A 115,343-nucleotide genomic window follows, 5' to 3' on the forward strand; every position below is an offset into this window, starting at 1 on the left:
GCGGACATTTCATTAACGAAGTCAAAAGTAAAAGAAGAACCTTACCATGACTTTAACCCCCGTGAATACTATGGCAAGGTAACTTTTTCTATTAATCAATTAGAAGAGCAGCTAAATGGGATATTAGAAAAGTGGACCACTGCTATGCGTTCTGTCTTTAAAGATCCAACTGTTCAGGAGAATATGGAAATTTTAAAAGTTGATGATAGAAGTATAGTTGAAGATTTTAGAACCGAAAAAATTGATTTAACTCCTGAAAATGCAGTAAGATTAAGGAATTTAATTACTCAGCTTACCCAAGATATTGACAAGGTTGAAATAACTATTGACTCTTTGCGAATTCAACTTAATAAACCTTTAACGCCAACAGAAGCAATTGAAACTCTTACTGCCTATATTGATACGCTTTGTGCAGGGAAAGAAAGAAATAAAGTAAGATTAATATTGAAATAGACTATGGCTGACACAAATATGGCCTCCGAATTTTATGTGCTTTCTACTTTACATAGGCTTGGTAAAAATGCTTTATTAACATTAGGTAATAAAAAAGCAGTTGATATTCTAGTAGAAGTAGAAGGCAGGGCTTTAACTATTGATGTTAAAGGTATTAGAGATACAACATCTTTTCCCATAGACAATCTAGATTTAGAATTGCCAAATCATTTTGTAGTTTTTGTATCCTTTATAGGACAAATTGGAAATCCATTGGTACTACCTGAGATTCACGTGGTACCTACCAATGAGCTTTCTATCCTAAGGCCTGAATTAAACGGTAACTCATTGATTTATACAAGCCCTGGCGGATTATTAAGAGTCCAATTAGGCAGATTAAGATCGGTTGGTATTTTTCAAAACGCTTGGCAACTAATTAACTAAAAGAAATAATGACTAAGGATAAAATATTGTGTTTAGGAAAAGAATTTACTACTGAAGAAGAGCGAAGAGCATTTTTTCGTAGTGAATTACGAGCAAAACTTCCAGATTTAAAAAGTATAGACGGGTTCCCTTTTGGTGAGGATGAAGATATTATTGAATTAAGCGATCCACCTTATTATACAGCGTGTCCAAATCCTTGGTTGAATGATTTTGTTTTTAATTGGGAAACTAAAAAAGCAGTTCTTTCAAATAGAATGGACAATTTTCTAGTTAGTGAGCCATATTCTGGTGATGTAAATGAAGGAAAAAATAATCCAATTTATAATGCGCATGGTTATCATACAAAAGTCCCACATCCTGCTGTAATGCGATATATTTTGCATTACACGCAACCTGGGGATATTGTGCTTGATGGTTTTGCAGGGACTGGAATGGCAGGAGTTGCTGCGCAACTTTGCGCTTTTCCCGATCCTGAAACACATTATAGAATTGAGAATGAATTCAAAGATTTAGGTTTAAAGCCTCCTGTTTGGGGTACTCGAAATGCAATTCTTAGTGACCTTTCCCCAATTGCTTCTTTTATTGCTTATAACTATAATACCCCGAAGGAAGCTGACTCCTTTAAAAAGGAAACTCAAAAATTAATGGCAGAGCTTGAAGCTGAATGCGGATGGATGTATGAAACTTTTCATACCAATGCCATAAAAGGAAGAATAAACTATACGATATGGAGTAGTGTTTTTTCATGCCCGCAATGTAGTGGCGAGATAGTTTTTTGGGAAACAGCAATAGATAAAGATAAAGGGGCTGTACTGGATGAGTTCCTTTGTCCACATTGTGGAGCAACTCAATCTAAACGTCAGCTGGACAAAGCTTGGGTAACTATTTTTGACAGTGCAATTAACCAATCAATACGACAGGCGAAAATTGTTCCTGTTTTAATAAATTATACTGTATCTGGTAAAAGATTTGAAAAAGTACCTGACGAAAATGATATTGCTCTTATCAGAAAAATAGAAGAATTAGAAATTCCTTTTTGGTTTCCTAAAGATAGAATGCCAGAAGGTGATGAAGCACGAAGAAATGATCGAGATGGAATTACTCATTTGCATCATTTTTACACCAAGAGGAATAATTATGTGATAGCTTCTATTTGGGAAAAAGCTTCTAAAATACCACATTTTCGATGGGCTATTTCAGGGATTATTCAACGAGCAAATAAACAACATCAAATTGCTGTTAGTAGAGTTGGGGGGGAAAAAGCAAATGCGGGTGGAAAGACAGCAGGTCATAGACGAGGAACTCTGTACATTCCTTCAATCCAGGTTGAATTTAGTGTCTTTGAACTAATTTATGAGAGACTTAAGATTATTCAAAAAGCTTTGTTAAAGCGTAGTACCCCTGTAGCTATTTCTACCCAATCCTCAACTAAACTGCAGTTAAAAGATGAAAGTGTTGATTATATATTCGTTGACCCGCCATTTGGTGCCAATATTATGTATTCTGAACTTAATTTTTTATGGGAAGGGTGGTTAAAAGTGAAGACAAATAATAAAAAGGAGGCAATTGAAAATAGGTTTCAAGGCAAATCGCTTTTTGAATACCAGTTTTTAATTGAAAGCTGCTTTCACGAATTTTATCGTGTGCTAAGGCCTGGGAAATGGATGACTGTAGAATTTAGTAATACAAGTGCCTCTGTTTGGAATAGTATACAGAATGCCTTACAGCGTGTAGGCTTTATTGTTTCAAATGTATCATTTCTAAATAAAAAGCAAGAAACTCATAGTGCTCGAACAAGTTCAACAGCTGTTAAGCAAGATTTAGTTATAAGCTGTTACAAGCCTTCAAAAGATTTTGTAGATAAAATTGAATCATCTGGATCGGAAGTGATCGTTTGGGATTTTATTTCTGAACATTTGCAACATCTCCCAGTGCATTCTAAAAGAGAAAAAAGTACAACTGCAATTATTGAAAGGAGTCCAAAAATCCTTTATGATAGGTTAATTACTTTTTATTTGATGAGAGGCTTGCCAATTCCTATTAACGCTAAGGAATTTCAGGATGGATTAAAGCAAAGGTTTGCTACTAGAGATGATATGTTTTTCACTTCTGTACAGGCAGCTGAATATGATGAAAAGAAAGCACTTGCTCCAAATTTCGTTCAGTTAGCACTAATTATAGGTAATGAATCCGATGCCATTGAATGGTTAAAGAGCAGGCTTCGTTCTAAGCCTCAGAAATATAATGATATAATGCCTGATTTTCGGATTGCCACACAATCGCTACGCAAAGGTGATACACTTCCAGAGTTACAAGAAATTCTAAATGAAAATTTCATTCAAGAAACTGATGGTAGTTGGCGAACTCCTGATCCAAGTGAAGCAAAGGATAGAGAGATATTGCGGACTAAGGTTTTGTTAAAAGAATTTAACGAATACATTGCTATCATTAAACAACCTAAAGCGAAAAAGCTAAAGGAGGTTAGAGTTGAATCCCTAAGGACAGGATTTAAAAACTGCTGGGATAATAAAGACTTTAAAACAATTTTAGAATTAGGTGATATGATACCTCAAAACATCTTGCTAGAAGATGAAAAATTATTGATGTATTATGATATCGCTAAAGATAGAGTTTAGTCCATTTTATTTATGAGAGCAGACGTAATTGCTGACAGGGCGAAGAATTACTGGAAATTATGATTTACCAAGGAAAGGAGATTGAAGTTTTATCAAAGAAATCAGTTTTCGGTAAGTTAATTTCCGAAATAAAGATTTTATCAACTGGTGAAATTAAATCAGTTCCAGATTCAGAAATATCTGATGAAAAGAAACTCCCAACAGAAGCGGAGATCACATTCAAGGCGATAGCGGCTAAGATTAAAAGTGAGATATATAAACAAGGAATGATTGCTCCAATTGAAAGCAATATTATTCCTTTGCCCCATCAGATCTTGGCTTTAGAAAAAGTTATGTCAGGCCAATTTCTTCGCTTCCTTATAGCAGATGAAGTTGGTATGGGCAAAACGATTGAAACTGGATTGGTTTTAAAAGAACTTAAGCTTCGTGGAATTGTTAAGCGCACTTTAATAATAGTTCCAAAGTCAGCAATGGGCCAATGGCAACAGGAGATGAAGAAACACTTCAATGAGCTGTTCCATATTTACGACACTGATTACATCAATACAGTTAGCCGTGCATTTGCACGTATTGAAGCAGATAACGAGATCAATCTTTTTGCTCAACACAACCAGATCATTGTATCAATGGATGCCCTTAAACCTTTGGAAACTCGACAGGGCTGGAGTAAACAGAAGGTAGATGAATATAATCGCTTTAGAATTCAAAATGTTCTGGAAGCTGATTTCGACCTCCTAGTAATTGATGAATGCCATAAGGTTGGCGGTAGCACTACTCAGGTTGGTCGTTTCCAGATGGCTGATGTGTTGTGTAACGCAATTCCTAATGTTTTACTACTTTCTGCAACTCCCCACCGAGGGAAAAGTGATCACTTTAGAAGAATTCTGCAGCTTCTTAACGCAGATGCTTTTGCAGGTGAAGGAATGCCATCTATCCCTGAATTAGAACCATATGTAATTAGAACTGAGAAACGGCAAGCAATCGACTATAATGGTAATGCTCTGTTTAATAAAAGACATACCCAAAAGATTGAAGTAATTTATGATCCAGTAAAACATAAGAAACAACAAAAGCTTTACGAGGCTGTCACAGAATATGTAGTAACTGGATTCAATCTTGCTCAACAAACTAAAAATACATCGTATGGATTTGTAATGCTACTTTTCCAGCGTATGATGAGTAGTTCCACTCAATCCATTTTGGATGCTATGCAGCGGAGAGCTGAAAGGCTTTCAGGTGAACGGCAAGAAGTAAATAAGGAAAATATTATTAACAACCTGGATGGGTATGGCTTCGAGGGGCAGTTGGAAATGGATTTTGAGCAAAAGATTTTTTCCTTAGTTGAAGAAGCTCAAGCGAATTACGACACAGAGTTAAACATATTGCAAGGTTTAATTCGGGATGCAAAGGATTGCTTAGACACTGAAACTGATGCCAAAGTAGATTTCTTATTTAATAAACTCACAGAATTAAAAAGAAAAGAACAAAACCCCGATCTAAAGTTTCTGATTTTTACTGAGTTTACTAGTACCCAATTTATGCTCAAAACTCTATTAGAACAGAAAGGTGGATATCTATGTGAAGCCATTAATGGTTCTATGGATTTTGATCAACGTGTTAATGCTCTGAAGAATTTCAAAGATGGTGCACAAATTTTGATTTGTACTGATGCGGCAGGCGAGTCTTTAAATATGCAGTTTGCACATGTGGTAGTTAACTTCGATATGCCTTGGAATCCGATGGTTTTAGAGCAAAGGATAGGTCGGGTTGATCGAATCGGGCAAAAACACGAAGTGCTGGCATTAAATATGATGCTTGATAATTCGGTTGATAAGCGTGTATATGAAGTGATTGAAACCAAGCTTTCTCAGATTATGAATGAACTTGGTATTGATAAAACTTCAGATGTTTTAGATAGCACTCTGGAAAGGGAACAAATAAGTCGCTTATACCTAACATCTTTATTGAATCCGTCAAAATTTGATCAAGAAAGCAAAAATTGGTTAGATGAAATTAAGAATAAACTTAAAGAGTATAAAAGCACTGAAGGAGCACTACCTACCTTAGCATCGAAAGATATTAAAGCTGAAAAGGTAGAAGCAATTAAACATAGTCCGCTTCCAAATTGGTTAGAATTCTTAACTAAAAACTATCTTAAAACGAAAGGTATAGCCTATCAGAATGTATTGGACGGAATCAAATTTAAGCTTCCTGGATATAAGGAGAATATTTACACTTTCAATATTAAAGAGAGTGTAAACAACCCCATACCAGAGCCCATCTCTTTTCAGCACGAAATTATTCAGAACATTTTAAAGGATGCAATACCATTTACCGAATCTCAGCAAATTCCCATTATAAAAATTAGGCAAGGTAGTTCATCTCCAGGTCAATGGTCATTATGGCATCTCGAGGTTAAAAACCAGTTTGAAACCATTCAAATCATACAACCTATTTTTATCTCATTAGATGGGGAAAGGTTCTCTGCATTTGCTCAGAATGTGTGGGATAAAATGATTCAAGAAAATGATTATTTAGAATGTTTAGGAGTAATGTCAGCAGATGAATCCAAAACATTGCTTAACCAGGTATCATTAAAAGCAGAAGAACTTTTACAGCCAAAATTCGAAGAATTCGAACAAGCTATAATTCATAATACTGCCACGATTAACCTTAATAAAGAAAAGTCATTTACTTTTCAGGAACAGCAAATTAATAGGATAGGTATTGAAAATATCAGACAAGCAAGGCTGAATCGACTACTCAAAGAAAAGGAACTCTGGGATTCTACTTTCGAGTCAGCAAAACAAGTTGTTCCTTCGCTTACATGTTTGTTAGTATTAAATGTTACAAATGAGTAACTGGATTGACAAATTTAAGAAGCTTGTTATTCCAAGCCATAAGAAGCATATCTTAATTGCTGATATTGATAACTTATTTGAATACGAAGAACTAGGCCATGCCTTTGAAAGTGATGGTTATACGATTCAAATTGCTAAAACTGATCTTGAAGGCCGCTTGCAATTTGAATTGTTTAATCGTGATACTGAAAAACTTTTGCTTGTAGTTCCTGTATCCTATTACCCATTACCTGATATCGAGATGCAAGTTCATTATCAGGCTATAGGTTTGTACCAGTTATTCCCAAATTTAGATTCAAAGGCAATTAAGGGGCTCAGCTACAATGCCCTCTGTCTATTGTCTAAAATTAAGGTATATGAAAAATTAGGGTATGAGAAAACGGTACATTTTTTATTAGAGAACCTATATAATATTGATTTTAGTACCTTAATCTCGGGGAACGCTAAAGAAAAGGTATTAAATGCGCTAATATCTGTAATGCTAGAAAAGAATGGGGTTAACCTCCAACTGAAGCAATTCTTATCTGATTTTGCAAAACCATACTTCCCTTCTTTGGTTGAAAAAAGCCTAAATAAAGCAAATCTGATTGATTTTATTCAAGAACAATGGGATGGCTTTGTAAATTATGGAGATTCAATCCTTAATTTTAAAGATTCAACACTTACAAAAAGCATTGGATTTTTATTTGCATTTGGATATTTACAGCCAATAAAAGTAACAGATGAAAGGTATGAAGACTTCTACAGACCTTTCAAGATCGGCCTTTATGTGGATAATCAAGAATCTAATGATAATGAGCTAGTTGGATTGATAGAGTATCTTGGCCAGGAGGTTGAAGTAATTGAAGATGTCGCTGATCAATGGTTTAATATCATTCAAGTTCTTAGTAAAGCAAAGCTAAAGTATCTTCAAACAAATAATTTCCAGTTAAAAGATAATTACTCGCAAATTGAAGACCAGGTCAATGAAAGATTTCAACGGTTTATAGAAAATACTTACAATAGCCAATTTTCCTTAACTGGAATTAGAAAGCCAATTGTAGTATCTAGAATTTTAGAACATTTAAAAGCATCTCCTACGAAAAGAAAAGCCCTGATTGTTATTGATGGGATGAATTATTGGCAATGGAGTCTTTTAGGATGCGCATTATCTAGTATTGGGCTTGAATTTTCACCAAATGCCTCCTTAGCCTTTATACCTACTATTACTGCCTGGTCACGCCAAGCTATTTTTAAAGGAGACAAACCAGATCTTGAAGCCGATAATTCAAAAGAGAAATCATTATTTTACGATTTCTGGATGAAAAATGGCTTATCATCTTATCAAATAGATTTTAAAAGAATTGGCGTAAATGATCCTTTTGATATAAGCAGTATCGCTGAGGATATCAAAATACTTGGTATGGTTTGCAATGATTTGGATAATATCATGCATGGTGCAGTTTTGGGCGATGACCAATTGAAAGCATCAACAATTCAATGGATAGAAAAGTCTAAAATAGTTGATATTATCTCAGAGCTGAAAAGAAAAGGTTTTCACGTTTTCATAACTTCTGACCATGGTAATATTGAAGCATATGGATTAAAGAATCTTACCTTAAAAGAAAAAGTAGGGGCATTAGGTAGGAGCAAAAGGCATTTATATTTTACGAACGAAATCTTATTGAATAATTTTGTTGAGCAGAATGCAAATGTCACTATTGGTAAAAAAGGGCTATCGCTCTATTTAAAGAATAAAGAAGCATTCACCACTGAAAATAATAAAGTAATAACTCATGGTGGCTCCCATATATGGGAAGTGATCGTACCTTTTATAAGTATTGATGAATAATAAGGGGAAATATATTGGTTTAAACCAACGGATTCCATTTGAAGTATTGGATTTAGCAATCCAGAATTATTTGGATAGTGATGTTGTCGATAAAAGTAAGATACTTCAACATATGCTAATCTTTACATCAGGAGTAAATCGGGCAAATAAGGCTTCAAATTATGTAGTACAAATCTTGAGTCGCCAAGAAAGTTTATTGAAAAAAATTAAAAAATCACTTAAACAATCAACTTTTGAATCCCTTAGTAACGCTGATAGAAAAGCACTTTCCTTAAGCCTTATTAGCCTAACTTACCCAATTACTTATGATCTTTTGGTAGCCCTAGCTCAAGGATTTAAGGTTCAAACCCAAATAAACAAGAAATTCATAAATGAGAAGGTAATGGCAATTTATGGTAGTAACAGAACGGTTGATATTGCAATTGATGCCCTACTTCCTATGCTTATTGAATTGTCTACCATTAAAAGGGATAAAGTAAGTATCTATTCCTTGGCAAACAGATTGGCTATAACAAATAAGTTTATCCAGGAATTAATCATCTATACTGATATTAAATTATCTAGTACAAAGTCAATTTTAGTTGATGATTTAGGATACAGGCCATGGTTTACCTACTTTGACCTCCCTCAAACTAACAACTATCAATATCTGGTTTCGAAAAAGGATAGTGCAGTTGGTAGAGGTTATTTAACATTATAAAATTAAATTTAGCTTGGTTGTCAACTTGCTTAGCACTAAATGAATAATTATTCTTGAACAGCTATTTTGAATGGCTGCGAAGGAACTTGTTAAGTTGGCTTGTATTTCCCTTGCCAATAATTTTATCAGTTCCTTTTTCATGTATATAGTAACCAGTTACTTCTTTTGGCTTATGAAGGTCATACACAGTATAAACACTATACTTTTCTGTTTCTGTGTAGAATCTAGCCTGATTCCAATAAATCATCTCATTTATGTCATCAATGGTGTATATAGGTAATGGCATATTCTATATTAGTCTAATTGTTTTGATTTCTAATATCCTTCCATCAATCTTAAATTTAAAACTAGTTGATGTGTTTTCAATAATCTCTGAGTTACCATAATGTAATTGACTATGATGATTAGCACAGACAGTGATTAAGTTATTAATGCTTAAAACACCTTTCTTTAATGTTGATATAGGTTCAACATGGTGGGTTTCAATATATGGATTACCATTAGGCTTTTTGAAAGAAAATGGAGGTAATCCCATCGCTTCACATATCAAACATTTATAACCTGCAAGCTTTTTAACTTTATTAGCTATTGCCCCACGTTCAATATAGTTAGAAATTCGTGTTTTTACATTGGGAGTTTGTTTGTTCATTAACTTCTCCAACTCTGTTATTCCATCTACCGTATCAGCGGTACTATCTCCCACTACCTGATAAAAATCCTGTAATTCAAATACTTCATTTGAAGTTTGGACTAATAAAGGGAATTTCTGAACAAATAATTTAAGCTTTTTATTGGTAGGGTTTAATTGAAGTGCTTTGATAACCAAATTGTGGACATTATCAGAATTTAGATAATTAAACCCTTGCTGGGAAATTAACTTGTCAGTTGGAAGAAAGGCTTCCTTTTTAACAATATCATTATCTATAACAATTGGTTTTTCAAAATAAATAATATCTTCAGGTAAAGCCTGAATATTACCGCTGTCGTATTTCTTATATATGGAATGATCAGCTGTTCTTTCGAACCAATCACCAAAATAAGGAAATCCATAAAAGCCGACTATTGACTTCCTGTTACCATTAGCGTAATCGCTACTTAAAAGAAAAATAATTTCAACATGTTTTGATTTTTCTATATCAGGTGGTCTATTCAACATTGGGGTATATCCAATAAAATAACCATTAGCTTCAGCTGGGTATATTTCATGTCCAAAGTTTAAGCTCTCATGCATATAGGATTTATCTTTAACATACCCATACTTAGATGCTTTTAAATCCTGGATTGTTGGTTCATTAGCCCATTTGTTGCTATTCCACGACATTGAGGCAAGAATACCATAGTTTTCTATAATTGGGTTATCAGTTTTCATAGTCTAGTTAGTTCGGCTTTTTAATATCACATTTCTTTGAAAACATTCCAAGTAATGCAGTTTAAAATGCCACCTTCATTCGCAATATCATTACTTTTTATTGCCGCAATGGTAGTTCCTGAAAACATATTTTCGAATTGATTTATAACCAAGTCATCTTCGTTCATTTCGAAAATTGGCAGGATAATACTATCCTTCATTTGAAGATAATTGATGTAAATCCCATTAGCCTGAATGTACTTCCTATTCCGATATGGATTATAAGGGATTTCGATGCACTCAAGCCCAGCATTATGCAATGCCATTCGGAATGTTAGTTGAAAATCTGGCTTTTCGCGGGATAAGTCATTAATCAGAACAGTTTTCTCGTCAAGAAATCGAACCATACCATCCGCGTGACCAATTTTATCCTGTGGATGGGTTGGGATAAAAATAACCTGTTCTACTTCTAGAATCTTTCTGATAGCTTTTATTAACTGCTTTTCTGGAATTTCTGGATTTTCTATAAATATCTTATCGCTTAAGATTACTTTATTAGTTGATCGGACGATATTTCCACCATCAATTTTAATGTCTGATTTCAAAGGTTTTACGCCAATACTATTGCAGATTGCGTCAACATCTGATATGGTTCTAAGCCATTTTTTACTTTGCAGATAATCAGGGTTGTAGGTAAACTGAACAAACTTATTCTGTTCAATCTGAATTGGCATGTAATCTCTCGCCCATATATCTTTAGTTTGAGGCAGTAAACCAAAACTTATATTGAGTTTAAAGCATAATTGCTTTAACTGATGAAAGAAATCGGTGTATTTCTTCGGTAGGCTATCTGGTAAGTATAAAAAATTGGTTTGATTATCGGTTATCATTGCAGTAGCCGATTTTGCCAAATCAATTTAAACTGTTCACCGACTTTTAAAAATTCATCATAGCTAAAAGTATCAGTTTTAGCGTTATTACACCAGTAACAGCAAAGTACGATATTACTTAGGTCATAGGTTAAGTTTGGATCTTTGCGATCATATTCGAGCCTTCTTCCTCTTGTAGCAAGACGCTTAGTTGTTAGCTTACCATTATCTACCATTTCTGCAATCTGAGTTTCAGTTATATGGCAATAGTGGCATTTCCTTTCGAGTTTTTCATACCATTTATAGAAATCTTCAAAAACTGGTGTAAATTTCTTCCTTGACCACACTACTCTGATTTTAGCTATATGTTCTCTTTCTGCTCTCAGAGTTTCATACCAAGTTGTTAGGGTAGCTCTAGGAACACCTAATTCTTTTGAAATGTGGTCATATTTATGACCGCAGATAAGGTGCAGGCGTAAAAAATCTTTCTGTTGCTCAGCTACTACGGTAGATGGAGGTTCAATAGTAAAACTTGGAGCATTTCCTTGGTAGATGATTTTGATAAGATCTACGATGAATACAAACAGTTTTTTCTTTACAATATCCCTAGCCATTTCTTCGATGGCAGAACCGTCAAAATATTTTTTACATAAATCCACCTCAATTTGGCTCATACCCATTTCAGGCAGCCAGCTTGCATCACCGTTATAATATTTTTCAAAAAGGCTTAGCAATAATCTGTAAAGATGCGTGTAGTAATACGGATAGGTTCTTTCTTCTTCCGAATCTCTTTTCTCAAGTTTCTTTATAATGTTACTGTTTTCGAAATCTATCTTGAAGTATTTCGATTGCCGTTTATATGTAAGTGGATTATTCTCGTTTGTAAATGGGTTACCATACTTATATTTAGCATATGTTTCTGCCAAGTTTTGTAAACTGAATTCTAGTGGAGGTTCAACTTCATTCAACAAGTACTCGCGTAATTCGTCATGTGAATTGAATATGGTCTGGTCGGTAAAGATAGAATTACCCTTAGAACGTGTGAGTATAGCTCCATTAATTTCCTTAGTTCCATAAGTAGGTTCGGATCGGAATTGACCTATGGCTCTGAACTTTAAGATTACTGCGTCCACACCGTTTACAGCAAGCTGTAAATGAGATTTAGGACATTCCCAGAAGTCATCTCTGTTCAACAGAAGTGTAACATCTTCATTATTTAACTGACATTCTGGACAGTAGCCATCATTAAGGAGAGTTTCCATCTTATATTAATTAAGCAGCCAATGAAAGATTAATATCATTTAATTTAACAGGATCTTTTATATTTGGAATATAACCGACCACGCGGTTATAATGATACTCCATTAAAGCTTTAACCTCTGTTTCAAACCCACTAGGAAAGATAATAGAATCGTGTATATGATTAAAGAATGTATCAGGATATTTATGGTATAACTCCCTTAAAACTCCATCAATATTAATCTGGGCTTCGATTTCTTGCATCTCCAAACTTAATTTTTCATAACCGCTTTTCTTTTTTTCTTCAATCGCCTGTGCAACTATTGGGAAGTTTTCGCAAAAGACTTTCCATTCTTGGGTTCTGATGCAATTCTTGTGTTCATCATAGAAAATTCTCCCAAACATTCGCTGTTTAAATATTTTATCACAGTCAGCAGAATTCAATAATGATTTCATATGAGAATAAAACTTACCATTACTCACTAAATCTATATACATCTGAGTGGTGTGATCTACAAAATAACATTGAGAATCGATAAAATCTAAAATAAGTTTGACCAATACAAATGGCTGCGAATTCGAAACATCAAGGGAAACTAACTCAATGTTTGGATTTTCTTCTAAATACAAGTATGGTCTCAGATCTGATGCCATATTTGTTAAATTTGTATGTACACGGTTCTGAGGTAATGGTCTTATTGCAGATTGTTCTTTATTATTAACACGATTAATAGAGGCTATTCTGCTACTTATAGAAGTTTTAAATGATATTACGTCTTTCAACAATCTCTTTAAGGAACGTAGATGTGGGGAGAGTTTTTTCTTCTTTAGATTATTTTTTTCCTTATTAAATTCTAAAACAGATTTTATTTTTTCCCAATCTTTAGATTCAATATTTGGTCTTATATCAACAAAAGATCTGCCATGAGCGGTAAAACTGGTTAGAGATAATTGATTAGGGTATCTATCAAGCAGAACAAGACTATCAGCTTCAGATTTCCGAATTACAGAATCTAACGAATCATCAAATCTAATATTAAGCATCTGTAAGCTGTTTTCAATCTGAACAGTAATATTATCTAGTTCACTAAAATTTTTAGCTCTATTAATTCTGAGTTTGTTTTCAAACTTCTCATTGATCAATATATCCTGGTAAAAACATGTATTTAGATAGAATTCTTTCTTAAATCTATATCCTCTACATTTTCCAATATTCTTTCTATTCTTATCAAAGAAATAAGTACCATCATGCTCTATATAATATTTATTTAGAAACCGCATTATTGAATAGTAATAACGTCTGCCAAATAATTCTTCGAACTTCTGATTCGAAATGGGGATGTAATCTTCACATAACTTTAGTTTTTTAACTATAGTCATAAAATAAATGTAGTGTAATAGGTACTTGTACTTATCTAGATGGGTATCTAAATAATTAATTAATTTGTTTTTACTTTTCTTCTGTTCATCTATTTCATTCCAGTAGTATTCTGTCACTTTCTCTTTTAAATCATCATTTGCTGAATAGATGTGGATTGGTTTACGATTATCTAATAACATTAACTTAGCTCATTTTCTTTATTTATAAATAATCAGGTATTTCCTGATTCATGTATTTTATTAAGAAAATGAGTTAAGTTTTCTTTTAAATTATTAAATATATTTTATTAGTATAATTTCTGTTATCACTACCTCTATACTGTATCTTATATTCCGTACACTTTTGATATTAATTCACTCAATATTTTTTTATATAAAATATTTTATTGGTTATCAGGTAGTTGTGCGTTTGTGGCAAAATTTAACCTTGTAAATTTGGTTTACATTGTAAACTTTTCTATCTTTGTAATATGATTTAAAAACAGGCTATGACAATCTATAAAATAGATACAGAAAAAGTAACAACACAAGCAAAATATGCTCAGTTAAAAGGAGTAACCAGGCAGGCTGTGAAGAAATGGATAGAGAATGGTACAGTTGAAACTTTAAAGATACCTGAACTTGGTTTAGAGCTTGTTGTAATGGGCAGTGAACCAGAAGAAGTAGTAAATAAGAGAAGGGAAAAAATAAATAAGCTGTTAATGCTTCTAGATCAGGAAGAACAAAAAGCATCTTCTCAAAAAGAAAATGAAAAAGAATAGCACGGCTATTTTTTTTGCCTAAATAGTTTACAAAGTAAACTCAGTTTGAATTTTAAACCTTAAAAACTATATATTATGATCATTAACAAAGTATTTAACGAAGATGCTATGGTAACCATGTCCAAATTGCCTCAGCAAGTAGATTTAGTATTGACTTCTCCACCCTATAATACCAGTAGGGTAAATACTAAGAACTTGTATAATCGCAGGTATTCCAAGTTTGTGGATTGCATGAGTGATTCAAACTACATTAAATGGACAATTGAAATCTTTAAAGGTTATGAAAAGATATTGAAACCTAATGGTGTCATTCTTTATAACTTATCATATTCTGCTGAAAAGCCATCTCTTATGCATCAAGTTGTGGCAGCTATTATTGAAAAAACAGATTTTATGATAGCGGATACTATTGTTTGGAAAAAAACTGGGGGTGTTTTCCCCTGCGTAGTTTCACCCAATAAGCTAACAAGAGTTACAGAAACTATTTATGTATTCTGCAGGAAAAATGAATTAAAGACCTTTAAAACAAATAAGCGTGTCACTTCATTAAGGGAAACAGGGCAGAAAAATTATGCAAACATTACAAATTTTATTGAAGCTGCAAATAATGATGGTGCAACTGATTTAAACAAAGCAACCTTTTCAAGCGATCTTGTAGGTAAACTAATAGATATTTATGCACCAGATAAGTTTTCTGTAATTTATGACAGTTTCATTGGTACTGGAACTACAGCCCGTGCAGCTATGAAAAAAGATATGTGCTTTATAGGAAGTGAAATAGATCCAGATCAAGTAGCATACTTTCACACCTATCTTGAAAGTATACCTAAACTCGAAAGAAGAAATTATAAGATCCGTCTCCTTTTACATGAATTCCCTGAATAGGGAGGTTATCTAGAGGAAACTTTATTTCGATTAGTAATAAAAATTAAAATTGTCTCATTAATTACATATTTAAAATTGTTTTAGGATTAACAAGTAATATAAAGAGAAATAGATGCAATTACATTCAAAAAATTTACGGCAACAATTTGTTCAATACTCAAAACTGAATCTGGATCGAATAGGTACGGATTTCGGAATTGATTTAAGCTTCAATGAAAAAACTGATTTGACAGAAGCAGGCTTAATGCATGAGATTATTATTGAAACAACAATAACAGATAACAAGAATGAAAATTTACAAGATAAGCTAGATAGCTTGATTTTAAAACTTGGAGATAAATTTGATTTTGTAGGTTGTGACGGACTTCTTAAATATGTTGATGGAGAGGATTATACAATTATAGTAGTATGCCTTAATATCATTGAACATTTAAAAAGGGAAAGACTGCGAAAAATTGCCAATATTGATTAATTAAATAATTAAATATAAATTGGTTCTTATTGGGCTGTATTAATTTGAATTCATGTTCTACTCAGACTTAACATATGAATAAAGAGTAGGCTTTGAAATACCCATCATTCCGCAGATTTGATCAATTGAATGCTCCTTTGAATGATAAAGTTTTACTGCTAGCTTTCTTTTATCCTCATTTAATCCTTTAGGTCTACCACCAACTCTCCCTCGCGCTCTGGCTGCAGACAGACCAGCTTGGGTACGTTCTTGGATCAAGTTACGTTCGAATTCTGCCATAGCAGCGAAAATGTGAAAAACAAGTTTACCTGTTGCAGTTGATGTGTCTATGCTTTCTTGAAGACTTTTTAGAGCGATTCCCTCTTTTTCAAAATAGTACATCCATTCAATTAAATCTTTTAAGGATCTTCCTAATCTATCAAGTCGCCATACTACCAATGTGTCGCCTTTCCTAAGAATTTCTTTAAGTTTTGAAAGTGCTGGTCTCTCAGCTACTGTTCCGCTTATTTTGTCTGAAAAAATTTTTTCACATCCTGCTTGGGTTAAAGCATCGTGCTGCAAATCCACATTTTGAAGTTGAGTTGATATTCTGGAATAACCGATCAGCATAAGAATTAAATTTAGTAAAGAAACTCGTTAAGCGAATATAATATTTTAATTTGAATATTTAACTAAGTTTCTTTACTTTTTATTGTGCCAATCTGATGAAATTAGGCAGTTCTGGATCTGGGGATCATTAGTAAAGAAAAGATTCGTTTATTTAACAATGCTTCTTATCTACTTTTTTTTGTCTTACCTTAACACAACAATAACCAGAAGGAGTTTTTGGTATGAGAGCTAAGGATTCCGATATTATCTACTTTGATATTATCTACTGCGCCTTGTAAAGTATGATTCTAAATTAAAATTAGCATTTTCACCATGAGTGCAAATGGCTCAGGAAGCTTTTTTGTTTTGTTTACGATCCAGGCAAGAAAACTAGAGATATTTCAAATTTCAATGATTTAAACGGATATAGGTCAAAGGGCGATCATAGTTTCCAGGTTGAAGTTATTGTTAAAAATTAAGTTTAAATAACAGGTGCATTTAGTAAAAAAAGTTTTACAGGTTGAAATATGGAGTTTTTAGAATTAAGTGAGTCAATTTTCCAAAAATGGGTAAATAAGGATTTTAAAGGATATGATAGCTACATGTTAAAATATTTTCAATTAGATTATTGTCCAGAGCCATATCTATTACTGAAAGGTAAAGTTGATTCTTATAACTCTAAAACTTTATACTTTTTAACCACAAATCCTGGAAGGGGAGAAGATTATCAGCACATTAACTCAGTTAATAAAGATGTTCTATCAAGCGAATTAACTTATAAAGAAAACTCAAAAATGCTTTCCTCTATTTATTTAAAATCTATTAATAATGTAAAAGGGAAAATTAATAAGAAAGCAAGTGACCGAATTAAGGATATGTTAAAAATTGGTGAAGACTTTGATAATATAATTCAGATAGAGACATTTCCTTTGCATAGTGAAAGCCTTCCAATAAACCATAAGTTGAAAATTGTAAATAATTATAATAATAAATCCAAATTTACTTTTACATATTTAGAATCTTTAAAAAGTTATTTATTAGATAAGAATGTGATTGCAATATCATCTTGGAATGATGAATGGTTCAACTTTCAAAAAGGTATAATAATGTTACCTGAAAGTGCTAAAGAAGCAACCCTTTGTACTAAAATGGGGCAACCAACTGGGAAATTTGTTAATGGCTTCCTTAATTCTAATATTAAAGGATTAACTAAGATTCAAGGAAATAATAACCTTCCAGCAGAATCAGGTAAAAATATAATTTTAAAGGAGTTAACAAAATTGAAAGGTGAATTTTCTTAGAATTGTAAAGATGTTCGAAATGCATTTTAGCAAGTAATTCAGGGACTGTACTAAAGCTTATAAAGCGATGACAACAATTAATTCTTTCGTTCGGCACATTAATTTTACCCAAATTGATGGCATAAGATTTAAGAAACTTGGAGATTTTGGGGAACAATTGGCATATGGAATTTTGGAGAACAACGGATTTTATGAAATTGTTGATTTGAATAAAGGAAAAAATAATTTTCCATTTGCTGATTTTTGCGGTAAAAGAAATGGAATCAAGTATTTAATTAGTGTTAAGTCTAGGAATAAATACGAAAACAGTGGAAGGCTAAACTCTAGATATAAATTAGGTAATTCAGCTACCATACTACAAAAATTAAAAACAGAGAGTAAATTTTTGGAATTTAGGGATTGCGTACCAGCTTGGTTAGCAATATCATTCGAAGAAAAATCATTCGATGCATATTTTGGTACAATTGAACAGCTCAAAAATCACCGTGCAATTCCGATGTCAAAGAAGCAATTAGCTTGTTATGAAATCTTTGCTTTAAATAAAGAGCACGATTTCAAACCAGAAGACTTTATAAATAAATATAATTAATTGGTGGAAAACTTGAATTGACCTTAATTATATTTAGTATCCTACTGGGTTAACTAATGTCTTCATTAAAACCTACATGTGGAGTTTCTTTCTACTAAAATTTCAAAATCTCAGAATTAAATAAGCCACCATAAAAAAGTTTGCTATATAGTTTTAAATTATGCATCTCGTTCCATTTAAAAAAAACAAATTTTCATCCGCATATAATCTAAATATGCTTTTCCATAAAAATAAAACTTATATTATGGACAATCATTTAGCTGCGGGTTGGTGTTGGCTCCAAAGGATTAATATTGATAAACAATACAATCTCTTACATATAGATAGACATTATGATTTGCTTCACAATCACCTTGATTCTTGGGTAGATCTAATCGAAGAAAAAGGTTTGAATTTAAGTGCATATTCAATTGATCAACTGGTTGATTTTAAATCCAAAGAAGTTAACAGTATAAGTGGAGTTCAGTTTCCCTTATTTAGATATGATAATTATATTCCCATCTTAAATAGAATTTACCCAAATTTATTCGCTGAAAGAATTTTTGCAACCCATAAGAATGGTGAGAAATTTGATGAAATAGTGATTAATAAAGAAGTAGAGATTTGGGAATTACCGAATGAACTTGAAAGATTAGTTATAAAACAGTCTAGAAGATGGATTGTTAATTTGGATATTGATTATTTTTTTATTCCTAATGTTAGAAATCAATCCTATCAATTTTTATCTGATGAATATATTATTAGTATTTCAAAGCAATTAAAAAAAGCTATGAAAAATATAGAAGTTTTTACAATAGCTTTAAGTCCTGAATTTTGTGGCAAGAACTGGGATCCAGCTATGAGAGTGTGCAAAATGATTACTGACGCTATGGGGATAGAATTAGATGGTTTATTTGGTAAATCTAAATTCGGTTGATTGCTTTAAATGGATTTATAATTACTGTGATAGTACAAATAAAAGGATTATTTCAACGTCAAATGATTTCATTGTTATGAATTAATAAATAGAAAGTCCTGTATGATAAATGCTAATTCGATAAATTTCCTTAATGAATCCATTTCCAAATTATCAGTTTCAACAAAGCAGAGGTTTGAAAATTTTAGGCAATTTAATTTCCTTTCAATAGACAACTTACTAATTAAAAAGAGGGGAAATTTAGCAGATTTTTATACCGTAGCTAGCGATTTAACAGACGCTTTTCAAAAAATTAGAAGGGTTTCAGATGAACGTAATAGGCTAACAAGTGGCGATTTGAATGTGTTTAATATGTTTGGAGTAGGGGAGACAATGCACTCCTATATTCTTGCTAGCTTTTTAAATCCTCATTCAAATCATGGTCAAAAACATCTTTTCCTAAATGTTTTTCTGGATCTTATAGGAATTAAGCGACATTCAGATAATGAAAATTGGATTGTAACTGCTGAAAAGGGAAGAATTGATGTTCTTCTGAAAAGATCGTATCCACACTCTGTTGTAGTAATTGAGAATAAGTCCAATTATGCAGTTGATCAGTCGCACCAGCTTTACAGATATTGGCACCAAGAAATTTATAGACCTATAAGGGAGCGGCACCTATCTACTGATTATATTCTAAATCCACCATCCGAATATTATCAGCTTATTTATTTAACACCTTCACAAACGAAACTGCCAAGTGATAATAGTTTGATAAAACCAAGTGATTGGCCTAAAGATCTGCCAAGAGTTGTTCCAATGCAACCTCAGTTCCTATTCTTTGGTGATTTCATAGTGAAGTGGCTAGAATGTTCGTTACTGGAAGTACCGAAAGAAAATTTTCGATTACAAGAATATATCTTACAATATCTAGAACTTTGGAAATAACATTAATTTGATGCAAAAAGAACTATTAAACCAAGCAATGGCTGTTTTCGACAGTCCTGAGAAATGGCAAGCATTTTTAGATATGGTGAATCAAAAGGATGCATTGAAATGGCAATATTTTAAAAAAATAAAGCAGCCTTTGTTGAAATATTTTCACGAAAACCCTGTGGAAGGTTGGGTTTGTGAACCGTGGTCAAATAAAGATTACGATTTTAGATGGTATTTAAAAGATTTTGGGCCGAAATCACTTTGTTTGGCAATAGGATGGAGTTTTGAATTTCATCTTCACCTGGAAGATATTGTGGGGTTTGATTCTTTAAAGATTGATGATTTGTTAAAGACAGAATATTCAATGCTTTTAGCAAGTTTCGATAGGGTGGATAGGCAATATGAATCACACACTAAAGCTATGGAATGGAGGAATTATAGCTTCGGAAGTCCATATGATACCTACTTTGATAACAACCACATAGATCACCTGTCATGGTATGCTGGCAATGAAACCCAAAATTTTGTAAATCAAATAGTTGCTAAGGTTGAAAAATTTAGGAAAAGCCAAGAAATTACTCAGATGCTATATGAGTTAAATGAAAAGTCAAGAAAACTAATATCATAATGGCATATTTCATCTATCAAAATTTTCCAAACCAAAGTGTTAAAATCCATAGGGGCGATTGCTGTTTCTGCAATAATGGAATTGGATTACAGCGAAATATTTTAGGTGATGCAAATGGGCGATGGTTTTTGAGCTTAGGTAATGGATATCTGACCTATCAAGTTGCATCGGAAGTTGCTCAGCAATTAGCCCTGCAAATGGGAATTGAATCCCAAGATTGCCTTGTGTGTAATTCTTCGATCCAGCGTTAGTAACTTCATTACAAAAAAAAATATGCCTATTAATGTTATTGATTTATTGGAGACAACTGAATGTGGGCCTGAAGCTTATAATGAAAATGGTGAAAAGCAAGAGGTGTTTCTAAACCAAGGGTCAATCGATGGGGCTTGTGGTCCTTATAGCATTCTTATGGCTCTTTTAAGTATTGGGTTAGTAAATAGAGATGAAGTAACGTCTTTCAATACTGATGGAAGAACAAGACTTGGTAAGTTTTTGAAGAATATAGGTAATGACTATAATACCTTATTTAGAGATGGAACCCATTTGCACGACTTAGAAAAAATCGTAAAAGCATCTTATGGTGGACAACTTTCGATTGAATTTGAAGATTCAAAAAATAAAAAGATAATAAATTTTACGCTTGAACATCTTAAGCAAAACCACCCCACAATCATAGGGCTTAACTATTCAGGAGGTGGCCATTGGATGCTTGCCGTTGGTTTTGAATCAGACGCTAAAGGTCAAATAAATAGATTACTCTTACTTGATCCTTCGGGAAATAAACCAGTAGTATCATCCTGGAACACGATCATTGATTTAAATATTACCAAAGCTGGTATCTATCCATATAAATGGTGGACTGCAGATTATCATATCCAGTTTGACCAAGCGATAGCCTTATGGAATAAAAAAGTTAAGTAGTATCTAAAGGTTTGGATTAGCCTTTAACTATATCAATTAATAAATCAATTAGATCAGGTTTGATATTCTTGTTATCTTTAAAATAAGATTTCAATTGATTAAAATTAGTGAGACTGAGCTTTGATTCTGCAATTTCAAATAGGATAGACTCATTATTTTCTGATTTGGCCTTTTCCAAATCGCCATAGTTTTTTAAATCAAAGGATTTTGAAAAAACACAGTATTGGCCTATTTCAAATTCAACTCCTAGAATTAGGTTGTACTTCCCAGAGGTTAATGTTTTCTGCCGATTTAGGTATTTAATGCTTCCCGAACCTAAAGGATCAAAAGTTATTAATTCATTTTCTATAAAATTATCTTCAATTATTGAGTTTAAACTCTTTTTCCCTTCCAGGTTTGCTGGTTTTTTTAGTATTCCTTTTTGCCCTTCCGAGATTGCTAAAAGCCCTGCCGAAATTTCTTCTAAATAGAGTTCATCTTGTACCTTACTCCATTTTTTCGGAATACAATTTTGTCCATGTAAAGCTCCGATCAATCCACCTGTGAATGCCGCAATACTATCTGTATCACTACCAATACTATTAACAGCTTCATTGATTGCCTCTGTCGGATTGTTATGAAAAATACAAGTAAGATAGATACCAGCTAGAACAGTAGATATTCCTGATCCTTTAGTTGAGTTTTCATAACAACCTAATTGAACCAAAGTGTCTTTGACAGAGATGTTTTTTTGAATAGCAACATATAAATCTCTTAAATATTGCTGGGTTTCATTTAGGGTAGCTGTAAACTCATGTTCAAAATTTTTTCCAAATGAGTTCCATTCTAATTTCCAATCGAGAAAAGATTTCTTGTTCAAAAACGCCAAGTGAAACTTTTGGTGAATGTCTTTTCCTAAATATGCAATAAATGAATTTGGATTAAAATCTTCAGGTCTAAATTGGATAATATGGTTGATAGCAAAACCATACAGTATAGCTCCAATTATTGCTCGTGGGTGACCATGAGTAATGATACTATTAGCAAAAATTTCTTCTTTAATTTTTTCTTCATTCCCTAAATTAGCAAGTGCAATGGGTAAAATTCTCATGGCAGCCCCATTTGCGCCGCTATCCCGATAATCAATAACTGAATCTTTTACTTTAAAGGTGAAGAAGTTTTTATTCCATTTTGCAGATTTTCTTGAAATTTTTATTGCAGCATTTTTTACTGTCCTACCACCACCCCGTGCGTAATGCAACCAATTAGGAAGTTCAACCTTTGAAAAATAGTGTTGATCTACATCTCCATTCTCCTTGATACTCCTTGCAACCGAAAGCATAAGTTGGGTATCATCTGAGTAAGATCCAGCCTTTATGAAATCGGTATATCCTAAAAATCTGCCTCCAACAGTTTTTTGCCAATCGAAAAATCTATCGATTCTTGAGGCATTATATTTCTTCTGAATCGAGTCCTGAGATTTTTCGAACTCTGTTATCCAGCCTAAGGCGTCCCCAATAGCAGCCAATTTAATACTGCCTTTGTATTTAGTTTCTGGCTTCATTAGTTTCTTTGTGATGTAAAAAGAGATTCATCAATAACGAACTTCTCTGTACCAAGATAGCCCAACGCAGCTTTCGCCGAAGCAAGATCCTTTGCATCCTTAAAGCAAACTTCCAAAACATCGTCATACTTGATCATATCCTTCACTAATATTTCAGCTTGGACATCTGTAGGATACTTTGCTTTCAAATTACCTCTGGATGCTATTCTGCTTCCTGAAAAACTGTTTATTGTAAGGTTATCTTGAAATAACTGTTCAAATTTTCTTAAGTCGCCTGATATGCCATATTGCTTTTTAGCGCAATTGGAAGCAGCATTCGTAACTGCAAATAGTGTTTCCTTTTGATAAATGTATTTTGGGTTAATTTTTAGCACGCACCATTGTATATGAGGCTGATCAGAGGTACGTTCCCTAAATTTATTAAAAAGGAAATAATTTGGAAAGGATAGTGAGAGGTTAATGTAATTTTTGTCGTCATACCTTACTTTATCGGTGAATTCGACAAAATCCAAGATATCAGTTTGGTAAATGTCCAGTTGCTCAAGGTAAGCCCTGGAATATAAAAAGCCATTTTCCAGAATGCTAAGAAGGTTTATAGTAGGAGTGAAGTGAACTAAGTATTCAATCCCCTTTGAAGATATTTGCCTTTCGAAATGATCGAAGTCAGTTTTATTATCCATTTGAGTTAAAAAGGAAGGTCATCAGGTTCTTCTTCATAAACTAAGGGCGCAGATAGTCTTGCTTTTGGCTTTGAACCAATTACATCAACAAATTTTTCTGAAATTTCAGCTAAATATCTCGTTGAATCTCCGCTACTTAGTAGATATAGTCTTTCCCTTGCTCGGGTCATTGCAGTATACAAAAGCCTTCTTTCAGTCGATATATGGACTTCATCATCTTCTTCATTGAAACCATTCGGATAGGGTATTACACCTTCATTGCAATCTAATATAAATACTGCTTCAAATTCTAAACCTTTAATTGATGATAATGTACATAGTTTAATGGCATCACTTCCATAGTTTACATCATTATTAAAAACTACTTCAACTGAATGACCTTTTGAGTTTAAAAACTGCTCTATTTCTCTGATCCCATACCTGTTCCTGTGAAGGATGACAATCCCTTTGTATAGCTTTTTAAGATTAGCCAATTCGGTATGTAAGTAGTTCATTTGTTCTTGCCAGTTCGAGAAATAACCTACAACGGGCTTGGTATCTCCCTTTCTTGCAGTTTCGACCTTTGTAAATTCGTCCTTGTCTTGCTCTTTTTCCAGTAAGGAAATAGCTGCTTCTACAATTTTGACAGTACTGCGATAATTTTTTTTAAATTCAATCGTTCTGCCTCCCCGTACATTTATTCCTACTTCACTCCACGTGAATCCACTTTTATAAATTCGCTGAGCAGCATCTGCGATAAGTGAAATACTTTTGGTTTCAGCAGAAACAAGTTTCGATAGCGCAATGATTTGGGCCTTATTTAGGTCCTGTGCTTCATCTATTATAAGGTGTGTAAACGGTGGGACAAATCTTGGATTTTTATCGATTGCCTTTATTGTGAATAAGGCATAATCATCAAAATCTAACATGTCCAAATTGTCGAGTTCTGAGTCATATCCTTGATATATCTTCCAGATCAATTCCTTGTCTTGCTTCGTAACACGGTCATTTGATCCTCGGCCAGTCCTTTTTGCATCTATATATTCTTGAATATTATTAAAGAGCTTTCCTTTAATCCATGAAATTTCTTCTACAAAAAAATCTATATTCTTTTTTGACAGACTGGAGCCAAGTGGAATAACCTTAGATTTAACCTGGTTGATTAAATTAAATTGGGCATCTCCCTTAATTGTGTTAGTTACGTTAGAATATCCATTAGCTTTCAAAAAGTGGTATGCCCAACGGTGAAAATTTGTTACTTCGACATTTAGACCTTTAGGAGATGTTTCTAACAACATATCACTATCTCTCTGGTATCCGCCACCTACGTATGGTCTTAAGGCCATGATATACGAAGCAAGTGTTTTATTATAAGTAAATATTGCCACTTTGGCTGCCTGAAAGAGATTGCTTTGTGTATCAAGTAGGTGTTTAGCTCGGTATAGAGCAACAGTTGTTTTCCCGCTCCCAGCAACACCTTTTATCTGTATAGGCTCTGTAGGAGGTAAGAATAAAACCCTTTTTTGTTCCCCAATTAATGTGATGGCTTTTAACATAACGCTTTATCTAAATATTACGAATGTGGCATTCAACTAATGTTGGTCCGCAATATAAGATTTAACCTATGTATTCCAACCTTTAATGTCGGATTTTGGGTAAATGGAACAATAAGCTATTCTATAGATAGCATTTTGTGAGTAAAGAGTCTTTTGAAAATTTGATAGGATGTATGAAAAGAAAACAAAAAACCCATCTTGTTGTATCAGATGGGTTTCCATTTGCTTTATTGTCTTAAATTATTCTTTTTTCATTTCATTCACTTGTTCAACAATATCTGTTGCATCAATTGCTAAATATTTTCTAAATTCCCGAATATCTGTTGAACCCATCATTTTCATTATTTCAGTTTCACGCCATTTTCTACCTGTTGCACCCTTAAACATTCTGGTTACAAAAGTACGTCTTAATGAGTGTGCAGTAATCAAGTTTTCTTTGTAAGCACTTAGATCAACCAAATCCTTTTCAGTGAGCTTTTTGCGGAATACGTTGATTTTCCTGCGTTCAATATTATGTTTCACATACAGAGTAAATAATACTTCTTTGATCTGTCTGTTAAATTCCTGTTGGCTCCATAGTTTAAGGTTCCAATTGTAACGGTCTAATATGATCTTGATGCGTGGATCAAGATCAATTGGTATCATAAAATCACCATCTGTTTTGGTTGTTCTACCTCTTAACATTCCATCACCATCAACATAAAAACCACCTGCCTTTTCAATATCCGAAATACGCAAAGAGGTTAAACAGCCGAATACCATCAGATCAATGGTTTTCCTGTATTCTTGGTTCCGTGGTTCATTCCACAACAATTCAATTTCGTTTTCATCAAGTGTGATTACCTCTTTTTTCTCTGTTAGTTTTTTCCATTTCCTATATCGGGGATCAATTTGGATTAACTTTTCATCTTGCACCCAATTCAGGAACCGTTTGAACCGTTTGATGTATGAACCAAATGTGTTATTTTTAATATCATTACCATTTTCATCCATCAGGAAATATGCGTAAGTCAGGTAAAATTTATTGTTCAGATGTTGTAATGATAACGGTAATTCTGAATTAATAAAGTGTTGGGATTTGAAAAACTCCAACGTGATTTTTGCCCAACTTCTGTAATGTTTTGCAGTATCACCTATGCCCTTAACCTCTTGTTTGGTGGCGGTTAATGGGAAACCTGTAATCTCTTTTGCGAATTCGTATATTAATCCTCTGAATTGTTTTGCATCATCACTAAAATCAATATTCACATTTAAACCCAATTGGCTTAGATTATCCAAAATGGATTGTTTTTCAATCTGAATTTCATTGTTGAATGATGTAGCCTTTTCATCTATTTCAATTAACTCCATTTCAGACACCAATGCAACCGCACGTTTTGCGCTTAAACTATCTTTTAGTTTTTGGGCGTGGATTTCTCTCTCCTTTATTAAGTGTTCATATTCCGCTTTAACCACTGAACCTGTAGGTTCTACATTCTTTGCCACCAAGCTATTACTAAGATTTAGCAGGTCTGTTTTAAGTTGGTTGATTTTTTGGTTGATGTTGGCACTGTCTGGGTAATTGGTCACCACTTGTTGTTTCTTATCATCAAATTGTGATGGTTTCAGCGTGATACCCAAACTGAATGGAGTTGGTTTAGAATCATATGTGTATCTTACCAATAGTGCAACATTCTGTTTATCTCGTGATGGTCTGGTGGTTACTTTTACTGAACCTGTTTTGATAGGTTTTGCCATAATATTTACCCTAGTTTAGTTATACACTGAAATTTCATGCTTAACGCACTTGAAAACCTGCGTAATGATACTAATAGAAGGGTTTATGTGTTAAGTGATGCGTTAAGCAATTTAAGAAAAAACCGCCAAAATATAAAACTGATAGGGATGAAAATCATTTCAGAAATCCCAGCGGGATCACAAAATAAAAAAGCCTTTCCTGGTTTCAGGAAAGGCTTTTTTATTTTAAATTCCTACCGTTATTGAATAACGATCTTCTGGTGACTGGTCGTGTTGCCGTTCCGCAGGTTTACCAGGTAAATCCCAGGTTTCAGGTTTAGTTTGCGGGTGTTGATCTGAATGGTCTGGCTGCCTTTTAATACCTCGGTAGCAATAAGGCGGCCGTTCAGGTCATGAAGGTCTACGGTTGCCAGTTCGTGCTCGTTCATGGCGCGGTCCAGTTTCAGGTTCAGTTCGCCGTTGGTAACCGGGTTCGGATAAACGGTCAGCTTTAAAGACGGCGCGCCTTTGCTTTCTACCACTATCACTTTGCTGTAAGCGTATTTGCCGTCGTGGTCCACTTGTTTCAGGCGGTAATAGTTTTTGCCGCCAGCGGGCTGCGTATGGTTAAATCTGTACTTGTGGTTAGTTGAGCTGGTGCCGTTTCCTTCCACGTACCCTACCGATTCAAAATTGCGGCCGTCGGTGCTGTGCTGAATAGAGAAATAGGCGTTGTCTTTTTCGGTAGCGGTTTCCCAGTTTAAGGCAATACCTTCTTTGCTGGCGCTGCCATTAAAGCTTATCAGTTCTACCGGTAACGGTATAATGATCATGTCATCGCATTCTTCCAGGTTAAAAGTTACAGCACCTACCAAGGTTCCGGCCTGGGCATACACTTCGATGGTGGAGTTTTCGCCGTTATGGAAGGTGGCGCTGTCTACGATGTAGCGGAAAACATCGGCCTGATCGTAGCGGTAAGTAGAAGTGTTCAGGCCGGTGAATTTAATGAGGGAGTCGTCGTAGACGTTCTGTACGCTGTATTTGTAACGGCTTATGTAAGTTAACTTTGGCGAAACGGCCGGCAGGTTCTGGCCCGGAAGCTCGAACATAACGTGCATAAACGGGTAACGGCTGGAGTTGAAAATCTTGAATTTTATCTGGGTGGTTCCGTTACCCTGGTCTACTGCGCCATAGTATTCGAACCGGAAACAGTTGTCTTCCATTACGCAAAGCGGGTCAGTATCGCAGCCGGCCGGGCAGGGAGTGCCTGATTGAGCAAAAGCCGGGCTTGTAAAAAGACAAAATAATAGTGCAAGAATCGGAAGTAATTTTCTTTTCATGGCTTTAAAAAGTAAAAGTTTTAGACTCGATATTGTAGTGTTTGGTGATTTGTATTTCGGTTTTGAAGGTTTTAACGCCGCGTCGAAAAGGAGGTTGGTGCCCAAAAAGTGTCCATTTTAGGGATTATATGGATATATTGTAATAGTGCAATTAAAAACGCTTGAATGGCGTTAATTGGGAATGGTTGGCGTGGAAAAGCTTAAAAAACATGGAGGATTTTTGTTGGGATTGCAAGGGTGCCGCCGGGGAAAAAGGTAAATTTCAGGAAGGGTAATAAAAGAAAATGGAAGCACCTTTAAACTCTAAGCCAGTTTTGAAAAATTTATATTGTGCTTGTCTGGTTAGGGGTGTTTTTGAATTGTTTTTGTGCAAATTTAAAATGAGATATGCTTCTTTCCTTTGAGCTGAAAACAAGGAAAACTGCTTTCCTTTAATTAAGAAAAAGAAGATAGGTTGAGAAGGGAGTGTTCCTGAGAATTTACCGGGTAATTTACAGTGCCGGAAAGGCGCCAAAGCGGGAAGCCAGCACTTCTGCACGAAAGTCGAAGATCTCTTTCAGCCGCCGTTTTACTACGAATTTATGGACCAGCTTTCCGAGAAAACCGAAAGGTAATTGATAATGCACGAGGTCGGTCATTTCTACGCCGCCCTTAATTTCTTTAAAAAAGTGAGTGTGGTGCCAGAAGGCATAAGGGCCGGAACGTTGCTCGTCTATAAAGTAGTGCAGTTCCCTTACGTGGGTAATTTCCGTCAGCCAGAAGAACCGCATGCCCGGGAAAGGTTTAATGTAATAGGAAATGAGCTGACCGGGGTACATTTTGCCGGAACCGGAATCCGACAGCATTTCAAACCCCAAATAAGCCGGCGTTATTTCCTTCAGATTGGCAGGAGTGGCAAAAAAGTCCCATGCTTGCTCCAGCGTGAGCGGTAATTGCTGAACCCGTTTCAAAACATAAACGCCCATGAATTTTCTTAAATCGCTATATAAACAGCCGGAAAAACTGTTTACAGTATTCTTCCGGCCAAGCATCCGGTAGAAGGTAACAGCTATGAGGTATTATGGTTTAAATATTAAGAAGTGAATTTGGAGGAAAGCAGCCGGAAGAAATGCATATGGGAAAAACGATCGTGCTGCCAAATAAAAAAGCAGGACTTAACGCGTTAAGCCCTGCTTTTTCCGGTAAAATAGATACGGTTTTACTTCAGGTTATACCGCACGCCTACGCCGCCCTGCAGGTATAGGTTAACATTATCTACTACTTCCAGAAACAAGTTAACATCGGCAAAAATACTCAACGGCAGGTCCGAAAAAGTATATTCCAGACCTAACACACCGTCTACCCCTAAATCGATGTTGGTATAGGAGTCTGAATACCAACGGCGGTATTCATCGTAATAATGGTACTCGATCTTATGCGCCCGAAGTTGTGGGCCCAGACCTAAATACCATTTAAGTTCTTTGGCTGATTTCGTGGCTTTGCTTTTTAAAAAATGCACCTGAAGGGCAACCGGGTTCGAAGCTTCGTAGGTGCTGTAGCTGTAATATTTGTATTTATCATTTTTATAAAAACGTTTGCGGAAATAAGCTTCGCTGTGGTAACGGCCGCTGAAATAATAGGGCCGGCCAACCACTACTTCTATATCGGTGTTTTTGCGATAGAATTTTGCCGAGAGGCCGGTGGGGTCGCCGGCTTTTATGCCCAGACCGATGGTGCCGGCACCTTGGCCGAACACGAAAGAAGTGGAAAATAAGGCTACGGCCAGTAAAAGGGCGCGCAAAGAGGTGAATTGTGAGAGCATACTGCCGGAATTAGTCTTTGTCATAAAAACAAACAGGTTATTTTAAAGTTTGGTAAAGTTACTACCTAACTTTAAGCAGACAAACCTTTTCCGGCTCGGGGCGGTAAATCCGGAACTTTCCGGCGCTAAAATCAGAATTTTATAAATAGCGGGTATTGGGTGATCCGGCGGACCTTGTAAAGTTCGTGCTCCGATTTAATATAAAGCATAAGGTCCGAACCTTTGCGGGTGGTTTTCAGGCCGGCTTGCATTAGGCTGGAGAATGCTTCTTCGTTTTCGTAAAGTAAAAGGTGCGAAACATCTTTCGAAAGCAGGTTGTAAACCAAGACGTTGATCTGATTGGCGGAGATGTATTCCATAGGTTCTTCCTTACATTAATTTACGGAAAACTTTTTTTTAAGCGGAGTTTCTAAAGGGCATTAAATGTTTAGCGTGTTAAAAAAGTTCATTTTGCTGGTTTAACCGTAAAAGATTAACCGTTTCATTTTGCCTGACCAAACTACCTACACTATTTTATAATTAAAAAAGAATAGCTATGAAGAGGTAATTCTAAGGGCTGAATCGGAATAAGGGGTTCCTGAACTGAAATTGGTATGCAAAAGGATAATAAAGCCGAAGGGTTTAGAGTTGGGTTCTAAAGGAACGGGCATTGCAAAGCGAATGGTTTACAGGACAAACTTTTTAGTAGAGGTAAATTTTAAAGAAAGCTGAGACCAGAAATTTGCACGATAATTTGTAAATCGGGAATAATAATTAGGATAAACAACTGATTTATGTATATTTGCCGGATTCAGTGCCGTATTCCAGAATATTAACGAAAGAGAAAGTCTTTCCTGGATACCGGTAGCAGCGGCCGCAATTTGTTTGTAGTCCAGGGTAGTAGTTTAAGGATTTAGTTTGATTACAAAGATGAAGCTATTACAACGTATTTTGAATCTGAAATCTCAACGGGAAGTTCCGGGAGCCATGGCTAAGCCTGCAGGGTTGGAGTATTACCTGCTGGAATGCTGGAACCAGTACGCCGATCTTCCGGATGCCCTTTTGCTTTACGTAGACCGGATAAAAACGCGGGAAGAGTGGGAAAAGCTGGGCTTTACGTTTGAGTTTAACAAATACGGCCAGATCCGGAAACTGAAGATCGAAAACCGGTATTTCAGCTTTATCCAGGCAAGCCAAAGCAACCCTTTGGAAAAAGAAGCGATCCGGACCGGCAAAAGGTTAACCAGTAATCCCCTGCACATTGCCATGCTCCTGGAACGGGGCTGCAGTCCATCTGAATTTGTGCACGCCATAAAAACGGAGGAAGAATAGATTTTAGACCTCTAAAAGCAGCGTTTTTCCGGAAATCCCGTTTACAGGTATTCCTGTCCGGAAGAATATGGCAAACAAGCGGTTTTTAAGAATACTTTTCAACGTACTGGTAATTGTTTTCGGGGGACTGGCACTCTGGCAGTTTTCCTTTTTTAGACCCTATTTCGGACAACCACCGGCAATAACGCACCGGATATCAGGAAATCAGACTGGTCCCGAGGACAGTGTAGTAGCTGCACCCGGCCTTCGCTACCAGCGTAATGCTTTTGCCCGTTTCTGGCTGGGCGACCATAACCGCCAACGCTGGGCAACGCCCGTACAGGTACCCGTTTTCCGTACCGGTCAACCGCCGCACTTTTTTAAAATTCTGAAAAGGGGAGGAGGCATGCAAACCATCAGCTTTACGCTGACCGATATAAATGGTACTGCTTATGCGTTACGTTCGGTAGATAAAAACCCCGTTTTTGCGCTGCCACCTTTTGCCCGGTACACCCTGGTCAGAAGTTTTGTACAGGACCAGATCTCCGCTGCCGATCCTTACGCTTTCCTGGTAGTGGCTGAACTTGCCCGTGGGGCCGGCATCCGCCAAACCCAGCCCCAGGTTGTTTTTGTAATGCCCGGCGATCCTGCTTTTCAAATCTTCGGAATTCATAAAGGCGGCTTTTTTAACCTCAGTCAGAAATATGTAGAACCGAGCAGCTTAAAGCAGCCAAACGAAAAATTCACCGGCTTTTATACTACCTTAGAGATGTTCCATATCCTGGACCGGGATCCTGCTGCTTCTGTAGAAAGTGCTTACTACTTAAAATGCCGCCTCTTCGATCTGCTGATCAGCGATTGGGACCGCCATGCCGGGCAATGGGATTGGTTGGGTTTTTCCGGGCCAAAAGGTACCGTTTTCCGGCCCCTGCCCAAAGACCGCGACCAGGCACTCGGATATTACGAAGATGGCATCATCCCCGCGTTGCTAACCAGTAAAATCGGAATCAGGAAATTTACTTCCTTTACGGAAGAATATAATGACGTAGAAGGGTTCACTCACAACGGCCGGCAGCTGGATGAAAGATTCCTGAAGCATTTAAAGCGGGAGCAATTTATAAAGACAGCTAAGGATTTACAGTTGGCCTTAACCGATATGGTGTTGAAAAATGCGGTAAAGCAATATCCCCGAGAAGTGTACCCTGAAGCAGCCCCGAGCATTTACCGGAAATTAAAAGCCCGAAGAGATAAATTACCGGAAGCTGCGCTGGAATTTTATAAGGTTTACCAGGATTAGGCTACTTTTTGGATGGAATGCTACTCGCCCTACTCTTTAAGCTTTGTGAAGTTCTGAGCTCCGGTTTTCTTTCAGGTTTAAAGAAATAATTGGTAAGAAATTATTTGCCTGAATAACTAAAATTAAATTCTCCCGGATTTGGAAGTTTATTAGCATAACCTTATTTTTGCACCCACAAAAGCATTGAAATTATGCCAATGCTTTACGTTCTGCGCACGTGGTGAAACTGGTAGACACGCCATCTTGAGGGGGTGGTGCCTTACGGGTGTGGGAGTTCGAATCTCCCCGCGCGCACTTTCTTCAAAAGGTCCTGTTGCTTTATAGCGGCAGGACCTTTTTTTGTTTTTTGGTCTTTATAAAACGAAAGGCTTTTAAATGAAAAAATCCGGTAAGTTTTAGTTTACCGGATTTTCTGTTTGCTCATTTACTTTCTAGACTTTACTCCACTACAATTTTCCGGGTGCTAACCTGCTCTCCGGATTTAACCTGAAGCAGATACATTCCTTTGGTTGCCGGAATCGTGAGTTCCTGGTTGATTTGATTATTGGCAGCTTTTAGTTCCTGGTGTAAAATCTTTCGTCCGAGAAGGTCGGTAATGGTAACTTCGGCTTTGGCATTTTTCAGGTTGCTGATCTGTAGCTGGAATTTGCCTTGGTTAGGGTTGGGAGAAATGGAAATATTAATTTCGGGTTTTCCTTCTTTCAATCCGAGTACTTCAGGGCCTAGTTTTACGATCCAATAATCAGTGCTTCCCCAAGAACCTTGGCTTTTATCGCCGTAAACAACGGAATAAGAATATCCTCCTAAAACAAACCCACCATCTGTGGTTTGACGAAGATTTCGAAAATAATCAGTTGAATTTCCACCAATAGTTTTATCCCACAGTCTATTTCCATTCGCATCAAGTTTTAATATCCAGTAATCATAGTCCCCGATTGGATCTTGGCTTTTATCAGCTGAAATATAAGATCGAGAATCTCCGCCCAATATAATGCCCCCATCCTGGGTTTGAGCAATGCTTAATAAATGGTCATCAGCACTTCCTCCAAATGATTTTTCCCAAAGTAAAGCGCCACTAGAACTCAGCTTCATTATCCAGTAATCATTCCCTCCTTTAGAGGCTTGGCTTTTATTACCGGAGGTACCAGAATTTGATATTCCACCTAGTATATAGCCGCCATCGATTGTTTGAGCCAAGCTAATTAACTCATCAGAGCCGCTCCCTCCGATAGTTCTATCCCAAAGCTTATTGCCACTAGCATCTACCTTTACAACCCAATAGTCATTGTATCCTAGGGAGGGCTGGGTTTTATCCCCGGATATACCGGAAAAAGAATAGCCACCTAAGATGAAACCCCCATCGGTTGTTTGGGTGAGGCTATTTAACCAATCAGCATTGCTTCCTCCATAGATTTTGTCCCAAATTTTATTTCCGGCAGCATCCAGCTTTACGATCCAGTAATCAGGGCCACCTATTAATGGTTGACTTTGATCGCCGGATGGGCTGGAACCGGTAAACCCACCTAATATGTATCCTCCATCATTAGTTAAAGCCAGACTAAATAATTTATCTACAGAATTTCCACCGATTGTTTTATCCCAAAGTTTATTGCCAATTGCATCCAGCTTCACTATCCAATAATCAAGATCTCCCTTCGATGCCTGGCTTTTATCTAACGAGATTCCTGAATTTGAATACCCTCCTAAAAGGTAGCCCCCATCCGGAGTTTGAATGAGGTCAGACAAATAATCCTCGGCGCTTCCTCCAAAGGTTTTATCCCATTGTTTATTTCCGTTGGCATCCACTTTTACAATCCAGTAATCCTGAAGTCCTTGATTTATTTGCGTTTTATCACCCAAAATACCAGAATTTGAGATACCTCCTAAAATATAGCCACCATCTGATGTTTGGCGTAAAGAAAGCAATTCATCCTGGCTATCTCCACCAAATGTTTTATCCCACTGTTTTACAGGTGCAACTTGGGCCTTTGAGGTTTGAGGTGAAATAATTAATGAAAAAACTAGCAGGCCGAAAATTAAAAATCTTTTCATGGACAATTAAGCAGCGGTGTGAAAGAAACTAAAGAGATGTTGCAAGTTAAAAACAAAACATAAATTATAGCAAACAATTGGCTAATTATACTTTTGTTAACATACAAACTACGGGTAGAGCTCTTCCTGCTTAAATTCTCTACCATTTAAAAACTCCGCTCAAACGGATTTTCCGGGGTAACCAGCAGCACGTTTTCCCGCTCAACAACTACGCTTCCGGGAGCAGCGCCTTTGGGTTTTCGTACAAATTTCTTGGGCGTGTAAATTACCGGGCAGAGGGAGTCGGTTTTGCGTTTGGAGTAGTAGGCGGCCAGTTGGGCGGCTTTTTCGATTACCGATGTGGGAAAGGTTTTGCCGGATTGGTATTTGATGACTACGTGCGAGCCGGACACGTCTTTGGCGTGGAGCCAGAGGTCGTCTTTGTGGGTGTGTTTCTGGGTGAGGATGTCGTTGTTTTTGGCGCTTTTGCCTACCAGTATTTTAAAACCTTCGGATGAGAATTCGCGGAAAGGACTTTCGGGTTGTTCGGTTTTGGCTTCGGTCGAAAAATCATGGGCTTTCATGAATTGCTTCAGTCCTTTTACGTCGGTAATGCCAGCCAAAGCTTCCAGCTGTTCTTCCAGATGAATAATTTCTTCGGTTTTCCGGAGGGCCTTTTCTTCCAGTAGTTTTAATTCTATCTGCTGGTTTTTGCCTTTCTTATAAAGTCGTTCGGCCGTTTTTTGCGGCGTTTCGTTCGACTTTAATTTTATGGTGCGGTTCAGGTCCTGGTAAAAATCGTAGAGTTCCACTTCCGTGGCGCGGGGCGGAATGTTGCTGAGGTTGGCCATGATGATATCGGCCGTTTGCGAGAAGCTGGTATCGGTTTTTAAGGACCGCTGTTTTTGTTCTACCTGGCTTAACGTTTGTTCAGCGGCATGTTTCCGTTTTTCCAGTTGCTGCTTAATTGTCCGGAAATTCGTGGAAAAGAACTGGGTAGAAAGGAATTTGACCGTAAAGTATTGCGCCGCTTCCACCGGGTCTTTGTACCAGGCAATTTCCTGCCCAAGCGGCAACAAGCTTAACCGGATCTTGCCTTCCAGTTCTATAATGTAATAATCCGGTTGTTCTAAAAGCTGAAGCAGTTCCGAAAAAAGTTTCTGTTGCTCATTTCCGGGTAGTTCTTCAAACTGTTTTTCCTGAAGCCAGATCAGCGGCAGGTCGCCCAGGGTTGGCACCAGTTTCTGAAGGTACTTTAAGGAAAGCGGAAAATCTTCCGGGTTTATTTGAAATTCCCGGTCCATGGCCCAGGGGTTCAGCAGAAAATCGTCGGGGAATTTTTTATGGAAACGGCTTACCGGTTGCCGGTCCTGAAAAACCACCAGGTTAGAGCGGTTGCCGAACATTTTAAACAGCAGCGTAAACCCTTCCGAGAAACTGAAATAAAAGCTCCGTTCATTTTTGTGCTGCACCACATCGGTTATGGTTTGCCCGATAAGTTCCGGAAAAAGGTTTACCGTATTCTGGCGCTTGCGGTGGAAATCGGCAGGAAAAGCCAAGGCCGAAAAGCCGGAAGTCAGCATGGCCTTGATGTAAAAATCTTCCTGCCCGTTCGTAAAACCCAGCACCAGTTCATCCTTTTCCTGACTGAAACATTCGGCCAGCTTAAAGCCAACAAGTCTGCTCTTTAAAGCCCCGCTCAGCTGTTTCAGGAAGTAGTAGTTCAGGTGCACTTTTTAAATTGTTTAATGGCTAAATTGTTGGAGGCTGTTTGTTAAAAGTTAATGGTGTAAATTCCGAAAAAAAACTAAAACAGTAAGGTGAAAACCTGAAACAGGAGAGCCTTGATCGAAGAAATTACTAACTCTTAGATGACCAGCAATTTAGCACTTTAACCATTAAACAATTTAGCTAAACAATTTAACCATTAAACCATTTAGCAATTAAATTGAAGCCCATCGTAGCCGAGTTTGATGAATTCCGGGAGTTCTTTTTCTACTTCGGCGTGGAAACCCAGCAGGTGGCTGATGTGCGTTAAATAGGCTTGTTTGGGTTGCAGTTCTTCCAGAATCTGAACGGCTTCGGAAAGCGAAAAGTGGGAGATGTGCGGTTCGCGGCGAAGGGCATTCAGCACAATTACGTCGGAACCTTTTATCTTTTTCTTTTCTTCGGCGGAAATAAAGTTAGCGTCGGTAATGTAGGTGAAGTTCCCTACCCGGAAACCCAGCACCGGAAGTTTGTAATGCTGCACCCGGATAGGGGTGAAGGTTACGCCTTCGATCTCGAAGGGTTCTTCGGAAATCGGGTTGAGCTGTACGCGCGGAATGCCGGGGTAATTGATGCCGGAAAAGATGTAACTGAATTCTTTTTGCAGTTGGTTAATTACCCGTTCTTCGGCATAGACCGGCATGTCTTTATGCTGGGAGAAATTGAAGGCGCGGATATCGTCCATGCCGGCGGTGTGGTCTTTGTGTTCGTGGGTAAACACGAGCGCATCGAGTTTTTTGATGCGCTCGCGCAAGACCTGTTGCCGGAAATCGGGGCCGGAATCGATGATAAAGCTTTTGCCGTTGACTTCCAGGTGCACGGATACACGCAAACGCTTGTCGCGGTAATCGAGGGAATGACATACCGGGCACTCGCAGGCAATTACCGGAACGCCCTGCGAAGTACCGGTTCCAAGCAACGTTACTTTCACGATTCGTCGGCCTGGTTTTGGATTTCAGCCAGGAACTCCTGATTTTTTTCGCTCAGCCGGCTGGTGTCGATGGTAATATTCCGCAGGATCTCGTACAGGCAATTTACCTTTCCCTCCAGGGCGTAGTATTTATTTACCACCACCACTTTCATATCTTTCAGCACGCAGTAACCCGCTTTAAAGTTGCCTTTCTCGTAGCGGAGCATGTAATCCGATTCGGCAAAAAGGTCTTCAAGTTTGGTTAAAAAATGGCGCGTGTACTTCAGCTCCATGCAATACTTTTTTACTTAAGAAATATACTGTTTTACGGTTTGCACCAGCATGTCGAAATCTACCGGTTTAGGCAGGTACGCGTTAATGCCCGCCTTCTTGAAATCTTCCATCGAATAGTTGTTGGCGTTACCGGTTACGGCAATGATCGGAATGCTGGAGATCTTCGGGTCCGGGTTGTTGCGGATCTCGCGGGTGCAGGTCATGCCGTCTTTGCCGGGAATGTTGAGGTCCATCAGGATGCCGTCTACGTCCTGCTTTTCAATGGTTTTCATAACCTCGCTGCCGTTTTTGGCCGCAATAATATTGTAATTCTGAAGCTCCAGGATCTTACGGGTCAGGTTCAGAATAACGGAACTGTCTTCTGCAATCAGGATGGTTTTAGAATCTGCCATATTAATTTAGAGTGATAAAGTGCTTATACGTTTGGGTAAATTGCCGGTATTGCTGCAACAGTTTTTCGAAGCCGGCGGGTACCGTTTCCAGTTCGCCCGTTTTAATGTCGTGCTCCAGTTGCTTGGCCGTCTGTGCCATGGGGTTCAGGCCCAAAGTAGATGCCGTACCTTTAATCTGATGCAATGTACTTAAAATCTCTTTGTAATGTTTTGCATCAACTTCTTTTTTAGCATCGGTCAATAGTTCGCCGGCTTCGGTTTCGAAATCGGTATACAATTGTTCGGCAAAGTCGGCGCCGCCCAGTTCCTTTAACTGGATCAACACATGCACATCCAATTGTTCCTCCGGCTTGCTTTCAGGCATGTTCTCCTGCTGGTTCAGGCCGGCCTCTTCGCCCAGCCATTTCCGGATCACGTTATACAGATCGGTGGTTTTTACTGGTTTGGAAACGTAATCGTCCAGGCCCTGATTCATGAATTTCTCCGCATCGTCTTTCATCGAATACGCCGTCATGGCAACTATTGGCGGACACTTTTCCTGCAGAATTGCTTTTATTTCCGTGGTGGCCTGCACGCCGTCCATTTCCGGCATCTGGATATCCATGAAAATAATGTCGTAGTTTCGGGAAGTGGCTAAGTCTATGGCTTCGTAACCGTTCGAGGCCACCTCGCAACGGCAACCCAGTTTACCAAGTAATTTCAGGGCTACTTTCTGGTTTATCTGATTGTCGTCAACCAGCAGTACATACGGCTCGTGGTGGAAATGTTCGGTTCCGGTAAACGTTTCTTTAAAGGCCTGCAGGTTATTCAGGATCTCTTCCACGTTTTCGGCTTCGCGGGTGGTAATGTTAAACCAGAACGTACTTCCCTCGCCGTAAACCGAATTCACGCCAATTTCTCCTCTCAACAGTTCGCTTAACTGCTTCGAAATGGCCAGCCCTAATCCGGTGCCGCCAAACGATTTGGTAGAAGTGTCATCGAGCTGGGTGAAGTTGGTGAAAAGCAGTTTTTTGTTTTCCTCGGTAATGCCAATTCCGGAATCCTGTACCTTAACTTCCAATTGGAAGGCACCGTTTTTCAGTTCCCGCTTTTTCTTCACGTAAATATTCACTTCCCCGCTGTTGGTAAACTTTATGGCGTTGGAAGTAAGGTTCGAAAGAATTTGCAGGAAACGGGTTTCGTCGGTAACGATAAAGCGCGGCGTATCCGGATCTATGGTTAAAGTGAAATCGAGACTTTTCTGGCTGGCACGGTTATAGAATAAGGAATAAATTTTATCGAGGGTATAGAACAGGTCGATGCCCTGTTCGTTCATCACCAGCTTGCCCGCCTGGATCTTGGAAAGGTCCAGAATATCGTTCAGAATGGCCAGCAATGCGTCGGAAGATTTTCGTAAAGTATCTACGTACTCGGCCTGTTCTTCGGTAATAATGGTCTGGTGCAGCAGGTCGATCATGCCGATGATGCCGTTCATAGGCGTGCGCAATTCGTGGCTCATGTTGGCCAGGAAAAGCGTTTTGGCCTGTAACGAATTTTCGGCCACTTCCTTGGCCCGGATCAGTTCGGCCTCGATCTGTTTTATTTCGGTTACGTCGCGGCAAACGCCTTCCATGCCCAGCGGGTTGCCTTGTTCATCTTTAAGGCTCCGGGCATTTATCAGCACTTTTCGCACCTTGCCGCGTTTGGTTTTCAGCGCTACTTCAAAGTTGCGGACTTTACCAGCCTTTTTTACGGTATCGATCAGGGCCTGCCGTTCTCCGGCGTCTACATAGAGTTGCAGGCTGTGCATGCCTACCACTTCCTGAGGCGTATAACCCAGCATTTCCTGCACCGACGGACTCATGAGTATAATAAAGCCTTCCGGGTCGGTGCGGTAATACAGGTCCTGGAACGATTCGAAAATGGAGCGGAACTTTTCTTCGCTGGTAGCCAGGGCCAGTTGCGAGAGTTTTTTTTCCGTAATGTCGAGCGCAATTCCGGAAACCTCCTCAAAGGTGCCGTCCTGCAGATAGATCGGGTTCAGGTATATTTCGCGCCAGTAATCGTTGCCGTCGGTACCGGTGATGTTTAGTTCGAAATGCTGATTTTTGCCTTCAAAAACCTTTACGTAGCGATCTTCCCATTCCTGCAGGTCTTTCTGATAGAACGAAGGCAGGGTAGCCAGACTTAACTTTCCGGTTGGCAAGGCCTGATCGGCCGGCTGGTTAAAGAAGGAATGATAAAAGTTCTGGTTGTAAGATGTGATCTCGCACTGGCGGTTTACCGACCACATCATATGAGAGCCGCTCTCGAAAATAGCTTTCAGGCGGGCATTCTGTTTGTTTATCTGTTCTTCGTTCCGTTTACGCTCAATGGCCAGTGCCACCTGGTTCGAAATAAAGTGCAGGATCTCGATATCGGTATGGATATAGGCATCCCGCTTTTTATAATCCTGCACCGAAATTACGCCAATAATGCGGTCTTCGATCGAAAGCGGGGAGCAAAGCATTACTTCCGGGATCTGCCCGTGCGGCTCCACTTTTCCTTCGGCAATAAGCTGTTCAAAATCTTCCTTCAATAAAAAGAGCGGCCTGCCCGAACGGATAATGAATTCGGAAATACCTTTGGCAAACGGTTGCGTTATAATGGATTGCGCATTGCTGATGTACTGATCTACGAGGTAAACAAAGTTGAGCTCGGATTTATCTTCGTTGCAAAGGGCAATGTAAATGTTATTGGTTTCGATGATCTTACTCAGTTCCCGGTGAATGGCGCCGTAAAGCGAAGTTAAGTCTTTGCTGCTGATGGCCAGGTTGGCAATGGAATAGTAAACTTTCTGCAACCGTTCGGCCTTGATGCGGTCGGTAATGTCGTGCAGAATGGCGCGCGTAGCTACCGGCTTGCCTTCCTGCCAGCTGCAGCTCAAACTCCCGATCAGGTGTACCGGTTTGCCGCTTTTGGTCAGGAAAACGGTTTCGATCTTGTTTACATCTTCGCCTTTGTACAGATTCCGGAGCTGGTAAATAAGCTTGGCTTTGTAATACGGGTGCACAATATCGTTGAGCGTAAGCTTTTCAATATCGAAATCGTTGTAGCCCAGTTTTTCCTTCCAGGCCCGGTTCACGAAGATGAATTTGTTGTCTACCGAAGTGTTCTGGATCAGGTCGTGGGCGTTGTCGAAAAGGTCCTGCAGGCGGCTGCGGTTATCTTTCAGGGCATCTATGGCGGCCTTGCGGTCGGTCACGTCTTTGCCTACGCTGGTCAGGCCGGTAATATTGCCTTCGTTGTCTTTTTCGAAAACACTGTGCCATTTCAGCACTTTTACCAGACCGCTTTTAGTAACCAGTTCGCGCTCAAAATACTGGTCCAGGCTTTTCTCCTGAATGGAACGGGCAAAATTCTGTTTCCGAAGTTCTTTTTCACTTTCCGGTAAAAAAAGATCGAAGTAGTTACGGCCGATAATTTCCTCGCGGGTATAACCGGTGTACGTTAAAAAATAATCGTTTACGGCTACCAGGTTCCCTTTGGTATTAATGCTGATGTAGGAAAGGTTAACTTTCTCCAGGAAAATCCGGAACTGCTGCATCGACTCGCGCATTACTTCCTCCCGGCGAAGGGCGGCTTGGGCCAGCTTCCGTTCGGTTATGTCGCGCACGTTTGCCTGAATGTAAAAATGCCCTTCTAGCGAGATCCGGCTCACGCTTATTTCGGTATCGATCAGCGTGCCTTGCTTCGGCTTTACTTTCCATTCAAAAGACTGGGAACTGCCGGTTTCCAGGGTTTCTTTAATAATACGGGAGGCTTTTTCTTTCGAAGAACGGCCGTCGGGCTGAAGTTCCGGCGAAAGCTCTTCCAGTTTTTTGCCCAGCAACTCGCTTTTCTGGTAGCCGAAAAGCTGCATGGTAGTATCGTTGCAATCGACGATTACGTTGTTGTAAAGCAGGAAAATACCGTCGTAGGAAGATTCGAAAAGCGCTTCGTATTTACTTTTGGACGCCGAAAGTTCTTCGTGCAGCACCAGCTTGGAAACGTATGTGCCGATGCCGTGCCCGATGGAATCGATAAGCGCAATAAAAGAAGGCGTTATTTTCTGGAAGTTCCGGATGAAAAGCAGGTTCAGGGCTACGAATTCGGAATCGGTGCAGACCGGCATCAGGATAAGGGCCCGGCCTGGCAGCAGCTCCCGTAATTTCCGGGTAATTTTTTTAATACCCTGTTTGCGGTGGTTGGTGGTAAGTTCTTCGATCAGTTCTTTCTCCAGGGGAATTTCCTCGAAAGGGGAGAGCAGTTCGGTGAAAAGGCCGCAACTCGAGCAAAGCTCCAGGGCTTCTTTTTCTTCGGAAAAGTAGTACGTGCCGCCGCCAATTACATCGGTGCGTTCAATGAGCTGCTCTACCGTAAAGCGAAGAATTTCCTCCGTGTTTTTAAAAACCGCCAGGTTGGCCAGCAGGTAATTTACAAACTCCAGGTGGTGGTTGCGGAAAAGGATATTCTTCTCGGTATCGGCTTTTTCGAAAAGGTTGGCCAGCGAACAGATAATTACCTGCCGGTCGCCGAACATACCGGCTTTTAAAATTACTTCCACGGAAACAAGTTCCCCGTCCCGGTTACGAAGCCACCAGCCGAATTTTTGCGGTTTCCCGTTCAGGGCCTGGCTTAGGTTTTTAAGCAGGAACGAAAGCTCGTAAGAGTTCAGGTCCAGAATTTTGGATAATGGTTTGCCGATTATTTCGTTTCTTTCCCTGTCGGCCAGAGCCAGAGCGGCCCGGTTCAGTTCCAGTAATTCGCCGCGCCGGCTCAGAATACAAATTGCCAGGTCGGTGTTTTCGAAAAGTACATGATACGGATCGGCATTGCTTGGCGTAGTTGTCAAAGCAGCGGCATGTTCGAGGCTGTCGCAAAGTTGCAGTGCCAGAAAATCCCTGTTTTCGAACTGAACCGGCTTCACAAAATAGGAAAGAACCGTATTATTCCGGCCCGAAAAAGTAGTGCTCCCGGTAATTGTGCCCTGGGTGGTTCTTAAGGCTTCCTGAAAATCTTCTGATAAATAATCGCATAAGCGGCTTTGGCCGGCATACTTTTCCGGTAGCTCAAAATACGCTATTGCGCCCGGGCCGGCCGCCAGAATCAGGCCATCCTGGTTGCAGATAACCAGCATTTTTTCCGGCGACTGGAAAGGCTTAACGGTTTGAATGAGCTTTTGGGCAACCTGGGTATCGGAAAGCAAGGCGTGATTCATAGGATAATGGTATTTTCCGGAGGAAGTTGCCGGCCGGACGAAAGTAAACAGATTTAGATAAAAGCTTATAACTTCGCAAAAAAATAACCTTCGTGCAAATTTAACCGGGTTTAAAGCCCGATTGGTTCCGGGGCAATTTCTCTGGTTCGAAAATATGAAAAAAATTCTGTTTGCCGTTACCACCGACCTGAATTACGACCAGCGGATGCAGCGTATCTGTACCAGCCTGGCAACCAACGGGTACGCGGTAGAGCTGGTAGGCAGAAAGTGGAAGATCTCCCAACCCCTGCAACCCCGGATTTACCGGCAACACCGGCTCAATTGTTTTTTCGGCAAAGGCAAATTCTTTTACCTGGAATATAATATCCGCTTGTTTTTCTACCTGCTCTTACGCCGGGCCGATGCTTTTTGCGCCGCCGACCTGGATACGGCCTTCCCGGTCTGGCTGAAAGCAAAACTCGCCGGCAAGCCCTTCGTGTTCGATGCCCACGAATATTTTTCCGAAGTGCCGGAGGTAGTCAGCCGCCCTGCAATCCAAAAACTCTGGCAAGGAGCTGAGCGCTTTATAATCCCAAAAGCAAACCTCCGTTATACCGTTACCGAATCATTGGCGCGCTTGTTTGAGCAGAAATTTGGTTTTCCCTTTCAGGTAATCCGCAACATAACGGTATTAAAAGCGCAGGAAATTCCGGTTAAGCCGGTTCGTTACATTCTTTACCAGGGCGCTACCAATGCCGGCCGTGGCCTGGAAATGCTGCTGGACGTGATGCCGGAAATAGAGGCGGAACTCTGGATCTGTGGCAAAGGCGATGTACTGGAAGAACTGGTAAACCGGGCCGAAAAACTGCAATTACAAAACAAAGTGAAATTTCTAGGGTACGTGCTGCCGGCCCAACTGGAAGAGATCACCCGGCAGGCCTGGATCGGGGTGAACCTGCTGGAAAACCGGGGACTAAGTTACTACTATTCGCTGGCCAACAAATTTTTCGATTACCTGCACGCCGGTATTCCCCAGGTAACGATCAATTTCCCGGAGTACGAAACCCTGAATAACCGCTACCACGTGGGCCTGACCATTCCGCTGGAAAAAACCGCACTGAAAACTGCTTTAACCACTTTGCTGACGGATGAGGAACGGTACGCAGAACTTGTAAAAAACTGCCTGGCCGCGCGGCAGGAACTGAACTGGCAAGAAGAAGAAAAGAAATTACTGGCCCTTTACGCACACTTATGGCAAGCCCCGCAAAATTCCTGATCGTGATAGCCGGTCCCACCGCCGTCGGGAAAACCGACCTGAGCATCCGGCTGGCAAAGCACTTCGATACCGTAATTCTTTCGGCCGATTCGCGGCAGTTTTTCCGGGAAATGCACATCGGTACGGCCAAACCTACGCCGGAAGAACAGCAAGGGGTGAAGCATTATTTCATCGATTCGCATTCCATTTCCGAAGAGTACAATGCCGGTCAGTTCGAAGCGGATGCGCTGGAAATTCTGGACCGGGTTTTTCAGGAAAAAGACATAGCAATTCTGGTAGGCGGCTCCGGACTCTACGTGCGCGCCCTTTGCGAAGGCATGGATGAAATGCCGGAAGTAGCATCGGAGATCCGGGAAAGTTTGAACAAGCGGCTCGAAGAAGAAGGACTTGAAGTTTTGGTGCAGGAATTGGAAAAGCTCGATCCGGAATATTACGCCCAGGTAGATAAAGCCAATCCGCAACGGGTGGTTCGGGCCCTGGAAGTTTGCCTGGCCAGCGGCAAGCCTTATTCTTGGTTCCGGAGCCAACAGAAAAAAGAACGTCCCTTCCAAATAATCAAAATAGGCCTTGCCCGCGACCGGGAAGAACTCTACCAGCGCATAGACCTCCGCATGGATCTGATGCTGAAGCAGGGTTTACTGGAAGAAGCCAAAGCGCTGCTGCCGTATAAAAACCACCAGGCACTGCAAACGGTAGGCTATTCCGAAATATTCGATTTCCTGGAAGGCAAATACGACTGGGAGGAAACCGTAAGATTACTCAAACGCAACAGCCGCCGCTACGCCAAACGCCAGTTAACCTGGTTCCGAAAAGATCAGGGATTTAAATGGTTCGAAGCTTCTCAGGAAAACGAGATTCTGGCCTATATCGAAGCCGAAATGAAACAGCCGAAATAAAAAACGGTAGGTTCTTCAGTTGAAAACCTACCGTTTTTTAAAATTACCGGATCTGATTTAGCTTACAGTTTTAAATATAGCGCAAGCGTCCGCTTGTGCTTGCATCATTACCTGGTCTGCTATTAGAAAGCACAAGCGGACGCTTGCGCTATATCTTATAAAATCTCCAAATCTTCAAATTTCCAAATCTTCAAATCTTCAAATCTCAAATTTATCAAACGCTCAGGATCTCTACCATACGGTTGTAGCGCGGGTTAATGAGTTTGCGTTTGGTGATGGTATCGAGGAAAGGCGTGTAAACCAGTTTGGAATTTACGATTCCGGCCATCACGTTTTTCTTTCCGTTGAGCAAACCTTCTACTGCCCCGATGCCGATCTCGCTGGCCAGCATGCGGTCGGCAGCGGTAGGGGAGCCGCCGCGCTGCACGTGGCCCAGAATGGTAACCCGCGCATCCATTTCCGGAATAGACGCCTGCACCTTGGCCGCAATATCGGGGGCATGACCTTCTTCGTCGCCTTCGGCCACAATAATTATAAAAGAAGTTTTGGACCTTTTCCAGCCGTTTTGCAAGGTATCAATCACCATATCGATGGGCGTATGGGTTTCGGGGATCATCACAATTTCGGCGCCGCCGCCAATGGCGCAAGGCATGGCAATATAACCTGAGTCGCGGCCCATTACTTCCACAAAGAAAACCCGTTCATGGCTGTCAGCTGTGTCCCGGATCTTGTCGATGGCATCTAAAGCGGTATTTACAGCCGTATCGTAGCCAATGGTGAAATCGGTGCCGTACAGGTCGTTGTCGATAGTCCCGGGGGCGCCGATGCAGGGAATGCCATGTTCCTGATAAAAAGTATTGGCGCCGGCAAAAGTACCGTTGCCGCCAATCGCCACCAAGCCTTCGATTCCGTGCTTCTGGAGTTGCTCAAAGGCTTTCTGGCGGCCTTCCGGGGTCATGAATTCTTTCGAGCGGGCTGATTTTAAAATAGTGCCGCCTTTCTGAATGGTGTTGCTAACCGAAGAGGAATCCATTTTAATAAATTCACCTTTAATCATGCCGTTGAAACCGCGGCGGATGCCGTAAACTTCCACGCCATGGTAAATGGCAGACCGGACCACAGCCCGGATGCAGGCATTCATTCCCGGCGCATCGCCGCCTGAGGTAAAAACTGCAATTCTTTTCATAGAATTAGGTTGAGCTGATAGGGTATGCGGGTTTAGTTTTTCATTCCAACGGAAAATTCAGGTTTTCTGCCGAAAATTTCTTTAAAACAATGGTACAAATATTTCCTTTTAACGTATATGGAATCATATATATTTAAGGAAGGCATTAAAAACCCGTTTCTTAAATTTTTCGGCCTGTTCCTGTTTCTTTAGCTGATTTTCATTATCTTAATAAAAAAATAATTTTAAGGAACAGGCTTCTGCATTGCAATATAGAGTAAAGTTTTTTAACCATAACGGACGGATAATATGTTTAACTTATTTGAAAGCGAACAAACCAAAAAGCTGAAGAGCCATTTGATGAACCTTGGGGCACTTGCGAAAGTAGATGGCCACATAGATACCGCCGAGATGAACTATATAATCACGATCGGGAAGAAGAATGGCCTGAAACCGGAGGAAGTGCGTTCCCTGCTGGCAAATACCGGATCGATTAAACTGGAATTGCCTACCAACGACTCCGAACGTTTCGAGCAGATCTACGACCTGGTGGAAATGATGCTGGCCGATGGCATTGTGGACGATAACGAAATGGATTTCTGCATCGATATGGCCGCCAAACTTGGTTTCAGAAAAGCCATAGTGGGCGTGCTGGTACGGAAAATTTCCATGGGCGTAAAAGACGGCCATTCCCGCGCGCACATCAAAAAAGAAGCCCAAGCCTTTCTGGAATATTAAACCCGAATTTTTTAGCAAGAATTGTGGCCATATGCTTTTGCTCTTTTTCCTTTACGGAAGGGGAAGCAAGAACATTATTGGCGTTTAACTGATTAGTCATCGCGCAAGTTTAGCGAAGCGAAACTTGTGGATAATTTATTGGTCAGTTTGTAAAGACCTTGCCTGCAAGGCAAACATTATGACTGCTATGAAATTGTGAAATATTTGATCAGTTGCTTCCGCCTTTACAAACTGGCTATAAAAAGGAAAGTCACAAGTTGCGGCTTCGCCTGAACTTGCGACATGCTTTTAGGGAAGCCAAAGTTCAAAACTTCTACCAATCTGATGTGATTCCTCCTGACGTCGGAATGACGGGAATACAAACATTTTTCCAGCAAGATCAATTTAGAAGGGTAAAGCTCTTTCTTCCAGATAACGAAAAAGCCGGCACTTACCGGCTTTTTATATTTAAAAGCTACCGTTTTAACCGGCTATAAGGGCCAGATAATCGGAACCATTACCAGGATAATAGCTACCAGCAGCAACGTTAGTCCGGAACCAACCCGGATAAAATCGCTGAATTTATACTTACCCGGCCCGTATACCAGAATACAGGCCGGTTCGAAAGGGGTAATGAGAGAAACCGAAGCGGAAAGCATAATGGCAATGGCAAACGTACGGGGGTTTACGTTCAGAGCATTGGCCGTTTCGAGAGCTACCGGTAAAATTACCAACGCCGCTGCCGCATTCGACATGGGCTGGGTTAACAGCACGGTAAGGATCACAAACCCGGCGAGTATGCTAATAATACCGGCTGGTTCCAGAAAATCAACTATTCCATTGGCCAGAAACTGAGCCGCCCCCGAATTATTCATGGCGGCCCCGAAGGCAGTCATCCCACCGATCAATATAAGCAGTCGCCATTCTATGGCCTGGTAAGCTCTTTCGGTGGTAATGCATTTAAACAAAACCGCCAGCACCGTAGCCCCCAGAAAACTTACCGATAGGGGAATAAGCTCCAGGGATCCCAGTAAAATAGCCGCCAGGAAACAACCAAGGGTAATCAGGCCTTTTCGTTTTTTGAAGAGCAGGGGTTGAAATTCATCGAGAATGGCAAAATGCTGGGCACCTCTCAGGTCTGCCAGCCGGTCGGCGTTGCCCTGCACTAAAAGCACATCGCCTAATTGTAAAACCACCTGGTTCAGTTTGGAACGCAACGTTTCGCCCTGGCGGGAAATAGCCAGCACGGCCAACCCATACCTTCGGATAAAATCCGCTTCCCGTACGGTCTGGTTTATTAGCGGCGATTTAACGGTAACCAGCAATTCGGCCAGGCGAATGTCTTTGGTTTCAATATCCGATTCCACCACCACATCGGCCATAATTTCCAAACCTTTTGCTTCCTTTATCCGGATCAGGTCATCGAGGCGGCCTTCTACCAGCACAATATCATTTTCGCGGAGGTGCGTGCGGTAATCGGGCAGGAAGTTCTGAGTACCCCGGATTATGTTGAGGGCGCGGAAGGGCGGTCTGGCCAGCACCGAAGTAAAAACTGTTTCGCCCACCAAAGGCGAATCCGGCATGATCAGGATCTCGGTAATGTATTTCTGAATGTCATATTCTTCGGTCAGGGGACTTACCTTGCTTCGGGCCGGCAGCATTTTTTTACCGATCGTCATCATGTAAACCAGGCTTACCCCAAACAGCACTATACCAACGGTCGTTATTTCGAAAAAGCCTACGGCCGGCATGCCTGATTTCACCAGGAAGCCGCTCACAGCCAAGTTGGTAGAAGTCCCGATAAGCGTGCAGGTTCCGCCTACAATAGAGGCATAGGCCATGGGCATGAGCAGCTTGGAAGAGCTTATTTTAAGTCGCCGCGAAACTCCTACCAGGGGCGTTACGAAAATGGCCGTAACGGTGGTATTGTTCATAAAGCTGGAAATTCCACCGGCAACCACCATTACCACAAACAGCAGCAGGTTGCTTCCTTTGCTGGCCAGCCTTACCAGTTTTCCAATCACAAAGTCGAGAATACCGGTATCTTCCAGGGCTGCGCCCAGCACAAACACACAGGCAATAATAATGATAAAGTCGCTGCTAAAGCCGGCAAAAGCTTCTTGGGGCGTAATGATGCGGGTTACGGTAAGCGCAATCAGCACAATGAGCGTTACCACATCAACGGAGATCTTCTCCGTTGCAAATAAAACAATGGCAATGAAAAGGAGTGTAAGAACTATTGCAATTTCCATACAGGGAGCGAGGTTGGACCGGAAACAAGCGGTTCGGGTTTGAATCCTTGTTTAGCCGGATAAGCCGTTTTTACTCCATTTTAGCAAAAGGGTTAAGCAATAATTCCAGAATAATTTAAAAACGCTATATTTTCTTCAGGCTGTTATATCGAATGGAATACGAAATGGTCCGCGGCCTACTTTAAAACCTTATCCATTGCCTTCAGAATGATGTCGCAAGCGTTTTCAATTTCGGCTTCGGAAATGGTGAGGGGAGGGGCAATACGCATGGAATTGTCACAGAACAGGAACCAGTCAGTAAGTACGCCGTCTAAAATGGCCTGATCGATTACCGGTTTCAGAATCTCAAAACTTTCCATTTCGGCGGCCATCATTAACCCGCAATTCCGGATCTCTTTGATGGCCGGGTGTTTCAATCTGGTTTTAAACAGTTCAGCTTTTTTAGGAACGCCGGCTAATAAATTTTCCTGTTGAATAACTTCCAGCGTAGCCAGCGAAGCGGCACAGCTTACCGGGTGACCGCCAAAAGTAGTCATGTGTCCCAGGATCGGGTTGTTCCGGAAAACGCCCATAATTTCTTCGGAAGAAATGAACGCCCCAATCGGCATGCCGCCGCCCATGCCTTTGGCACACAGCAAAATATCCGGCACTACGTCAAATTGCTCGAACGCCCAGAAAGTACCCGTCCGGCCGAAACCGCACTGAATTTCGTCGAGCACCAGCAAGGTGCCGGTTTGGTTGCAACGTTCGCGCACGGCTTTGAGCCAGTTATTTTCCGCAACTCTAAGACCGGCTTCGCCTTGCACCGTTTCAATGAAGACGGCGGCGGTGCGTTCAGTAATGCGTTCCAGTTCCTCGAAATTGTTGTACCAGATATGGTTTACATCCGGCAACAATGGCCGGTAAGCGCGTTTAAAATCTTCGGAACCCGTCAACGACCAGGAGCCCTGGGTGGACCCGTGGTAGGCATTGTAGCAGGAAATGAGTTCCGTGCGGCCGGTGTATTTTTTAGCCAGTTTCATGGCGCCTTCTACCGCTTCGGAACCCGAATTTACAAAATAGGAAATGCTTAAATTTTCCGGCAGCGTTTTACTGATCGCTTCGGCGAGTTTTACTTGCGGGGCCTGCACGAATTCGCCGTAAACCATTAAGTGCATGTATTTGTCGAGCTGTTGCTGAATGCCTTTTAATACGTGCGGGTGCCGGTGGCCCACGTTGCTTACGCCAATGCCCGAGATCAGATCCAGGTACTTTTCGCCGTTAGCCCCATACATGTACACGCCTTCAGCCTTCTCTATTTCGAGCATCAGCGGAAAATCGGACGTCTGGGCCTGGTGTTTCAGGAAAAGCTGGCGGGAGGTAAGCATGACTTTTAGTTATTAATGATTTGTGAATAGTGATTAGTATTTAATGATTAATGGATAATCATTGGCTAATCACATGCAAAGTTAAGGTAAATACCTGAAGCATTTGATTTGTAGCGTAGGGTTTAAACCCTACGCTACAAATCAAATGCTTCGGCATTCTAATACCGTATTTTTCCTGATCAGAGACTTACGACTTAAGATATTTGTAAAAACAAAAACCGGAAGCTGCAAAGCTTCCGGTTTTAAAATTCGAACAACGAACAACGAACAACGAACAACGAACAACGAACAACGAACAACGAAAAAACGAATTAATCTTCAGCAGGCCCTACTTTGCTTTCGTTTAGTTTCTGCAGCAGCGCTTTGGTGAATTCGCGTTCGCCTTTGTACATGGCTGCCAGTTGGCGGACGGAAATTACTTTCTGAAATTTATCGGCGTATTCCTTGTCCAGGTTCAGTTCTTTCTGGCGGTTATCGAACATCAGGGTCATCTGGTCTTTTATCTGGGCATCGCTCAGCGTTTCCAGGTTCTGCCCTTTGAACGGCCGGCCTTTTTGGCGTAATTCCTTACGTTTGGCGTCGAATTCGTTGTAAAGCGGCCAGAATTTTTGCGCCTGTTCCGGAGTCAGCTTCATTTTATCGGTGAGGAAGGCTGTGCGGGCTGCATCGATTTTTTCGCCGCGTTGGCCGCCGCGTCTGCCTTGCGCCTGGGCAGAAAAAGCTAGTGAAATTAGCGCAAAAAATAAGGTATAAATTCGTAAGGTTTTCATCGGTTTATTAATAAAGATTTTCGATCGGTTCGTCTTCCAGTTCCCTTTGTATTTCGGTATCATTGGCATTAATAAATTCAGCGGTCAGGTTCTGGTCAGCGATGTTCAGGGAAGTTAGATCGGACCGGTCCAGCTGTTCCGATGCCAGCAGATAATTAACGATTTCGGTTTGCGGAACACTGGCCAGAAGATCGACCTGAGGAAATTCAGGAGGCTGGTTCAGCATAAAAACGGTAGCAAAAGCGGCAGCAAACCCGGAACCGGCCAAGGCCAGGCGTAACGGAGCGGGCAGCCAGCTTTTTGCTTCGGAAGTTTCCGGGGAGCTAGCGCTAACGCGCTGCATGATGCGGTTCGGCAACCTGTCGAAGTAGTTCTCCGGCACGTTGTAAACGTTCTCCCGCTTCAGGTCTTCCAGGTTAAAATTCGGTTTCATATTTACTTAGAGGTATTATGTTGGCAAAGGTTTAATCCTTCGTAACGTATTCTTCAATCTTTTTTACGGCCAGGTGGTACGAAGCTTTTAATGCGCCTACGCTCGTTCCCAGAATTTCCGAAATTTCTTCGTACTTCAGATCGTCGTAATATTTCATGTTGAATACCAGGCGTTGCTTATCCGGAAGTTTGAGCAGAGCCTTCTGTAGTTTCAGCTGAATTTCCTCGCCGCTAATTAAATCTGATTGGTCAATTTTAGCCGTCAGTTCCGCCGATACATCGTTAATAGGCAGGAAGAATTTACGTTTTTTGCTTTTCAGGAAGTTCAGGCATTCGTTGGTGGCAATGCGGTAAAGCCAGGTATAAAGCTGGGCATCCTGCCGGAAGTTTTCCAGGTGTTTCCAGACTTTAATGAACGTTTCCTGGGTCAGGTCGTCGGCATCTTCGTGATCGATCACCATTTTGCGGATGTGCCAGTAAACCTTCTGCTGATACTTGCGCACGAGCTGGTTGAAAGCCATGTTGCGGCTTTCTTCTTTCGAGAATTTTTCAAGTATCTCTTTGTCTTCCAAAGGTCGTTGTTTGTTATTCGATGTTCCTTGTTCGGGTTTTTTCTTTGCTTTTTTACCCACCCCTAGCCCCTCCGAGGAGGGGAATTATCAGATAAATTTCAACTAAAGTGAGTTCTATTTTATTTGATCAATACGCATTCCAATTCCCCTCCTCGGAGGGGTTAGGGGTGGGTTCCATCACCAGATAAAACATTCCTGTTAGGCAGCCTTTCATCCCAAAACCGTACCGTCTTACATAAAAAAAGGCTGCCGCTTGTAAGCAACAGCCTTTTTAAAAACTAACAGTAATAATTATTCTTTAATCATTATCCATTAATCATTACTGTTTCCGCGCCATTACCGCTTTTACGGCTTCTACGATAGCGTTTTCGGTCAGGCCGTATTTTTCCATCAGCTGGTCTGGCGTACCGCTTTCGCCGAAGCTGTCGTTTACGCCTACCATTTCCAGCGGAAGCGGCATTTTGCGGGCTAAAAGCTGGGCAATGCTGTCGCCTAAACCGCCGTTGAGCTGGTGCTCTTCGGCAGAAACTACGCAACGTGTTTTGCTTACGCTCTTTAAGATGGCTTCTTCGTCCAAAGGTTTAATCGTGTGGATATTTATTATTTCCGCATCGATGCCCTGTTCTGCTAATAACTTGCCGGCTAAAATTGCTTTCCAAACCAGGTGGCCAGTCGCGAAGATCGAAACGTCTTTGCCTTCGTTCAACATTACCGCTTTGCCAATTTCGAATTTCTGATCGGCAGGAGTGAAGTTAGGCACTACCGGACGGCCAAAACGCAAATAAACCGGACCTTCGTACTCGGCTATGGCCATGGTAGCGGCTTTGGTCTGGTTGAAATCGCAAGGGTTGATCACGGTCATGTGCGGCAGCATTTTCATCATGCCCACATCTTCCAGGATCTGGTGCGTGGCACCATCTTCGCCTAAAGTCAAGCCCGCGTGTGATGCACAGATCTTCACGTTTTTGCCGGAATAGGCCACACTCTGACGGATCTGGTCGTACACGCGGCCGGTAGAGAAGTTGGCAAAGGTACCCGTGAACGGAATTTTACCGCCAATGGTCATACCGGCAGCCAGGCCGATCATGTTGGCTTCGGCAATACCTACCTGGAAAAAGCGCTCCGGAAACTCTTTCTGGAACGCATCCATCTTCAGGGAACCGGTTAAGTCGGCACACAAACCAACTACGTTGGGGTTGGTGCGACCCAGTTCCAGTAAGCCCGCGCCAAATCCGGAACGGGTATCTTTCGATTCGGTGTAAGGAAAATCTTTCATTTTTATGATTTAATGTTTTGAATGCAGGAAAAAGAAAAGGTTCTGGGGGCAGTCCCCCTTTGGAGGGGGGAGGGGGAGGATTTTCTTATCTGTCATTTCGACGTAAGGAGAAATCTCATATTGAATAGAACAAGCCAGAATAATAGCTACTACCAACTGGATGAGATCCCTCCTGACGTCGGGATGACCGGGAAACGTGAAATATCCTCCCCCAACCCCCTCCAAAGGGGGACTTTTATCGAATACCTTTCAACTTCCGCATCGTATCTTTTTTGTTCTTACTTATTTAAAATTCAGGAAAAAAGTCCTGCTACTTGTGTCTTGCTACCTGCTACCAGAATCACTGTCCAAATAACTTCACGGTAGTGGTTTTGCCACTGGTTATGGTGAAATCCTTCGTTTCAGTAAACTTGCTGGCACGGGCGCTTTTGGCGCGGTACACCAGACGATATTTTCCGGGCAGCAGCGGCAGGTTTACTTTGCTGTTGCTTTCCGGCAGGTTGTAGATCCATTTCTGGCTGCCTTCGCCGTCTATCGTGTAAATACTACCGTAGCCCTGGAGTTCAGAAGTTATGTTCAGCAAACCGGGCATCGGGTAGGTTACAATCTTGGTTTCGCCTTGCTTCACTACTACATCGTTTAAATAGTAGCGCGGCAGGGTTAGAAGCTCAATATCGTATTTGCCTGCCAGCAGTTTCTGGGTGGTGCCATACGTAGTCCAAGCCAGGGTCTGGGGCGATCCGTTCTTCCGGATTATGGCCGTAACCGTGCCGTAAGCCGTAGGGGCTTCCTGCCGGAAATTCAGATAACCCTGCGGCGCGGTAACCGAGAAAACATTGTGCTTACCCGCTTTTATCTTCAGGTTTTTCTCTACTATGGCCGGAATCGTATTGATCACCAGGTCATAGTCCAATAACGCGTCGATATCCAGGATGTCGGTTTTGCCGTTGGCGTCGAGGTAGTGCACGTAGTTGTATTCAGGTTCGCCGGTAAGCCGGTTTATGAAGGTCATGTTCACGTTCGTTTCAACCGGTTTGCCTTGTTCGTCTTTCAGTTCTACGCTTACCGTAGTGGTGCTCAAGGCGTTGGTTACCACGTCGTCCAGTACATTTTCGAAGGTTTTAATGTCGGCAGCATTGTAGTATTGGCCCACACATTCGAACTGTTTCTGAAACTCCTCGGTTGCCCCGATCCCAATCACGAAAGGCCGCAAAAAGATCCGTTTTTTCTGTAAGGCTAACGAAGCTTTACACGGATCGCCTTTGCAGCTTTCCAGCCCGTCGGTAATGATGATGATCACGTTCCGAGCATTCGGGTCGGCGGGAAAATCCTTGGCGCTTTGCTCCAGCGAGTAGGTGATAGGGGTGTTGCCTTTGGCGGAAATCGCTTTGATCCGTTTCTTGATCTGTTCTGAATTTCCGGGGGCAAAACCTACTTCCAGCTTGCTGTCGGTACAATTATTTTCGCGGTTCGGAAACTGGTGCCCGTAAACCCGTAGGGCCATTTCCAGATTCTTATGCGTTTTCAGCGAATCCACCATTTTTGTAAGCAACTCTTTGGCCACCGTCATCCGCACGCTGTTTTCCCATTTGGCATTCATGCTGCCCGAACCGTCGAGCAGGAACAGGATGCGGGTTTTCTTGGGTTTGGGCGCGGGCATTTTGCCCTGACCGTAAGCCCAAGAACAGGTGAGAAAGAAAAGGACCAGAAGTAGTTTTAGGGGATTTCGCATAAACGTAATTTAATTTCCGGAATAAATACCTAACGGTTTTTACTTACGTTCCGATACCATTTTTAATTGTGCCGAAGGCGCTGCATGACGGAATTAGTAATCGCCGGCGGTTTCAGCGGCCTGCAATAAAGCCTGCTGCAACTGAGCATCGTTCGGCGCTACGCCGTGCCACTTGTGCGATCCCATCATAAAGTCGATGCCGTAGCCCATTTCGGTGTGCATCAGGATCATGATCGGCTGGCCTTTTCCGGTCAGGCTTTTCGCTTCTTCCAGGGTTGGCAGCAATTCGTCGAAATTATTGCCCTGAGTTTCCAGCACTTTCCAGCCGAAAGCTTCCCATTTTGCCCGGATATTGCCCAAGCTCATTACCGCATCCGTCGGGCCGTCGATCTGCTGACCGTTCACGTCGATGGTGGCAATTAAATTATCTACTTTGTGGTGGTGCGCATACATGGCAGCTTCCCAAACCTGGCCTTCTTCAATTTCGCCGTCGCCCATCAGCACATAAACCAGCTTGTCGTCGTTGTTCAGTTTTTTAGCCTGTGCTGCACCGGTTGCCGCCGATAAGCCTTGACCCAAAGAACCGGAAGCGATACGAATGCCCGGTAAATGTTCGTGGGTTGCCGGGTGGCCTTGTAAGCGGGAGTTCAGCTTGCGGAACGTAGCCAGTTCTTTTACATCGAAGTAACCGGAACGCGCCAATACGCTATACCAAACCGGGGAAATGTGGCCGTTCGAAAGAAAGAAAAGATCTTCGTTTTTGCCATCCATGTCGAAGTCCGGGTTGTGGTCCAGCACTTTAAAGTAAAGGGCTACCAGGTATTCGGTGCAGCCCAGCGAGCCGCCCGGGTGACCGGAGTTTACCGCGTGTACCATCCGCAAAATGTCGCGGCGTACCTGCGAAGCCATCTGCATCAGTTCGTCCGTGTTCTTGTTAAAAGGGTTCATTTATTTTTGAATGATTAATGTTTAATGATTAGTATTTTCAGAAATATAATAGTTCAAAGGTAATTGTTTGTCATGACCTTTTGCTTTTTAGGTCATAAGGTAAAAATACCAATCAAAATCTGGGAAGAACATCTCCATAACAGTAATTAGTAATAAACAAAAGCCAAACAGAATTATAAATCCGATTGAAGCATTTTGATTTTTATCTTCCTTTAATATTTGTTTATAGCTTCTTGTTTTGTCACTAAAAGCATACACAATAAAAGCGCCTGGATAATTAAAAATCCAGACGAAAAAAACAATTAGTATAATCTTAAAAGCTGTCCACATTTGCTTTTCGCCATTGTTGGTGTTTTCACCAACAACTCATTTTTATGCTGCATGTTTATTGTTGAAAACACCAACAACTGCCTCGGACGATTTAAAAGACGCAACGCATTGCGTCTCTATGATCCTAAAATTTAATCGCTTTCCTTTTCATCCTAAAAGTCCTGCTACCTGATACTTGATACTCGATACCAAAACCTATAAAGCCAAAAAGTTGAACCGCGGTTCTCACAGTTCAACTTCTTAGGTTAGCTTTTCAAAATCTGGGCGGCGTGTTTTTTCGTATCCACCTTCGTGATGATCTCTTCTATTTTGCCGTTTTCGTCTATTATAAAGGTGTAGCGCATGGTGCCCATGTATTTGCGGCCGTACATGCTTTTTTCCTGCCACACGTCGTACGCTTCCACTACGCTGTGGTCCGTGTCGGCCAGCAGCGGGAAGGGGAGGTCGTATTTCTCGATAAACTTCCGGTGCTTTTTCTCGTCGTCTACGCTTACGCCTAAAACCACGTAGCCCTGGTTCAGGAGTGCCTCGTAATTGTCGCGGAGGCTGCAGGCCTGGGCGGTGCAGCCGGGGGTATCGTCTTTCGGGTAAAAGTAAAGCACTACTTTCTTTCCCCGGAAATCGCTCAGCTTTATTTCGTTTCCGTTCTGATCTTTCGAGGTAAAATCCGGGGCAATATCACCAGGTTGTAAGGCCATTATTTTTTTCTTTTCTGAAGATTTGAAAATCATTTTCTGATTTTCAAATCTTCAAATTTTCAAATGAACTAGATCTTCGTTTTGTAAACGGCTTCGTTCCCCACGTTATCCTTCACCCGCAAAACCACTTCGCCCGACAAAGGTACTTTTTTATCCAGTTTTTCAGACCATAAAAGCGCTTTTTTATGTTCGTATTTCAGCAGCACGAATTTACCGTTCACTTCCAGGCGGTAAGAGGCAATGCCGGAAAGGTCGTCGCGCACCCGGAACGAAATTACATCTTTGTTTTTGGTCAGCAGTTTAACGGTTGGGGCGGAAGTGTCGGACAGGATCCGGAATTTACCCAGGTTTTTGGTGGTGGCCGTAATGGTATTGCCATCCCATTTTCCGCCTTCAAAGATCCGGCTTTTGCCGTAGCCCAGCGAGTAGACGGAAGCTTTACTCGGATCGGCCGGCATGGTAGTCGGTTTCAGGGTAATTTTAATGGGTTGGAAGAGCGGCGTGTACAAATCGTTTACCGTAAAAATGTCTTTATCAACCGCGGTTTTCAGGTAAAGCGTATCGTAAAGGGAATTCTTGTTGAACACCAGGGCCACATTATTATCGGTATAACTCATTTCCTGGCCGGAAGGCACCAATTGTTTAAAGCCCGGTTTCAGGGAAACCCCACAAAAAACGAGCGAATCCGGGAAGCCGGCGCGCACATCATATAAATAAGTGGTACCGGCAGCCGTGGAATAACTTGGCAGTAAATTATACTTCAGCCGGCCCACAAACATTTCTACGTTGCGCACATGTTTCGCCGTATCGGCGGCCGTGATCTTCAGGATGTTTTCGGATAGTTCGTAATCGATTTGCGGTTTTTTAGGTTTCGGAAAAGCGATCTGCTGAAAAGCCGGTTTTCTGCCTGCAATGGTAAAGCGCAACACCGAGGCATTGTTGTAGGAATCTTTCAGGGTAAGGGCCACTTCGTACGTGCCGTTCGGCTTTATAATGAACCTTCCTTTTTGCACAGCATTGTAAAGGGGCAGGTCGTTGCCATCGTCCAGGTAGCACTTTTCGAACGATTTTCCGGAGCGTTTCAGCGCAGCGTAATTAATGTGCCAGGAAACCTGCCGGCTTTTCTCCAGCGGAATACAATCTACGTAATGCTGGTAGATCGGCTTGCCGTTAATAGCCAGTTCCACCATCTGCACCCCGTTCTTATTCAGCGATTTATCCAAACGGTCGAAGGCGTGTACTTCCAGGCCGATCACGCCGTGCGCATAAACCGTGTCTTTTAGTTTATAGTTATTGCCAACCTTTACCGGCGTAAACTCAAAGCGGCCGAACTGGTCGTTTACCCGGCCATCGATAGAAAGCGCCCTCAGGGCAACCGTGGTAATTTCGGGGGCAGTTTTGTCCTGAATTTCCGGGAATTTGAATTTAAGCACATTGTATTGGTTATCTTTTTCGTCGCGGATCTCAAAGTGCAGGTGCGGGCCGCCGGAGCCGCCGGTATTGCCGGAATACCCGATAATATCGCCTTTCTTGAATTTGAAAATATCCTTTTCCGGTTTCAGGTCCAGTTCAAAGGTCTGGTTTTCATATTGTTTGCGCAACATGTAACTTTCCAGGGGGGCGGCAAATTTTTCAAGGTGGGCATATACCGTAACCAGGCCGTTCGGGTGGGTTAAATGAATAACGTTGCCGTAGCCGAAAGAAGAGGATTTGTACCGGGAAACATACCCATCCGCCGAAGCATAAACCGGCAAACCGGTCACGCCATCGGTCTTGATATCGATGCCGCCATGGAAGTGGCTCGGCCGGATCTCGCCCATACTGCCGGAAAGGAAGTTCTGCTGCCCCGGCTTAATCGGGAACAGGAAATAATCTAGCGGCACATCGGCCGGAATCTGGGCAAAAGCAGCAAAAACGGTACTAAAAAACGCCAGAAAAGCAGAACCAAACTTAAAAAACTTCAAAATAGTGATTTAATATGCTAATGTGAAAATTGTGTTAATGTGCTAATTCTTAATGTGCTAAGATGCTGAGGTGTTAATTTGTAAATGCATAAATGTATAAATAGTAGAGGGTGATGCTTACTTTGAAATTGGCAAGTGAAGAATGAAAGTAAATTTCATATGCAGAAATCTAATCCAATTTTCTTTCCTTTAATTCATTCAGCATTAATAAATTACCACCTTACCAAATTAAGCATTAGCACATTAACACATCAGCACATTAACCCATTATTTTATTTCAAAATCGAGCATCTTTTCATCTTCAATGAAACCTTCCAGACGGTCGCCGATTTGTACGGGGCCAACGCCGGCGGGGGTTCCGGTAAAAATGATGTCGCCTTTTTTCAGGGTGATGTATTTAGAAATGAACGCAATAATGTCGGCAAACGTGTGCAGCATCATGCCGGAATTTCCCTGTTGCCGTACCTGTCCGTTTACTTTTAAGCTGAAATTGATAGCGTTCTGGTCCGGAAAGTCGGAGAGGGGCTTGAATTCTGAAACCGGGGCCGAACCGTTAAACTCTTTGGCCAGCGTCCAGGGCAATCCTTTGGCCTTGGCCTTGGCCTGCAGGTCACGGGCGGTAAAATCCACGCCTAAACCAATGCCATCGTAGTAATTTTGGGCAAACCTGGGCTGAATGTTTTTGCCTTCTTTAGAGATCCGGAGGATGAGTTCTATTTCATGGTGAATGTCCTGGGAAAAGTCCGGAAAGTAGAAAGGCGCATTCTGGCGGAGCAAAGCCGTATCGGGCTTGCTGAAAATTACCGGTTCGTCGGGCGTTTCGTTTTTTAGTTCGGCTATATGTTCGGCGTAATTGCGGCCAATGCAGAGTATTTTCATAAGGATCGGTATTCTTCCTTCAAAATTAAAACAAAAACAGCACAATGGCAGGGTTTCGGCAAAGTCTTTGGTAGTAATTATTACCCTGCCCGGCAGCGGAATTTCAGGTTTATCGTAAACATTTTATATAGCGGAAAGCGTATAGGGTGAAAACCTGAAGGAGAGCCTGTTTAAACTTCTTTTTTTATGCTATTAAAACGAAATTTAAACAGGTTCTTGCCTGACTTTCAGCCGGGTGGGAAATGATTTTTTATTTAAGCGACTAAAGTTTTAAAATTATGTTGAAAAGAATTTTTCTGGCTTGTGGCTTATTCGTTGCCGTGAGTTGTTCTACCGTTCCGGTAACCGGGCGCAAGCAGCTTGATATTGTTCCTGATTCGCAAATGCTTTCCATGAGCTTTTCCGAATACGATAACTTCATGAAAACGCACCGCCTTTCTACCGATGCTGCGAACACAGCCATGGTAAAAAGGGTAGGGCAGCGCATTCAGCAGGCCGTGGAAACGTATATGGCCCAGAATAACCTGAGTAGCCAGCTTTCCGGTTTTCAATGGGAATTTAACCTGGTAGAAGATAAAACCCCGAATGCCTGGTGTATGCCCGGTGGTAAAGTGGTGATTTACACCGGAATCCTGCCGCTTACCCAAAACGAGACCGGTTTAGCAGTAGTAATGGGCCACGAAATTGCCCACGCCATTGCCAAGCACGGGAACGAGCGCATGAGCCAGGGATTGGTGCAGCAATTAGGCGGCGTGGCCCTGGATGTAGCTTTGGCTAACCGTCCGGCCGAAACCCGGAATATTTTCCTTACCTCTTATGGGGTAGGTTCGCAACTGGGCTTGCTGAAATACGGCCGGACCCAGGAATCGGAAGCAGACCGATTAGGCCTGATCTTTATGGCGATGGCCGGTTACGACCCGCAACAGGCTATTCCGTTCTGGGAACGCATGGCAGCGAAAAGCGGCGGCCAGGCTCCTCCGGAATTCCTGTCTACGCACCCTTCCGACGAAACCCGCATCCGGGATTTACGCCGCCTGATGCCGGAAGCGATGAAATATTACAAACCAAGATAAAGGGTAGCCGAACAACATGAAAAAATATGGATTAATGGCAGTGTTGCTGGCAGGATTAGGTTTTGCCTGCCAACGGGAAGGGAATTTTCCGGAAGTAACCAATATGCCGGTGGAACAAAGCGAGAGCGGCGAGAAAAAGCCGATTGCCGCGGGAATACTACTTGGCCAGATGATCTTCGACAGCGTGGCCTATGAAGTGCCGCAGGAAAAAATGCTGCAACCCTTTATCAAGGAATTCGGCGACGGCACCGTGGTAGATGTTGCCATGATTAAGCGGGTACAGGCCACTAAAAAAGACAAACCTTATTACTATGTAGTCGGGATCGGGCAGAAAAACGGCGATTTCCGGATGATGGCTTTGGAATTATACGCCTCCGAAGACAACAGCCTGTACGTTACTTCCAAATCACGCAAATACATTTCTACCAGCAACGACTGCGATTTCTGCATGTTTACTTACGATAAAAACGTAATTACGGGCGCTGAATGCCAGAGCCGCGATGCAACCACCGAGTGTACGTACGCCGTAGAAGAAAGCAACACTTTTATGCGTTAATTTTTATGTGGAAGAAACTGATCTTAACGGCGCTGGTAATTCTGGCTGCAACCGTTACCACCGATAAACGCCAAAAGAAAAAGTAAGGATACCATTTTGTCCAGATCAAAAAGCCTGACGATTTTCGCCAGGCTTTTTGATTCATGGAGCTTTATGTTTCAGCAGAAAATTCTAAGGAAGTTGCAGAATAAGAATAACCGCATAACTTTAAAGGTGAATTATTGTGTAGATTTTCTGAATTATACGTTTTCACATATTTGATCTTGATACTAATATCCAGATGCCAATATCCTGAAATTATTTACCAACGGAATTCAAGTATGCTTACAAAGGACCGGTGTAATACGTAAGGCTCACCAGGTACTTTTTATTCGGAAGTTTTTTCACCCGATTCAGGGTTAGCACAGAAGGAATTTCGCCTTCCTCGAACGGTACTTCTTCTCCAAAATCGAACCGGACAGTTTTCTGAAGCAGGTTTTCCAGCGTTCTGGTGCCGGCCGAAATAGCAATAGGCGATTTTATTCCTTTCTGAGCTTCCTTCATAAGTTTTACGCTGTTTTCCGCCCATAAATACGCATCGGCCGTATCGCCCTTGAACCGGGAAGTTTCAAATTCAAAGGTAAGCACATACGATTCGCAACCTTCATTCCGGATAAGCAGGCGGTCGCCGGTGGGTAGGTTTACCGTTTCGGTGCCGGTAATTTTATCTTCATTTAACCGGAAAGTTGAATTTGGGAAAATCTTCTTATCTACCACAGGTTCTGCTGGTCCCCGTACGCAATCCGATTCCGTATCGCTGCCTTCGGAAGCAGGTGCTTGTACCGAAGCTGAAACCGCGCCGCTGCCTTGCGCAGCAGAAACCACCGTAGCCGGACTTTTCAGACCTTCCTTCTCTTTCATGGGCTGCTCCGGCCGGCAGCCGCCAAATAAAACCATAAACAACAACGCGGGGAAGCAAATACCTTTTTTCATAGTTCCTTAATGTGCAATTTCCATTTTCAGAATTCCAGGTTAGAAAACTAATTAAAAGGTGAAAAGTTACCAAATGCTGATTCCGAACCTGACAGCGCAAGGAGAATACAAGCTGAGTGTCGAAGCAATCGCGGATAAGTTTGCTGGAAGGCAGGGCAACTATTATTTTTCAGATATTTAGAGATCTGCTGACAAAGCGAATAGTGTAGAGAAAAATCCGTTTTACTTAAAAGGTTAATAACCCTGAATTCATTAGCAGTTCCAGCCTATAGTCGGTCATCTCGACGCCAGGAGAGATCTCCGGAATAAGGAAGAAGGGAAGAATAAAAGGTAGTACCAACCTGATGGGATCTCTCACTCCGTTCGAGATGACCGGATAAAATATACTAAAAAATAGAAAACGAAATTACTGGAACAGGACCGCCCTCAAAAAACAGTACCGCTTCAGCCTAAAAAAGTACTCAAAGCTAACTGTTTCATACTCAAGGCAAAGAAACTACGCTTTAAACATCGTAACCCCGCGGAGCTTGATCTTCGTGAGAACCTTTTTAGTATAAAGCGGAAATTCCCCTTTCATCATCCAGTCGTAATAACTCGGTTCTTTGGCCAGTACCTGTTCCACCGGCACATTCTTATGCTTTCCGAAATTGAAAACCTCCTGCCCTGCATTATTATAGACAATTCTACCGGAAAGGTCGGCCGTATTCTGAGCTGTGAATTTATGAAGCTGCAGCATGTCGTTGCACACCGGGAAAACCTCCTTCATATCCGCCGACACCATCGATACATTTTCGTAGCGGAGGATCTGGGCTTTCAGGATCTCGTAGGTGGCCACCGTATCTGCTTCGGCGCTGTGCGCATCGGTCAGGTGCTTGTCGCAGTAAAATTTATAGGCAGCCGAAAGCGTGCGCTGCTCCATCTGGTGAAAAATGCGGCACACATCTACAATGGCGCGGTTGGTGATATCGAATTCAATGTCGCAACGCAGAAACTCTTCCGCCAGTAACGGAATATCGAACTTCAGCAAATTATAACCACCCAGATCACAGCCCTGTAAAAAGTCGTGAAGGTTTCTGGCCACCTTTGCAAACGTCGGGCAATCCTTCACATCGTCGTCATAGATCTTATGGATCATGCTCGACTCCAGCGGAATAGGAATGGTCGGATTTATTTTCCGCGTCTTCAGAATTTCTTCCCCGTCCGGCATCACCTTCAAAACACTGATCTCCACAATGCGGTCCTTGCAAATATCGGTACCGGTGGTTTCTAAATCGAAAAATACGATCGGCTTTCTCAGGTTCAGCTTCATTTTTTAGTGATTAGTGATTAATGAATAGTGATTAGTTATTCGGAAAAATGGTATTGAAAACGGGCAAAAAGTCAGGTTGTGAATTTTAAAAATGTTGGTCATCCCGAGCACAAGTGAGTGCGAGGAAGCGCGAAACTTGCGAGCTTCGCTCTGAGGGAACTTATGGGACCACATATCTGATAATGGCTTGATAAGTTTCCTCGACGTAGCTCGGAATGACTTCCAAGAAAAAAAGCTCCCCTCCTTAATAAGGAGGGGCCGGGGGTGGTTGTTTACAAAACCTTTTCCGCCAGCTGCTTAAAATCCAGATTATCGTAATTCCCCGAACTCATTAAAAGCAGGTTTTTATGGTTCCAGTTCTGCTCTTCCACAAACTCCTGTAAGGCCTTGCTGTCAGTAAAAACCCTTACTTCCTGGTTTTTAAAAGCAGCTTTTATCTGGTTGTCATCCAGCATTTCCATCCGCTTATGTTCCACCGTTTTCGGGTTGAAATACACCACCGGTACATCTGCTGCATTCAGGGCCCCGGCGTATTGCGGTAAAAACGCTTTGTTCAGGCTGCTGAAGGTATGCAATTCCAGACAAGCAACCAAAGTCCTTTCCGGGAATTGCTTTTTCAGGGCTTCCGTAGTGGCTTTCACTTTGGAAGGCGCATGCGCAAAGTCGCGGTATATTACGGTACTGCTGTTTTCGCCCAGCTTTTCCAGTCGTTTGGCGGCGCCTTTAAAAGTTGCCAGCGCCTCATAAAAGGCCGCCCCTTTAATGCCGATCAGTTTACAAACCTCTTTCGCCGCACTAATGTTTCGGAGGTTATGCTCGCCAAATACCTGAATTTCCACCGGATCTTTCTTCGTGATCAGGTACGTTTTGCCGTTTTTGATCTTGTGCTCGTGCACCGTGTAACCGATAAACTTCACATCGTCGTTGCGCGGCACGCAAACGTGGGCCACCTGCTCGTCGTCCTGGTTGTAGATCATCACGCCGGCTTTCGGGGTCATGTCGGCAAAAATGCGGAACTGCTCGCGGTACATTTCCTCGTCCGGAAACACGTTTATATGGTCCCATGAAATGCCGGAAATTACCCCGATGTGATGGTGGTATAAATGGAATTTCGGTACCCGCTGAATAGGAGAGGAGAGGTATTCGTCGCCTTCAATAATAATGATCGGCGCATCTTCCGTCAGCTTCACCATGTTCCTGAAACCTTCCAGCTGGGCGCCTACCGCGTAATCGAACTTCCGGTTGTGGAATTGCAGCACGTGCATGATCATGCTGGTAATGGAAGTTTTGCCGTGGCTGCCGCCAATTACAATGCGCTGTTTGTTTTTGCTTTGCTCGTAAATAAATTCCGGAAACGAATATACCGGGATCCCTAGCTCCTGAGCTTTCAGCAGTTCCGGATTATCGGCCCGCGCATGCATCCCTACAATTACCGCATCCAGATCGGCAGTGATTTTTTCCGGGAACCAGCCTTCCTTTTCCGGAAGCAAACCGGCGGCTGCCAGGCGGCCTTTGGCCGGTTCAAAAATTTCATCGTCGGAGCCGGTAACGTGCAAGCCCTTTTCTGCCAGCGCCAACGCCAGATTGTGCATAATGCTGCCGCCGGTGGCAATTAAATGAATGCGTTTATAATCGTTTGAAAGCATAAAAAAGCAAAGTAGGAAAGCAAAAGTACGAAAATAAACTTCTTCACATATCCCCGGTTTTATTTTTGAATTTAAAAAAAGCTACTCCTAACCTGGCTTCTCAAATATAGCAAAAATGGTATGATTTTAACCGGAAAAACTATTCATTCCCATCTGCTTTAGTCGATGGATTTTAATTTGCTGGCTTTCAGGAAAGTGGACTTTTTGTGAACAACTTGTTTATTATTTCGCCGGTTTTTGCTGTAGATTTGTTTGAATTTGGACGAAAAGGCTATGGAAGAAAGTAAAGTGAAGACGCAATCGAAACCGAAAGGACCCTGGAACGCGAAATCGGTAGTGCCGGTAGGCGTAGGGAAATTGCCGCCCCAGGCGCTGGAGTTGGAGGAAGCCGTTTTGGGCGCACTCATGCTCGAAAAAGACGCCCTTACCACGGTTATTGACATCCTTCGCCCTCAAAGTTTTTACAAGGAAGCGCACCAGAAAATTTTCTCCGCCATTGTCGGCCTCTTCGATAAATCGGAGCCGATCGATATTTTAACGGTAGTAACCGAATTGCGGGAGCGCGGCGAACTGGAGTTTGTAGGTGGTCCGTATTACATTTCGCAGCTTACTACCCGCGTAAACTCGGCGGCGAACATCGAGTTTCACGCCCGTATCATTTCTGAAAATTCCATCAAGCGCGAACTCATCGGTATTTCCTCTGAAGTGCTGAGCAAAGCCTACGAAGATACTACCGACGTTTTCGACCTTTTGGATAGAACCGAAGCCCAGCTTTTTGAAGTTTCCGAATCGAACATCCGCAAGAACTTCGACGACATGCGCTCCTTGATGGTAAAAGCGATTAAAGAACTGGAAGTAAAGAAAAACCAGAAAGAAGGCTTAACCGGCGTTCCTTCCGGCTTCACCGCTTTAGACAGAGTAACTTCCGGCTGGCAACCTTCCGACTTAATTATCCTGGCGGCTCGCCCGGGTATGGGTAAAACCGCTTTCGTAGTTTCGGCTATGCGGAACGCTGCAGTAGAATTTAAAAAACCAGTAGCAATTTTCTCATTGGAGATGTCCTCGCTGCAGCTCGTTAACCGTCTTATTTCGGCGGAAGCGGAACTGGATTCGGAGAAGATCAAAAAAGGAAACCTGGAAGAATACGAGTGGGCCCAACTGAACCACAAAATTGCCAAACTTTCTGAAGCGCCTATTTACATTGACGATACACCAGGTCTTTCGATCCGGGAACTCCGGACCAAATGCCGCCGCTTAAAAGCCCACCACGACATTCAGATGGTGATCATTGACTACCTGCAGCTGATGACCGGCTCCACTGACGGGAAAGGCCCGGGTAACCGGGAACAGGAAATTGCTTCCATTTCGCGGGCCCTGAAAATGATCGCCAAGGAATTGAGCGTGCCGGTAATTGCGCTTTCTCAGCTGAGCCGTGCCGTGGAAACCCGCGGCGGCGACAAGAAACCAATGCTTTCCGACTTACGTGAATCCGGTTCTATTGAGCAGGATGCCGACATGGTAGTGTTCCTGTATCGCCCGGAATACTACAAAATTACGGAAGACGAAATGGGTAACCCAACGGCCGGTACCGGCGAAGTAATTATTGCCAAGCACCGGAACGGTTCCCTGGAAAACGTGATCCTGAAGTTCATCGGTAAGTACACCAAATTTGCCGACCTTGACGGGGATTTCAGTGGCGGGGATTTTAACCCGGGCAGTTTCTCATCCAGCAGCAATTTTGAAAATGAAACGCCGGGCACCATTCGTTTAGGCAGTAAAATGAACGACGGCGGCGGTTTCCCAAGCTCCGGATTTGACGACGAACCGCCGTTCTAATTAATTTAGATATGTGTGTGTGTAGAGACGCGATTTATCGCGTCTCCCACAGCATTGCGTCAATCCCCAACAACAAAACAATATCACGTCTGCAACTACCTATAAAATTTATCCCCTTTCCAATTCAAAGGGTTATTCAGGATATAATTTTGCATTCGTTCTAAAGCTGCGTTATTCCGGATAATGTGGTCATAAAACAGTGCCTGCCAGGCAAAATCTGGTAGTAGTTTCCGGATCTCGAAAGTAGTTCTACCTTTAAACCACCTGACGATCCGGGCAATATTTTCGTGCAGCATGGGGTTGTCCTTGCCGGTGATGCCGCCAATGCTTGCTGTAGATGTTTCACGTATTGGATCGGATGCTGTGGGAGACGCGATGAATCGCGTCTCTACATTTGTTGGTTTGTTTATAATTATTATACCGTGCATGTGGTTTGGCATCACTACAAATTCACCTAATGCGGCAAATTCAAATTTTTCCGGAATTTCCTGCCAATGTTTTTGTGCTAACTGACCAGCAGCATTCAGATTCATTATTCCGTCGTAAATATGCCCGAAATAAGATGCATGTTCTTTGGCGCAGATCGAGATGAAATAAGCCGCATTGGTACTATAATCCCAGCCTGATAAACGGGTTGAAGCAATACGGTATTTGTCTTTGAACTTAACAGTCACTTTATCGGAGTCCATTATTATTAGACTATTTACCCGTTTTGCGACTTTGTGTTACAGGAATAATCAGCGTTTAAATAACTGAATTACCGCTTTTTGGGTAATTCAGTTATTTAAATCTTTTTACGCCATATTCAGTTTCTGAATTTTCTTCTTCTCACCTACGATCCAGACAATATCGCCCCATTCGAAAGTAGTGGTGGAAGTAGGGTTCAGGATCCGTTCGTTGTTGCGTTGGATGCCTACGATCAGGCCGTTGGTGCGCTCGCGGATGCCGGAGCTCAATACCGTGTGGCCTTTCAATCGGTTGTGTTCATCTACCACAATTTTCTGGAGTCCGATATCTTCTACATTATGTTCGGCGGTATCCACCTCTTCCAGGGCATCGAAAATCGGTTTAAAAGCCTGCATCTGGGCATCGGTTGCGATTATGCCGACCCGGTCGTAGGGAAGGAGTTTGTTGTTTTTGCCGGGTGCGTATATAAGTTTATCGCCGCGTTTTATGTAAGCAATGTTTATTCCGTAGTTTTCCCGCCAAGCCAATTCCAGCAATGTATGGCCTACGTACTGGGCTTGCGGATTTACTTCCAGGTCTACCAGGTGGGCATCCCAGGGAGAAAGATCCGATTGCGGCGAAAAATGCTTGGTTAAAATGTTTTCCGAACTTCTGAGGGCTTCGGCTTCGGCGGTTTCGCGGGCGTTGAGGTTGTTTATAAAGCGTAGTTCCAGCCGTTGGTAAAAGGCCTGAATTCGCCGGGAGAACAGGAAAAGAATAAATACAATGATCGGCACGGCAATTAAAATAGCCAGCGAAGTGGTAAATAATCTGTCTACCCAAATGGTAATGATCAGGATTCCCAGCGCCATGCGAAGCAACTGCAGCACGAGTAAGGGGCCACGGCTGTATTCCGGGTCCAGCCATAATTCCTTAATGTCCATTTTATTCGGCTGCTTGGTCATTAACGCCCAGAGGAAAGGCGCGGCAATCCCCAGCGAAATAACCAGCGCGGCAATGCTGCTCAGCATGTCATTTTCTAAATGCCGGTTCAGGAACGGAAGCAGAAAGTTGACCGATACTAGCAACAGCGCCAGCAGCATAATGCCATTGGTTAAGCCGATATTGAGGTAAGATTTGGTCAGTTTTTTCCAGGTGCTTTCTGCCTGAATGTTTTGCGTGCCGGTGGAGTAGTTATTTAAAGCCAGGATCCATTTCTGAGGCAATATGCGGGCAAGGAAGTAGTACATGTGGTCGGAATACTTGATCATGTACGGCGTGGTGAAAGTGGTAATGGCCGAAGCCCCTACCGCTACGGGGAAGATAAAGTCGCTGGTAACGCCCAGCGATAAGCCCAGGGCCGCCACAATAAACGCAAATTCCCCGATCTGGGCCATACTCATTCCTACCTCTACCGCTTGTTTCAGCGGCTGGCCGGAAAGCAAAGCGCCCAGCGTGGTACTGAAGAATTTGCCGAATAAGGTTAAAAGCGTTACAAATAATATCGGCCAGCGGTATTCTACCATAGCCGCCGGATCGATGAGCATGCCCACCGAAACAAAGAAAATGGCGCCGAACAGGTTCTTTACCGGGGTAAGAATGTGTTCTACTTTTTCAGCAGCCGTAGTTTCAGCGAGTATGGAGCCCATAATAAAAGCGCCTAACTCCGCTGAAAAACCTACCTGGGTAGCCAGGATCACCATACCCAGGCAAAGGCCGATGGATAAGACCAGCAAGGTTTCCTCGTCGAGCAAGGGTTTGGCTTTGCGGAGTAAGGTTGGAAGCAGGAAAATGCCGGCAATAAACCAAAGCGCCAGAAAAAACAGTAGCTTCAGCACGGTAAAAACCATTTCGGTGCCTTCAAATTGCTTGGTTACCGCAACGGTAGAAAGCAACACCATCAGGAGGATCACCACGATGTCTTCTACCACCAGCACGCCAAAAACGATCCGGGCATACATTTTGGTTTTTACCCCCAACTCATCGAAGGCTTTAATAATAATGGTTGTGGAAGAACTGGCCAGCATCCCGCCCAAAAACAAGCTGTCCATGGTAGACCAGCCCATAAAGTAACCCAGGAAATAGCCCGTTATGGTTATAAAAAGGATCTCTACAAAGGCCGTTATGGAAGCCGAGCCTCCCACCCGCATCAGTTTTTTAAAGCTGAATTCCAGACCGAGACTGAACAGGAGGAAGATCACGCCGATCTCGGCCAGCGTTTCCACGTTTTCGGTATCGATAACCGTTGGCGTAAGGGAAAGGTGCGGGCCAACCAGTAAACCTGCAATGATGTAGCCTAAAACCAGTGGTTGTTTTATTCGCCGGAACAGTAAAGTAGTAATAGCAGCAACAATAAGAATAAGCCCTAAGTCTTCAATCAGTTTCGGAAGGTGACCCATGTATTTTTTTGTTTAGTTTCTTTGAATAGCCCTTTAAATTAAAGGTAGCGGTAAGGATAATTTAAGGTATTGGTTACTGAACGACCATTTCTGCAATTTCGCGTTTTATTTTTGAAATAGGAACCCGGCAAGTTTTGTTGCCAGCCTTTTAGCCGGCAATCATCATATTTTCGGGGCTGAGGGCTGGCGTTTTGGTACGGTTACGGTTTTATGTATATTTTTTTTTGAAGAACCGGTAGTTAATGTCCGTCCCTGATCGGGTTTATTTTGCCCTTTTTCACCAGGAAAGGTTTTTGGGTAAACTCAAAGAGTTCTTCCGGTTTATCGGAATAGGCTTCGGTAAGGGTGAATTTCCGGCCCCGGTAATGTTCTTCCAGGCGCTTTACTTTTTCTTCGCCTTTACAGGCCTTGCCAACAACCTTGTAAGTGGAACCGTTATACTGGGCTTTGGTTCCGGCAAAGCCTGCTACCGGGAATAATTTAAAAAGCGGTTCTACGTAAACTTCCAGCGCGCCGGTTGCACAGAACAGCTCCTCGCTGTTGGCCTTAGCCTCTTCCAGGCGTTGTTTTATTTCGGAATTGAAATTATGCGGGTATTCCTTCTGCCAGAATTCTTCGGCGTATTGCTTAACTTTTTCCGGTGGCAGGTTGTCCAGGTAATTAAAGAAGTTCTCCTTGAATTCGGTTTGCCGGATCAGGTTTAGTTTCTCCAGGAAGGTAAACCAAAGCATTTCAAAAAAATAGCGGAGCCGTTTGGGACGTTTGGTGCAAATGAATTTATAAAATTCTTCCTTCGAGCTCTTGCGGTAAAAGGTCTTGTTCAGGTCGAACACCACAACTTTTACGGGTACAGGTCTTGTCATAGGCTTTGTCCGTTAATGTTTATTTCACGAATTACTTTCGGATTGGGTTTTCTAAGTTTTCGGGCTTACTTTTGAACTGTACAGGCCTTTCTATTAGGTAACAAGCTGCTGCTGTTTTAGGCAGTAAAAACCTGATATTTAAAGCCTGTCCGGAGCAATAAATGGTGAAGGCGGTTAGTTTTTTAGCTGTTCTGCTACCGTTTTTAATTTTAAGTTTCAGTGAAAAAAGAAAGATCTTTGCAACCGGTTGCCGTTTGGCTGCTGGTAGGGGTAGGCATGATCATCGTTCAGATCCTGCTCGGCGGTATTACCCGCCTTACCGGTTCCGGCCTCTCCATTACCGAGTGGAAACCCATTTTAGGCGCCATTCCCCCTTTAACCGAACAGGACTGGCAGGCCGCCTTCGGAAAATACCAGCAGATTGCCCAGTATAAGCACCTGAATTCGCATTTCTCGCTTTCCGATTTTAAGTTTATTTATTTCTGGGAATGGTTTCACCGGGTTTGGGGGCGTTTGCTGGGAGTGGTTTTCTTTATTCCCTTTGTAGTTTTCTGGGTGCAGGGCCGCTTTAAGAAAAGCATGATCTGGCCGCTGGTAATTTTGTTTTTCCTGGGCGGCATTCAGGGCCTCATCGGCTGGATCATGGTGAAAAGCGGGCTTAACGACGAAGATCTGTACGTAAGCCATTTCCGCCTGGCGATCCATTTTATGGCCGCCATGCTGCTGCTGGTTTATACGTTCTGGTTTGCCCTGAAACTGCTGGTTCCCGCGCGAAGCTTTGTTTCGAACAACATGCTCCGGAAATTTACCGTCTGGCTAATTGTTTTGCTTTCGGTGCAGCTGGTTTACGGCGCTTTTATGGCCGGCCTGAAAGCGGGCGCCTTTGCCCCAACCTGGCCCGATATTAACGGCGCCATGATCCCGGAGAATATGAGCTCGTTCCGGGGAAGGGAGTTTTCCTTCCTGGCAGCCATAACCAACCACCCGATCGCCATTCATTTTGTGCATCGCGGACTGGCTTACCTGCTGGTTGCTCTGGTAATATTCTGGACAGTGAAAGTTGCTAAAGAAAAGGGAAGTACGCTGCTTAACCGGATAAAGTGGATGCCGCTGGTGCTGGTTTTGGTGCAGGTGTATCTGGGCATCATGTCGGCGCTTACCAGTATTAAAGCCGTGCGGCAGGGATGGGGAGTATTTGAATGGAATGCCCAGCTTCACCAGTTAGTAGCCATGTTCCTGTTGCTTTCCCTTACGTTCGCTCTTTATTTGCTGAAACCGAAACGAGGGTTTTAAACCGGTTCAACCAGAACACTGAATTCAGATCCGGATAAAAGCTTTTAGTAATCTTCCGGCCAAACAAGGAAATTCCCTTGAATGGCCGGAAGATTTTTTTATTGATTCTTCTGTTTTTTGGGAAAATGGATTTTGAAATCCTTTTCACCGGTTAGGCTGCCATTTTCTGGATGGATTATACATTAATGGCAAAACGAAATTTACTTCGTGAAGAACTTCAGCCCGATAATGCCGGTCAGGATGAGGCCGATGAAGAAGAGGCGGGCAAAATCTTTGGGCTCGTTGAACAGGAGCATACCGAGAATTACCGTTCCTACAGCGCCAATTCCGGTCCAGACAGCGTAGGCTGTGCCGATGGGCAAATTTCGAACGGCGTAGGCCAGCATCCCCATGGAAATTACCAGGCAAATCAGCGTAAATACCGATGGCCAGAGTTTGGTTAATCCGGCTGAATATTTCAGGCCAACGGCCCAGGCAATTTCAAACAAGCCGGCAATAATTAAGATAAACCACGACATACTTTTTGGGTGCTAAAGGGTACTGTTTTAGAAGGTTAAAAAGAAAGCCGCCGGTTTTTTAACTACCGGCGGCTTTTTAAAGCATTGCAAAAATAGATTTTATTTAAGCTTCATTTCGGAAATAATGGCGTTTATTTTTTCGGTAAGCTGCCGGTCCACTTTCTCGAAATCTTCCACCGAACCCAGCTTTTCATTTACACTGAAATAGAATTTTATCTTCGGTTCAGTGCCGGAAGGCCGCGCAGATATTTTGGTGCCGTCGGCTAAAAGGTATTGCAGCACGTTCGAGCTTTCGGTGGTAGTAATGGATTCGGCGCCGGTTTCCAGGTTGCGGATCTTTCCGGTTTTAAAATCGCGGATCTCCACTACTTTCGAGCCGATAATTTCCGAAGGCGGATTGGCGCGCAGGTCGCTCATCATCTGGTTTATTTCTTCGGCGCCGCGCATGCCTTTTTTAGTCAGGGAGATCAGTTCCTCTTTGTAGAAACCGTATTCCATGTACATTTCCAGCATCAGCTCGAACAGAGTTTTCCCTTGGTCTTTGGCTACCGCGGCCATTTCGGCAATTATGGCACAGGAGGCCACGCCGTCTTTGTCACGAACAAAATCGCCAATCATGTAACCGTAGCTTTCTTCGCCGCCGGCAATGTAGGTGGCGCCGCTGCCGCTTTCTTCCTGTTCCCGGATAATGGCCGCTATGTACTTGAAACCGGTAAGGGTTTCGTAGCATTTTACACCCATTTTCTCGGCAATTTTATTGATCAGGTCGGTGGTTACGATGGTGTTTACCACGTACTCGTTGCCCGTAATTTTGCCGGCTTTTTTCCAGGCGTTCAGCAGGTAATAAATTATTAAACTGCCGGTCTGGTTGCCGTTTACCAATACAAATTCGCCCTTCTGGTTTTTAACGGCAATGCCCACGCGGTCCGCATCCGGATCGGTAGCCAGTACCAGATCGGCGTCTATTTCTTTCGCTTTTTCCAGGGCCAGGGTCATGGCTTCCTTTTCTTCCGGGTTCGGGTAAACCACGGTCGGGAAATTGCCGTCCGGCGTAGCTTGCTTTTCTACCAAGGTAACGTTGGTAAAGCCGAAACGCTGCAACACGCGGGGCACTAAAGTAATGCCAGTGCCGTGCAGGGGCGTGTACACAATTTTCAGGTTATGCTGCCGGTGAATGGCTTCTTTGGAAACCGAAAGCGTGGCTACTTTATGAATATACGCTTCGTCAATTTCTTCGCCGATCAGTTTTACTTTCTCCGGATTGCCGTTGAATTTTACTTCCTCAATGCTGGAGATGGCGTTTACTTCGGCAATAATGTTGGTATCGTGCGGAGCCGTTACCTGGGCGCCGTCGGTCCAGTAGGCTTTGTAGCCGTTGTATTCTTTCGGGTTATGCGAAGCCGTTAACACCACGCCGCTCTGGCAACCCAGTTCCCGGATGGTGAACGATAATTCCGGAGTAGGACGGAGGGCTTCGAAAAAGTAAACCGTAATACCATTGGCTGAAAAAACATCCGCCACGATCTGCGCAAATTTGTCGGAATTGTTGCGGCTGTCGTGGGCTACGGCCACCTTAATTTCCTGGCCCGGAAAAGACTTCAGCAAATAATTCGATAAACCTTGCGTGGCCATGCCCAGCGTGTAGCGGTTCATGCGGTTGCTGCCCGTGCCCATAATGCCGCGCAAACCGCCGGTGCCAAATTCCAGGTCTTTGTAAAAAGCATCGTTCAGGGCTTCCGAATCGCCGCCTTCCAGCAGCCGCCGGATCTCGGCTTTGGTTTCCTCGTCGTAGTTGCCGTTCAGCCAGGTATCGATTTTGCTTTGGATCGTGGTTTCTATCGTCATCGTTTTAGGTCAGTAAGGTTCCCTTCATTCGCGTAACGGCGAAAAAAGTTATAAAAAGAGGGGCTAAAATAGGAAAAATTTAGACTATTTTGGCTGATCCAGCAAATTCATGAACAAGTTAACCACTTTCTGAAACTCCCAGCCTTTTTCCGTTTTTTTGAAAAGCATGCTGTAGCCCTTTGATTCGCGGTAAGTAAACCCTTTTTTCTTGCTTTTCTTTCCCAAGCGCCACTGGGCCAGCATATGCACGACGGCGTATTCCTGGTCCGGTTCGTTGATCTGGGCCAGGCGCAGGTACAGGATGTCCTGGTTCTTCTTTTTGTTCTTCAGATCCTTCTCCGAAATCAGTTCGAATTTTACGTTTTCAAATTCCGGCACTACCTCCTTTGGCATGTAATAGGCCGGTGCGTCCATGTTGTCCAGGAAGATCATTTTATCGAGCAGGTAGATCTTCTTCTTATCTTTCAGCTCGTTATAGTCGGGCAGGTTTTTTTCGGTGGAAACGGCTGCGCGTAGGGCTTCGCGCAGCAAGGCTTTCTGGTTTTCGGAAAACCCGGTTTGCTGGGCCGTTGCCTTAAATGTGAAAGACAAAAACAGGAGGAAAAACAGTACCCGGAATGATTTAAAAAGTCTCATAAGTAATAAAGTATTTAAATGCGAAACACATCTGCTGAAAGCCAACAGATGTGTTTCTGAAAAACAGGTCGGAAAAAAGATCCTAGAGGTTGCCTCTTAAAGCCTGCTCGCGCTCAATAGATTCGAACAAGGCTTTGAAGTTACCTTTACCGAACGCCTTGGCGCCCTTGCGCTGAATGATCTCGTAGAATACGGTTGGGCGGTCTTCTACCGGTTTGGTGAAGATCTGCAGCAGGTAGCCTTCGTCGTCGCGGTCAACCAGGATGTTCAGCTTGCGCAGGTCTTCCAGGTCTTCATCGATATTGCCTACGCGGGCGATCAGGTCGTCGTAATAAGAATCCGGCACTACCAGGAATTCCACGCCCCGGCGACGCAGTTCAGATACGGTGTGCAGGATGTCGTAAGTGGCTACGGCAATGTGCTGTACGCCAGGACCATGGTAGAAATCGAGGTATTCTTCGATCTGGGATTTTTTCTTGCCTTCTGCCGGCTCGTTGATCGGGAATTTTACGTAACCGTTGCCGTTGGAAACCACTTTGCTCATTAAAGCGGAGTATTCGGTAGAGATATCTTCATCGTCGAAGGTAATAAGCAGTTTAAAGCCCAGAACATCTTCGTAGAATTTCACCCACTGGTTCATTTCGCCCCAGCCTACGTTTCCTACGCAATGGTCCACGTATTTCAGGCCCACCGGCGTAACCGGGAAGGCGCTTTTCTTCGCCACAAAACCCGGCATAAAGGCGCCTTTGTAGTTTTTGCGCTCTACAAACGTATGGATGGTTTCCCCGTAGGTATAGATGGAAGCAACTTTCACTTCGCCGAATTCATCGGTTAAAGTTTGTGGCTCGGCGGCTGGTTTCGCCCCGCGTTTTACTGTCTCCTGGAAAGATTTTTCCGCATCGTCAACCCATAAGGCCATTACTTTTACGCCGTCGCCGTGCTTGGCTACGTGCTGGGTAATTTCGGAATTAGGGTCTAACGAAGTGGTAAGGATCAGGCGGATCTTCTCCTGCTGCAATACGTAAGAAGCGCGGTCGCGCACGCCGGTTTCCGGGCCGGCATAAGCTACCAGCTCGAAACCAAACGCAGCCTGGTAGAAGTAAGCGCTCTGCTTGGCGTTGCCTACATAAAACTCAATATAATCGGTACCGTTTAGGGGTAAAAAATCGACGGCCTGCTCGTTGGCAGTTGCCTGGGCTGTTTCCTGTGTCATAATCTTCAGTTTAATTGAATGGATTAAGTGCCGTAAAAATAAGGATTTGCAAGGTTAAACTAAAATTTAAACGATTGTTTAATTTTAAATAATTGCCGGATTATTTGCAATTCGATTGCATTGTTTTAAAATTTGTAAAAAAACCTCCTGAACTATGAATACTGAAAACTTAAATAAAACCCTGGTAGCCCTCATCGAAAAGAAGCGTGAACTGAACCAATTGCCTTATAACGACGACCGCTACGACGATATAGAAGAAGAACTCCACGACCTGGAAGACGATTTTAACGAAGAATTCGGCCCTTATTTAGAGGATGTGCTGGAAGACGTACACGCCAAGCTTTGCCCGGATACCGACGTGCTTTTACCAACGGCTTACCTGCCCAATACCCTGGAAGGCGAAAGCGGCACCGATCACAAAGAAGGCGTTTGGGTAGATTCCGATGAGTTTCCCGGCAAAGAAGCGCGCCTGGTTTTAGTGCCTAACCCGACCCGCCTGATTCTTTCGGTTGGTAAGAATATCCGCAAAGAAGTCTGGACCGCCAGTGAATAAAAGAGCAGCCACATTTTATTTTTGTTGCAGAAATGCAGAAACGCTATGCTTTTTAGCTTAAAAGCATAGCGTTTTTATTTTCGGCCGTTACTAAAGCCTTCATACGTTTCTATCAGTTTCGGCCGTTAAACCATAAGTATTACCTTATCTACAACCCTTAATCTCATTAGATGGCTAAAATCACTACGCTTATTAATCTCCAGGTTTTTAAAGAATTCCTTAAGTCGGGCTCGGTTGGCGGCTTTATTCTTATTGGCTGTTTAATTGTTTCGCTCATAATTGCCAATTCTCCTATAGGCCCCGCTTTTGCCAATATATTAGCCCTGGAACTGGGCTATGAAACCGACGGCCTGCATTTAAAATACCCATTGCTACTCTGGATAAACGATGGCCTGATGGCGATCTTCTTTTTGCTGGTGGGCCTGGAAATTAAACGCGAACTAGTGGAAGGAGAGCTGTCTTCCTTCAGGAAAGCCGCTTTGCCCGTATTTGCGGCCATCGGCGGCATGTTCGTTCCGGCCGGAATTTATGCGCTACTAAACCAGGGCGGCGAAGCGGCCAGCGGCTGGGGCATTCCCATGGCTACTGATATTGCCTTTGCCATTGCCATTCTTTCCATCTTAGGCAACCGCGTTCCGCTTTCATTAAAAGTGTTTTTAACGGCCCTGGCCATTGTAGACGATTTAGGCGCTATTCTGGTAATTGCCATTTTTTATTCTACCGAACTGCATTTTACCTACCTTTTATATGCGCTTGGCATTTTTGTAATGCTGATCGGCTTTAACCTGCTGGGCGTAAAGAAGCTTATTTTTTACCTCGTTCCGGGCGTTTTTATCTGGTATTTCATTCACCATTCCGGCATCCATGCCACCATTGCGGGCGTGCTTACGGCCTTAACCCTGCCCACCACTAAAGGCCCTGAAGAATCGCCCCTCGAGAAACTTGAACATGCTTTAACGAAACCGGTAAACTTTATCATTATGCCAATCTTTGCCCTGGCCAATACCAATATCGCTTTTGAGGCCGGAATGGTTGACAGCTTGGGGAGCCGCATGGGATTGGGTATTATTTTAGGCTTATTTGTGGGCAAACCGTTTGGCATTCTGCTGGCTTCTTATCTTTCTGTAAAGCTCCGCATTAGTGAATTACCGGAAGACGTACGATGGAAACAAGTTATTGGACTAGGGTTAGTGGCCGGGGTAGGTTTTACCATGTCTATTTTCATCGCTCTGCTTTCTTTCATCGATCCTGCCTTGCAGACCGGAGCGAAGTTCTCGATCCTGATTGCTTCTTTGCTTTCCGGGATCGGGGGGTATTTTTTCCTGAATATGCTAAGCCAGAAGAAACCGAAACCCGTTTAATTATGGTTTCGCAAACAAAATAAAATGCCGGGTTTTTCGAGAGAATGGCCCGGCATTTTTCATTTGTAAACCCCAAGCCCGGAAAACTTTGAATATCTTTGCACCGGAAACGCTATGCTTTTCGATAAAAAAGGCAGCATTTTATGTTGGGTAAGCCTGCTGTTTTTCGGGCAGGAGATTATTAGTATGGAACACAGACACTTCATTATTCACAAACCGTACGGCTATTTATGCCAGTTTGTGTGCGAATTAAAAAGTAAAAAACTTCTCGGCGAATTTTACGATTTCCCGGCCGGCACCATGAGTATCGGCCGCCTGGACGAAGACAGCGAAGGCCTGCTGCTGCTCACCACCGATGGTAAAATGAGCGAACTGGTACGGAGCAAGAAAGTGGAAAAAGAATACTACGCCCAGGTAGATGGCTTAATTACCGACGAAGCCATTGCCCGGCTGCAGCAGGGCGTAGAAATTGTGCACCGCTCCGAATCCTACCAAACCCTGCCCTGTAAAGCTTTCCGCGTAGAATCCGTTCCCGATTTTCCCCAGCGCCGCCGCAAGATCCGCGACGACCGCCACGGCCCCACCAGTTGGGTTTCCATTACGGTTTGCGAAGGTAAATTTCGCCAGGTCCGCAAAATGACTGCTACCGTTGGTTTTCCCACTTTGCGCCTTGTAAGGGTGCGGATTGGGGATATGCACTTGGGGAATTTAGATGCCGGCGAGGTGAGAGAGGTGGAAAGCTTTATGGTGGAGCCTGAAACCGTTTTACTCTAATAGCAACTCTGGCTTCCTCAGCGGTTTCAATCAGGAATAAGTTCTCGTTTCAAAAATCAGGTTAAAGAACAACAGGCAGGATTATCCAAAGCCCGCTTTATTTCTTTCCAAAACAATTTCTGGTTTTGCGGCTTTATCAGATAGCTTAAACCTTAAACCAGAACATATGAAAAGAAGCAAAACGATTATCGCCCGGGCAACAGGATTGTTGCTTTGCGTATTAATTTCAGGCTTTACGGTGCTGGCACAACATACCGGCCAGCAAGGCAACACCCAGAAACAGGGGACCCAGAAACAGGGCAAATCGAAATCCACCCAGCAAAAATCGGCTCATCAGAACATGAAACTTACGGATCCGGAAATTGCTTCCGTAGCCGTGGTGGCCAACCAGATCGACATCGACCATGCCCGCCTTGCCCAGGAGAAAACCCAGAATACCGAAGTGCTGAATTTTGCCCAGACCATGATCACCGATCACCAGGCTGTGATCGATCAGGCCACGGCGCTGGTAAAAAAGCTGAACGTGACCCCGAAAGAAAATCAACTGAGCCGGAAACTGCAGACCGATTCCGAGAATTCCATGAAAATGCTGCGGGCAAAATCGGGCAGCGCCTTCGATCAGGCTTATATCGATCACGAAGTTACGTACCACAAGGCCGTTATTTCGACCGTTGAAAATACCCTGATCCCGAACGCAAAAAATGCCGAACTTAAAGCCTTGCTGCAAAATATATTGCCGAGCCTGAGAGCCCACCTGGAGCATGCCCAGATGCTGAAAACCCAGTACGCCAAAGAGTAATGGGTAGAAAGCTTTTAACCGGCATGCTGCTGGCCGTGCTGTGTCCATTCTTTTATTTGCAGGCTTTCAGAGGGGTTTCGGAAAATGCCCGCCCTAAAACCCACATGGTCCAGATCGTTAGAATGCAGTTTATACCGGCCGTTCTTTCGGTAAATAAAGGTGATTCGGTAGTATTCCTGAACAAGGATCTGGTAAATCATAACGCTACGGAACGCACCGCCGGCAAATGGCAATCACCTACGCTGCGTCCCGGAGATTCCTGGCGCATGGTTGTAACCAGTTCTGCAGATTACTACTGTACGTTTCATCCCGGAATGAAAGGCAAACTTGAAGTAGCTCGCGCCACGGCAAAAACCAGGAAGAAGAAATAGTTTCTTCCTGCGTTCTGTTTCAGTAATCTGGCTGCCGGAAAATGGTAGGCTTTTCAGCAAAAAAAGAAACCAGCTCAAAACGGCCTCCGGGAATTACTTTGTTTGGAAACGGTGATATTTTTAGTGCTTTCTGAAGAGAATAGCTTTAATAAACAAAAACAGCTTGCCGAATCTATTTCAGCAGGCTGTTTTTTTTTATGATTTGAGTACCTAAAAGAAAGTCCCCCGTTGGAGGGGGTAGGGGGAGGATATTTACTTTATTTGATCTTCTTTAAAAATCAGATAAATCTCCTGTCCTCCCCCTACCCCCTCCAAAGGGGGACAAAAAGCTGCCTTCCTTTCCCGGAACTTAAACCCTTGGCAGATACCCGACTTTTTCCCGCACCCGGGCTACGGTTTTACTGCCGATCGCGTAGGCTTTCTCTGCGCCCATCTTCAATTTGGCATCCAGTTCCGGAAGGTTGTTCATGTAGTAATTGAACGTTTCGCGTTCTTTGGCAAAGCGTTTCAGAATAACCTCGTAAAGCGCAGTTTTGGCGTGACCGTAACCGTAATTGCCGTTCAGGTAGTTCTGGCGCATGGTTTCGGTTTCTTCCGGGCTGGCCAGTAAAGCAAACAGCTTGAAGGTAATATCCGTTTCCGGGTCTTTAGGCTCTTCCAGGGTTTTGCTGTCGCTCACAATGCTGCGCACGGTTTTGAGTAGTTCCTTTTCCGGTACAAAAATATCGATGGTGTTGCCGTAGCTTTTGCTCATCTTTTCGCCGTTAACCCCCGGAATGGTCATGATGGCTTCTTCCACTTTGGCCTGGGGCAGCACAAACGTTTCGCCGTAGCGGTTGTTGAAGGCGCTGGCAATGTCGCGGGCAATTTCCAGGTGCTGGATCTGGTCTTTTCCTACCGGTACAAATTCAGCATCGTAGATCAGGATATCGGCGGCCATGAGTACCGGGTAGGTAAACAAACCAGCATTTACATCGGCCAGGCGGTTCGATTTATCTTTGAACGAATGCGCATTGGCGAGCATCGGAAACGGCGTGAAGCAGCTCAGATACCAGGTTAGTTCGGTAACGTTCGGCACGTCGCTCTGGCGGTAAAAAATATGCTTTTCCGTATCGAAACCACAGGCCAGCCAGGCAGCGGCCACTGCGTACGTATTCATGCGCATTTCTTCCGCGCTGCGGATGGTGGTTAAAGAATGGAGGTCCGCAATAAAGTACATCGACTCGTTTGCAGCATTTTCCGATAAAGTAATTGCCGGGATAATGGCGCCCAGCAGGTTACCCATGTGTGGCCGGCCGGTTGCCTGAATGCCGGTTAAGATTCGTGCCATAACGTATAGATTATTTTTTGCAAATATAAAACAAAAGCCGGCGATTTAGTGATTAGTGAATAGTGATTAATGATTAGTAGGTCGATAATAGTTTTTTCAAGGAGCGTAAAATCTAATTTTTTTTTCAGAATAATCTGGTTGTTGTGTAACCCTTTTCTGAAATTCAAGTTCCTCTTAATCACTAATCACTAATCACTAATCACTAATCACTAATCACTAATCACTAATCATTCAAGTCTCGAGTACGGCTTCGGCTTCGAGGGCTTGGGCTTCTTCTTTGCCCAGGTAGCGGTCTATGAGGGAGTGGGCCAGGTAAAGCAAAGGGGTTAGGGCAATGGCCATGATGAATTTGTAGATGTAGTTGATGATCGAAACTGAAAGCACCATTTTCAGGTCCCAGTTGCCGAATACGAAAAACGCTATAAAAAGCACCACAAAACTGTCCAGGATCTGGGAAACAAGGGTGGAACCGGTTGCCCTGAGCCAGATCATTTTAGGGCCGGTAAACTTGCGGAGGTACTGAAAAACTGAGGCATCGAGAAACTGGGAAAGCAGGAAGGCCGAAACCGAACCGATGATAATGCCTAAACCCTGCCGGAAAATACCGTTGAAAGCAAAATCCATATCGAAAGGGCGGCCGGCGGTATCCTGGTTGTTGAGATCGAGCCAGAAAGCGGCGGAAGGTAAGGCGGTTATGATGGTGATGGCCAGAAAGGCGTACAGAATCAGGATAACCGTAAGCCAGCTCACGCGTTTTACCCCGGCCTTGCCGAAATACTCGTTAATGATGTCGGACGTAATGAACACGACCGGCCAGAGCACCACGCCGGCCGTCAGGTTAAAGTCGAGCTTCATACCGTTCAGCAGCGGGATCTGGGCCGGTGCGACCCCAAGCAGGGTTTCGAGCGAAAAGATTTTTACGCCCAGCAATTCCGCCAGCAAAGCATTGGCCACTACAATACTGCTGAGCACGATGAATAACTGCGACTTTTTGTTCTGGAAACTAGCGTTCGGATGCATACCCGAAAGGTGCAAAATCTAAGGGAAAAACGCTACCGTTCGCTACGGAAATTTGTTTATGAACGCTTAAGGTTTGTGTCAGTTCCGGTAAGAAATTTACCTGGTTAACGCGTTTACTGCTTCGCCAACGGAAGAAACAAAATTAACCTGCTTGCCTTTGTTGCTTTCAAAGATGAAATCCTTCAGGCTTTGGCTCGTAAACTTCGAAAAATCACCTACAATTGCGAGCCGCACGCGATAGGTAGAAAATTTCTGCAGAATGTCTCCTGCCATTTTATTTTTCAGATCGAAGAAGTCCGGTGTGATGTTTTTTTGATGAATAATAAGGCTGTCAAAGTCCTGATAATAAACATTGCCCAGCAAATCCAAAGCATCTTCAGTATTTTGAATGATGATTTCGGTTGATGTGATTTCGGCAATTTTGGAATTGTTAATGGTGTGCTCGTGGATTTGCATTAGAGTGGTTTTTTTACATCGATAGCTAACGAATTTGGCTAAGCTGGCGTTTATCTTTGGTTAGCGGACGTTATTCATTACTATTTCATTGATTGGGTCACATTCTTCATCTTGCTTTCCTTCTTTTGGATTATAAATAAATTGTGCCTTCGTTTTTTTGGGGGCAGTAATTTTAATCGCTATTAAATAATCTTCATTTTCTATAGTGAAGACTTCATCTGCCGAACCTTCTAATCCGACACTTTGCTTAATGTTTTTTCTGCTAGTTTTTTATACTTTTCCGTGAAGTTCCATATCACCCATTATTCCATTAGAAGCTAACTGATATTCTATTGTATCAGAATTTAACCTATTAATTCCAAGGGTTAGTTTAAATCCTTCAGAATCAGTAAATGAATATACTTCTTGAAAATCTGCCCAATTAATTTTCTTGTTTCAAACTTCAGTTACTGGCTCAAAATCGTTTTTAATGGAAGAAACTTTTTTAGAAGGTATATCTTTCTTTGAATCATTTTTCTCAATAGGATCTTTCTGTTCACAAGAAAAAAGGAAAAGCACAAAGATTATTAAAACCGACCTCCTCATTAATTAAGTTTTCTTTATAATTTACAATGACCGCCAACGTGCTCGTGTATACCATGTGTGAGGCGTAGCCGAAACATTATGTATACACCTTGTTGGCGGCTGCTTTTCTTGTTCTACATGAACCAGATGTACACAATCATTTCTTTTTTATCTGAGTCAATGATAGTAAGAGTATAATCTCTTGGGTCATCTTTATCTATATCAAGTTGGTAATAACCATTCTCCATATCAGCAATCCCTTCTGGTATAGAGATTTCGGAATATTTTTCAAGAACGGGTAGAACCTTGTAATTTTTGTCAGTTGCTTGCTGCAAAATTTCATTTAGCTGCTCGTCTGTAAGTTTAGCTTTGACATGTGTTGTTCCGTCTCCATTAAACGCCCAGTCATCTTGAAGCATTTTAAACCTAATATCTCCAGGTATTTTGAGACCACTTACAAGCCTTGCTACCTTTAAAGGAGTACGTGGTGGAAAAGAATTTGGAAATATTAGGTACACTATAAGCAGTAGAACCCCTATAAATATCAGTGCCTTGTATTTCTTTTTCATTCTATCATTACAAGTTACCGCTAACGGGCTGGGCTAGGGCACGTTTTAATGTGCTTTAGGTTTGGTTAGGCTTAGTAATCTTTTCTTTTGGTATAATTAATAATTAAAAATAGCAGCAAAACCATATTTAAAATTAAACTGCCGTAAGCAAGTTTTTTTAAATTTAAGGTTCCTGTACTTGTCTCTTTAAATGAATCGTTTTCCTTAATTTTATTTATTTCTTGTTCATATTTAATACTAGGGCTGTAAGATGGAATGGTATCTAAATATGCTAAAAAACTCTTAGATTCTGAAACTAAGGCAGTACCCATACAAACATCTGTTGATAAAATTGAAGTAGGATTATTAGGTTTTGCTGCGACTAAATAGGTTTTATTTAGTTCAAAGAAAGAAGCACAGTTTGACCTAAAGTTGATTGACTGAAGCAGCATTGCCTTATTTGATTGAGTTGGTTTAAAGCCTTTCCAACATTCTTTTACTTCAAATTCTACTCTTTCCATTCCAGGCTGACCCAAATTATCTGTTAATGTAGAATCAATCTTTATTGAAATGACTTTACCAATAAAGATAAATGGTGAATGCTTATAAATTATTTCTGGTTTGGGGTTACAGAAGCAAGCATAACAATTACTTGAAGCAAATAAAAAGGCACAAATGATTATTAGCTGTTTCATTAATATTCGTTAAAACCCTTAATCTGCTTTTTTGCTATTCAAAGATTTTATAAATTTTTATTTTGCCTAACTACCATATAAACAACACTACTACGCTTATCTGCAATATATACAAAGGTGTAATCGCCTTTAGCACCATTTTTCAGAAAGGTAACTTGCAGTATTGTAAAGCGAATATAGAAGAATGTTATAGATTAGCAAAGGCAGCTTTCATTATTCGGAAAGTAGGGAATATGGCTGATGATTAGACATACCAATCAGCTTAAAGGGGGAGGAAGTTAAAATGCTATGCTAACCGGAAGAAAAAGTACTCGGAAGGGCAAACAACTATACAGGCGTCTTATTCGGAACCGTTCAGGTCATACTCCAGAATGCCCACCGTTTTTCCTTCAATAGCCAGCATGGTGTTTTCGAAAACTGCTTTGGCTTCTTCCAGTACCGGTGTCAGGTCTTTGTAGCGGGCGGAGAAATGACCGATGAGCAGGCGCTTTACTTCGGCTTTGGCGGCCAGGGTGGCGGCTTGCCGGGCAGTACTGTGGTGGGTATACGCGGCGCGTTCTTCCATGTCGCTCAGGAAGGTGGCTTCGTGGTAAAGCAGGTCTACGCCTTTAATGTAGGGCAGAATGTCTTCTTTGTACTTGGTATCGGAGCAGTAAGCATAGGAGCGGCTCCGTTTCGGGTCGGTGGTAACGTCTTTGTTGTGCACCAGAATTTCCCCGTGCTCATCCTTAATGTCTTCGCCGAATTTCAGGCGCACCAGTTGCGGCGGGGTAAGGAAGGAGGGAAGCTTTTCTTTAATGAGGTGGCGCGGCTTCGGTTTTTCCCGGAACAGGAAACCACAGCAGGGTATGCGGTGCTGCATGGGCAGCGTGTGCACCGTAATGGTTTTGTCTTCGTAGATCTTTTTGTAAACCGTAGGGTTCAGCTCGTGAAAAGTAATAGGGAACTGAAGCTGGGTATTGGAAACCTTGAACTGTAAGGTTATAAGTTCCGCCAGGCCGGGAGGGCCGAAAAGATTTAAAGGGGTGGTGCGCATCTGCAGGTGCATGGTAGAAAGCAACCCGAAAAGTCCGAAAAAATGGTCGCCGTGCAGATGGCTGATAAAGATGTTGAGAATGCGGTGATGCCTTATTTTATAGTGCATCAGCTGGCTTTGGGTGCCTTCGCCGCAATCGATCAGGTTCAGGTGGGAGCCTACCGTAAGAACCTGGGCCGTATGAAAACGGCCCGGAGCAGGAATGGCGGACGAACTGCCCAATATTTTGAGTTCAAAGTCCAAACCTGCTCCGGGTTATATATTAGTCTTCCTTGTTGGTCAGGTCGCGCTCGATTTCGTGCAGAAAAATGCGGTCGATTCCTTCTTCCACGGTAGGTAAAATGTTCAGCACCGATTCCAGTTTGGAAATGGTGATCAGTTTCATTACGTGGTCTTGCAGGCCGGTCAGGATCAGTAAGCCGTTAGAAGAATTGCACAAACGGTTGGCGATCAGGATGGAGCTAAGTCCGGAAGAATCGGTATATTTTACGTTGGTTAAATCCAAGATAAGGTTATTGATACCTTCGGCGTTGAGCTTCACGAATTCAGACTTCAGATCAGGGGCAATCGTTGTGTCAAGCTTTTTCTCGTCGATGGTAATGACGGTGTAGTTCTCTTTTTTATCGATCGTGTATTTCATACCTCGGGGTAAATGGTTCTAAGATGCGAATGTACCAAAAAAGTACCGAATAATTGTAAATCGCGGGTTAAAAAATGTTTTCTTTTATGCTTTTCTCTATTCTTTCCAGGATTCCGTCGTAGCCCGTTTTCACGAACTTCTGGCCCGTTACGCTTTCGTACAGCTCCAGGTAACGCTCCGAGATCAGGTTTACCTGTTCGTCGGTCATTTCCGGAACCGTCTGGCCGGCTTTTCCCTGGAAATTATTTTCGATCAGCCATTGCCTTACGAACTCTTTGGAAAGTTGTTTCTGTGGTTCGCCATTTTTTTGTCTTTCTTCGTAGCCGTTTGCGTAAAAATACCGGCTCGAATCAGGGGTATGGATCTCATCGATGAGGTAAACCTGCCCGTCGTATTTCCCGAATTCGTATTTCGTATCTACCAGAATAAGACCTTGTTTGGCGCCCATTTCGGTGCCGCGCTTAAATAAGGCACGGGTATAATTTTCGAGCTGCACGTATTCGGCTTCCGGCACAATTCCCTGGGCAATAATTTCTTCCCGGGAAATATCTTCGTCGTGGCCTTCGGTGGCTTTGGTGCTCGGCGTAATGATGGGCTCCGGCAGCGGGTCGTTTTCTTTCAGGCCTTCCGGCAGCGGCACGCCGCACAGCATGCGTTTGCCCTGCTGGTACTCGCGCCAGGCGTGGCCGGCCAGGTACCCGCGGATCACCATTTCAACGCGGTAAGGTTCGCAAAAGTAACCAACGGCCACGTTCGGGTTCGGCTGGCTTAAGATCCAGTTCGGTACAATATCGGAAGTGGCTTTTAAATGGTGCGCGGCTATCTGGTTCAGTACCTGACCTTTATAAGGAATAGCCCGCGGCAATACCACGTCGAAAGCGGAAATGCGGTCGGTGGCTACAATGGCCAGTTTGGTGCCGAAATAATACACATCGCGAACTTTACCCCGATAAAAGCCCGTCTGTCCTAAAAATTGAAAGTTGGTTTCTTTAAGCGCGTCCATTAAAAGAAAAGGTGAAAATGATGGCTGCAAAGGTAGGAACATATTCAGAAGGTTAAAGCAGGTTGCAAGGAAATAAATCGATTTAAAGCTAGTGCCCGACCAAATTTTTTGTAAGCATTTGCTTGACAGGATTTGTAATCCCGTCTTAACTGAGCCGTGGGATTTGTAATCCCACTTTCCAAAAATTAACCTGTTCATGCACCAGGTTTTTATGGAAGCCATTGGCAGGTTTTTCTTGCATTTGCGCTACGGTTTTCCTTCAGAAATTGGTTTTGCCGATGCGCTTCCGTAATGCACAATGTTGCGGGCCATGGCATTGAAAATCAGGAAATGGAAGGGCAGCACGGCATACCAGTAAAGCCTGCCGGTCAGGCCTTTCGGGCGGAAAGCGGCCAGTTGCTCCAGGTACTTTTTGTCGTGTTCTTCTATAATGCGGAACTGGAGCCAGGCTTCGCCGGGAAGTTTCATTTCGGCATATAAAAGCAGGCGTTTGTTTTCTTTATCGGCCAGCAGCACGCGCCAGAAATCCACCGAATCGCCGGCCCGCAAATTTACCGGATCGCGCCGGCCGCGCCGCAAGCCCACGCCGCCCACCAGTTTATCGAGCAAGCCGCGCAACCGCCAGAGCCAGTTGGTCTGGTACCAGCCCCGCTGCCCGCCGATGCGCCAGACGTTTTCCAGTACTTCCGCTTCGGGCCGGTGGATTTCAATTACCTGCCGGTCTGTAAAAACGCCGTTATGCGGGATCTGCACAAAATCCATGTAATGCTGGTTTATGGTGCCGCTTACCAGGGCGTCGGTCCAGCTGGAAATTACCGAGTTCTGTTCTATTTTAGAAAAAGCCAGTTTCAGCGCTTCTTCATAAGTAAGGCATTGGTGCGGAATTAGTTGCTGAATTTCGTGGTTTTCGGCTACCGAATCGGTTTTCAGGCTTTCCACCAATCTTCTGGCAATGGAAAAAGTAGTGCTCGTCAGGAAATACAGCCAGTAAGAAGATAGTTTCGGGGTAAGAATGGGCAACGTAATAATGGCGCGTTTCAGGCCGCGAAGCCGGGCCAGTTTAAGCAGCATTTCCTTGTAAGTAAGAACATCCGGCCCACCGATATCGAGCGTCCGATTAAGGCAGGGTTCGCAAAACAGTACTTCGGAAAGGTAAAAAAGTACGTCGCGGATGGCAATGGGCTGACACCGGGAATGCAGCCATTTCGGCGTGATCATGAGGGGCAGCTTTTCCACCAGGTCGCGGATTATTTCGAAAGAAGCGCTGCCGGAACCGATAATGATGGAAGCCCGCAAAACCGTTACCGGTACTTTGCCGGTGCGCAAAACCTGCTCCACATTCGCCCGCGAAGCCAGGTGCCGGGATAGTTTTTCGCCCTGGGAAATGCCGCTCAGGTAAAGGACCTGTTTCGCGTTGGTTTGGTTTAAGTAAGCCGTGAAATTAGCCGCTGACCGGGCTTCGGCCTGGTAAAAATCCGGAGTGCCGGAACCCATGGAATGCACCAGGTAATAGGCCGCATCGATGTCGGTAGGCAGGTTTGCGAGCGACGTTTCGTTTAAGAGGTCGGCTTTTATAACCTGCACTTGTTCCTGCAGGCTTTCTTCCAGGTGAAAACGCCGAGGATCGCGCACTATACAGATCACTTCGTGCCCTTTTTCCAGGAGCACCGGCAGCAGTCTTTTGCCAATGTAACCGTTTGCCCCGGTCAGTAATATCTTCATAAGCTTGTTTTCGAAACCGGTTCGGCCCGGCAATAAAACCCGAAATTGGTAAAATGGTTTTGAAATAAGGCATAAATAGCTTTTTACCGGGTAAACGATAGCGTTTTTACCTGATTTCCTCTAAACCAAATATTAAAAGGTGCGTTATAGGAATTGATTTCAATCTCCATATATATACGAATGGCAACTTCCGGCGCTTCCCATTATTTTTATTACCAGGACCAGAAAGTTGAATTAGGTCCGGTACTTACCGATATGCTCATTATTGGTTTTACAGAAGAAACCGACAGGGCAGAAAAAGAAAAGATCATCGGCAGTTTCGATTTTCTGGGTAACATTCTGGATGAAACAACTTCCGGCTCGGCCAATGTAACGGTTCTTTCCACCCGCAACAACCTGACGCCGGGAACCATGGAATTAAAGTTTACCGTACTCGAGCAACACCCGAAGATCATGTACGCCACCCCGTTCTTCGCCCAGCACCCAAGTTCCCCCGGACGCATGGGCATTACGAACCAGTTCATCGTTACCCTGGAAGACCTGGTAGGCCAAACCCTGCTGGAAAAGCTCATGAAACGCACCAACACCAAACTGGTAGAACCGCTGGGCCCGCAAACCTTCATCATTTCCGCCGATAAAAATTCCGCCGGAAATGCGCTCGATATGGCTAATTATTTCCACGAAAGCCCGGGCATTAAAATAGGCGAACCTGACTTTTTCCATAATTTGGTGTTGGATCAGATTTGATTAATTTGAAGATTTGGAAATTTGAAGATTTGGAAATGAGGAAATGAATTGATTCATAATTTATTTCTTTCTGAAAATAAAAAAATCTGATGCTGGAATTTCATTCCGGTATCAGACTTTTTTGGTTTAAAATGGTATCGTTTTGATTACGATTTCTGATAGTAGAGACGTAATATATTACGTCTCTCACGGCATTGCGTCTTTTTCGGCATTGTTGGCTTTATCAATATCGAACCTAATTCGAATTATCATATCGCCGCTGGAAATTTGTTTTGGGCGAATTACCCTGATTGGTGACGTACTGCCCTGAATGGAGACGTAATATATTACGTCTCTACAGGTGGTCCGGTAATTGTAAATTTCATTACCGAAAGGCAATGGTGGGGGCTTTTTAGAATAAAACGATACCGTTCTGCCTTCAAAAACTACCCTTCAAAATAAATGGCTTCGGCTTTGTCGCGAAGGTTGTAGCCCGAAGACATTACTTCGCCGTAGGCGCCGGCGGTGCGGATCGCCAGCAGGTCGCCGCGGTTCGTTTCGGGCAGCATTACGGCTTTACCGAAACAGTCGGAGGATTCACAGATCGGGCCGACTACGTCGTAGCGCATTTCGGGGGCCTTGCTGGTCTGGTTTTCTATTTTGTGGTAGCTCTGGTAAAGCGCCGGACGGATCAGTTCGGTCATGCCGGCATCCAGAATTATGAAGTTCGTTTTGATACCTTTTTTGATGTAAAGCACTTTCGAAATTAAGGTGCCGCTTTGTGCTACCAAGGCTCTTCCCAGTTCAAAGTGTACCTGCTGGCCCGGTTCTGGTTGTAGGAATTCGTTGAAAATGCCGAAGTAGGTTTCAAAATCGGGGATGGCGTTGGTTTCCGGTTCGTGGTAATCTACGCCCAGGCCGCCGCCTACGTTCAGGTGTTCTACTTTTATATTCCGGTTTAGAAACCACTGCTGAATCTCGTTTACCCGCAAACACAAAGCCCGGAATACACTCATTTCCGTGATCTGGGAACCGATGTGAAAGTGCAGGCCGATCAGCTGAAGGTGCGCAAATTGCGGCAGCAGTTCCAATACCTGTTCCAGTTCCCAGAAATTGATCCCGAATTTGTTTTCCTCCAGGCCGGTAGTAATGTAGTGATGGGTCTGGGCGTTTACGTTCGGGTTTATGCGTAAGGCAATGCGCGCCGTTTTTCCGGATTCTCCGGCCAGTTCATTCAGTACCTCCAGTTCGTGCAGCGATTCCACGTTGAAGCAGAAAATGTCGTTTTCCAACGCAAAACGCAATTCCCGGTCCGATTTTCCGACGCCGGCAAAAACTACTTTTTCAGGGGCAAAACCCGTTTCAAGCGCTCTCTTTACTTCGTTGCCGCTCACACAATCTGCCCCGAAACCGATCTGCTGCATTTCTGCCAGGATCGGTTCGTTGGAATTTGCTTTTAAGGCGTAGTGAATGTGATAGCCGTATTTTCCGGCTGCATGGGCCGCGGCCTGCAAGGTTTCGCGAAGCAGCTTCAGGTCGTAGGCGTAAAAGGGGGTAGGGTGATTTTGCAGTTCGGCTTTCTTGATGTGCAGCATTTATTTACCTCCTTCGCCAAATACGTGATCGTTCAGAGCCGTAAGCGCTTCTACTTTATGCTCGGTTTTTATCAGGAAACTGATATTGTTTTTACTGCCGCCGTAGGAGATCATCCGCAAGGGAATGTGCTGCAGGGCCGTAATTACCTTCAGCGCATAACCGGTGCTTTCGGCCAGAAAATCGCCGACTACGCAAATAATGGTCAGGTCCTGTTCCACTTCCACGTTGCCGAAAATTTTCAGGTCTTCTACAATCGCACCAAGGTGTTTGGTGTCGTCAATGGTCAGGGAAACAGCTACTTCCGAAGTGGTGATCATGTCGATCGGGGTTTTGTAAATCTCGAACACTTCGAATACGCTTCTCAAAAAACCATATGCCAGCAGCATGCGGCTCGACTGGATCTTTATTGCCGTGATGCCGTCTTTGGCGGCCACCGCTTTAATATTATGGCCGGTGGTTTCGCCGGAAATTAAGGTGCCGCGGGCTTCGGGTTGCATCGTGTTGAGCAGGCGCACCGGAATGTTTTCCTGCTTGGCCGGCCATACGCTGCTCGGGTGCAGAATTTTCGCCCCGAAATAAGCCAGCTCCGCCGCCTCGTCGAACGACAATTCCGCGATTGGGTAGGTGTTCTTTACAATGCGCGGATCGTTGTTGTGCATGCCGTCGATGTCGGTCCAGATCTGGACTTCTTCGGCTTTCATGGCGGCGCCCAGCAAGGAAGCCGTGTAATCGGAGCCGCCCCGTTTCAGGTTATCGATCTCCCCGAAGGCATTGCGGCAAATATAGCCCTGGGTAATGAAGATCTGGTTTTGGTCGTGCTGTGCCAGTTCCCGCTCCAGGTTTTCGCGGATGTACGGCATATCCGGTTCTTGGTGCTGATCGAGGCGCATAAAGTTCAGAGCCGGCAACAGGGCCGATGGTACGCCGGTTTCCTGCAGATGAAAATAAAACAAAGCCGTGGAAAGCAATTCTCCCTGAGCCAGAATGGCGCGTTCTTCGTTGCTGGTAAAAAGGTCTAAGGTGAAGGCCTGCAGGTAGGCAAAATGTTCGGATAAAAGCTGCAGCGCCTGCTGTTTATAATTTTCTGTTTCGAACAGTTCTGCCACCACTAACTGGTACTGACGGTGCAGTTCTTGGATCTGTTTTTTGGCTTCTTCGGTGCGTTGGTTTTTGAGGAGTTCTGTAATTTCTACCAGGCGGTTGGTGGTACCGCTCATGGCCGAAAGCACCACCAGAACCGGACGGTTTTCGCGCTGCACCAGCTGGGCAACATTTTTTATACGGGAAGCGGACCCTACGGAGGTGCCGCCAAATTTTAAAACTTTCATTTATAAAGGATTATGCGTAAAAACGCAACAAAATAGGAGTGCAAAAGTACGGAGAAAGGTCGGGAATTGTTTGAACTTTTGTAAATAGAGTGTTACTTTTTCGGGAAAATCGATATGGTCCAGAGTGGGCTTTGGTGGGTATGGCTCTAAGTTGTTGGTGAAAACACCAATAACGGCAGGGAAAAGGTTCTAAAAAAGATAAATCAATAATTATCCTTGTTAATTGGAACAGAAAATTGTTTGGAATCTATATAATCGGTGAATGAATTTGAGTAAAGAGTACGTCCCCATTTTGAATACTTTAGTCTGCATTCAGTTTTAAAATTTCCTTTGTAACGTATTAATTTGGCAATTGCAATTTCGCCAGGTTCCAGAACAACATCTCTGGCACCTGTTGCACAGTAATATTCTATTGGCGTTTCTATATCTACCCAGTTACCGGATCTATCTTTTGCCTGACGCACAATTTCTTCGAGATTATTAAATGTGCCGATTGAGATAAGCGAATCACTTAAATTTTGAACAACCACCATAAAAGACCTGTAACTCCTGGTAGAGTCGATTTCGATCCTTTTCGATTGTTCGTTGAAGCTTTTAAAATTTAGATTATAAGTTAACTTAAAGGCCGTATCGACTTTAATCTTCAGTTTGCTGTTGTCGGCAAAAGTGAAATTTCTGGCATGTCTAAACTTAATGTCGTCTTGCGTATTGCTATTCTTTCTGGTCGCTTCTTTACCGAGGGTGATAGTATCTGTTAATTTCCCCAGATAAAAAATGGGATAAAATCCTATCCGGTCATTAGGATCATATTCCATAGGGCCTCCCGAAGTTTCCGTAGAATCTATTATCGTTAAGCCTCGGTGGCTTAAAACTACAGGCCTTAGATCGGTTTGGCAACTGACAAGCAGCAGCGTAAACAGAAAGGGGATAAAGGCCTTCACACGATTGAATTAAGGCGATTCACTGGTTTTAAAAGAAGTTTTAAATCTAAACTTACTTCGGTACTTCCACGCCATTCCGGAAAATTGCCGAACGTACGGTTTTCCCGTTTTCATCGGTCCATTTCCAGTTGCCGGTTTCTTTGTTGTTGCGGAAGGCGCCGGTAATTTCGGTTTTGCCGCTTTCGAAGTACTGCCGGAATTTGCCCGAACGTAAGCCGCTTTTGTACTCGGTTTCGGTTTTCAGCTTGCTGGAAGGGTAGAAGGTTTGCATGAGTCCGGTTATTTTTCCGTTAATGTATTCGGCTTTGCTTTCTACCTGCCCGTTTTCGTGGTAGGTGAAGCGAGGTCCGGAAACGCGGTTATTCAGGTACGTTTCTTTTATTTTCAGCTTTTTGGGGGCATCGTAATACGTGAGCCATTCCCCGTTCTTTTGCTTGTTTGTGTAAACCTGCTGTTCCTGGATGTTGCCGCTTTCGTAATAGAGGGTCACTTTGCGGTCGCGGGCTTCGTTGCTGTATTTGGTTTCTTCTTTCAGCTTGCCGCTTTCATAAAACTTCTGGCCGGTACCTACCAGTACGCCTTCCTTGTAGGTGCTGATGCTGAGGGGTTTGCCGTTTTCGTAGTACGATTTTACTAGGCCGTCGCGCTTGCCGGTGGTAGCTGTCAGATCCGCTACTTCGCGGGCTCGGGTTTTATTACCATCGAAGAAATTTTCGGGTTCTTTTTCTATTTTAACCGTTTTATAGGCGCCTTCAGTTTCCAGGCCGCCGCTCCGGTAATAGCTCTTATAAGAGCCGGTCTTGCCGCTTTTTTCCTGTTGGGCTTCCGATTTCAGCTGGCCGTTATCGTAATAAGTTTTGTAATAGCCGTCGAGGTTGCCGTTCAGGTAGCGGGCCTCGCTTTCGAGCTGACCGTTCTCGTAGTAGGTCTTGGCCAGGCCGTTCTGCTGGTTGTTTTTGTAGGTGATCTCAGATTTGAGTTTGCCGTTCAGGAAATATTCTTTCACCAGGCCGTCCGGAAAACCATTTACAAAAGCCGCTTCCATTTTCGGGTTACCGTTTTCGTAATACGTTTTTATCACGTTGCTCTGCTGGTCGTCTTTGTAAGAACCTTCCTGCAAAATTTTTCCGTCGGGGTGAAAGGCCTGAAAGATGCCGTTCTTTTGCCCGTTCTGGTAAGGAACCCGGAATTTCACGGCACCGATTTCGTACAGTTCGGTATACAGGCTATCGGGTTTGCCGTTCACGAATTTGGCGATCACTTCCGGTTTACCGCTTTTATAGAACTTCCGGTATTTGCCCTGCACCAGGGTATCCGGATCGGTAGTGATGTAGTAAAGCTCTTTTAAATGCTTGCGGTCCGCATCGTAATAGGTCGTTACTTTTATTTGCGGCTTGCCGGTATTTTCAAAGCGCTTATAATCTTCCCGTTGTGCCACGGAAATGGTAGCAAAAGCGAGCAAAAAAGTACCGGTAAGGGTGAAGCGGTGCATATTTAATGTGCTAATTTTTTAATGTGCTAATGTGCTAATGTGCTTAGATATTGGTATCTGGATATTAGTATCTGGATCAAAATTCGCAAGATTTTATTTCCAATAGAATACATAGTCGGATTTTCTTTCAGGTTATGCGTTTATTTTAGTCCTACTATTTGACTGTTTCTGCGGAAACTAAACAGCCTTTCATGCTGACGGTTTACCATTTTCTCATTTCAGGATTCATGATTCAAACCACAATTCTGAAAATTCTGATTCAGACCATAATTCTGAAAATTCCGGGAATTCTGAAAATTCTGATCCAGACAAATAATCCTGAAAATCCCTGAATCCTGAAAATCCTGATCTAAATCCTGATCTAAAAGCAAAAAGCCTTACATCTGTGAACGTAAGGCTTTTTGAAATTAGTATGCTGTTACCTTAAAAAGGTAAATTACATTTTCTCCAGTACAATAGCAGAAGCGCCGCCGCCGCCGTTGCAGATACCGGTCACGCCGATCTTTCCGCCTTTGGTGTTCAGCACGTTAATAAGCGTGGTAACGATCCGGGCACCGGAAGCTCCCAGCGGGTGACCCAAAGAAACCGCACCGCCGTAAACGTTTACGTTGTCGCCGCTTAAGCCTAACTTCTGGTTGTTGGCAATGGAAACTACCGAGAAGGCTTCGTTGATCTCGTAGAAATCTACCATGTCGGCAGAAACTCCGGCATTTTTCAAAGCTTTCGGTATAGCAAGGGAAGGCGTAGTAGTGAACCATTTCGGCTCCTGCTCGGCATCGGCAAAACCTAAGATCTTCGCGATTGGTTTTACGCCCAGCTCTTCGGCTTTCTCTTTGCTCATTAATAAAACTGCAGCCGCGCCGTCGTTCAGGGTAGAAGCGTTGGCAGCCGTTACGGTACCTTCTTTATCGAAAACAGGTTTCAGACCAGCAATTTTATCGAAATTCACTTTGCCGTATTCTTCGTCTTCCGAAACCACGATCGGGTCTTTACCGCGTTGCGGAATGGAAACCGGAACGATCTCGTTCTTCATCATGCCGGCTTTGGCAGCTTCGGCAGAACGCTTGTAGCTCTGGATCGCGAATTCATCCTGCATTTCGCGGGTGATCTTCATTTCGCGGGCCGTGTTTTCAGCCGCCGAACCCATGTGGTAATCGTTGTAAACATCCCACAGACCGTCTTTTACCAGACCGTCGATCATTTGCTGGTGACCTAATTTTGCGCCGAAACGGGCTTTATCTAAATAATAAGGCACGTTGCTCATGCTTTCCATACCGCCGGCAACCACTACATCTTTGTGGCCCAACATAATGGCTTGCGCGCCGAACATAATGGCTTTGGAACCGGAAGCACAAACTTTATTAACGGTAGTGCATTCTACTTCGTAACCCAGGCCGGCATAAATAGCCGCCTGACGGGCAGGGGCCTGGCCAACATTGGCGCTCAGCACGTTACCCATAATTACTTCCTGTACTTCTTTCGGATCTACGCCGGCTTTTTCCAGAGCGCCTTTTATGGCAGCCGCACCTAACTGGGTAGCAGATACGCTGGCCAAAGCGCCGCCAAAGGAACCGATTGGCGTACGAACCGCCGAGATCACATATACTTCTTTCGTTTGCATAAAGCGTTGATTTCTATTTTGGTCGTGAAATTAGAAGAACTATGCGGGAAAAGCAAATTGGGTGAATTGTTGATTGTTAATTGTTAATTGTTAATTGATTATTTCAAAGATGGATATTAGGTTTTTACATATATGACTCATCTGGCTACAAGTAAGGAAGTTAGTTTTAGTTAACTAGTACTAAAAACCAGCCTCATTTGATAATTGAAAATGGTGTTCAATTAATGGAATTCCAATCAACAATCAACAATTAGCAATCAACAATTCTACCAGTCCGGCTTCGACTTATCCCTCTTCTTTGTGCCTTCTTTCGGTAGCTGCTGCAGGTATTGCTGTTCGGCGGCGCGCATGGCGTTCAGCATCATTTCGGCCTGTTCAGGGCTGATGTTAGCTTTGCGGAGGCGGTCGTACTGGGTTTGCAGGCGCTTTTCCTGGCCGGAAGCTGCTTCTTTGCCGCCGTTTTTATTGGGCTTTTCGGGTTGCGCCTTGTCGTCGTTTTCGGCTAAGTGCTGACCTTCTTCGTTGCCTTTTTCTTCGCCTTGTTTTTGCTCTTTTTCCGTACCGTTTCCGCCGGAAGGTTTTTCCTGCTTCGGCGGTTGCTGGCTTTCCGGGTTCGTTTGTTTTTCCGGTTTTTGCTGCTGATCGCCTTTTTCGGGTTGGTTCGGATCCTCTTTTTCCTGGTTACCGTTCTGGTCCGGGCTTTCGCTTTGCTGTTGTTCCTGTTTTTGCTTTTCTTCCTGCTTCGGTTGCTCCTGTTTTTCTTTTTTCTCCGGTGCCGGCGGCGGAATTTTATTTTGTTCTTCCGGATTTTCGCGGAGGTATTTTTTCAGCATTTCGTAGTTGTAGCGGGCCTGCTCGTTTTGCGGATCGGCTACAAGTGCTCGTTTGTAAAACGTAAGCGCCTTTTTGTAATCCGGTACTTTTGCCTGCAGCGTGCCGAGTTGTTCCCAGGCGATGGAGCGTAGTTTAGCATCGGGGTTTTTCAGGCATTTTTCATACGCTTTCTGCGCTTTTTCCGGCTGGTTATTTTTCCGGTAGGCATGCGCCAGGTTTAGCAGCAGGTAAGGGTCCGCATCGCCGATCTCATACACCAGGAATTCGTAGTTTTTAACCGCTGCCGCATAATTGCCTTGCTGATAGGCGGCTGCCGCTTTCTTACTGTGCTCGTTCCGTTCGGCAATGTTCTGGAAACCGCCTATGCCCAGAAATAAGAATAAAAGGAGCCAGAGTGTTTTCATATCCGGAAGGTATTAAAGCGAACGGTTGCATCGATCAGCATCAGCAGCAGGGCGGCCAGTAGGGGGTAGAAATACTTGTTTGCCTTTACATCAATGGTTTTGCTCTGCCGCACGTTGCCCTGTACGTTATTAATGGCGCTGATCAGTTTGCTTACTTCGCTGGCCCGTTCGTTTATTTCAAAATATTGGCCTTCGGTGCGGGAAGCGATTTCCTGCAACGCTTCGGCGTTCAGTTTGGTAAGTACTTTCTGGCCTTCGTTGTCGCGTTTAAAGCCGTTACCTATCGGAATGTTTCCTCCCGCGGCCGAGCCTACGCCCAACGTAAATACCCGCACATCCGCTTTCACCAGGTCGTTTACCGGTTTTCTAAGGTTTTCCCCGAAATCTTCCCCGTCGGAGATCAATACCAGTACTTTGGCTGATTGCTGCCGGTTCGCCGTTTCTTCTTCCCTGAATTTTTCGGCAGCCAGTTCGAGTGGAGCAGCTAGATCGGTTCCGGCCCGCGGTACCAGGTTCGTGTTCAGGGTTTGGGTGTACAGGTTCAGCGCGCTTTGGTCGAAGGTGAGGGGGCATTGCACAAATGCCTCGGAGGAAAAAATGAGCAGGCCAACGCGGTCGGAATTGAATTTCTGCAGTAGCTTCGGCAGTTCGAATTTAACCTTTTCCAGGCGCGAAGGCTGCACGTCGGTGGCGTTCATGGACTGGGAAAGGTCTACGGCAACCAGAATGTCTTTTCCGGTGGTTTTAATTTCTTTTTTTGCCGCTCCGAAAGAGGGACCCAGTAAGGCTATGATGAGCAGACCGAAATAGGTTGTGCGCAAAAGCAGTTTCAGCCAGATCAGGTGCGGTTTCTGGTGCAGGGCGTTGGCCAGCTTTTTCATCCGGAACAGGTAGGCCCCGTAAAGCAGGATGAATGCTGCTACGAAAATAAGCTCCAGTAAAGAAAACGATTGGCTCCAGATCATGCCGGTTTAAAAATTGCTCCCCAAAGATACGAATTTGCCTTGGCCTGCCTACAAAACGTGGCTTTGCCGGTATTCAGGATGCGAAACTAAAATTTTCTTTTCAAACCAATTCAGGTAAACGCAAAACTGCAGCCGGCAATAGACCATTTCAGCATTATTCGCAGAGGTGAAGCCGGTTGCAATAACTTTTTTCAGATAAGCTTGTTTCGCTAACACAGCAGTAATTAAGCTGCTGCATCGTGTCCGAAAATCAGCGTTTGCCTTTTAGGTAGCGGTTTCAGGTTGGCTGCCGGGACGCGGGTTTAAAAGACAATTCAGTTATTAAGCATTTAAATTTAAATTTCTGGTGCATATGCGTAAGATATTACTTCTTTCCCTGCTTTTGTTTCATGCTGCTGTAATGGCCAAAGCCCAATGGGTGAGTCAGCCTTTGGGTTTTTCAACGCCTATTCTGGTGTACGAAATGGAAGCCGTGAACCAACAGGTAATCTGGGCGGCCGGGGCCGATACCATTGCCAATCCAGGGCAGTCTTTTGTGAAATCGACCGACGGCGGCATGACCTGGACGGTGGGTGCCATCAACAATCCTCAGGATTTTATTATCAATAACCTTTCGGCCATAGACGCCAATACCGCCTGGGTTGCCATGATCGATGATATTAACGGGGGCGGCGCCATAAAAAAGACCATAAACGGCGGTCAGACCTGGAATAACCAGGGGGTAAATATATTTACCGACCCCTCCAGTTACCCGAATGTGATCCATTTTTTCGATGCCAATAACGGGGTGGTTTTCGGCGACCCGGTTGGCGGGTATTGGGAAATTTACGGTACTACCAATGGCGGCTCCACCTGGACCCGTCTTCCTGCCGGCAGCGTACCGAATATACTTCCAAATGAATTCGGCATGTTTTCGGAGGCTACCATCGGCGACACTATTTGGGTGGGTACTTCGGAAGGAAGGGTTATCCGTTCCATTAATCAGGGGCAAACCTGGACCGCCGCCAATACTCCACTTTTAGACATTCAGGCCATAGCCTTTTCGAACAGTACAAATGGGCTGGCCTTCAGTAGCAACGGCGATCTGGCCCGGACGGCAGACGGGGGACAAACCTGGTCGGCCATAACCTACCAGGGAGATATCTACGATTATGATATGGCGGCTGTTCCGGGCGTGCCGGGCACTTTCATTACCACCGGCTTTAATACTACCGGCCAGCCGGGATCGTCTTATACCCGGGATTATGGCTTGAACTGGCAGGTAATTGATACCATTCCCCACATGGCGGTGGCCTTTGCCTCAGGAAATTCCGGCTGGACTTCCGGCATTAACAGCCGGACGGCTTACCGTTGGGGCGGCAACTTAGCGGGAATTACGAAAGCGATCAGTAAAGCTTCCTTGAACGTGTATCCAAATCCAAGCACCGGGGCTGTATATATCCAGAATGCAAGGCCAGGCGAAAAATTAACGGTTCGAGACATGACCGGCCGGGAAGTTTACTCCACCAAAGGGATTGGTTTAAATTCTGCCAATCCGCACCAATTAGGCCATTTGCCCAAAGGACTTTATATACTTACTTTGGAAACCGATAAGGAGATCAGAACGCAGAAACTGGTCCTGGAGTAGGGGAGACGCTGGTTTTGAATTCACTATTATTAAAGGCTAGTGGCTGAAAGATGGTTGTTGGTGAAAACACCATAGCCGTCAGGCTAAAGAAAAAAGCCGGTCATTCTGAGCTTGTCGAAGAAACTAATGGTTATTTCTATGGGAATTGAGCATTCCTGAAACGGGAGTCGAAAGGACCCAGCGTAGCTGCAATAAATGCCTTTCGTTTGGGTTCGATATGCGATAGTTCCCTCAACTTCGTTCGGGATGACCCAATAAAATAGTTTGACCTGGCCATGATGAAAACACGCAACAAGGACGAACGGATGAACCCGACCATTTAAATTTTATGGAGCATGGGCATTCGTTTGTAGCAAGGAAGGCTTTCGGAAGCGATCCTGGTTTTGGAATAAGGCCGGTTTTTAGCAGATTTTCCTGTTGTTTTGGTTGAAGAGAGTTAAGCCGGAGAAAAATTGAAAAAATAATCGGGGCGGGAGTAAAAACTATTTGTTTTAAAATCAGAATATTAGCCGGATTTGCGGAAATACTTTGAATTTTTCTGTTAAAAAATAAGTTACACTAGTTGCTAATCTGAAATAAGATTCTGTATATTTGCACATCCTTTAGCAGAAAGGGTCACGGAGAGGTGGGTGAGTGGCTGAAACCAGCAGTTTGCTAAACTGTCGTACGGGTCAAACTGTACCGGGGGTTCGAATCCCCCCCCCTCCGCAGAAAAATTTATTTTTTGAATTGATGCATTTCATTCAAAAATAGTTTAAGTTTGCACCGCAATTGAACAGAAGCCTTCGGGATGAAATTCAAAAGCAAAGTTCGGGGTGTAGCGTAGCCCGGTATCGCGCCACATTTGGGATGTGGAGGTCGTAGGTTCGAATCCTGCCACCCCGACTTATTTAAATTACGAATTACGAATTGCGAATTACTTGTTCCGAAAGAACATTCCTAATTCCTAATTTATAATTCGTAATTTTTTTTTACCCGGTCCCATAGCTCAGCTGGATAGAGCAACTGCCTTCTAAGCAGTAGGTCTTTGGTTCGAATCCAAATGGGATCACTTTCTGAAAAGCCTCTTTACGCCTGTAGAGAGGCTTTTTTGTTACCTGGTTTTCGACTGTTTTACCTACGGTTTTTTAATTTTTATAACCCCTGCTTTCTCCGGTAAAATTTCCAGATTTCCACCCAGAAAGTTGCCGGTAACGCAACGGCCAGACAAAGCAAAAGCTGCTTAACCGAAAGCGGTTCAAAGCCGAAAAGCGTTCTCAAAAACGGTAGGTAAATCGTCAGGAAAAGGATGCCCAGGGAAATTGATAAAACTAGCGGGATCAGGTAATTCTTATAACGGATGGTGGTGAAAACCGAGTAATGAAAAGACCGGTTGACCAGGGTAAGAAACAGGTTGCAGAAAATAAGCGTGGCAAAAATAACGGTGCGGGTAGTGGTATTCAGCGCGCCGCTTTGCATAAAGTAATAGCCAATTCCCAGACAGGCAGCAGCAATTACCAGACCTTGTACCATGCTTAAGCCCAGTTCTTTAAACGTGAGGAACGAGTGCGTGAGTTTGCGGGGTGGTTTCTGCATGGAGTTCGCTTCGATGGGTTCGTTCTCGTACACAATGGAGCAGGTCGGGCCCATGATCAGTTCCAGGAAAATAACGTGCACCGGCGAAAAAATGCCGGTAAACGGCCAGAGCAAAACCAGGGGCATGGTTACGATCAGGATAATTGGGATGTGAATGGAAATGATGTACTGAATCGCTTTTTTGAGGTTTTCGTAGATGCGGCGGCCGATAGCAATGGCCTCGGTCATATGCGAAAGATCGTCGTCGGCGAGGATGAGCGAGGCAGCGCTTTTGGCTACTTCGCTGCCCCGTTTGCCCATGGCAATGCCAATGGTTGCCGCCTTTAAGGCCGGTCCGTCGTTTACGCCGTCGCCGGTCATGCCTACCACTTCGTTATTCGCTTTCAGGGCCTGAATTACTTTGAGTTTGGCTTCCGGGAACATGCGGGCAAAAACCGCCATGCTTTTTACTTTTTCCCGTAATACGTTTTCAGGCATTTCCAGTACTTCCGCGCCGGTTAACGTTTCACCAATTCCCTGCATGTTAATTTGCGAAGCAATGGCCAGCGCAGTAGGAGCGTAGTCGCCGGTGATCATTTTGATCTGGATTCCGGCCTGGTAAAATTGCTGCAGCGTTTCTTTGATATTGTCTTTGGGCGGATCGTAAAATGCCACCAGACCCAGAAATTCGAATTGCAGCTCAAATTGGGTAGCCGGCAATTCGGAAAACGGCACATTGGCTTTCCCGACGCCTAAAACCCGGTAGCCTTTGCCGGCAAGTTGTTCGGTGAGCAGTTGGATTTTATTTTTTTGTTCCGGCGTTAAAATGCTTTGCTGCAGCACGCCTTCCACGGCGCCTTTGCAGGCAATAATATTTTGGCCCTGATTGTTGCTGAAAACGTGGGTCATGCGAGGTGGTTGGCCTTCGAGCGGATACTCGTGGGATTGCCGGAATTCTGGCCGCAAGTCTTCCGGCGAGGTTTCGGCGTAAACCCGGTGCAGCGATTTTTCCATCTCGTCGAAAGGCTCGGTTTCGGAAGCCCACATGGCGTATTCCAGCACTTCGCTGAATTGAAATGGCGCGTTGGTAAAATCAGAAAGGCGGTCGGTTGAAAACTCGTAGATAGCGGCCAGTTGCATTTCGTTGCGCGTGAGGGTGCCGGTTTTATCTACGCAAATTACCGTAGCCGCGCCCAGGCTTTCTACCGTTTGCGGGCTTTTGGTGATCACTTTGTCGCGGTACAAACGGTAGGCACCCAGGGCCATAAACGTGCTGAAAGCCACCGGGATCTCCTCCGGTAAAACCGACATGGCCAGCGTTAAGCCGCGTAGTAAGCTTTGGATCAGGTCGTTGGAAACGTAGAAATTAATTCCCCAGACCAGAAGAAAAGCCATTACTCCGAAGATCACCATATTTCTTACAAAACTTCTTATCTGGAGCTGCAGCGGGGTTTTTTCGGCTTTTATTTCGGTTAGGGATTGGCTGATCTTACCCAGTTCAGTATTTTTCCCAATGGCATAAACCCGTGCGGTGCAGGAACCGGAAACCACCAGCGTACCTTTCAGAATCTTATTATCGGGTTCCTGCGGGCTTTTTACTACGGCCAACGATTCCCCGGTAAGGATGCTTTCGTTTACGCTGAAATCGTTAGCTTTCAGGATCTGGGCGTCGGCAGGAACCAGGTTGCCATCTTCTACCAGGATCAGATCATGCATAACCACTTCTTCGGTGGGGATTTCCAAGGTATTGCTGTTGCGGATTACTTTTGCGTGCGGGGCCGAAAGTTTTTTCAGCGCGCTGATGGCGTTCCGGCTCCGGTTTTCCTGGTACAAAGAAATGCCGGCTACAAATGTCAGGGCGCACAGCATAATGAAGCCTTCCTGGTATTCTCCCAAAAGAAAATAAAGTGAGGCCGTCAGGATCAGGATGATGAACAAAGGCTCGGTAATCACTTCTTTCAGCACCTGCCAGAAATGGTTGTCGGGCTCGTGATCCGTTTGGTTCGAACCGAATTTCCGGCGGTTTTCAAGCACTTCTTTATCGGAAAGGCCGGTTAATTGCAGGGGCTCCATGGCGTATATTTATGGAAGGTTGCTGAATAATCCATACGGATTTTTGTCTCTGAAATATAGCGTTTTATCTGGTAGTTGAATGATGTCTATTTACGTGTCTTTCAGATCGGGTCAATCGGGAGCTCTTTGCTGAAATCCATTGCTTTTTTCCGGCAGAAGATGCGGTTCGTTAACTATCGTCTTTATTTCCTCTGGTTATGTTCAGGATGTCGTTCAGGAAGTCGGCCTGGATTTCCTGGATCTCGAGCAGGCGTTTATTCTGGTGCACAATTAAGTGGTCGATCTTTTCGTGCAGGAGTTTTATTTCCAGTTCGGCTTTCAGGTTTATTTTATAGTCGTGCTCGCTTCGCTGGCGGTCTTTTTGCTCCTGTCGGTTCTGGCTCATCATGATTATGGGGGCCTGAATGGCGGCCAGACAGGAAAGGATCAGGTTGAGCAAAATAAACGGAAACGGATCGAAGGCCTTTTTTGTCAGAAGCCAGGTGTTCAGGAACATCCAGAAGGCCAGGATCACGAAAAAAATGCCGATAAAGGTCCAGCTGCCGCCGAATTTGGCGATCTGGTCGGCCGCTTTCTGGCCGAAAGTGAGCTTTTCGGAAATTTCCGGTTCTATGTTTTCGGAGAGAATTTCGTTGGCGCTGATCTTTTGCAATACTTCGCGCTCGAGTTCATTTACTTCATCGTTTTCCTGCAGGATCAGGTTGGTTAAAAACAGGCGGCGGCAGATGTTCAGTTGATCCAGCGAAATATAATCGCTGGGCTTAACGCCGGGGTTGGTCTTTTGAATGAACTGGATAAGCGGCTCAGCCAGTGAATCGAGCCTGTAGGCCCGGCTCCGGTCTACCGGTTCCCTGCTGATCTGGCAAATAACTTCTTCCATACTAATAGCTTACCGCCACAAATGAGATTTGTTTATTTTTCCGGTCTCTAAAATTCACCAAGACTTAAAGCGCGTTTAAAGCCGGCATTGTGAACTGCCGTTCTGGTAAATCCTACTATTGCCACGGGGAGTTTTTTTGCCAGAAATACTACTGTTTTTAATTTCAAAAGTGTTTCGGATCTGGTCTTCCCTGAATGCGTTCCTACACCGGCGGAGTAATTTGGTTGACATCCGATTTTTATAAGAAAATTATTAGCCTGAATTGCTGTAGGTTAGGCTGCAGATCGAAAAAAAAAAGAAAATTAATTGGAGCTGGTAGTGTGGAATTTCGAACTTATTACTACATTTGTGCGCTGAAAGAAATGAAGCAAAGTTCGGGGTGTAGCGTAGCCCGGTATCGCGCCACATTTGGGATGTGGAGGTCGTAGGTTCGAATCCTGCCACCCCGACTTATTTAAATTACGAATTACGAATTGCGAATTACTTGTTCCGAAAGAACATTCCTAATTCCTAATTTATAATTCGTAATTTTTTTTTACCCGGTCCCATAGCTCAGCTGGATAGAGCAACTGCCTTCTAAGCAGTAGGTCTTTGGTTCGAATCCAAATGGGATCACTTTCTGAAAAGCTTCTTTACGTATGTAGAGAAGCTTTTTTTGATGATGCGGGTAATACTGACTGTTGCCGTCTGAAAAATAGTTAAATTTGAATTATTAAATACTTCCTGCCGGCGCAAGCTTTTTTTTGCAAATAGCTGGTAAAGATCGGGTGGCGTTTTCTGGTTTATTTTTAATAGTTAGAGCCTTATCCTGAGGCCGGATGAGTTTTCTGAGATAGCCGGTAGTCACCAAAGTCTTAAAAATTCAGGCCAGATGAAACCGCTGATACTACGGAAGATTAGGGGTAACGGAATTTACTTTTGTTCACCAATTTCGTGTGTAATTTTAAAACTATATGTTTAGTTTTAGGCCGGAATTGGGTTGCTGCTTTGTGAATTGAGAAAAGATTAGTGCTACATGGACAAGTTTATTAAAGTTATTAAGGGTAATGACCGCGACCGGGAGAAAAGCTGGGAGTGGCGGAATACTTGTAAAGAGCAGAAAATTCCGTATGTAGTTATTCTTATTGCCGGAGATAAGATCAGCATTGGGGCCAGCATCATTCACCTTACCAACCTGCCGGGCGAGAAAATGGAAGTAAATACGGCAGCCATTGAAACGGAACTGAAAGAAATTTACCAGCAGTATTCCGAGAATGTAAAAGGCTACTGGAATTTCAACGACCTCTACCATTTACTCGATTTTGTGCCGGAAACCTACGCTTTCGAGATCTGCGATAAAGTTTATAATATTCTTAAAAGCCATATTTCGTTCCACCCGCAACCTTGAGAACTGAAGCCTGCCTGTAAAGATTACGGGCATTTGTACCGGGAAATTCTCTCTTGATCTTTAAACCCTGAGTAGCAGCAACGTTTTCTTAGCCGGGGACCTGTCTTTTTTATTTCCTGTTTGTTCAGCGCGATAGCAGGAACCTGTCCGTCAGGTAGGGGGGGCAGCTACATCCGGGATTTTGCTTTCGAAAACCGTGCGGCAAGCCTGAACAGCCTAAAATAAATCCGGGTTTTTAGCCTTTAGAAAGGCTGCAGCATACAGCCTAGGTACTTCTACTAAAATTTTGTATAAATACTTAAACCTTTATGAGTCACCTTCGTAAAAGAAAAAATTTATTCGGAAGAATGAGTAAGGAAGGGTAGAGTATTAAAAATGAATAAAAGTATTTTAAAAAAGTATAAGCTGGAAACCATTGATTCGATGAGCAGCAGCCAATGTGAAGAAGCTTCGTTAATTTTGCGTTATCTGTTGAGCCGTTGCTTTAATCCTATTGAAAGCCGCCAACTGGAAGCTTACCTTTACCAATTAGACAACCGCTTGGCCGAGCTAAAAAGAGCTGCCTCTAAAGAGGAAGTGTGACTGTTTTTTTTCCATAAAAGATACCATTTTATTAATTGAAAGCCTTTCAGGGAAACTGAAAGGCTTTTTTTATTGCTTTCAGAATCTTGCTCCGGCTTTTAATGAAGTAATTTCTCAAAGTATTTCAGGCCTTTTGCAGCGCGTGTAATTTTGCATGTTTCAGAGCCATACCGGATGCTAATTTCTATTGAATATTAAGGAAATGTAATTTTTCCTGTTAGCTATTAGCAAAGGGAGCCGGTTTTTTGCTGATAAATTATATCAATCGAAGAATATATAACGAAAAGCTATATAGAAGAACTTTTTATAAGTAGTTATTGTCAGAAGGTAGCCTTGCGTGACATGGGGCGGTTTCTATATATTAAGTGGCTTATTGTGTCAGATGCCCTGATGCTACCCAGAATTTGAAGCATGAAGAATACAAGTGACCTCGAAAAATTTACGGAGTGTTCTGTTTCTTACCGGTTAAAGGTAATACAGGAAAAACTAAAGATCAGATCGGTTGCAGCTTTTGCCAACGAGATAGGGGTGGATACCAGCGTACTGAACAACATTATGAGCCCGTACGGCCGCAAGGGGAAGCCGAGCTTCGATACCCTGCAGAAAATTGCGGCCCGCTACCCGCGGGTAAACATAGACTGGCTGGTAACCGGTAAGGGCGAGCCCTTGCGGCCTTTTAGTGCTGTATATCCTGCAGGAACGGTAGACGGCGCAAATCTCGGGTCTTTTCCCGGTGAAAACCTGAAAGACTTAACTGCAGCGACAACAGAAGCCGTAACGGCTGAGCTGGAACCAGCTGTTAACGAACTGAAATCGATGCTGAAGGTATGCCAGCTGGAGAAGGAAAACCTTGAAAAGATCCTTACCCTGAAAGATGAACTGATCGGGGTTTTAAAACAACAGAAATAAACTAACCGGGTTGTTGCCGGTTAGAATGAGGAAGGAAAGCCCTTCTGTTCAAAATAGGAAAACCTGAAACGGAGCTATGAAAGAAGATATTAAGGTTGGGGTAGAAGTAAGGTTAAAAACCGGTGGCCCGGTAATGGTGGTGAAAGCAGTTAGCGGTGAAATGGCTACCTGCGAGTGGGAAGTGGTAGGCCGGGTTTGCGTTATGCAGTTTAAATTAAGTAATTTATTCCTTGCAGCAGTGCCGGAAAATAAGCGCTGAGCGGGTTGCCCCCTTTAATTATACCTTTTCAAAATATCGCCGATCTTATCCCGAATTACCCGGATCTCGTCTGAGCTCAATACCCGCTTTTCCTGGGAGTCGGCCGGAAGCTGCGTTAAAATTTCCTGCAGGCTCATTACGTACGTGTCAATTTCGTTGGTGAGCTGCACTACCGCGTCGGGGTTATCCTTTATCTGGTCGTCTACCAAAGCGATCTTCAGTTGTTCTACCCGGTAAATTTCCTGACTGATCATTTCCAATAATTCGGGAGCCGTTAAAACCTTCTCTTCTATCCGGCGGCTGAATTCCCCGATGTTGAAATATTGATTCTTTTCTATCTTCATATACTGGGTGGAAAACAAGTAAATTCCTGCTGTCTTACGGAATTATGTTTCCGCCGTTTCTTCTTCCTGGTAAATGGATCTATTTAATTTCCTTCCTGGATTGAACCCCAAAACTTAGTTGCTTTTTAGTATCGGTTTGGCTTTGCTAATGAAACGAACGGTAAGGTTTTTCGGGTAAAAAAGTGCAAAAAAAAGCTCCGGAAGATTGTTTTCCGGAGCTTTTTTTAAATCTAAATATGGGTTCGGTTACGCTTCGGCCTGGGCAGCCTTGCGGTTTATAGCGCCTTTGGCCAGGTTGTTCAGTTTCGTGTCGGTGGCTTGTTCTTCCTGTAAGGTTTTGTATAAGATCCGGTGCACCTCGTCGTAACCTAAGCCCAGGGCAATATGGGCGGCGGTGCCGTAGCCGGCTATTTCATAATGTTCTACTTTCTGGGCGCCACAGATCAGGGCCGCATCCAGGGCTTCCGGCGTAGCATCTTTGTGCATTACCTTTTCGCTTTCCGCAATCAGGCCTTTCATCGAGGGGCTCTTATCGCCGTCCGGATTAATGTCGAGCAAATCCGCAACCTGCTCCAGGCGGTCTTTGTGTACTTTGGTTTCTTCCAGGTGCACGAGCAAAGCGGCTTTCAGGTCCGGGTCTTTGGCTTTTTCGGCCATGCGCGGGATAGCGGCAAGCAGTAATTTTTCGGCATCGTACAAAACCTGTATTTCGTGGTAAAGTAAATCGGTTAGATCTTTCAGTTCGGCCATTTTTATGGGGCTAGAAGGTGGAACATAATTCAGGCTTTTAACGGGGCATGTACCCCGGCAGTTTTCCCTTTTCAGCGTTTGCGTTTCTGCTTGCTTAACAGCTTGCTTAAACGCACTTTACCGGGTTGTTTTTTGTTCTGAATATAACGGTTTCTGGCAGCGGAATTTCTGTAAATCCAACACCCGGAAACCAACCCGCCCAGCCATACTTTAGCCCTAAAATAACGCGGTTTTAACTGGCAAAAGCGGAAAAAAATTGGTAATTTTACCTTGATAATTACACCTGAAACAAATGAGTGAAATAGAAGAAACACACCCCTCCGATTATTCGGCAGATAGTATCCAGGTTCTTGAAGGACTTGAGGCCGTTCGGAAGCGTCCGGCCATGTACATCGGCGATATCGGCATCAAAGGCCTTCACCACCTGGTTTGGGAAGTAGTGGACAACTCCATTGACGAAGCCCTTGCCGGCCACTGCGACAACATTGAAGTAACCATTCACGAAGATAACTCCATTTCCGTAACCGATAACGGCCGCGGCATTCCTACCGATTTTCACCAGAAAGAAGGCCGCTCGGCCCTGGAAGTAGTAATGACCGTGCTGCACGCGGGCGGTAAATTCGATAAAGATTCCTATAAAGTTTCCGGCGGTCTGCACGGCGTAGGGGTATCCTGCGTTAACGCGCTTTCTACCGATATGAAAGTAACGGTTTTCCGGAAAGGGAAAGTGTTTGAGCAGGAATACAAGATCGGCGTGCCGCAATACCCGGTACGCGAGATCGGGGAAACTGAAATTCACGGAACCACGGTGCGCTTTAAGCCGGACGATTCCATTTTTACGACCACCGAATATAAGTTCGAAACCATTGCCAACCGCATGCGGGAGCTTTCGTTCCTGAACAAAGGCATCCGGATCTCCTTAACCGACCTGCGCGAGAAAGATTCCGAAGGCAATTACCTGAGCGATTCCTTTTATTCCGAAGGCGGCTTACGCGAGTTTGTAGCTTACCTGGAAGAAACCCGCGAAAGCCTGATCCCGGAACCGATCTACATCGAAAGCGAGAAGAACGGCATGCCGGTGGAAATTGCTCTGCAATACAATAACTCCTATACCGAGAACATTTTCTCCTACGTAAACAACATCAACACCCACGAAGGCGGTACGCACGTGGCCGGTTTCCGGAGAGCTTTAACCCGAACGTTGAAAGCATACGCCGAAAAATCAGGCATGCTGGAAAAGGCTAAAGTAGAAATTACCGGCGATGACTTCCGGGAAGGTTTAACGGCCGTAATTTCGGTTAAAGTGCAGGAGCCGCAATTCGAAGGCCAGACCAAAACCAAACTGGGTAACTCCGAGGTTATGGGCGCCGTGGATATTGCCGTAGGCGAAATGCTGAACCAGTTTCTGGAAGAAAACCCGCGCGAAGCCCGCATTATCATTCAGAAAGTAGTGCTAGCCGCCCAGGCCCGTTATGCGGCCCGTAAGGCCCGCGAAATGGTGCAGCGCAAGAGCGTACTCACCGGTTCCGGTTTACCGGGCAAACTGGCCGACTGCTCCGACAACGAACCTGCCAATTGCGAAATATACCTGGTAGAGGGTGACTCCGCGGGCGGTTCCGCCAAGCAGGGCCGCGACCGGAAATTCCAGGCAATTCTGCCGTTAAGAGGTAAAATTCTGAACGTAGAAAAAGCCCAGGAGCACCGCATTTACGAAAACGACGAGATCAAGAACATGATCACGGCTTTGGGCGTGAGTTTCGGTACGCCGGACGACCACAAAGCCCTGAACATGGAAAAACTTCGTTACCACCGCGTAATTATCATGACGGATGCGGACATCGACGGCAGCCACATTCGTACGCTGATCCTGACGTTCTTCTTCCGCTACATGCGCGAGCTGATCGATAACGGGTACATTTACATTGCATTGCCGCCACTTTACCTGGTGAAAAAAGGCAAGGAAGAACGTTATTGTTGGACCGAGGCCGAACGCGAAGAAGCCGTGAAAGAACTGGCCAAAGGCGGACGCGAAGAATCGGTAGGCATTCAGCGCTATAAAGGTCTGGGAGAGATGAACCCGGAACAGCTCTGGACCACTACCATGGATCCAACTACCCGAAGCCTGAAGCAGGTTACTATAGAATCGGCGGCCCAGGCCGACCACCTGTTCTCGATGCTGATGGGCGACGAAGTAGCGCCGCGCCGCGATTTCATCGAGAAAAATGCGAAGTACGCCAAAGTTGACGTTTGATTTCTGAAGACTCCGGCCGGTTTCCGGCTGTGAGGTTTTATATAAAAAAAAGCCCTGTAGCAATACGGGGCTTTTTTTGTGTGATGGTAGCTTAAGTAGCGTAGGGTTTAAACCCTACGCTACTTAAGCTACCGGGAGATTTTATTGGCAAGGAATAATTTCTAAAGCCGGTTTAGGGATTTACAAGATAGCTTTTGGCTTTCAGCGAGCTGGACGATCTATACTTTTTATACTGAAATCGCTAGCATTTTCAGGTCAAAAGCAGCTGTTAATCTTTCTTATTTCACGTGCTGTCCCCCGACCGCACTCAACTTTTTCAATTTTAGGCAAAAGAAAAAGGCCTGTCGGGGGACAGGCCTTGGAAGATAGTTGACTTGGAGGATAATTGATACGATTGAGCCCTAAATTAAGGCCAAACCTGCCACGGAATACGGGAAAGAATTAAAACAAGGCCGAGTGTGTAGAAAATAAGGATCGACATGTAGCGTTTTTTGTCTTCTTTCAGGCGTTTAGCCCGGGAGTAACCAACCGTGATCAAAGCAATACCGATGATCATCATGAGTGGATGCTCCAGAAAATAAAGCCGGGAAGCGGAATCTTTCATGGCCGCACCGGAAGCATTAGATAAACCCAGCGGGGAAATAAAATAAAGCACCAGACCAACTACCAGCTGCAGGTGAGCCGAGATCAGACCAATCAGAGCCACTTTCCGGTTACCTTCGGTAAAAGGTTTTTTGTTTAAATACGAGAACAGGGTGTAAAGAATGGAAAATACCAGCGCGGCCAATAAAATATAGGCCAGGGTGGAATGCAGGTGTTTAAATCCGGTGTACATAGTTGAAAGGGTTTATAGAGGTTGTTTGTTTTCGGGGTAAAAGTATAGCAATTTTCTGAAAGCAGAAGCAGTTGCGGGCAGCGGAGTTTCCCGGAGCTGCCCGGCAGGTTTCTTATTCACTTTCCTTCAAAAATAAGCCTTCCTTCCATATAAAGAAAATTTACCCGGAAAAGCATCCTCTTTCCTTTGGAGGACCTGCCTGTAGCCCTTATAATTCTTCAAGCGGCGGTACCCGGAATTCTTCCACCGGCCAGCCTGAAAGCTTTGCGCCGGCCTGGTAAGCGCTTTCCAGAAAGTCCAGGAGGGCTTGTTTGGGAGCCGGTTCTTTCAACAGGTTTTCGTAGCTCAGAAAGGCCATGGGGCTGCCGTTCGATTCTTTCCAAACGGCCGAAGCCGGCAAAAGCGGTTCTTTTTCGATGCCGGGCGGTAGGGGATAAGGATAGGCAAAAAAGGCAGGCTCCCGAACGGTATCATCTCCCGGCCAGAAACCGAAGGTCATTACTTCGTGGGAAAAGGCCTCTTTTTCTACGATGTTGGCCTTCGGGTCGAGGGGTACTTTTTTGCCGTTGTAGCGGGTAAGCGTGAGGTCGAAGTGGTGCCAGTAAAGTTGCACCGGGCTGCTTTTACCGTAGAACCGGCCGCTGAATTCTTTCAGGATCTGGTCGATCTGCACAAGGGCATGCCAGTATTTTTGCACCTGTTCGGGGTTGTAATGGTGGTGCGTTTTATCTTCAGCGAAAGGCGTTTTGCTTTTATTGTCGTAGGGTTTGGCCAGAATTTTCAGGTCAATATCCAGTTCGTGCAGGGCATCGAAAACTTGCCGGTAAAATTCCGCCACCGATAAATTTTCCTGCAGCGGTATCTGCCGGATTTTGCCTTCACAGGTCCGGATCTCCAGCACGTGGTCAATAAAATCGAAAGCAATTTCCAGGGTTCGATTCTGGTAGGGCATGGCATGCGTGCTGATGCCGCGGGCCGTGATGTAAAGCGTGGCAAACCACCAGTGATTTTTGCGCGGCATCAGTTTCAGGCGGATCTTGCCCACAATTTGCAGGAAAAGGTGGAGCGTATCTTTAGCCGGTTCCCAGGAAGTTAAGGGAATGGCAGGAAAGGTGGTTGCAGGTATAGTTTCAGGCATAATACAAGGTTTTAAGTTCGGAAGTAAAGCGGGCATTTTAAAAGAAGGCCCGTTATAAGAATGAGAAAGCCCCGGTTTTGTTTTCAGGATGGGATGAAATATGAAGGCTTTACGGAGCGAAGGCCAAATTGAACCAGCAATCGGAAGAAGTAAAAAGAAACGGTTTATTGTTTGAAATTTTCGGTAGTTAACAAGCAATAAAATGCCGGGAGCAATAAGCCGAACCTAAATCGTTATTAAATTAGGTTTTTAGCTGAAAATTGTACCGTTTTTGAGGAAATAACCTTAATTTGGCACAAACCTGCCGAACGGCTTGCCGTTTAGATTTTATAAAAAACAAACAGAATTAGCATGGTGTTGAAGAATC

The 115,343-nt window shown here is 43.5% G+C and carries 102 protein-coding genes and 6 tRNA genes (2 of these 108 running past the window's edge); 45 read left to right on the forward strand and 63 right to left on the reverse strand.

The window, feature by feature from the left end; all coding sequences use genetic code 11:
* The 6 genes in view from F0P94_RS11720 to F0P94_RS11745 are tightly spaced (at most 59 nt apart) and all read left to right on the forward strand, a layout consistent with a single transcriptional unit that may run on beyond the window.
* On the forward strand, positions 1-453 hold the 3' portion of the coding sequence (locus tag F0P94_RS11720; protein WP_150904082.1) for a DUF6079 family protein. It extends 3,213 nt beyond the left edge of the window; 453 of the gene's 3,666 nt are visible here — the last part of the coding sequence; its start codon lies off the left edge, out of view; it ends in the stop codon at positions 451-453.
* 3 nt (positions 454-456) lie between these two features.
* On the forward strand, positions 457-876 hold the full coding sequence (locus F0P94_RS11725) for a hypothetical protein (RefSeq protein ID WP_150904083.1): 420 nt from the start codon (positions 457-459) through the stop codon (positions 874-876).
* An 8-nt stretch (positions 877-884) separates the two neighbouring features.
* Positions 885-3,512, forward strand: coding sequence for a DNA methyltransferase (locus tag F0P94_RS11730; RefSeq protein WP_150904084.1), 2,628 nt, complete (start codon positions 885-887; stop codon positions 3,510-3,512).
* A 59-nt stretch (positions 3,513-3,571) separates the two neighbouring features.
* Positions 3,572-6,373 (forward strand): DEAD/DEAH box helicase, encoded by a 2,802-nt coding sequence (locus F0P94_RS11735; protein WP_150904085.1) that lies wholly within the window; start codon positions 3,572-3,574, stop codon positions 6,371-6,373.
* Positions 6,366-8,204 carry a BREX-3 system phosphatase PglZ gene (gene pglZ, locus F0P94_RS11740; protein ID WP_191907028.1) on the forward strand — a complete coding sequence of 613 codons (1,839 nt, stop codon included), beginning with the start codon at positions 6,366-6,368 and terminating at the stop codon, positions 8,202-8,204. The genes F0P94_RS11735 and pglZ overlap by 8 nt, the downstream gene beginning before the upstream one ends.
* The gene (locus F0P94_RS11745; protein WP_150904087.1) at positions 8,194-8,904 is read left to right on the forward strand and encodes a hypothetical protein; all 711 of its coding nucleotides are present in this window, start codon (positions 8,194-8,196) and stop codon (positions 8,902-8,904) included. Before pglZ ends, F0P94_RS11745 begins: the two co-directional genes overlap by 11 nt.
* A 289-nt stretch (positions 8,905-9,193) precedes the next feature.
* Here F0P94_RS11745 and F0P94_RS11750 read toward each other — a convergent pair whose 3' ends face one another.
* The 4 genes from F0P94_RS11750 to F0P94_RS11765 are packed head-to-tail and all read right to left on the reverse strand — an operon-like array spanning position 9,194 to position 13,920.
* The gene (locus tag F0P94_RS11750) at positions 9,194-10,273 is read right to left on the reverse strand and encodes an HNH endonuclease (RefSeq protein WP_150904088.1); all 1,080 of its coding nucleotides are present in this window, start codon (positions 10,271-10,273) and stop codon (positions 9,194-9,196) included.
* A 26-nt stretch (positions 10,274-10,299) separates the two neighbouring features.
* On the reverse strand, positions 10,300-11,163 hold the full coding sequence (locus F0P94_RS11755) for an agmatine deiminase family protein (protein WP_191907029.1): 864 nt from the start codon (positions 11,161-11,163) through the stop codon (positions 10,300-10,302).
* Positions 11,139-12,383 carry a hypothetical protein gene (locus F0P94_RS11760; protein ID WP_150904090.1) on the reverse strand — a complete coding sequence of 415 codons (1,245 nt, stop codon included), beginning with the start codon at positions 12,381-12,383 and terminating at the stop codon, positions 11,139-11,141. The genes F0P94_RS11755 and F0P94_RS11760 overlap by 25 nt, the downstream gene beginning before the upstream one ends.
* Positions 12,384-12,393: 10 nt before the next feature.
* Positions 12,394-13,920 (reverse strand): hypothetical protein, encoded by a 1,527-nt coding sequence (locus tag F0P94_RS11765; protein WP_150904091.1) that lies wholly within the window; start codon positions 13,918-13,920, stop codon positions 12,394-12,396.
* 308 nt (positions 13,921-14,228) lie between these two features.
* On the opposite strand from F0P94_RS11765, the gene F0P94_RS11770 reads away from it, so the two are divergent.
* The 3 genes from F0P94_RS11770 to F0P94_RS11780 all read left to right on the forward strand — a co-directional run bounded on the left by F0P94_RS11770 (position 14,229) and on the right by F0P94_RS11780 (position 15,858).
* The gene (locus tag F0P94_RS11770; protein ID WP_150904092.1) at positions 14,229-14,501 is read left to right on the forward strand and encodes a hypothetical protein; all 273 of its coding nucleotides are present in this window, start codon (positions 14,229-14,231) and stop codon (positions 14,499-14,501) included.
* 75 nt (positions 14,502-14,576) lie between these two features.
* Positions 14,577-15,386 (forward strand): DNA-methyltransferase, encoded by an 810-nt coding sequence (locus F0P94_RS11775; RefSeq protein WP_150904093.1) that lies wholly within the window; start codon positions 14,577-14,579, stop codon positions 15,384-15,386.
* A 112-nt stretch (positions 15,387-15,498) separates the two neighbouring features.
* Positions 15,499-15,858 carry a hypothetical protein gene (locus tag F0P94_RS11780; protein WP_150904094.1) on the forward strand — a complete coding sequence of 120 codons (360 nt, stop codon included), beginning with the start codon at positions 15,499-15,501 and terminating at the stop codon, positions 15,856-15,858.
* 57 nt (positions 15,859-15,915) lie between these two features.
* Here the strand turns inward: F0P94_RS11780 and F0P94_RS11785 are convergent, their stop codons facing one another.
* Positions 15,916-16,467: a recombinase family protein gene (locus F0P94_RS11785; RefSeq protein ID WP_150904095.1), complete on the reverse strand. Its 552-nt coding sequence runs from the start codon at positions 16,465-16,467 to the stop codon at positions 15,916-15,918.
* A 506-nt stretch (positions 16,468-16,973) separates the two neighbouring features.
* Between F0P94_RS11785 and F0P94_RS11790 the strand changes: the two genes are divergently transcribed.
* From F0P94_RS11790 to F0P94_RS11820, 7 genes are all read left to right on the forward strand, one after another.
* Positions 16,974-17,747 carry a hypothetical protein gene (locus tag F0P94_RS11790; protein ID WP_150904096.1) on the forward strand — a complete coding sequence of 258 codons (774 nt, stop codon included), beginning with the start codon at positions 16,974-16,976 and terminating at the stop codon, positions 17,745-17,747.
* 67 nt (positions 17,748-17,814) lie between these two features.
* Positions 17,815-18,336, forward strand: a complete 522-nt coding sequence (locus F0P94_RS11795) for a hypothetical protein (RefSeq protein WP_150904097.1) — start codon at positions 17,815-17,817, stop codon at positions 18,334-18,336.
* A gap of 244 nt (positions 18,337-18,580) precedes the next feature.
* The gene (locus F0P94_RS11800; protein WP_191907030.1) at positions 18,581-19,252 is read left to right on the forward strand and encodes a hypothetical protein; all 672 of its coding nucleotides are present in this window, start codon (positions 18,581-18,583) and stop codon (positions 19,250-19,252) included.
* Between the two features lie 102 nt (positions 19,253-19,354).
* Positions 19,355-20,179 (forward strand): PD-(D/E)XK nuclease family protein, encoded by an 825-nt coding sequence (locus tag F0P94_RS11805; RefSeq protein ID WP_150904099.1) that lies wholly within the window; start codon positions 19,355-19,357, stop codon positions 20,177-20,179.
* Between the two features lie 10 nt (positions 20,180-20,189).
* Positions 20,190-20,795, forward strand: a complete 606-nt coding sequence (locus F0P94_RS11810; protein ID WP_150904100.1) for a hypothetical protein — start codon at positions 20,190-20,192, stop codon at positions 20,793-20,795.
* Positions 20,795-21,046 carry a hypothetical protein gene (locus F0P94_RS11815; protein ID WP_150904101.1) on the forward strand — a complete coding sequence of 84 codons (252 nt, stop codon included), beginning with the start codon at positions 20,795-20,797 and terminating at the stop codon, positions 21,044-21,046. Before F0P94_RS11810 ends, F0P94_RS11815 begins: the two co-directional genes overlap by 1 nt.
* A gap of 22 nt (positions 21,047-21,068) precedes the next feature.
* Positions 21,069-21,716, forward strand: a complete 648-nt coding sequence (locus F0P94_RS11820) for a hypothetical protein (RefSeq protein ID WP_150904102.1) — start codon at positions 21,069-21,071, stop codon at positions 21,714-21,716.
* A gap of 16 nt (positions 21,717-21,732) precedes the next feature.
* Here the strand turns inward: F0P94_RS11820 and F0P94_RS11825 are convergent, their stop codons facing one another.
* From F0P94_RS11825 to F0P94_RS11840, 4 genes are all read right to left on the reverse strand, one after another.
* Positions 21,733-23,259 (reverse strand): ADP-ribosylglycohydrolase family protein, encoded by a 1,527-nt coding sequence (locus F0P94_RS11825; protein WP_150904103.1) that lies wholly within the window; start codon positions 23,257-23,259, stop codon positions 21,733-21,735.
* Positions 23,259-23,939 carry a DarT ssDNA thymidine ADP-ribosyltransferase family protein gene (locus tag F0P94_RS11830; protein ID WP_150904104.1) on the reverse strand — a complete coding sequence of 227 codons (681 nt, stop codon included), beginning with the start codon at positions 23,937-23,939 and terminating at the stop codon, positions 23,259-23,261. Before F0P94_RS11830 ends, F0P94_RS11825 begins: the two co-directional genes overlap by 1 nt.
* A 5-nt stretch (positions 23,940-23,944) precedes the next feature.
* Complete coding sequence (locus tag F0P94_RS11835; protein ID WP_150904105.1) at positions 23,945-25,474, reverse strand: 3'-5' exonuclease; 1,530 nt, start codon at positions 25,472-25,474, stop codon at positions 23,945-23,947.
* 240 nt (positions 25,475-25,714) lie between these two features.
* The gene (locus F0P94_RS11840) at positions 25,715-27,211 is read right to left on the reverse strand and encodes a phage integrase SAM-like domain-containing protein (protein WP_150904106.1); all 1,497 of its coding nucleotides are present in this window, start codon (positions 27,209-27,211) and stop codon (positions 25,715-25,717) included.
* A 36-nt stretch (positions 27,212-27,247) separates the two neighbouring features.
* On the opposite strand from F0P94_RS11840, the gene F0P94_RS11845 reads away from it, so the two are divergent.
* Entirely contained in the window at positions 27,248-27,457 is a 210-nt protein-coding gene (locus tag F0P94_RS11845) for a hypothetical protein (RefSeq protein WP_150904107.1), read from the forward strand.
* Here F0P94_RS11845 and F0P94_RS11850 read toward each other — a convergent pair.
* The 4 genes from F0P94_RS11850 to F0P94_RS11865 form a co-directional block, all read right to left on the reverse strand.
* The gene (locus tag F0P94_RS11850; RefSeq protein WP_150904108.1) at positions 27,451-28,530 is read right to left on the reverse strand and encodes a T9SS type A sorting domain-containing protein; all 1,080 of its coding nucleotides are present in this window, start codon (positions 28,528-28,530) and stop codon (positions 27,451-27,453) included. The two genes, F0P94_RS11845 and F0P94_RS11850, sit on opposite strands and share 7 nt — an antisense overlap.
* Before the next feature lie 491 nt (positions 28,531-29,021).
* On the reverse strand, positions 29,022-29,495 hold the full coding sequence (locus F0P94_RS11855; RefSeq protein WP_150904109.1) for an SRPBCC family protein: 474 nt from the start codon (positions 29,493-29,495) through the stop codon (positions 29,022-29,024).
* Between the two features lie 233 nt (positions 29,496-29,728).
* The gene (locus F0P94_RS11860) at positions 29,729-30,355 is read right to left on the reverse strand and encodes a hypothetical protein (protein ID WP_150904110.1); all 627 of its coding nucleotides are present in this window, start codon (positions 30,353-30,355) and stop codon (positions 29,729-29,731) included.
* 107 nt (positions 30,356-30,462) lie between these two features.
* A complete protein-coding gene (locus F0P94_RS11865; RefSeq protein ID WP_150904111.1) occupies positions 30,463-30,690 on the reverse strand; it encodes a hypothetical protein in 228 nt (75 codons plus the stop codon).
* Positions 30,691-31,297: 607 nt separating this feature from the next.
* Between F0P94_RS11865 and F0P94_RS11870 the strand changes: the two genes are divergently transcribed.
* From F0P94_RS11870 to F0P94_RS11880, 3 genes are all read left to right on the forward strand, one after another.
* Positions 31,298-31,642, forward strand: a complete 345-nt coding sequence (locus F0P94_RS11870) for a hypothetical protein (RefSeq protein ID WP_150904112.1) — start codon at positions 31,298-31,300, stop codon at positions 31,640-31,642.
* A 67-nt stretch (positions 31,643-31,709) separates the two neighbouring features.
* Entirely contained in the window at positions 31,710-32,918 is a 1,209-nt protein-coding gene (locus tag F0P94_RS11875; RefSeq protein ID WP_150904113.1) for a hypothetical protein, read from the forward strand.
* Between the two features lie 211 nt (positions 32,919-33,129).
* Positions 33,130-33,212: transfer RNA gene (locus tag F0P94_RS11880), tRNA-Leu, on the forward strand.
* 144 nt (positions 33,213-33,356) lie between these two features.
* Here the strand turns inward: F0P94_RS11880 and F0P94_RS11885 are convergent.
* The 6 genes from F0P94_RS11885 to F0P94_RS11910 form a co-directional block, all read right to left on the reverse strand.
* Positions 33,357-34,970: a T9SS type A sorting domain-containing protein gene (locus F0P94_RS11885; RefSeq protein WP_150904114.1), complete on the reverse strand. Its 1,614-nt coding sequence runs from the start codon at positions 34,968-34,970 to the stop codon at positions 33,357-33,359.
* A 146-nt stretch (positions 34,971-35,116) separates the two neighbouring features.
* Positions 35,117-36,682, reverse strand: coding sequence for an NFACT RNA binding domain-containing protein (locus F0P94_RS11890; RefSeq protein ID WP_150904115.1), 1,566 nt, complete (start codon positions 36,680-36,682; stop codon positions 35,117-35,119).
* A gap of 203 nt (positions 36,683-36,885) precedes the next feature.
* Positions 36,886-37,647, reverse strand: a complete 762-nt coding sequence (locus F0P94_RS11895) for an MBL fold metallo-hydrolase (RefSeq protein WP_150904116.1) — start codon at positions 37,645-37,647, stop codon at positions 36,886-36,888.
* Positions 37,644-37,919 (reverse strand): hypothetical protein, encoded by a 276-nt coding sequence (locus tag F0P94_RS11900; RefSeq protein WP_150904117.1) that lies wholly within the window; start codon positions 37,917-37,919, stop codon positions 37,644-37,646. Before F0P94_RS11900 ends, F0P94_RS11895 begins: the two co-directional genes overlap by 4 nt.
* A 15-nt stretch (positions 37,920-37,934) precedes the next feature.
* A complete protein-coding gene (locus F0P94_RS11905) occupies positions 37,935-38,312 on the reverse strand; it encodes a response regulator (protein ID WP_150904118.1) in 378 nt (125 codons plus the stop codon).
* Position 38,313: 1 nt separating this feature from the next.
* Entirely contained in the window at positions 38,314-43,530 is a 5,217-nt protein-coding gene (locus tag F0P94_RS11910) for a PAS domain S-box protein (RefSeq protein WP_150904119.1), read from the reverse strand.
* A 154-nt stretch (positions 43,531-43,684) separates the two neighbouring features.
* On the opposite strand from F0P94_RS11910, the gene F0P94_RS11915 reads away from it, so the two are divergent.
* A complete protein-coding gene (locus F0P94_RS11915; protein WP_150904120.1) occupies positions 43,685-44,785 on the forward strand; it encodes a glycosyltransferase in 1,101 nt (366 codons plus the stop codon).
* Positions 44,761-45,681 carry a tRNA (adenosine(37)-N6)-dimethylallyltransferase MiaA gene (miaA, locus tag F0P94_RS11920; RefSeq protein WP_150904121.1) on the forward strand — a complete coding sequence of 307 codons (921 nt, stop codon included), beginning with the start codon at positions 44,761-44,763 and terminating at the stop codon, positions 45,679-45,681. The genes F0P94_RS11915 and miaA overlap by 25 nt, the downstream gene beginning before the upstream one ends.
* A gap of 214 nt (positions 45,682-45,895) precedes the next feature.
* Here miaA and pfkA read toward each other — a convergent pair whose 3' ends face one another.
* Positions 45,896-46,867, reverse strand: coding sequence for a 6-phosphofructokinase (gene pfkA, locus F0P94_RS11925; protein WP_150904122.1), 972 nt, complete (start codon positions 46,865-46,867; stop codon positions 45,896-45,898).
* Between the two features lie 288 nt (positions 46,868-47,155).
* Between pfkA and F0P94_RS11930 the strand changes: the two genes are divergently transcribed.
* Positions 47,156-47,584, forward strand: coding sequence for a tellurite resistance TerB family protein (locus F0P94_RS11930; protein WP_150904123.1), 429 nt, complete (start codon positions 47,156-47,158; stop codon positions 47,582-47,584).
* A gap of 470 nt (positions 47,585-48,054) precedes the next feature.
* Here F0P94_RS11930 and F0P94_RS11935 read toward each other — a convergent pair whose 3' ends face one another.
* From F0P94_RS11935 to F0P94_RS11990, 11 genes are all read right to left on the reverse strand, one after another.
* Entirely contained in the window at positions 48,055-49,815 is a 1,761-nt protein-coding gene (locus tag F0P94_RS11935) for an SLC13 family permease (protein WP_150904124.1), read from the reverse strand.
* Positions 49,816-49,991: 176 nt separating this feature from the next.
* Positions 49,992-51,182 (reverse strand): aspartate aminotransferase family protein, encoded by a 1,191-nt coding sequence (locus F0P94_RS11940; RefSeq protein WP_150904125.1) that lies wholly within the window; start codon positions 51,180-51,182, stop codon positions 49,992-49,994.
* Positions 51,183-51,493: 311 nt separating this feature from the next.
* Complete coding sequence (locus F0P94_RS11950; RefSeq protein WP_150904127.1) at positions 51,494-51,952, reverse strand: condensation domain-containing protein; 459 nt, start codon at positions 51,950-51,952, stop codon at positions 51,494-51,496.
* A 7-nt stretch (positions 51,953-51,959) separates the two neighbouring features.
* Entirely contained in the window at positions 51,960-52,385 is a 426-nt protein-coding gene (locus tag F0P94_RS11955) for a hypothetical protein (protein WP_150904128.1), read from the reverse strand.
* A 31-nt stretch (positions 52,386-52,416) separates the two neighbouring features.
* Positions 52,417-52,956, reverse strand: a complete 540-nt coding sequence (locus tag F0P94_RS11960; RefSeq protein WP_150904129.1) for an RNA polymerase sigma factor — start codon at positions 52,954-52,956, stop codon at positions 52,417-52,419.
* 319 nt (positions 52,957-53,275) lie between these two features.
* Positions 53,276-54,232 (reverse strand): transketolase family protein, encoded by a 957-nt coding sequence (locus tag F0P94_RS11965; RefSeq protein ID WP_150904130.1) that lies wholly within the window; start codon positions 54,230-54,232, stop codon positions 53,276-53,278.
* A 340-nt stretch (positions 54,233-54,572) separates the two neighbouring features.
* On the reverse strand, positions 54,573-55,964 hold the full coding sequence (locus F0P94_RS11970) for a vWA domain-containing protein (RefSeq protein WP_150904131.1): 1,392 nt from the start codon (positions 55,962-55,964) through the stop codon (positions 54,573-54,575).
* 93 nt (positions 55,965-56,057) lie between these two features.
* Positions 56,058-56,912 carry a transketolase gene (locus F0P94_RS11975; protein WP_150904132.1) on the reverse strand — a complete coding sequence of 285 codons (855 nt, stop codon included), beginning with the start codon at positions 56,910-56,912 and terminating at the stop codon, positions 56,058-56,060.
* 575 nt (positions 56,913-57,487) lie between these two features.
* Positions 57,488-57,940 carry a thioredoxin-dependent thiol peroxidase gene (bcp, locus tag F0P94_RS11980; RefSeq protein WP_150904133.1) on the reverse strand — a complete coding sequence of 151 codons (453 nt, stop codon included), beginning with the start codon at positions 57,938-57,940 and terminating at the stop codon, positions 57,488-57,490.
* A gap of 68 nt (positions 57,941-58,008) precedes the next feature.
* The gene (locus F0P94_RS11985) at positions 58,009-59,904 is read right to left on the reverse strand and encodes a M23 family metallopeptidase (RefSeq protein ID WP_225307196.1); all 1,896 of its coding nucleotides are present in this window, start codon (positions 59,902-59,904) and stop codon (positions 58,009-58,011) included.
* Positions 59,905-60,171: 267 nt separating this feature from the next.
* A complete protein-coding gene (locus tag F0P94_RS11990) occupies positions 60,172-60,783 on the reverse strand; it encodes a fumarylacetoacetate hydrolase family protein (protein WP_150904134.1) in 612 nt (203 codons plus the stop codon).
* Positions 60,784-61,061: 278 nt separating this feature from the next.
* Here F0P94_RS11990 and F0P94_RS11995 point away from each other — a divergent pair, with 278 nt between their 5' ends.
* Together F0P94_RS11995 and F0P94_RS12000 are read left to right on the forward strand one after the other, a co-directional pair.
* Positions 61,062-61,856, forward strand: a complete 795-nt coding sequence (locus F0P94_RS11995) for a M48 family metallopeptidase (RefSeq protein WP_150904135.1) — start codon at positions 61,062-61,064, stop codon at positions 61,854-61,856.
* A 16-nt stretch (positions 61,857-61,872) separates the two neighbouring features.
* A complete protein-coding gene (locus tag F0P94_RS12000; RefSeq protein WP_150904136.1) occupies positions 61,873-62,412 on the forward strand; it encodes a hypothetical protein in 540 nt (179 codons plus the stop codon).
* A gap of 324 nt (positions 62,413-62,736) precedes the next feature.
* On the opposite strand, the gene F0P94_RS12005 is transcribed toward F0P94_RS12000, so the two are convergent.
* The 3 genes from F0P94_RS12005 to F0P94_RS12015 all read right to left on the reverse strand — a co-directional run bounded on the left by F0P94_RS12005 (position 62,737) and on the right by F0P94_RS12015 (position 66,339).
* Positions 62,737-63,384, reverse strand: coding sequence for a hypothetical protein (locus tag F0P94_RS12005; RefSeq protein ID WP_150904137.1), 648 nt, complete (start codon positions 63,382-63,384; stop codon positions 62,737-62,739).
* Between the two features lie 496 nt (positions 63,385-63,880).
* On the reverse strand, positions 63,881-64,693 hold the full coding sequence (locus tag F0P94_RS12010) for a 3'-5' exonuclease (protein WP_150904138.1): 813 nt from the start codon (positions 64,691-64,693) through the stop codon (positions 63,881-63,883).
* A gap of 272 nt (positions 64,694-64,965) precedes the next feature.
* Complete coding sequence (locus F0P94_RS12015; RefSeq protein WP_150904139.1) at positions 64,966-66,339, reverse strand: UDP-N-acetylmuramate--L-alanine ligase; 1,374 nt, start codon at positions 66,337-66,339, stop codon at positions 64,966-64,968.
* 273 nt (positions 66,340-66,612) lie between these two features.
* Here F0P94_RS12015 and dnaB point away from each other — a divergent pair, with 273 nt between their 5' ends.
* Positions 66,613-68,175 (forward strand): replicative DNA helicase, encoded by a 1,563-nt coding sequence (gene dnaB / locus F0P94_RS12020; RefSeq protein WP_150904140.1) that lies wholly within the window; start codon positions 66,613-66,615, stop codon positions 68,173-68,175.
* Between the two features lie 95 nt (positions 68,176-68,270).
* Here dnaB and F0P94_RS12025 read toward each other — a convergent pair whose 3' ends face one another.
* The 3 genes from F0P94_RS12025 to F0P94_RS12035 all read right to left on the reverse strand — a co-directional run bounded on the left by F0P94_RS12025 (position 68,271) and on the right by F0P94_RS12035 (position 72,103).
* The gene (locus F0P94_RS12025; protein ID WP_150904141.1) at positions 68,271-68,864 is read right to left on the reverse strand and encodes a transposase; all 594 of its coding nucleotides are present in this window, start codon (positions 68,862-68,864) and stop codon (positions 68,271-68,273) included.
* Between the two features lie 105 nt (positions 68,865-68,969).
* Complete coding sequence (locus F0P94_RS12030; RefSeq protein ID WP_150904142.1) at positions 68,970-71,240, reverse strand: cation:proton antiporter; 2,271 nt, start codon at positions 71,238-71,240, stop codon at positions 68,970-68,972.
* Positions 71,241-71,479: 239 nt separating this feature from the next.
* Positions 71,480-72,103 (reverse strand): HAD family hydrolase, encoded by a 624-nt coding sequence (locus F0P94_RS12035; protein ID WP_150904143.1) that lies wholly within the window; start codon positions 72,101-72,103, stop codon positions 71,480-71,482.
* Between the two features lie 219 nt (positions 72,104-72,322).
* Between F0P94_RS12035 and F0P94_RS12040 the strand changes: the two genes are divergently transcribed.
* Positions 72,323-73,396: a COX15/CtaA family protein gene (locus F0P94_RS12040; RefSeq protein ID WP_150904144.1), complete on the forward strand. Its 1,074-nt coding sequence runs from the start codon at positions 72,323-72,325 to the stop codon at positions 73,394-73,396.
* 200 nt (positions 73,397-73,596) lie between these two features.
* Here the strand turns inward: F0P94_RS12040 and sugE are convergent, their stop codons facing one another.
* The 4 genes from sugE to hppD all read right to left on the reverse strand — a co-directional run bounded on the left by sugE (position 73,597) and on the right by hppD (position 77,608).
* The gene (sugE, locus tag F0P94_RS12045; protein WP_150904145.1) at positions 73,597-73,914 is read right to left on the reverse strand and encodes a quaternary ammonium compound efflux SMR transporter SugE; all 318 of its coding nucleotides are present in this window, start codon (positions 73,912-73,914) and stop codon (positions 73,597-73,599) included.
* A gap of 99 nt (positions 73,915-74,013) precedes the next feature.
* Entirely contained in the window at positions 74,014-75,759 is a 1,746-nt protein-coding gene (locus F0P94_RS12050; protein WP_150904146.1) for a phospho-sugar mutase, read from the reverse strand.
* A gap of 84 nt (positions 75,760-75,843) precedes the next feature.
* Positions 75,844-76,395, reverse strand: coding sequence for a hypothetical protein (locus tag F0P94_RS12055; protein ID WP_150904147.1), 552 nt, complete (start codon positions 76,393-76,395; stop codon positions 75,844-75,846).
* A gap of 82 nt (positions 76,396-76,477) precedes the next feature.
* The gene (hppD, locus tag F0P94_RS12060) at positions 76,478-77,608 is read right to left on the reverse strand and encodes a 4-hydroxyphenylpyruvate dioxygenase (RefSeq protein WP_150904148.1); all 1,131 of its coding nucleotides are present in this window, start codon (positions 77,606-77,608) and stop codon (positions 76,478-76,480) included.
* 154 nt (positions 77,609-77,762) lie between these two features.
* On the opposite strand from hppD, the gene F0P94_RS12065 reads away from it, so the two are divergent.
* The 5 genes from F0P94_RS12065 to F0P94_RS12085 all read left to right on the forward strand — a co-directional run bounded on the left by F0P94_RS12065 (position 77,763) and on the right by F0P94_RS12085 (position 81,466).
* On the forward strand, positions 77,763-78,161 hold the full coding sequence (locus F0P94_RS12065) for a hypothetical protein (protein WP_150904149.1): 399 nt from the start codon (positions 77,763-77,765) through the stop codon (positions 78,159-78,161).
* 170 nt (positions 78,162-78,331) lie between these two features.
* Positions 78,332-79,522 (forward strand): Na+/H+ antiporter NhaA, encoded by a 1,191-nt coding sequence (gene nhaA, locus F0P94_RS12070; RefSeq protein ID WP_150904150.1) that lies wholly within the window; start codon positions 78,332-78,334, stop codon positions 79,520-79,522.
* A 114-nt stretch (positions 79,523-79,636) separates the two neighbouring features.
* Positions 79,637-80,296, forward strand: a complete 660-nt coding sequence (locus F0P94_RS12075) for a pseudouridine synthase (RefSeq protein ID WP_225307197.1) — start codon at positions 79,637-79,639, stop codon at positions 80,294-80,296.
* Positions 80,297-80,462: 166 nt separating this feature from the next.
* Positions 80,463-81,095 carry a DUF4142 domain-containing protein gene (locus tag F0P94_RS12080; RefSeq protein WP_225307198.1) on the forward strand — a complete coding sequence of 211 codons (633 nt, stop codon included), beginning with the start codon at positions 80,463-80,465 and terminating at the stop codon, positions 81,093-81,095.
* A complete protein-coding gene (locus tag F0P94_RS12085; RefSeq protein ID WP_150904151.1) occupies positions 81,095-81,466 on the forward strand; it encodes a plastocyanin/azurin family copper-binding protein in 372 nt (123 codons plus the stop codon). The genes F0P94_RS12080 and F0P94_RS12085 overlap by 1 nt, the downstream gene beginning before the upstream one ends.
* A 349-nt stretch (positions 81,467-81,815) precedes the next feature.
* On the opposite strand, the gene trpS is transcribed toward F0P94_RS12085, so the two are convergent.
* From trpS to F0P94_RS12130, 9 genes are all read right to left on the reverse strand, one after another.
* The gene (trpS, locus tag F0P94_RS12090) at positions 81,816-82,796 is read right to left on the reverse strand and encodes a tryptophan--tRNA ligase (RefSeq protein ID WP_150904152.1); all 981 of its coding nucleotides are present in this window, start codon (positions 82,794-82,796) and stop codon (positions 81,816-81,818) included.
* 231 nt (positions 82,797-83,027) lie between these two features.
* The gene (locus tag F0P94_RS12095; RefSeq protein ID WP_150904153.1) at positions 83,028-83,816 is read right to left on the reverse strand and encodes a queuosine precursor transporter; all 789 of its coding nucleotides are present in this window, start codon (positions 83,814-83,816) and stop codon (positions 83,028-83,030) included.
* A 96-nt stretch (positions 83,817-83,912) separates the two neighbouring features.
* Positions 83,913-84,272 (reverse strand): DUF4180 domain-containing protein, encoded by a 360-nt coding sequence (locus F0P94_RS12100; RefSeq protein WP_150904154.1) that lies wholly within the window; start codon positions 84,270-84,272, stop codon positions 83,913-83,915.
* Positions 84,273-84,970: 698 nt separating this feature from the next.
* The gene (locus tag F0P94_RS12105; protein WP_150904155.1) at positions 84,971-85,405 is read right to left on the reverse strand and encodes a hypothetical protein; all 435 of its coding nucleotides are present in this window, start codon (positions 85,403-85,405) and stop codon (positions 84,971-84,973) included.
* Positions 85,406-85,476: 71 nt separating this feature from the next.
* Positions 85,477-86,079 carry a hypothetical protein gene (locus F0P94_RS12110; protein ID WP_150904156.1) on the reverse strand — a complete coding sequence of 201 codons (603 nt, stop codon included), beginning with the start codon at positions 86,077-86,079 and terminating at the stop codon, positions 85,477-85,479.
* 340 nt (positions 86,080-86,419) lie between these two features.
* Positions 86,420-87,358, reverse strand: a complete 939-nt coding sequence (locus tag F0P94_RS12115; RefSeq protein WP_150904157.1) for a ribonuclease Z — start codon at positions 87,356-87,358, stop codon at positions 86,420-86,422.
* Positions 87,359-87,377: 19 nt separating this feature from the next.
* Positions 87,378-87,755, reverse strand: coding sequence for an STAS domain-containing protein (locus F0P94_RS12120; RefSeq protein ID WP_150904158.1), 378 nt, complete (start codon positions 87,753-87,755; stop codon positions 87,378-87,380).
* Positions 87,756-87,822: 67 nt separating this feature from the next.
* Positions 87,823-88,758 (reverse strand): phosphoribosylaminoimidazolesuccinocarboxamide synthase, encoded by a 936-nt coding sequence (locus F0P94_RS12125; protein WP_150904159.1) that lies wholly within the window; start codon positions 88,756-88,758, stop codon positions 87,823-87,825.
* Positions 88,759-89,004: 246 nt separating this feature from the next.
* Positions 89,005-90,480 carry an SDR family oxidoreductase gene (locus F0P94_RS12130; protein WP_150904160.1) on the reverse strand — a complete coding sequence of 492 codons (1,476 nt, stop codon included), beginning with the start codon at positions 90,478-90,480 and terminating at the stop codon, positions 89,005-89,007.
* 180 nt (positions 90,481-90,660) lie between these two features.
* Here F0P94_RS12130 and F0P94_RS12135 point away from each other — a divergent pair, with 180 nt between their 5' ends.
* Positions 90,661-91,227: a hypothetical protein gene (locus F0P94_RS12135; protein WP_150904161.1), complete on the forward strand. Its 567-nt coding sequence runs from the start codon at positions 90,661-90,663 to the stop codon at positions 91,225-91,227.
* Positions 91,228-91,652: 425 nt separating this feature from the next.
* On the opposite strand, the gene lysA is transcribed toward F0P94_RS12135, so the two are convergent.
* The 7 genes from lysA to F0P94_RS12175 all read right to left on the reverse strand — a co-directional run bounded on the left by lysA (position 91,653) and on the right by F0P94_RS12175 (position 100,387).
* Positions 91,653-92,801 carry a diaminopimelate decarboxylase gene (gene lysA / locus F0P94_RS12140; RefSeq protein WP_150904162.1) on the reverse strand — a complete coding sequence of 383 codons (1,149 nt, stop codon included), beginning with the start codon at positions 92,799-92,801 and terminating at the stop codon, positions 91,653-91,655.
* Positions 92,802-94,130 carry an aspartate kinase gene (locus F0P94_RS12145; protein ID WP_150904163.1) on the reverse strand — a complete coding sequence of 443 codons (1,329 nt, stop codon included), beginning with the start codon at positions 94,128-94,130 and terminating at the stop codon, positions 92,802-92,804.
* Between the two features lie 203 nt (positions 94,131-94,333).
* Entirely contained in the window at positions 94,334-94,945 is a 612-nt protein-coding gene (locus tag F0P94_RS12150; protein WP_150904164.1) for a hypothetical protein, read from the reverse strand.
* A 178-nt stretch (positions 94,946-95,123) separates the two neighbouring features.
* The gene (locus F0P94_RS12155) at positions 95,124-96,563 is read right to left on the reverse strand and encodes a toxin-antitoxin system YwqK family antitoxin (RefSeq protein WP_150904165.1); all 1,440 of its coding nucleotides are present in this window, start codon (positions 96,561-96,563) and stop codon (positions 95,124-95,126) included.
* A gap of 436 nt (positions 96,564-96,999) precedes the next feature.
* Positions 97,000-98,184 carry an acetyl-CoA C-acyltransferase gene (locus F0P94_RS12165; protein ID WP_150904166.1) on the reverse strand — a complete coding sequence of 395 codons (1,185 nt, stop codon included), beginning with the start codon at positions 98,182-98,184 and terminating at the stop codon, positions 97,000-97,002.
* A 266-nt stretch (positions 98,185-98,450) separates the two neighbouring features.
* Complete coding sequence (locus tag F0P94_RS12170) at positions 98,451-99,422, reverse strand: tetratricopeptide repeat protein (protein WP_150904167.1); 972 nt, start codon at positions 99,420-99,422, stop codon at positions 98,451-98,453.
* Positions 99,419-100,387 (reverse strand): VWA domain-containing protein, encoded by a 969-nt coding sequence (locus tag F0P94_RS12175; protein WP_150904168.1) that lies wholly within the window; start codon positions 100,385-100,387, stop codon positions 99,419-99,421. Before F0P94_RS12175 ends, F0P94_RS12170 begins: the two co-directional genes overlap by 4 nt.
* A 352-nt stretch (positions 100,388-100,739) precedes the next feature.
* Here F0P94_RS12175 and F0P94_RS12180 point away from each other — a divergent pair, with 352 nt between their 5' ends.
* The 4 genes from F0P94_RS12180 to F0P94_RS12195 all read left to right on the forward strand — a co-directional run bounded on the left by F0P94_RS12180 (position 100,740) and on the right by F0P94_RS12195 (position 103,065).
* Positions 100,740-102,014, forward strand: coding sequence for a T9SS type A sorting domain-containing protein (locus F0P94_RS12180; protein WP_150904169.1), 1,275 nt, complete (start codon positions 100,740-100,742; stop codon positions 102,012-102,014).
* 619 nt (positions 102,015-102,633) lie between these two features.
* Positions 102,634-102,722, forward strand: a tRNA-Ser gene (locus F0P94_RS12185).
* A 103-nt stretch (positions 102,723-102,825) separates the two neighbouring features.
* Positions 102,826-102,899 (forward strand) — tRNA-Pro (locus F0P94_RS12190).
* Between the two features lie 92 nt (positions 102,900-102,991).
* Positions 102,992-103,065: transfer RNA gene (locus F0P94_RS12195), tRNA-Arg, on the forward strand.
* Positions 103,066-103,148: 83 nt separating this feature from the next.
* Here F0P94_RS12195 and F0P94_RS12200 read toward each other — a convergent pair.
* Together F0P94_RS12200 and F0P94_RS12205 are read right to left on the reverse strand one after the other, a co-directional pair.
* Positions 103,149-105,641, reverse strand: coding sequence for a cation-translocating P-type ATPase (locus F0P94_RS12200; protein WP_150904170.1), 2,493 nt, complete (start codon positions 105,639-105,641; stop codon positions 103,149-103,151).
* Between the two features lie 169 nt (positions 105,642-105,810).
* The gene (locus F0P94_RS12205; protein WP_150904171.1) at positions 105,811-106,521 is read right to left on the reverse strand and encodes a DUF1003 domain-containing protein; all 711 of its coding nucleotides are present in this window, start codon (positions 106,519-106,521) and stop codon (positions 105,811-105,813) included.
* A gap of 375 nt (positions 106,522-106,896) precedes the next feature.
* Here F0P94_RS12205 and F0P94_RS12210 point away from each other — a divergent pair.
* The 6 genes from F0P94_RS12210 to F0P94_RS12235 all read left to right on the forward strand — a co-directional run bounded on the left by F0P94_RS12210 (position 106,897) and on the right by F0P94_RS12235 (position 109,658).
* Positions 106,897-106,970 (forward strand) — tRNA-Pro (locus F0P94_RS12210).
* Between the two features lie 92 nt (positions 106,971-107,062).
* A tRNA-Arg gene (locus tag F0P94_RS12215) sits at positions 107,063-107,136 on the forward strand.
* 400 nt (positions 107,137-107,536) lie between these two features.
* Positions 107,537-107,908, forward strand: a complete 372-nt coding sequence (locus F0P94_RS12220) for a hypothetical protein (RefSeq protein ID WP_150904172.1) — start codon at positions 107,537-107,539, stop codon at positions 107,906-107,908.
* A gap of 375 nt (positions 107,909-108,283) precedes the next feature.
* Positions 108,284-108,490, forward strand: coding sequence for a hypothetical protein (locus tag F0P94_RS12225; protein ID WP_150904173.1), 207 nt, complete (start codon positions 108,284-108,286; stop codon positions 108,488-108,490).
* A gap of 411 nt (positions 108,491-108,901) precedes the next feature.
* On the forward strand, positions 108,902-109,399 hold the full coding sequence (locus tag F0P94_RS12230) for a helix-turn-helix domain-containing protein (protein ID WP_150904174.1): 498 nt from the start codon (positions 108,902-108,904) through the stop codon (positions 109,397-109,399).
* Between the two features lie 76 nt (positions 109,400-109,475).
* The gene (locus tag F0P94_RS12235) at positions 109,476-109,658 is read left to right on the forward strand and encodes a hypothetical protein (RefSeq protein WP_150904175.1); all 183 of its coding nucleotides are present in this window, start codon (positions 109,476-109,478) and stop codon (positions 109,656-109,658) included.
* A gap of 14 nt (positions 109,659-109,672) precedes the next feature.
* Here F0P94_RS12235 and F0P94_RS12240 read toward each other — a convergent pair whose 3' ends face one another.
* On the reverse strand, positions 109,673-110,002 hold the full coding sequence (locus tag F0P94_RS12240) for a hypothetical protein (RefSeq protein WP_150904176.1): 330 nt from the start codon (positions 110,000-110,002) through the stop codon (positions 109,673-109,675).
* A gap of 246 nt (positions 110,003-110,248) precedes the next feature.
* Positions 110,249-110,752, reverse strand: coding sequence for a YciE/YciF ferroxidase family protein (locus F0P94_RS12245; protein ID WP_225307199.1), 504 nt, complete (start codon positions 110,750-110,752; stop codon positions 110,249-110,251).
* A gap of 292 nt (positions 110,753-111,044) precedes the next feature.
* Between F0P94_RS12245 and gyrB the strand changes: the two genes are divergently transcribed.
* Positions 111,045-113,003: a DNA topoisomerase (ATP-hydrolyzing) subunit B gene (gene gyrB, locus F0P94_RS12250; RefSeq protein ID WP_150904177.1), complete on the forward strand. Its 1,959-nt coding sequence runs from the start codon at positions 111,045-111,047 to the stop codon at positions 113,001-113,003.
* 406 nt (positions 113,004-113,409) lie between these two features.
* On the opposite strand, the gene F0P94_RS12255 is transcribed toward gyrB, so the two are convergent.
* Together F0P94_RS12255 and F0P94_RS12260 are read right to left on the reverse strand one after the other, a co-directional pair.
* The gene (locus F0P94_RS12255) at positions 113,410-113,838 is read right to left on the reverse strand and encodes a hypothetical protein (protein ID WP_150904178.1); all 429 of its coding nucleotides are present in this window, start codon (positions 113,836-113,838) and stop codon (positions 113,410-113,412) included.
* A gap of 208 nt (positions 113,839-114,046) precedes the next feature.
* Entirely contained in the window at positions 114,047-114,976 is a 930-nt protein-coding gene (locus F0P94_RS12260) for a DUF5996 family protein (protein ID WP_225307200.1), read from the reverse strand.
* A gap of 351 nt (positions 114,977-115,327) precedes the next feature.
* Here F0P94_RS12260 and ppk1 point away from each other — a divergent pair, with 351 nt between their 5' ends.
* A protein-coding gene (gene ppk1, locus F0P94_RS12265; RefSeq protein ID WP_150904179.1) for a polyphosphate kinase 1 crosses the window boundary here: on the forward strand, positions 115,328-115,343 show its start. It continues 2,198 nt past the right edge of the window; the window shows 16 of its 2,214 coding nt (coding positions 1-16); its start codon is at positions 115,328-115,330; its stop codon lies off the right edge, out of view.

It is taken from the genome of Adhaeribacter soli, assembly GCF_008727925.1.
Lineage (GTDB): Bacteria > Bacteroidota > Bacteroidia > Cytophagales > Hymenobacteraceae > Adhaeribacter_A > Adhaeribacter_A soli.

What these genes read in the sequence shown, in the direction of transcription:
- F0P94_RS11725 (WP_150904083.1), top strand. Translation starts at nt 457, where the DNA reads ATGGCTGACACAAATATGGCCTCCGAATTTTATGTGCTTTCTACTTTA.
- F0P94_RS11730 (WP_150904084.1), top strand. Translation starts at nt 885, where the DNA reads ATGACTAAGGATAAAATATTGTGTTTAGGAAAAGAATTTACTACTGAA.
- F0P94_RS11735 (WP_150904085.1), top strand. Translation starts at nt 3,572, where the DNA reads ATGATTTACCAAGGAAAGGAGATTGAAGTTTTATCAAAGAAATCAGTT.
- pglZ (WP_191907028.1), top strand. Translation starts at nt 6,366, where the DNA reads ATGAGTAACTGGATTGACAAATTTAAGAAGCTTGTTATTCCAAGCCAT.
- F0P94_RS11750 (WP_150904088.1), bottom strand. Translation starts at nt 10,273, where the DNA reads ATGAAAACTGATAACCCAATTATAGAAAACTATGGTATTCTTGCCTCA.
- F0P94_RS11760 (WP_150904090.1), bottom strand. Translation starts at nt 12,383, where the DNA reads ATGGAAACTCTCCTTAATGATGGCTACTGTCCAGAATGTCAGTTAAAT.
- F0P94_RS11765 (WP_150904091.1), bottom strand. Translation starts at nt 13,920, where the DNA reads ATGTTATTAGATAATCGTAAACCAATCCACATCTATTCAGCAAATGAT.
- F0P94_RS11770 (WP_150904092.1), top strand. Translation starts at nt 14,229, where the DNA reads ATGACAATCTATAAAATAGATACAGAAAAAGTAACAACACAAGCAAAA.
- F0P94_RS11775 (WP_150904093.1), top strand. Translation starts at nt 14,577, where the DNA reads ATGATCATTAACAAAGTATTTAACGAAGATGCTATGGTAACCATGTCC.
- F0P94_RS11780 (WP_150904094.1), top strand. Translation starts at nt 15,499, where the DNA reads ATGCAATTACATTCAAAAAATTTACGGCAACAATTTGTTCAATACTCA.
- F0P94_RS11785 (WP_150904095.1), bottom strand. Translation starts at nt 16,467, where the DNA reads ATGCTGATCGGTTATTCCAGAATATCAACTCAACTTCAAAATGTGGAT.
- F0P94_RS11790 (WP_150904096.1), top strand. Translation starts at nt 16,974, where the DNA reads ATGGAGTTTTTAGAATTAAGTGAGTCAATTTTCCAAAAATGGGTAAAT.
- F0P94_RS11795 (WP_150904097.1), top strand. Translation starts at nt 17,815, where the DNA reads ATGACAACAATTAATTCTTTCGTTCGGCACATTAATTTTACCCAAATT.
- F0P94_RS11800 (WP_191907030.1), top strand. Translation starts at nt 18,581, where the DNA reads ATGGACAATCATTTAGCTGCGGGTTGGTGTTGGCTCCAAAGGATTAAT.
- F0P94_RS11805 (WP_150904099.1), top strand. Translation starts at nt 19,355, where the DNA reads ATGATAAATGCTAATTCGATAAATTTCCTTAATGAATCCATTTCCAAA.
- F0P94_RS11810 (WP_150904100.1), top strand. Translation starts at nt 20,190, where the DNA reads ATGCAAAAAGAACTATTAAACCAAGCAATGGCTGTTTTCGACAGTCCT.
- F0P94_RS11815 (WP_150904101.1), top strand. Translation starts at nt 20,795, where the DNA reads ATGGCATATTTCATCTATCAAAATTTTCCAAACCAAAGTGTTAAAATC.
- F0P94_RS11820 (WP_150904102.1), top strand. Translation starts at nt 21,069, where the DNA reads ATGCCTATTAATGTTATTGATTTATTGGAGACAACTGAATGTGGGCCT.
- F0P94_RS11825 (WP_150904103.1), bottom strand. Translation starts at nt 23,259, where the DNA reads ATGAAGCCAGAAACTAAATACAAAGGCAGTATTAAATTGGCTGCTATT.
- F0P94_RS11830 (WP_150904104.1), bottom strand. Translation starts at nt 23,939, where the DNA reads ATGGATAATAAAACTGACTTCGATCATTTCGAAAGGCAAATATCTTCA.
- F0P94_RS11835 (WP_150904105.1), bottom strand. Translation starts at nt 25,474, where the DNA reads ATGTTAAAAGCCATCACATTAATTGGGGAACAAAAAAGGGTTTTATTC.
- F0P94_RS11840 (WP_150904106.1), bottom strand. Translation starts at nt 27,211, where the DNA reads ATGGCAAAACCTATCAAAACAGGTTCAGTAAAAGTAACCACCAGACCA.
- F0P94_RS11845 (WP_150904107.1), top strand. Translation starts at nt 27,248, where the DNA reads ATGCTTAACGCACTTGAAAACCTGCGTAATGATACTAATAGAAGGGTT.
- F0P94_RS11850 (WP_150904108.1), bottom strand. Translation starts at nt 28,530, where the DNA reads ATGAAAAGAAAATTACTTCCGATTCTTGCACTATTATTTTGTCTTTTT.
- F0P94_RS11855 (WP_150904109.1), bottom strand. Translation starts at nt 29,495, where the DNA reads ATGGGCGTTTATGTTTTGAAACGGGTTCAGCAATTACCGCTCACGCTG.
- F0P94_RS11860 (WP_150904110.1), bottom strand. Translation starts at nt 30,355, where the DNA reads ATGACAAAGACTAATTCCGGCAGTATGCTCTCACAATTCACCTCTTTG.
- F0P94_RS11865 (WP_150904111.1), bottom strand. Translation starts at nt 30,690, where the DNA reads ATGGAATACATCTCCGCCAATCAGATCAACGTCTTGGTTTACAACCTG.
- F0P94_RS11870 (WP_150904112.1), top strand. Translation starts at nt 31,298, where the DNA reads ATGGCTAAGCCTGCAGGGTTGGAGTATTACCTGCTGGAATGCTGGAAC.
- F0P94_RS11875 (WP_150904113.1), top strand. Translation starts at nt 31,710, where the DNA reads ATGGCAAACAAGCGGTTTTTAAGAATACTTTTCAACGTACTGGTAATT.
- F0P94_RS11885 (WP_150904114.1), bottom strand. Translation starts at nt 34,970, where the DNA reads ATGAAAAGATTTTTAATTTTCGGCCTGCTAGTTTTTTCATTAATTATT.
- F0P94_RS11900 (WP_150904117.1), bottom strand. Translation starts at nt 37,919, where the DNA reads ATGGAGCTGAAGTACACGCGCCATTTTTTAACCAAACTTGAAGACCTT.
- F0P94_RS11905 (WP_150904118.1), bottom strand. Translation starts at nt 38,312, where the DNA reads ATGGCAGATTCTAAAACCATCCTGATTGCAGAAGACAGTTCCGTTATT.
- F0P94_RS11910 (WP_150904119.1), bottom strand. Translation starts at nt 43,530, where the DNA reads ATGAATCACGCCTTGCTTTCCGATACCCAGGTTGCCCAAAAGCTCATT.
- F0P94_RS11915 (WP_150904120.1), top strand. Translation starts at nt 43,685, where the DNA reads ATGAAAAAAATTCTGTTTGCCGTTACCACCGACCTGAATTACGACCAG.
- miaA (WP_150904121.1), top strand. Translation starts at nt 44,761, where the DNA reads ATGGCAAGCCCCGCAAAATTCCTGATCGTGATAGCCGGTCCCACCGCC.
- pfkA (WP_150904122.1), bottom strand. Translation starts at nt 46,867, where the DNA reads ATGAAAAGAATTGCAGTTTTTACCTCAGGCGGCGATGCGCCGGGAATG.
- F0P94_RS11930 (WP_150904123.1), top strand. Translation starts at nt 47,156, where the DNA reads ATGTTTAACTTATTTGAAAGCGAACAAACCAAAAAGCTGAAGAGCCAT.
- F0P94_RS11935 (WP_150904124.1), bottom strand. Translation starts at nt 49,815, where the DNA reads ATGGAAATTGCAATAGTTCTTACACTCCTTTTCATTGCCATTGTTTTA.
- F0P94_RS11940 (WP_150904125.1), bottom strand. Translation starts at nt 51,182, where the DNA reads ATGCTTACCTCCCGCCAGCTTTTCCTGAAACACCAGGCCCAGACGTCC.
- F0P94_RS11950 (WP_150904127.1), bottom strand. Translation starts at nt 51,952, where the DNA reads ATGAAAACCTTACGAATTTATACCTTATTTTTTGCGCTAATTTCACTA.
- F0P94_RS11955 (WP_150904128.1), bottom strand. Translation starts at nt 52,385, where the DNA reads ATGAAACCGAATTTTAACCTGGAAGACCTGAAGCGGGAGAACGTTTAC.
- F0P94_RS11965 (WP_150904130.1), bottom strand. Translation starts at nt 54,232, where the DNA reads ATGAAAGATTTTCCTTACACCGAATCGAAAGATACCCGTTCCGGATTT.
- F0P94_RS11970 (WP_150904131.1), bottom strand. Translation starts at nt 55,964, where the DNA reads ATGCGAAATCCCCTAAAACTACTTCTGGTCCTTTTCTTTCTCACCTGT.
- F0P94_RS11975 (WP_150904132.1), bottom strand. Translation starts at nt 56,912, where the DNA reads ATGAACCCTTTTAACAAGAACACGGACGAACTGATGCAGATGGCTTCG.
- bcp (WP_150904133.1), bottom strand. Translation starts at nt 57,940, where the DNA reads ATGGCCTTACAACCTGGTGATATTGCCCCGGATTTTACCTCGAAAGAT.
- F0P94_RS11990 (WP_150904134.1), bottom strand. Translation starts at nt 60,783, where the DNA reads ATGAAAATACTCTGCATTGGCCGCAATTACGCCGAACATATAGCCGAA.
- F0P94_RS11995 (WP_150904135.1), top strand. Translation starts at nt 61,062, where the DNA reads ATGTTGAAAAGAATTTTTCTGGCTTGTGGCTTATTCGTTGCCGTGAGT.
- F0P94_RS12000 (WP_150904136.1), top strand. Translation starts at nt 61,873, where the DNA reads ATGAAAAAATATGGATTAATGGCAGTGTTGCTGGCAGGATTAGGTTTT.
- F0P94_RS12005 (WP_150904137.1), bottom strand. Translation starts at nt 63,384, where the DNA reads ATGAAAAAAGGTATTTGCTTCCCCGCGTTGTTGTTTATGGTTTTATTT.
- F0P94_RS12010 (WP_150904138.1), bottom strand. Translation starts at nt 64,693, where the DNA reads ATGAAGCTGAACCTGAGAAAGCCGATCGTATTTTTCGATTTAGAAACC.
- F0P94_RS12015 (WP_150904139.1), bottom strand. Translation starts at nt 66,339, where the DNA reads ATGCTTTCAAACGATTATAAACGCATTCATTTAATTGCCACCGGCGGC.
- dnaB (WP_150904140.1), top strand. Translation starts at nt 66,613, where the DNA reads ATGGAAGAAAGTAAAGTGAAGACGCAATCGAAACCGAAAGGACCCTGG.
- F0P94_RS12025 (WP_150904141.1), bottom strand. Translation starts at nt 68,864, where the DNA reads ATGGACTCCGATAAAGTGACTGTTAAGTTCAAAGACAAATACCGTATT.
- F0P94_RS12030 (WP_150904142.1), bottom strand. Translation starts at nt 71,240, where the DNA reads ATGGGTCACCTTCCGAAACTGATTGAAGACTTAGGGCTTATTCTTATT.
- F0P94_RS12035 (WP_150904143.1), bottom strand. Translation starts at nt 72,103, where the DNA reads ATGACAAGACCTGTACCCGTAAAAGTTGTGGTGTTCGACCTGAACAAG.
- sugE (WP_150904145.1), bottom strand. Translation starts at nt 73,914, where the DNA reads ATGTCGTGGTTTATCTTAATTATTGCCGGCTTGTTTGAAATTGCCTGG.
- F0P94_RS12050 (WP_150904146.1), bottom strand. Translation starts at nt 75,759, where the DNA reads ATGACGATAGAAACCACGATCCAAAGCAAAATCGATACCTGGCTGAAC.
- F0P94_RS12055 (WP_150904147.1), bottom strand. Translation starts at nt 76,395, where the DNA reads ATGAGACTTTTTAAATCATTCCGGGTACTGTTTTTCCTCCTGTTTTTG.
- hppD (WP_150904148.1), bottom strand. Translation starts at nt 77,608, where the DNA reads ATGACACAGGAAACAGCCCAGGCAACTGCCAACGAGCAGGCCGTCGAT.
- F0P94_RS12065 (WP_150904149.1), top strand. Translation starts at nt 77,763, where the DNA reads ATGAATACTGAAAACTTAAATAAAACCCTGGTAGCCCTCATCGAAAAG.
- nhaA (WP_150904150.1), top strand. Translation starts at nt 78,332, where the DNA reads ATGGCTAAAATCACTACGCTTATTAATCTCCAGGTTTTTAAAGAATTC.
- F0P94_RS12075 (WP_225307197.1), top strand. Translation starts at nt 79,637, where the DNA reads ATGCTTTTCGATAAAAAAGGCAGCATTTTATGTTGGGTAAGCCTGCTG.
- F0P94_RS12080 (WP_225307198.1), top strand. Translation starts at nt 80,463, where the DNA reads ATGAAAAGAAGCAAAACGATTATCGCCCGGGCAACAGGATTGTTGCTT.
- F0P94_RS12085 (WP_150904151.1), top strand. Translation starts at nt 81,095, where the DNA reads ATGGGTAGAAAGCTTTTAACCGGCATGCTGCTGGCCGTGCTGTGTCCA.
- trpS (WP_150904152.1), bottom strand. Translation starts at nt 82,796, where the DNA reads ATGGCACGAATCTTAACCGGCATTCAGGCAACCGGCCGGCCACACATG.
- F0P94_RS12095 (WP_150904153.1), bottom strand. Translation starts at nt 83,816, where the DNA reads ATGCATCCGAACGCTAGTTTCCAGAACAAAAAGTCGCAGTTATTCATC.
- F0P94_RS12100 (WP_150904154.1), bottom strand. Translation starts at nt 84,272, where the DNA reads ATGCAAATCCACGAGCACACCATTAACAATTCCAAAATTGCCGAAATC.
- F0P94_RS12105 (WP_150904155.1), bottom strand. Translation starts at nt 85,405, where the DNA reads ATGAAAAAGAAATACAAGGCACTGATATTTATAGGGGTTCTACTGCTT.
- F0P94_RS12110 (WP_150904156.1), bottom strand. Translation starts at nt 86,079, where the DNA reads ATGAAACAGCTAATAATCATTTGTGCCTTTTTATTTGCTTCAAGTAAT.
- F0P94_RS12120 (WP_150904158.1), bottom strand. Translation starts at nt 87,755, where the DNA reads ATGAAATACACGATCGATAAAAAAGAGAACTACACCGTCATTACCATC.
- F0P94_RS12125 (WP_150904159.1), bottom strand. Translation starts at nt 88,758, where the DNA reads ATGGACGCGCTTAAAGAAACCAACTTTCAATTTTTAGGACAGACGGGC.
- F0P94_RS12130 (WP_150904160.1), bottom strand. Translation starts at nt 90,480, where the DNA reads ATGAAGATATTACTGACCGGGGCAAACGGTTACATTGGCAAAAGACTG.
- F0P94_RS12135 (WP_150904161.1), top strand. Translation starts at nt 90,661, where the DNA reads ATGGCAACTTCCGGCGCTTCCCATTATTTTTATTACCAGGACCAGAAA.
- lysA (WP_150904162.1), bottom strand. Translation starts at nt 92,801, where the DNA reads ATGCTGCACATCAAGAAAGCCGAACTGCAAAATCACCCTACCCCCTTT.
- F0P94_RS12145 (WP_150904163.1), bottom strand. Translation starts at nt 94,130, where the DNA reads ATGAAAGTTTTAAAATTTGGCGGCACCTCCGTAGGGTCCGCTTCCCGT.
- F0P94_RS12150 (WP_150904164.1), bottom strand. Translation starts at nt 94,945, where the DNA reads ATGGAATATGATCCTAATGACCGGATAGGATTTTATCCCATTTTTTAT.
- F0P94_RS12155 (WP_150904165.1), bottom strand. Translation starts at nt 96,563, where the DNA reads ATGCACCGCTTCACCCTTACCGGTACTTTTTTGCTCGCTTTTGCTACC.
- F0P94_RS12165 (WP_150904166.1), bottom strand. Translation starts at nt 98,184, where the DNA reads ATGCAAACGAAAGAAGTATATGTGATCTCGGCGGTTCGTACGCCAATC.
- F0P94_RS12170 (WP_150904167.1), bottom strand. Translation starts at nt 99,422, where the DNA reads ATGAAAACACTCTGGCTCCTTTTATTCTTATTTCTGGGCATAGGCGGT.
- F0P94_RS12175 (WP_150904168.1), bottom strand. Translation starts at nt 100,387, where the DNA reads ATGATCTGGAGCCAATCGTTTTCTTTACTGGAGCTTATTTTCGTAGCA.
- F0P94_RS12180 (WP_150904169.1), top strand. Translation starts at nt 100,740, where the DNA reads ATGCGTAAGATATTACTTCTTTCCCTGCTTTTGTTTCATGCTGCTGTA.
- F0P94_RS12200 (WP_150904170.1), bottom strand. Translation starts at nt 105,641, where the DNA reads ATGGAGCCCCTGCAATTAACCGGCCTTTCCGATAAAGAAGTGCTTGAA.
- F0P94_RS12205 (WP_150904171.1), bottom strand. Translation starts at nt 106,521, where the DNA reads ATGGAAGAAGTTATTTGCCAGATCAGCAGGGAACCGGTAGACCGGAGC.
- F0P94_RS12220 (WP_150904172.1), top strand. Translation starts at nt 107,537, where the DNA reads ATGGACAAGTTTATTAAAGTTATTAAGGGTAATGACCGCGACCGGGAG.
- F0P94_RS12225 (WP_150904173.1), top strand. Translation starts at nt 108,284, where the DNA reads ATGAATAAAAGTATTTTAAAAAAGTATAAGCTGGAAACCATTGATTCG.
- F0P94_RS12230 (WP_150904174.1), top strand. Translation starts at nt 108,902, where the DNA reads ATGAAGAATACAAGTGACCTCGAAAAATTTACGGAGTGTTCTGTTTCT.
- F0P94_RS12235 (WP_150904175.1), top strand. Translation starts at nt 109,476, where the DNA reads ATGAAAGAAGATATTAAGGTTGGGGTAGAAGTAAGGTTAAAAACCGGT.
- F0P94_RS12240 (WP_150904176.1), bottom strand. Translation starts at nt 110,002, where the DNA reads ATGAAGATAGAAAAGAATCAATATTTCAACATCGGGGAATTCAGCCGC.
- F0P94_RS12245 (WP_225307199.1), bottom strand. Translation starts at nt 110,752, where the DNA reads ATGGCCGAACTGAAAGATCTAACCGATTTACTTTACCACGAAATACAG.
- gyrB (WP_150904177.1), top strand. Translation starts at nt 111,045, where the DNA reads ATGAGTGAAATAGAAGAAACACACCCCTCCGATTATTCGGCAGATAGT.
- F0P94_RS12255 (WP_150904178.1), bottom strand. Translation starts at nt 113,838, where the DNA reads ATGTACACCGGATTTAAACACCTGCATTCCACCCTGGCCTATATTTTA.
- F0P94_RS12260 (WP_225307200.1), bottom strand. Translation starts at nt 114,976, where the DNA reads ATGCCTGAAACTATACCTGCAACCACCTTTCCTGCCATTCCCTTAACT.